This is a genomic window from Pseudomonas oligotrophica (assembly GCF_021726475.1).
GTDB classification, from domain to species: Bacteria; Pseudomonadota; Gammaproteobacteria; order Pseudomonadales; family Pseudomonadaceae; genus Stutzerimonas; species Stutzerimonas oligotrophica.
Genome location: NZ_JAKJRU010000003.1, coordinates 222,942 through 333,706 on the forward strand (window position 1 = coordinate 222,942; position 110,765 = coordinate 333,706).

106 protein-coding genes (2 of these 106 cut by a window edge) are annotated in these 110,765 nt (G+C 68.7%); 58 read left to right on the forward strand and 48 right to left on the reverse strand.

Annotated features, from left to right (window positions below):
• From rlmN to L3N39_RS08085, 10 genes are all read left to right on the forward strand, one after another.
• On the forward strand, window positions 1–163 hold the 3' portion of the coding sequence (gene rlmN, locus L3N39_RS08040) for a dual-specificity RNA methyltransferase RlmN (RefSeq protein ID WP_237256805.1). 986 nt of this gene lie to the left of the window's left edge; only the last 163 of its 1,149 coding nucleotides appear in the window; its start codon lies beyond the left edge, outside the window; it ends in the stop codon at window positions 161–163.
• A gap of 10 nt (window positions 164–173) precedes the next feature.
• Complete coding sequence (gene pilW / locus L3N39_RS08045) at window positions 174–932, forward strand: type IV pilus biogenesis/stability protein PilW (RefSeq protein WP_237256806.1); 759 nt, start codon at window positions 174–176, stop codon at window positions 930–932.
• Entirely contained in the window at window positions 929–1,966 is a 1,038-nt protein-coding gene (locus L3N39_RS08050; RefSeq protein ID WP_237256807.1) for a RodZ domain-containing protein, read from the forward strand. Before pilW ends, L3N39_RS08050 begins: the two co-directional genes overlap by 4 nt.
• A gap of 2 nt (window positions 1,967–1,968) precedes the next feature.
• Window positions 1,969–3,081 (forward strand): flavodoxin-dependent (E)-4-hydroxy-3-methylbut-2-enyl-diphosphate synthase, encoded by a 1,113-nt coding sequence (gene ispG / locus L3N39_RS08055; RefSeq protein WP_237256808.1) that lies wholly within the window; start codon window positions 1,969–1,971, stop codon window positions 3,079–3,081.
• 16 nt (window positions 3,082–3,097) lie between these two features.
• Window positions 3,098–4,387: a histidine--tRNA ligase gene (hisS, locus tag L3N39_RS08060; protein ID WP_237256809.1), complete on the forward strand. Its 1,290-nt coding sequence runs from the start codon at window positions 3,098–3,100 to the stop codon at window positions 4,385–4,387.
• 26 nt (window positions 4,388–4,413) lie between these two features.
• Window positions 4,414–5,052, forward strand: coding sequence for a YfgM family protein (locus L3N39_RS08065; RefSeq protein WP_237256810.1), 639 nt, complete (start codon window positions 4,414–4,416; stop codon window positions 5,050–5,052).
• Window positions 5,052–6,200: an outer membrane protein assembly factor BamB gene (gene bamB, locus L3N39_RS08070; protein ID WP_237256811.1), complete on the forward strand. Its 1,149-nt coding sequence runs from the start codon at window positions 5,052–5,054 to the stop codon at window positions 6,198–6,200. The genes L3N39_RS08065 and bamB overlap by 1 nt, the downstream gene beginning before the upstream one ends.
• 103 nt (window positions 6,201–6,303) lie before the next feature.
• Window positions 6,304–7,785, forward strand: coding sequence for a ribosome biogenesis GTPase Der (der, locus tag L3N39_RS08075; protein ID WP_237256812.1), 1,482 nt, complete (start codon window positions 6,304–6,306; stop codon window positions 7,783–7,785).
• Window positions 7,786–7,845: 60 nt separating this feature from the next.
• Window positions 7,846–8,994 carry a pyridoxal phosphate-dependent aminotransferase gene (locus L3N39_RS08080; RefSeq protein ID WP_237256813.1) on the forward strand — a complete coding sequence of 383 codons (1,149 nt, stop codon included), beginning with the start codon at window positions 7,846–7,848 and terminating at the stop codon, window positions 8,992–8,994.
• Window positions 8,982–9,776, forward strand: a complete 795-nt coding sequence (locus tag L3N39_RS08085) for an amidohydrolase (RefSeq protein ID WP_237256814.1) — start codon at window positions 8,982–8,984, stop codon at window positions 9,774–9,776. The genes L3N39_RS08080 and L3N39_RS08085 overlap by 13 nt, the downstream gene beginning before the upstream one ends.
• Here the strand turns inward: L3N39_RS08085 and L3N39_RS08090 are convergent.
• The 7 genes from L3N39_RS08090 to leuA all read right to left on the reverse strand — a co-directional run bounded on the left by L3N39_RS08090 (window position 9,767) and on the right by leuA (window position 15,633).
• Complete coding sequence (locus tag L3N39_RS08090) at window positions 9,767–9,952, reverse strand: hypothetical protein (RefSeq protein WP_237256815.1); 186 nt, start codon at window positions 9,950–9,952, stop codon at window positions 9,767–9,769. The two genes, L3N39_RS08085 and L3N39_RS08090, sit on opposite strands and share 10 nt — an antisense overlap.
• A complete protein-coding gene (locus L3N39_RS08095; RefSeq protein WP_237256816.1) occupies window positions 9,949–10,335 on the reverse strand; it encodes a DUF2784 domain-containing protein in 387 nt (128 codons plus the stop codon). Before L3N39_RS08095 ends, L3N39_RS08090 begins: the two co-directional genes overlap by 4 nt.
• Before the next feature lies 1 nt (window position 10,336).
• Window positions 10,337–10,966 (reverse strand): DUF2238 domain-containing protein, encoded by a 630-nt coding sequence (locus tag L3N39_RS08100; RefSeq protein WP_237256817.1) that lies wholly within the window; start codon window positions 10,964–10,966, stop codon window positions 10,337–10,339.
• Between the two features lie 66 nt (window positions 10,967–11,032).
• Window positions 11,033–11,746, reverse strand: coding sequence for an endonuclease (locus L3N39_RS08105; RefSeq protein ID WP_237256818.1), 714 nt, complete (start codon window positions 11,744–11,746; stop codon window positions 11,033–11,035).
• Window positions 11,747–11,828: 82 nt separating this feature from the next.
• Window positions 11,829–12,692, reverse strand: coding sequence for a carboxylate/amino acid/amine transporter (locus L3N39_RS08110; protein ID WP_237256819.1), 864 nt, complete (start codon window positions 12,690–12,692; stop codon window positions 11,829–11,831).
• 82 nt (window positions 12,693–12,774) lie between these two features.
• Window positions 12,775–13,830 carry an NAD(P)-dependent alcohol dehydrogenase gene (locus L3N39_RS08115; RefSeq protein ID WP_237256820.1) on the reverse strand — a complete coding sequence of 352 codons (1,056 nt, stop codon included), beginning with the start codon at window positions 13,828–13,830 and terminating at the stop codon, window positions 12,775–12,777.
• A gap of 132 nt (window positions 13,831–13,962) precedes the next feature.
• Complete coding sequence (leuA, locus tag L3N39_RS08120; protein WP_237256821.1) at window positions 13,963–15,633, reverse strand: 2-isopropylmalate synthase; 1,671 nt, start codon at window positions 15,631–15,633, stop codon at window positions 13,963–13,965.
• A gap of 291 nt (window positions 15,634–15,924) precedes the next feature.
• Between leuA and L3N39_RS08125 the strand changes: the two genes are divergently transcribed.
• Together L3N39_RS08125 and L3N39_RS08130 are read left to right on the forward strand one after the other, a co-directional pair.
• Window positions 15,925–16,344 (forward strand): DUF2946 domain-containing protein, encoded by a 420-nt coding sequence (locus L3N39_RS08125; protein WP_348983396.1) that lies wholly within the window; start codon window positions 15,925–15,927, stop codon window positions 16,342–16,344.
• Window positions 16,345–16,395: 51 nt separating this feature from the next.
• Complete coding sequence (locus L3N39_RS08130) at window positions 16,396–18,594, forward strand: TonB-dependent copper receptor (RefSeq protein ID WP_237256822.1); 2,199 nt, start codon at window positions 16,396–16,398, stop codon at window positions 18,592–18,594.
• A 142-nt stretch (window positions 18,595–18,736) separates the two neighbouring features.
• Here L3N39_RS08130 and L3N39_RS08135 read toward each other — a convergent pair whose 3' ends face one another.
• The 4 genes from L3N39_RS08135 to xseA all read right to left on the reverse strand — a co-directional run bounded on the left by L3N39_RS08135 (window position 18,737) and on the right by xseA (window position 22,919).
• Window positions 18,737–20,029: a mechanosensitive ion channel family protein gene (locus L3N39_RS08135; RefSeq protein ID WP_237256823.1), complete on the reverse strand. Its 1,293-nt coding sequence runs from the start codon at window positions 20,027–20,029 to the stop codon at window positions 18,737–18,739.
• 58 nt (window positions 20,030–20,087) lie between these two features.
• A complete protein-coding gene (locus tag L3N39_RS08140; protein ID WP_237256824.1) occupies window positions 20,088–20,630 on the reverse strand; it encodes a hydrolase in 543 nt (180 codons plus the stop codon).
• A 17-nt stretch (window positions 20,631–20,647) separates the two neighbouring features.
• Window positions 20,648–21,472 (reverse strand): M23 family metallopeptidase, encoded by an 825-nt coding sequence (locus tag L3N39_RS08145; protein ID WP_237256825.1) that lies wholly within the window; start codon window positions 21,470–21,472, stop codon window positions 20,648–20,650.
• A gap of 70 nt (window positions 21,473–21,542) precedes the next feature.
• Window positions 21,543–22,919 (reverse strand): exodeoxyribonuclease VII large subunit, encoded by a 1,377-nt coding sequence (gene xseA / locus L3N39_RS08150; RefSeq protein WP_237256826.1) that lies wholly within the window; start codon window positions 22,917–22,919, stop codon window positions 21,543–21,545.
• Window positions 22,920–23,031: 112 nt separating this feature from the next.
• Between xseA and L3N39_RS08155 the strand changes: the two genes are divergently transcribed.
• The 5 genes from L3N39_RS08155 (at window position 23,032) to tadA (ending at window position 28,829) form a co-directional block, all read left to right on the forward strand.
• Window positions 23,032–23,583 carry a sugar ABC transporter ATPase gene (locus tag L3N39_RS08155; RefSeq protein WP_237256827.1) on the forward strand — a complete coding sequence of 184 codons (552 nt, stop codon included), beginning with the start codon at window positions 23,032–23,034 and terminating at the stop codon, window positions 23,581–23,583.
• A 93-nt stretch (window positions 23,584–23,676) separates the two neighbouring features.
• Entirely contained in the window at window positions 23,677–25,146 is a 1,470-nt protein-coding gene (gene guaB, locus L3N39_RS08160) for an IMP dehydrogenase (RefSeq protein WP_237256828.1), read from the forward strand.
• 109 nt (window positions 25,147–25,255) lie between these two features.
• Window positions 25,256–26,836 carry a glutamine-hydrolyzing GMP synthase gene (guaA, locus tag L3N39_RS08165; RefSeq protein ID WP_237256829.1) on the forward strand — a complete coding sequence of 527 codons (1,581 nt, stop codon included), beginning with the start codon at window positions 25,256–25,258 and terminating at the stop codon, window positions 26,834–26,836.
• A gap of 110 nt (window positions 26,837–26,946) precedes the next feature.
• On the forward strand, window positions 26,947–28,317 hold the full coding sequence (locus L3N39_RS08170; protein WP_237256830.1) for a multicopper oxidase family protein: 1,371 nt from the start codon (window positions 26,947–26,949) through the stop codon (window positions 28,315–28,317).
• A gap of 17 nt (window positions 28,318–28,334) precedes the next feature.
• Complete coding sequence (gene tadA, locus L3N39_RS08175; RefSeq protein ID WP_237256831.1) at window positions 28,335–28,829, forward strand: tRNA adenosine(34) deaminase TadA; 495 nt, start codon at window positions 28,335–28,337, stop codon at window positions 28,827–28,829.
• 1 nt (window position 28,830) lies between these two features.
• Here tadA and L3N39_RS08180 read toward each other — a convergent pair whose 3' ends face one another.
• Window positions 28,831–29,940, reverse strand: coding sequence for an ABC transporter ATP-binding protein (locus L3N39_RS08180; RefSeq protein ID WP_237256832.1), 1,110 nt, complete (start codon window positions 29,938–29,940; stop codon window positions 28,831–28,833).
• Window positions 29,937–30,854, reverse strand: coding sequence for an ornithine carbamoyltransferase (gene argF / locus L3N39_RS08185; RefSeq protein WP_237256833.1), 918 nt, complete (start codon window positions 30,852–30,854; stop codon window positions 29,937–29,939). Before argF ends, L3N39_RS08180 begins: the two co-directional genes overlap by 4 nt.
• Window positions 30,855–31,131: 277 nt before the next feature.
• Here argF and grxD point away from each other — a divergent pair, with 277 nt between their 5' ends.
• The gene (gene grxD / locus L3N39_RS08190; protein WP_237256834.1) at window positions 31,132–31,458 is read left to right on the forward strand and encodes a Grx4 family monothiol glutaredoxin; all 327 of its coding nucleotides are present in this window, start codon (window positions 31,132–31,134) and stop codon (window positions 31,456–31,458) included.
• Window positions 31,459–31,555: 97 nt separating this feature from the next.
• On the opposite strand, the gene bfr is transcribed toward grxD, so the two are convergent.
• Entirely contained in the window at window positions 31,556–32,026 is a 471-nt protein-coding gene (gene bfr, locus L3N39_RS08195; RefSeq protein WP_237256835.1) for a bacterioferritin, read from the reverse strand.
• A 192-nt stretch (window positions 32,027–32,218) separates the two neighbouring features.
• Window positions 32,219–32,431 carry a bacterioferritin-associated ferredoxin gene (locus L3N39_RS08200; RefSeq protein ID WP_237256836.1) on the reverse strand — a complete coding sequence of 71 codons (213 nt, stop codon included), beginning with the start codon at window positions 32,429–32,431 and terminating at the stop codon, window positions 32,219–32,221.
• Between the two features lie 158 nt (window positions 32,432–32,589).
• On the opposite strand from L3N39_RS08200, the gene L3N39_RS08205 reads away from it, so the two are divergent.
• Complete coding sequence (locus tag L3N39_RS08205; RefSeq protein ID WP_237256837.1) at window positions 32,590–33,129, forward strand: YaeQ family protein; 540 nt, start codon at window positions 32,590–32,592, stop codon at window positions 33,127–33,129.
• 7 nt (window positions 33,130–33,136) lie between these two features.
• Here the strand turns inward: L3N39_RS08205 and L3N39_RS08210 are convergent, their stop codons facing one another.
• Genes L3N39_RS08210 through L3N39_RS08220 form a run of 3 tightly spaced genes read right to left on the reverse strand, consistent with a single transcriptional unit; the run spans window position 33,137 to window position 35,498 of the window.
• Window positions 33,137–34,051 (reverse strand): 5-oxoprolinase subunit C family protein, encoded by a 915-nt coding sequence (locus L3N39_RS08210; RefSeq protein ID WP_237256838.1) that lies wholly within the window; start codon window positions 34,049–34,051, stop codon window positions 33,137–33,139.
• Complete coding sequence (gene pxpB / locus L3N39_RS08215; protein WP_237256839.1) at window positions 34,048–34,752, reverse strand: 5-oxoprolinase subunit PxpB; 705 nt, start codon at window positions 34,750–34,752, stop codon at window positions 34,048–34,050. The genes L3N39_RS08210 and pxpB overlap by 4 nt, the downstream gene beginning before the upstream one ends.
• Window positions 34,749–35,498: a 5-oxoprolinase subunit PxpA gene (locus L3N39_RS08220; protein ID WP_237256840.1), complete on the reverse strand. Its 750-nt coding sequence runs from the start codon at window positions 35,496–35,498 to the stop codon at window positions 34,749–34,751. The genes pxpB and L3N39_RS08220 overlap by 4 nt, the downstream gene beginning before the upstream one ends.
• Window positions 35,499–35,713: 215 nt before the next feature.
• On the opposite strand from L3N39_RS08220, the gene recJ reads away from it, so the two are divergent.
• The 9 genes from recJ (at window position 35,714) to L3N39_RS08265 (ending at window position 46,892) form a co-directional block, all read left to right on the forward strand.
• Complete coding sequence (gene recJ / locus L3N39_RS08225) at window positions 35,714–37,429, forward strand: single-stranded-DNA-specific exonuclease RecJ (protein WP_237256841.1); 1,716 nt, start codon at window positions 35,714–35,716, stop codon at window positions 37,427–37,429.
• Window positions 37,430–37,542: 113 nt separating this feature from the next.
• A complete protein-coding gene (locus L3N39_RS08230) occupies window positions 37,543–39,642 on the forward strand; it encodes a molybdopterin oxidoreductase family protein (RefSeq protein ID WP_237256842.1) in 2,100 nt (699 codons plus the stop codon).
• An 89-nt stretch (window positions 39,643–39,731) separates the two neighbouring features.
• Window positions 39,732–40,841 (forward strand): NADH:flavin oxidoreductase/NADH oxidase, encoded by a 1,110-nt coding sequence (locus L3N39_RS08235; RefSeq protein WP_237256843.1) that lies wholly within the window; start codon window positions 39,732–39,734, stop codon window positions 40,839–40,841.
• 147 nt (window positions 40,842–40,988) lie between these two features.
• Window positions 40,989–42,084, forward strand: a protein-coding gene (prfB, locus tag L3N39_RS08240; RefSeq protein ID WP_237256844.1) for a peptide chain release factor 2 whose coding sequence is annotated in 2 segments (ribosomal slippage) — window positions 40,989–41,060 and window positions 41,062–42,084 — 1,095 coding nt in all. Because the reading frame shifts where the segments join, the coding sequence is not laid out codon by codon here.
• A gap of 149 nt (window positions 42,085–42,233) precedes the next feature.
• Window positions 42,234–43,739 (forward strand): lysine--tRNA ligase, encoded by a 1,506-nt coding sequence (lysS, locus tag L3N39_RS08245; RefSeq protein ID WP_237256845.1) that lies wholly within the window; start codon window positions 42,234–42,236, stop codon window positions 43,737–43,739.
• Window positions 43,740–43,846: 107 nt separating this feature from the next.
• Window positions 43,847–45,142 carry a flavohemoglobin expression-modulating QEGLA motif protein gene (locus L3N39_RS08250; RefSeq protein WP_237256846.1) on the forward strand — a complete coding sequence of 432 codons (1,296 nt, stop codon included), beginning with the start codon at window positions 43,847–43,849 and terminating at the stop codon, window positions 45,140–45,142.
• Window positions 45,143–45,249: 107 nt separating this feature from the next.
• Window positions 45,250–45,996, forward strand: a complete 747-nt coding sequence (locus L3N39_RS08255; RefSeq protein ID WP_237256847.1) for a TIGR00266 family protein — start codon at window positions 45,250–45,252, stop codon at window positions 45,994–45,996.
• Between the two features lie 54 nt (window positions 45,997–46,050).
• Window positions 46,051–46,380, forward strand: a complete 330-nt coding sequence (locus tag L3N39_RS08260; RefSeq protein WP_237256848.1) for a PA3694 family proteiin — start codon at window positions 46,051–46,053, stop codon at window positions 46,378–46,380.
• Window positions 46,377–46,892 (forward strand): O-acetyl-ADP-ribose deacetylase, encoded by a 516-nt coding sequence (locus L3N39_RS08265; protein WP_237256849.1) that lies wholly within the window; start codon window positions 46,377–46,379, stop codon window positions 46,890–46,892. The genes L3N39_RS08260 and L3N39_RS08265 overlap by 4 nt, the downstream gene beginning before the upstream one ends.
• Before the next feature lie 80 nt (window positions 46,893–46,972).
• Here the strand turns inward: L3N39_RS08265 and L3N39_RS08270 are convergent, their stop codons facing one another.
• From L3N39_RS08270 to L3N39_RS08280, 3 genes are all read right to left on the reverse strand, one after another.
• Window positions 46,973–47,755, reverse strand: coding sequence for a lipotoxin F family OmpA-related lipoprotein LptF (locus tag L3N39_RS08270; RefSeq protein WP_237256850.1), 783 nt, complete (start codon window positions 47,753–47,755; stop codon window positions 46,973–46,975).
• Between the two features lie 38 nt (window positions 47,756–47,793).
• Window positions 47,794–48,189 (reverse strand): DUF4398 domain-containing protein, encoded by a 396-nt coding sequence (locus tag L3N39_RS08275; protein WP_237256851.1) that lies wholly within the window; start codon window positions 48,187–48,189, stop codon window positions 47,794–47,796.
• A 189-nt stretch (window positions 48,190–48,378) separates the two neighbouring features.
• A complete protein-coding gene (locus tag L3N39_RS08280; RefSeq protein WP_237256852.1) occupies window positions 48,379–48,717 on the reverse strand; it encodes a pilin assembly protein in 339 nt (112 codons plus the stop codon).
• Window positions 48,718–48,873: 156 nt separating this feature from the next.
• On the opposite strand from L3N39_RS08280, the gene ppc reads away from it, so the two are divergent.
• The 7 genes from ppc (at window position 48,874) to L3N39_RS08315 (ending at window position 56,049) form a co-directional block, all read left to right on the forward strand.
• Window positions 48,874–51,510 carry a phosphoenolpyruvate carboxylase gene (ppc, locus tag L3N39_RS08285; protein ID WP_237256853.1) on the forward strand — a complete coding sequence of 879 codons (2,637 nt, stop codon included), beginning with the start codon at window positions 48,874–48,876 and terminating at the stop codon, window positions 51,508–51,510.
• Window positions 51,511–51,742: 232 nt separating this feature from the next.
• Window positions 51,743–52,390, forward strand: coding sequence for an adenylate kinase (gene adk / locus L3N39_RS08290; protein WP_237256854.1), 648 nt, complete (start codon window positions 51,743–51,745; stop codon window positions 52,388–52,390).
• 127 nt (window positions 52,391–52,517) lie between these two features.
• Window positions 52,518–53,195 (forward strand): tRNA (adenosine(37)-N6)-threonylcarbamoyltransferase complex dimerization subunit type 1 TsaB, encoded by a 678-nt coding sequence (gene tsaB / locus L3N39_RS08295; RefSeq protein ID WP_237256855.1) that lies wholly within the window; start codon window positions 52,518–52,520, stop codon window positions 53,193–53,195.
• A gap of 63 nt (window positions 53,196–53,258) precedes the next feature.
• The gene (locus tag L3N39_RS08300; protein WP_237256856.1) at window positions 53,259–53,606 is read left to right on the forward strand and encodes a hypothetical protein; all 348 of its coding nucleotides are present in this window, start codon (window positions 53,259–53,261) and stop codon (window positions 53,604–53,606) included.
• A 75-nt stretch (window positions 53,607–53,681) separates the two neighbouring features.
• Window positions 53,682–54,491 carry a DUF72 domain-containing protein gene (locus L3N39_RS08305; RefSeq protein WP_237257074.1) on the forward strand — a complete coding sequence of 270 codons (810 nt, stop codon included), beginning with the start codon at window positions 53,682–53,684 and terminating at the stop codon, window positions 54,489–54,491.
• Between the two features lie 43 nt (window positions 54,492–54,534).
• Entirely contained in the window at window positions 54,535–55,227 is a 693-nt protein-coding gene (locus L3N39_RS08310) for an extensin-like domain-containing protein (RefSeq protein WP_237256857.1), read from the forward strand.
• Between the two features lie 21 nt (window positions 55,228–55,248).
• Window positions 55,249–56,049 (forward strand): class I SAM-dependent methyltransferase, encoded by an 801-nt coding sequence (locus L3N39_RS08315; RefSeq protein WP_431978012.1) that lies wholly within the window; start codon window positions 55,249–55,251, stop codon window positions 56,047–56,049.
• A 9-nt stretch (window positions 56,050–56,058) separates the two neighbouring features.
• Here the strand turns inward: L3N39_RS08315 and L3N39_RS08320 are convergent, their stop codons facing one another.
• The gene (locus L3N39_RS08320) at window positions 56,059–56,694 is read right to left on the reverse strand and encodes a TetR/AcrR family transcriptional regulator (protein WP_250646489.1); all 636 of its coding nucleotides are present in this window, start codon (window positions 56,692–56,694) and stop codon (window positions 56,059–56,061) included.
• A gap of 96 nt (window positions 56,695–56,790) precedes the next feature.
• Between L3N39_RS08320 and L3N39_RS08325 the strand changes: the two genes are divergently transcribed.
• Window positions 56,791–57,891, forward strand: a complete 1,101-nt coding sequence (locus L3N39_RS08325) for an efflux RND transporter periplasmic adaptor subunit (RefSeq protein ID WP_237256859.1) — start codon at window positions 56,791–56,793, stop codon at window positions 57,889–57,891.
• A gap of 6 nt (window positions 57,892–57,897) precedes the next feature.
• The gene (locus L3N39_RS08330; protein WP_237256860.1) at window positions 57,898–60,978 is read left to right on the forward strand and encodes an efflux RND transporter permease subunit; all 3,081 of its coding nucleotides are present in this window, start codon (window positions 57,898–57,900) and stop codon (window positions 60,976–60,978) included.
• A gap of 15 nt (window positions 60,979–60,993) precedes the next feature.
• On the opposite strand, the gene L3N39_RS08335 is transcribed toward L3N39_RS08330, so the two are convergent.
• On the reverse strand, window positions 60,994–61,554 hold the full coding sequence (locus tag L3N39_RS08335; RefSeq protein ID WP_237256861.1) for a TetR/AcrR family transcriptional regulator: 561 nt from the start codon (window positions 61,552–61,554) through the stop codon (window positions 60,994–60,996).
• A 137-nt stretch (window positions 61,555–61,691) separates the two neighbouring features.
• Here L3N39_RS08335 and L3N39_RS08340 point away from each other — a divergent pair, with 137 nt between their 5' ends.
• From L3N39_RS08340 to wrbA, 6 genes are all read left to right on the forward strand, one after another.
• Window positions 61,692–62,288 carry a glutathione S-transferase family protein gene (locus tag L3N39_RS08340; protein ID WP_237256862.1) on the forward strand — a complete coding sequence of 199 codons (597 nt, stop codon included), beginning with the start codon at window positions 61,692–61,694 and terminating at the stop codon, window positions 62,286–62,288.
• 153 nt (window positions 62,289–62,441) lie between these two features.
• Window positions 62,442–63,191 carry an MBL fold metallo-hydrolase gene (locus tag L3N39_RS08345; RefSeq protein WP_237256863.1) on the forward strand — a complete coding sequence of 250 codons (750 nt, stop codon included), beginning with the start codon at window positions 62,442–62,444 and terminating at the stop codon, window positions 63,189–63,191.
• An 83-nt stretch (window positions 63,192–63,274) separates the two neighbouring features.
• A complete protein-coding gene (locus tag L3N39_RS08350) occupies window positions 63,275–64,072 on the forward strand; it encodes a PhzF family phenazine biosynthesis protein (protein ID WP_237256864.1) in 798 nt (265 codons plus the stop codon).
• Window positions 64,073–64,140: 68 nt separating this feature from the next.
• Window positions 64,141–64,680 carry a DUF3087 domain-containing protein gene (locus L3N39_RS08355; RefSeq protein ID WP_237256865.1) on the forward strand — a complete coding sequence of 180 codons (540 nt, stop codon included), beginning with the start codon at window positions 64,141–64,143 and terminating at the stop codon, window positions 64,678–64,680.
• Window positions 64,681–64,794: 114 nt separating this feature from the next.
• The gene (locus L3N39_RS08360) at window positions 64,795–65,493 is read left to right on the forward strand and encodes a pirin family protein (RefSeq protein ID WP_237256866.1); all 699 of its coding nucleotides are present in this window, start codon (window positions 64,795–64,797) and stop codon (window positions 65,491–65,493) included.
• A gap of 89 nt (window positions 65,494–65,582) precedes the next feature.
• Window positions 65,583–66,182 carry an NAD(P)H:quinone oxidoreductase gene (gene wrbA / locus L3N39_RS08365; protein WP_237256867.1) on the forward strand — a complete coding sequence of 200 codons (600 nt, stop codon included), beginning with the start codon at window positions 65,583–65,585 and terminating at the stop codon, window positions 66,180–66,182.
• Between the two features lie 79 nt (window positions 66,183–66,261).
• On the opposite strand, the gene L3N39_RS08370 is transcribed toward wrbA, so the two are convergent.
• From L3N39_RS08370 to L3N39_RS08380, 3 genes are all read right to left on the reverse strand, one after another.
• Window positions 66,262–67,512 (reverse strand): OprD family porin, encoded by a 1,251-nt coding sequence (locus tag L3N39_RS08370; RefSeq protein ID WP_237256868.1) that lies wholly within the window; start codon window positions 67,510–67,512, stop codon window positions 66,262–66,264.
• Between the two features lie 101 nt (window positions 67,513–67,613).
• The gene (locus tag L3N39_RS08375) at window positions 67,614–68,963 is read right to left on the reverse strand and encodes an MFS transporter (RefSeq protein WP_237256869.1); all 1,350 of its coding nucleotides are present in this window, start codon (window positions 68,961–68,963) and stop codon (window positions 67,614–67,616) included.
• Between the two features lie 44 nt (window positions 68,964–69,007).
• A complete protein-coding gene (locus L3N39_RS08380) occupies window positions 69,008–70,216 on the reverse strand; it encodes a M20 aminoacylase family protein (protein WP_237256870.1) in 1,209 nt (402 codons plus the stop codon).
• A gap of 78 nt (window positions 70,217–70,294) precedes the next feature.
• Here L3N39_RS08380 and L3N39_RS08385 point away from each other — a divergent pair, with 78 nt between their 5' ends.
• A complete protein-coding gene (locus L3N39_RS08385) occupies window positions 70,295–71,185 on the forward strand; it encodes a LysR substrate-binding domain-containing protein (RefSeq protein ID WP_237256871.1) in 891 nt (296 codons plus the stop codon).
• A gap of 13 nt (window positions 71,186–71,198) precedes the next feature.
• On the opposite strand, the gene L3N39_RS08390 is transcribed toward L3N39_RS08385, so the two are convergent.
• The 9 genes from L3N39_RS08390 to L3N39_RS08430 form a co-directional block, all read right to left on the reverse strand.
• Window positions 71,199–71,888 (reverse strand): c-type cytochrome, encoded by a 690-nt coding sequence (locus L3N39_RS08390; RefSeq protein ID WP_237256872.1) that lies wholly within the window; start codon window positions 71,886–71,888, stop codon window positions 71,199–71,201.
• Between the two features lie 14 nt (window positions 71,889–71,902).
• The gene (locus tag L3N39_RS08395) at window positions 71,903–72,817 is read right to left on the reverse strand and encodes a copper resistance protein B (RefSeq protein WP_237256873.1); all 915 of its coding nucleotides are present in this window, start codon (window positions 72,815–72,817) and stop codon (window positions 71,903–71,905) included.
• Entirely contained in the window at window positions 72,807–73,154 is a 348-nt protein-coding gene (locus tag L3N39_RS08400; protein ID WP_237256874.1) for a hypothetical protein, read from the reverse strand. Before L3N39_RS08400 ends, L3N39_RS08395 begins: the two co-directional genes overlap by 11 nt.
• A gap of 11 nt (window positions 73,155–73,165) precedes the next feature.
• A complete protein-coding gene (locus L3N39_RS08405; protein WP_237256875.1) occupies window positions 73,166–75,016 on the reverse strand; it encodes a copper resistance system multicopper oxidase in 1,851 nt (616 codons plus the stop codon).
• A 168-nt stretch (window positions 75,017–75,184) separates the two neighbouring features.
• A complete protein-coding gene (locus L3N39_RS08410; protein WP_237256876.1) occupies window positions 75,185–75,535 on the reverse strand; it encodes a DUF3147 family protein in 351 nt (116 codons plus the stop codon).
• Window positions 75,536–75,544: 9 nt separating this feature from the next.
• Window positions 75,545–75,991: a DUF411 domain-containing protein gene (locus L3N39_RS08415; protein WP_237256877.1), complete on the reverse strand. Its 447-nt coding sequence runs from the start codon at window positions 75,989–75,991 to the stop codon at window positions 75,545–75,547.
• Window positions 75,992–76,012: 21 nt separating this feature from the next.
• Window positions 76,013–76,282, reverse strand: coding sequence for a heavy-metal-associated domain-containing protein (locus L3N39_RS08420; protein ID WP_237256878.1), 270 nt, complete (start codon window positions 76,280–76,282; stop codon window positions 76,013–76,015).
• Between the two features lie 10 nt (window positions 76,283–76,292).
• On the reverse strand, window positions 76,293–78,596 hold the full coding sequence (locus L3N39_RS08425) for a heavy metal translocating P-type ATPase (protein ID WP_237257076.1): 2,304 nt from the start codon (window positions 78,594–78,596) through the stop codon (window positions 76,293–76,295).
• Window positions 78,597–78,708: 112 nt separating this feature from the next.
• Window positions 78,709–78,912: a DUF2933 domain-containing protein gene (locus L3N39_RS08430; RefSeq protein WP_008570355.1), complete on the reverse strand. Its 204-nt coding sequence runs from the start codon at window positions 78,910–78,912 to the stop codon at window positions 78,709–78,711.
• A 144-nt stretch (window positions 78,913–79,056) separates the two neighbouring features.
• Between L3N39_RS08430 and L3N39_RS08435 the strand changes: the two genes are divergently transcribed.
• Window positions 79,057–79,740 (forward strand): heavy metal response regulator transcription factor, encoded by a 684-nt coding sequence (locus tag L3N39_RS08435; RefSeq protein ID WP_237256879.1) that lies wholly within the window; start codon window positions 79,057–79,059, stop codon window positions 79,738–79,740.
• Window positions 79,737–81,101, forward strand: coding sequence for a heavy metal sensor histidine kinase (locus L3N39_RS08440; protein ID WP_237256880.1), 1,365 nt, complete (start codon window positions 79,737–79,739; stop codon window positions 81,099–81,101). The genes L3N39_RS08435 and L3N39_RS08440 overlap by 4 nt, the downstream gene beginning before the upstream one ends.
• Window positions 81,102–81,109: 8 nt before the next feature.
• Here L3N39_RS08440 and L3N39_RS08445 read toward each other — a convergent pair whose 3' ends face one another.
• Window positions 81,110–82,432, reverse strand: coding sequence for a sensor histidine kinase (locus L3N39_RS08445; RefSeq protein WP_237256881.1), 1,323 nt, complete (start codon window positions 82,430–82,432; stop codon window positions 81,110–81,112).
• Window positions 82,429–83,106 (reverse strand): response regulator, encoded by a 678-nt coding sequence (locus L3N39_RS08450; RefSeq protein ID WP_237256882.1) that lies wholly within the window; start codon window positions 83,104–83,106, stop codon window positions 82,429–82,431. The genes L3N39_RS08445 and L3N39_RS08450 overlap by 4 nt, the downstream gene beginning before the upstream one ends.
• Window positions 83,107–83,243: 137 nt before the next feature.
• Here L3N39_RS08450 and dsbD point away from each other — a divergent pair, with 137 nt between their 5' ends.
• Genes dsbD through dsbG form a run of 3 tightly spaced genes read left to right on the forward strand, consistent with a single transcriptional unit; the run spans window position 83,244 to window position 86,553 of the window.
• Window positions 83,244–84,980 (forward strand): protein-disulfide reductase DsbD, encoded by a 1,737-nt coding sequence (gene dsbD / locus L3N39_RS08455; RefSeq protein ID WP_237256883.1) that lies wholly within the window; start codon window positions 83,244–83,246, stop codon window positions 84,978–84,980.
• Window positions 84,980–85,795 (forward strand): TlpA family protein disulfide reductase, encoded by an 816-nt coding sequence (locus L3N39_RS08460; RefSeq protein ID WP_237256884.1) that lies wholly within the window; start codon window positions 84,980–84,982, stop codon window positions 85,793–85,795. The genes dsbD and L3N39_RS08460 overlap by 1 nt, the downstream gene beginning before the upstream one ends.
• Window positions 85,795–86,553, forward strand: coding sequence for a thiol:disulfide interchange protein DsbG (gene dsbG / locus L3N39_RS08465; protein ID WP_431978017.1), 759 nt, complete (start codon window positions 85,795–85,797; stop codon window positions 86,551–86,553). The genes L3N39_RS08460 and dsbG overlap by 1 nt, the downstream gene beginning before the upstream one ends.
• A gap of 153 nt (window positions 86,554–86,706) precedes the next feature.
• Here the strand turns inward: dsbG and L3N39_RS08470 are convergent, their stop codons facing one another.
• Both L3N39_RS08470 and L3N39_RS08475 read right to left on the reverse strand, forming a co-directional pair.
• A complete protein-coding gene (locus L3N39_RS08470; RefSeq protein WP_237256886.1) occupies window positions 86,707–87,378 on the reverse strand; it encodes a DUF4197 domain-containing protein in 672 nt (223 codons plus the stop codon).
• A 60-nt stretch (window positions 87,379–87,438) separates the two neighbouring features.
• Window positions 87,439–88,443, reverse strand: a complete 1,005-nt coding sequence (locus L3N39_RS08475; protein ID WP_237256887.1) for an AraC family transcriptional regulator — start codon at window positions 88,441–88,443, stop codon at window positions 87,439–87,441.
• 142 nt (window positions 88,444–88,585) lie between these two features.
• On the opposite strand from L3N39_RS08475, the gene L3N39_RS08480 reads away from it, so the two are divergent.
• Together L3N39_RS08480 and L3N39_RS08485 are read left to right on the forward strand one after the other, a co-directional pair.
• Window positions 88,586–90,187 carry an FAD-dependent oxidoreductase gene (locus tag L3N39_RS08480; RefSeq protein ID WP_237256888.1) on the forward strand — a complete coding sequence of 534 codons (1,602 nt, stop codon included), beginning with the start codon at window positions 88,586–88,588 and terminating at the stop codon, window positions 90,185–90,187.
• A gap of 32 nt (window positions 90,188–90,219) precedes the next feature.
• A complete protein-coding gene (locus tag L3N39_RS08485) occupies window positions 90,220–91,950 on the forward strand; it encodes a thiamine pyrophosphate-binding protein (RefSeq protein WP_237256889.1) in 1,731 nt (576 codons plus the stop codon).
• A 27-nt stretch (window positions 91,951–91,977) separates the two neighbouring features.
• On the opposite strand, the gene plsB is transcribed toward L3N39_RS08485, so the two are convergent.
• Together plsB and L3N39_RS08495 are read right to left on the reverse strand one after the other, a co-directional pair.
• Window positions 91,978–94,470, reverse strand: coding sequence for a glycerol-3-phosphate 1-O-acyltransferase PlsB (plsB, locus tag L3N39_RS08490; RefSeq protein WP_237256890.1), 2,493 nt, complete (start codon window positions 94,468–94,470; stop codon window positions 91,978–91,980).
• Between the two features lie 186 nt (window positions 94,471–94,656).
• The gene (locus L3N39_RS08495) at window positions 94,657–94,998 is read right to left on the reverse strand and encodes a hypothetical protein (protein ID WP_237256891.1); all 342 of its coding nucleotides are present in this window, start codon (window positions 94,996–94,998) and stop codon (window positions 94,657–94,659) included.
• 225 nt (window positions 94,999–95,223) lie between these two features.
• On the opposite strand from L3N39_RS08495, the gene L3N39_RS08500 reads away from it, so the two are divergent.
• From L3N39_RS08500 to L3N39_RS08515, 4 genes are all read left to right on the forward strand, one after another.
• On the forward strand, window positions 95,224–96,147 hold the full coding sequence (locus L3N39_RS08500) for an ATP-binding cassette domain-containing protein (RefSeq protein WP_237256892.1): 924 nt from the start codon (window positions 95,224–95,226) through the stop codon (window positions 96,145–96,147).
• Window positions 96,144–96,875, forward strand: coding sequence for an ABC transporter permease subunit (locus L3N39_RS08505; RefSeq protein WP_237256893.1), 732 nt, complete (start codon window positions 96,144–96,146; stop codon window positions 96,873–96,875). Before L3N39_RS08500 ends, L3N39_RS08505 begins: the two co-directional genes overlap by 4 nt.
• Before the next feature lie 13 nt (window positions 96,876–96,888).
• Complete coding sequence (locus tag L3N39_RS08510) at window positions 96,889–98,724, forward strand: GldG family protein (protein ID WP_237256894.1); 1,836 nt, start codon at window positions 96,889–96,891, stop codon at window positions 98,722–98,724.
• Window positions 98,725–98,915: 191 nt separating this feature from the next.
• The gene (locus tag L3N39_RS08515) at window positions 98,916–99,125 is read left to right on the forward strand and encodes a cold-shock protein (protein ID WP_237256895.1); all 210 of its coding nucleotides are present in this window, start codon (window positions 98,916–98,918) and stop codon (window positions 99,123–99,125) included.
• Between the two features lie 142 nt (window positions 99,126–99,267).
• Here the strand turns inward: L3N39_RS08515 and L3N39_RS08520 are convergent, their stop codons facing one another.
• The 4 genes from L3N39_RS08520 to L3N39_RS08535 all read right to left on the reverse strand — a co-directional run bounded on the left by L3N39_RS08520 (window position 99,268) and on the right by L3N39_RS08535 (window position 104,288).
• The gene (locus tag L3N39_RS08520; RefSeq protein WP_237256896.1) at window positions 99,268–99,639 is read right to left on the reverse strand and encodes a hypothetical protein; all 372 of its coding nucleotides are present in this window, start codon (window positions 99,637–99,639) and stop codon (window positions 99,268–99,270) included.
• Between the two features lie 25 nt (window positions 99,640–99,664).
• Window positions 99,665–100,468, reverse strand: a complete 804-nt coding sequence (locus L3N39_RS08525) for a putative RNA methyltransferase (RefSeq protein WP_237256897.1) — start codon at window positions 100,466–100,468, stop codon at window positions 99,665–99,667.
• Window positions 100,462–101,610, reverse strand: coding sequence for a succinyl-diaminopimelate desuccinylase (gene dapE / locus L3N39_RS08530; protein WP_237256898.1), 1,149 nt, complete (start codon window positions 101,608–101,610; stop codon window positions 100,462–100,464). The genes L3N39_RS08525 and dapE overlap by 7 nt, the downstream gene beginning before the upstream one ends.
• Before the next feature lie 89 nt (window positions 101,611–101,699).
• Window positions 101,700–104,288 carry a glycosyltransferase gene (locus L3N39_RS08535; RefSeq protein WP_237256899.1) on the reverse strand — a complete coding sequence of 863 codons (2,589 nt, stop codon included), beginning with the start codon at window positions 104,286–104,288 and terminating at the stop codon, window positions 101,700–101,702.
• A gap of 170 nt (window positions 104,289–104,458) precedes the next feature.
• Between L3N39_RS08535 and tcdA the strand changes: the two genes are divergently transcribed.
• From tcdA to L3N39_RS08550, 3 genes are all read left to right on the forward strand, one after another.
• Window positions 104,459–105,268, forward strand: coding sequence for a tRNA cyclic N6-threonylcarbamoyladenosine(37) synthase TcdA (gene tcdA / locus L3N39_RS08540; RefSeq protein WP_237256900.1), 810 nt, complete (start codon window positions 104,459–104,461; stop codon window positions 105,266–105,268).
• 198 nt (window positions 105,269–105,466) lie between these two features.
• Window positions 105,467–106,792, forward strand: coding sequence for an OprO/OprP family phosphate-selective porin (locus tag L3N39_RS08545; protein ID WP_237256901.1), 1,326 nt, complete (start codon window positions 105,467–105,469; stop codon window positions 106,790–106,792).
• A gap of 85 nt (window positions 106,793–106,877) precedes the next feature.
• The gene (locus L3N39_RS08550; protein WP_237256902.1) at window positions 106,878–108,008 is read left to right on the forward strand and encodes a GNAT family N-acetyltransferase; all 1,131 of its coding nucleotides are present in this window, start codon (window positions 106,878–106,880) and stop codon (window positions 108,006–108,008) included.
• Window positions 108,009–108,047: 39 nt separating this feature from the next.
• On the opposite strand, the gene L3N39_RS08555 is transcribed toward L3N39_RS08550, so the two are convergent.
• The 3 genes from L3N39_RS08555 to L3N39_RS08565 all read right to left on the reverse strand — a co-directional run.
• A complete protein-coding gene (locus tag L3N39_RS08555) occupies window positions 108,048–108,833 on the reverse strand; it encodes a dienelactone hydrolase family protein (protein ID WP_237256903.1) in 786 nt (261 codons plus the stop codon).
• Window positions 108,834–109,677: 844 nt separating this feature from the next.
• Window positions 109,678–110,274 carry a cytochrome c3 family protein gene (locus L3N39_RS08560; RefSeq protein WP_237256904.1) on the reverse strand — a complete coding sequence of 199 codons (597 nt, stop codon included), beginning with the start codon at window positions 110,272–110,274 and terminating at the stop codon, window positions 109,678–109,680.
• Window positions 110,275–110,284: 10 nt separating this feature from the next.
• Window positions 110,285–110,765, reverse strand: the 3' portion of a protein-coding gene (locus L3N39_RS08565) for a nitrate reductase cytochrome c-type subunit (RefSeq protein WP_237256905.1). Its footprint extends 8 nt past the window's final position; only the last 481 of its 489 coding nucleotides appear in the window; its start codon lies beyond the right edge, outside the window; it ends in the stop codon at window positions 110,285–110,287.

Here is a 110,765-nt window from a genome sequence, read left to right on the forward strand (position 1 = left end):
CAACGTGACCGTGCGGACCACGCGTGGCGAGGACATCGACGCCGCCTGCGGACAGCTGGTCGGTCAGGTGCTCGATCGGACACGCCGCAGCGAGCGCTATATCGCCGTGCGTGAATTGCATGACGAGCCGGCCGCCGCGCGCTCTGTTTCGAATCGATCCTGAGGGGATGCCGATGGCTCTGCGCATTGCGCTGATCATGCTGTTCGCCGGCTTCATGGCCGGTTGCGTATCGACCGGCCATGTCGATCCGCTGAAGACCGACGAAGGGCGCGACCAGGCGCGCGACGCCTACATCCAGCTGGGCCTGGGGTATGTGCGCCAGGGCGCCGCCTCGCGCGCCAAGACGCCGCTGCGCAAGGCCCTGGAGATCGACCCGCGCAGCGCTGACGCGCATGCGGCGCTGGCCCTGGTGTTCCAGACCGAGATGGAAAACGAGCTGGCCGACAAGCATTACCGCGAGGCGCTGTCCGATCGCCGCGACGCCCGCATCCTCAACAACTACGGCAGTTTCCTCTTCGAACAGGGGCGCTATCAGGACGCCATGGAGCGCTTTCGCCAGGCCTCCGAGGACAACATGTACAGCGAGCGTGCACGCGTGTTCCAGAACATGGGCATGACCGCGCTCAAGCTGGGACAGCGCGAGCAGGCCGAAACCTACTTCAATCGCGCGCTACGCCTGGACGGCCGCCAGCCCGGCGCGCTGCTCGAACTGGCGGAACTGGCCTACGAGTCCGGCCAGTACGTGCCCGCCAAGCGTTACTACGACAGCTTCAGTGCGCTGTCCGAACAGAACGCCCGCAGCCTGCTGCTGGGGATTCGCCTGGCCGGCATCCACGGTAATCGCGACAGCGCAGCCAGCCTCGCCCTGCAGCTCAAGCGGCTGTACCCGGGCAGTCCCGAATACAAGCAATTCCTTTCGGAGCAACGATGAGCGCGCCGAACCAAGAACCTGCCAGCCTCGCCGGCGCCAACCCCGGCGGCTCGCTGCGCGCGGCCCGCGAGCAGAAGGGCTGGTCGCTGCAGCTGGTCGCCCAGCAGCTCAATCTGCCTGCTCGCTCGGTCGAACAACTGGAGGCCAACGAGTTTTCCCGCCTGCCGGGGCATACCTTCGCCCGCGGTTACGTGCGTGCCTACGCGAAACTGCTCGGCGAGGACCCCAACCGGCTGATCAATGAGTTCGACCGCTACACCGGGACCGACGCTACCGGCAGCAGTGCGGTGCAGAGCCTCGGGCGCATCGATGAGCCGGGCCGGCTGTCGCGCCTGGTCATGCGCGTGTTTGGCTTCATCCTGCTGCTGATTCTGCTGGCGGCAAGCCTGTACTGGTGGCAGGAGCGTTCCAGCCGCGACAGCGCGCCGACACCGGTCAGCGCGCTGGAGCGCATCGAGGTGGAAAGCGCCGACGGCACCACGCAGATTCACGTACTGGAAGACCAGCCCGAGGAAGCGGATATCACCACGTTGCCGCTCGTGGACGACGCGTCCGGCGAGGCCGGCGAGCAGTCCGAAGACGCCGCGCAGCCGGAGCTGGAGGCTAGCGACGAGCCCGCCGCGAATGCCGCCCAGGCGTCCGGCGAGGAGGCGGCACCGGCCGCCTCGGAGCCGCTGCCCGAGACCGAATCGGAGCAGCCCAGTGCCATGCCGCCGGCCAGCGTGCCGCCTGCCGAAGCGGAGGTGGCGCCGGTCTCGCCAGCCGAACCCGAGGCACCGCAGCTACAGGCGGGCGAAGGCCGCCTCGAGCTGCGCTTCGTCGCCGACTGCTGGGTCCGGGTCACCGACGCCGATGGTCGCGAGTTGCTGAGCACGCTGGCCAAGGCCGGCAGCGAACGCACCCTGACCGGCCGTACCCCGCTGAACGTGCACCTGGGCTTCGCCCGGGGCGCCGTGCTGACCTACAACGGCAATCCCGTCGACGTCACCCCGTACCTTCGCGGCCAGACCGCCCGCCTGACGCTCGGACAGTAACCATGCATAGTGAGTCGCCAATCAAACGCCGCCAGTCTCGCAAGATCTGGGTCGGCAACGTAGCGGTCGGAGGCGACGCCCCGATCTCCGTACAGAGCATGACCAACACGGAGACCTGCGACGTCGACGCCACGGTCGCGCAGATCCGTCGCCTGGAAGACGCCGGCGCCGACATCGTTCGCGTATCGGTGCCGTCGATGGACGCTGCCGAGGCCTTCGGCCGGATCAAGCAGCAGGTGCAGGTGCCGCTGGTCGCCGACATCCACTTCGACTACCAGATCGCCCTGCGGGTGGCCGAGCTCGGGGTCGACTGCCTGCGCATCAACCCGGGCAACATCGGCCGCGAGGAGCGCGTGCGCGCGGTGGTCGAGGCGGCGCGCGACAAGGGCATCCCGATCCGCATCGGGGTCAATGCCGGCTCGCTGGAAAAGGACCTGCAGAAGAAGTACGGCGAGCCGACGCCGGCGGCGCTCGTCGAGTCGGCGCTGCGCCACGTCGAGCACCTCGACCGCCTGGACTTCCAGGACTTCAAGGTCAGCGTCAAGGCGTCCGACGTGTTCATGGCGGTGGAGGCCTACCGACTGCTGGCCAGGCAGATCGAGCAGCCGCTGCACCTGGGGATCACCGAGGCCGGTGGCCTGCGCTCGGGGACGGTGAAGTCCGCCGTGGGCCTGGGCATGCTGCTCGCCGAAGGCATCGGCGACACCATCCGCATCTCGCTGGCGGCCGACCCGGTCGAGGAGATCAAGGTCGGCTTCGATATCCTCAAGTCGCTGCACCTGCGCTCGCGCGGCATCAATTTCATCGCCTGCCCGAGCTGCTCGCGGCAGAACTTCGATGTGGTCAAGACCATGAACGAGCTGGAAGGGCGCCTCGACGACCTGCTGGTGCCGCTCGACGTCGCCGTGATCGGCTGCGTGGTCAACGGCCCGGGCGAGGCCAAGGAAGCCCATGTCGGGCTGACCGGTGGCAGCCCGAACAACCTCGTCTACATCGATGGCAAGCCGGCGCAGAAGCTCGGCAACGACAACCTGGTCGACGAACTGGAGCAGCTGATCCGGCGCAAGGCCGCCGAGAAGCTGGAAGCCGACGCGGCGCTGATCACCCGCAGCTGATTTTCAAGGATTACCTTTGAGCAAGACCCTGCAAGCCATTCGTGGCATGAACGACATCCTGCCGGCGCAGACTCCGATCTGGCGCTACCTGGAAGGCACCTTCGCCGAGCTGCTGGCCAGCTACGGCTACAGCGAGATCCGCCTGCCGATCGTCGAGTACACCGAGCTGTTCGCCCGCGGCATCGGCGAGGGCACCGACGTGGTCGACAAGGAGATGTACACCTTCCTCGACCGCAACGAGGAATCGCTGACGCTGCGTCCCGAAGGGACGGCCGGTTGCGTGCGTGCGGTGCTCGAGCACGGCCTGACCGGCGGCGGCCAGGTGCAGAAGCTGTGGTACACCGGGCCGATGTTCCGCTACGAGAAGCCGCAGAAGGGCCGCTACCGGCAGTTCCACCAGATTGGCGTGGAGGTGTTCAACCAGCCAGGGCCGGATGTCGACGCCGAGCTGATCGTGCTCACCGCGCGGCTGTGGAAGCGCCTCGGCATGGCCGAGGCGGTGACCCTGCAGCTCAACAGCCTGGGCTCCAGCGAGGACCGTGCGCGTTACCGCGAGGCGCTGGTGGCCTACCTGCAGCAGCGCTTCGACCAGCTCGACGAAGATAGCCAGCGTCGCCTGACCACCAATCCCCTGCGCATTCTCGACAGCAAGAACGCGCAGACCCAGGCCCTGCTGGCCGATGCGCCGACCCTGGCCGATTACCTCGATGACGAGTCGCGTGCGCATTTCGAAGGCCTCAAGGCCCGCCTGGACGCGGTCGGCATTGCCTACCAGATCAATCCCAAGCTGGTGCGCGGCCTGGACTACTACGGGCGCACCGTCTTCGAGTGGGTCACCGACAAGCTGGGCGCCCAGGGTACGGTCTGTGCCGGCGGCCGCTATGACGGCCTGGTCGGCCAGTTCGGTGGCAAGCCGACCCCGGGCGTCGGTTTCGCCATGGGTGTCGAGCGCCTGGTGCTGCTGCTCGAGACCCTCGGCCTGGTACCCGAGGCGCTCGATCCGGCGCCGCATGCCTATCTCTGCGCCTTCGGCGAGCCGGCCGAGCGCGCGGCCCTGGCACTGGCCGAGCGCCTGCGTGACCAGCTGCCCTGGCTGCGTGTGCTGGTCAATGCCGGTGGCGGCAGCTTCAAGAGCCAGTTCAAGAAGGCCGACAAGAGCGGCGCGCGCTTCGCCCTGATCCTCGGCGACAACGAACTGGCGGCGCGCACGGTGGGCTGCAAGCCGCTGCGCGACGACAGCGAGCAACAGAACATTGCCTGGGACGCTCTGCCCGAGTGCCTGGCTACCTGCCTCGAGCAGGGCTGAATCAAGCGAATGGAAGGAGTGACGGTGTGACGGGTACCGAAGAAGAACAACTCGCGCAGATCAGGGAATGGTGGCAGCGCAACGGCAAGCCGTTGCTGTTCGGCGGTGCGCTGGCCCTGGTGCTGGTGTTCGGCTGGCAGTACTGGCAGAACCGCCAGGTCGCGCAGGCCCAGGCGGCGTCCATGCTCTACCAGCAACTGCTGAGCGCGGCCCTGGAAACCGCCGAGCCGGACGCGGCCGAGGTGGCGCGCCTGGCCGGCCAGTTGAAGAGTGATTTTGGCGGCAGCCACTACGCCCAGTACGCCAGCCTGTTCGTGGCCAAGGTGGCCGTGGATAGCGGTCGCCTGGGTGATGCCGCCAGCGAACTGCGCGGCCTGATCGACAAGGCGGCCGACAAGACCCTCGAAGAGCTGGCACGCCAGCGCCTGGCCCGCGTGCTCGCGGCGCAGGACAAGGTCGAGGATGCGCTGCGCCTGCTCGATGGCGAGGCGACCACCGGTTTCACCGCCAGCCGCGAGGAATTGCGTGGCGACCTGCTGGTCCAGCTGGGCCGCAGCGACGATGCCCATGCGGCCTACAGCAAGGCCAAGCAGGCGGCGGCCGAGGATGGCGCCGTCGGCGGCCTGCAACTGAAGCTCGACGACCTGGCCAAGGGGGACGCGTGATGCGCTTGAAGATTGCCGCGCTGCTGGCGGCTGCCGTGATCGCGGCCGGCTGCAGCAGCAACAGCAGCAAGGAGCCGGAGCCGGCCGAGCTGGTCAAGTTCGATGCCGAGATCCAGCTGGACAAGGCCTGGAGCCGCAGCATCGGCGCCGGGCAGGGCGAGACCTACAACCTGCTGGTGCCGGCGGTGTACGGCGAGCAGATCTACGCCGCCGACGTCAAGGGGCGGGTCGTCTCACTGGATCGCACCACCGGCAAGGTGAACTGGAAGCAGGATCTGGACGTGGCGGTATCCGGTGCCGTGGGCGCCGGTTACGGGCTGGTGCTGGTCGGCACGTTGTCCGGCGAGGTCATCGCCCTGGATGTCTCCAGCGGCGAGCAGCGCTGGCGCAGCCGGGTCAGCAGCGAGGTGCTGGCGGCCCCGGCGATCAACGGTGACATCGTCCTGGTACAGACCCAGGACGACCGCCTGATCGCTCTGGAGATGGATACCGGCGCCCAGCGCTGGAGCTACGAGAGTGCACCGGCGGTGCTGACCCTGCGGGGCACCGGTGCGCCGCTGCTGACCAACCAGCTGGCGATCGCCGGGCTGTCCACCGGCAAGGTGATCGCGCTGGATACCCGCCGCGGCCTGCCGGTCTGGGAGCAGCGCGTGGCGATTCCCCAGGGTCGCTCCGAGCTCGAGCGCGTGGTGGATATCGACGGCGGCCTGCTGCTGTCCGGCGGCACACTCTATGTCGCCACCTACCAGGGCCGTGCGGCCGCGCTCGACGTCGAGAGCGGTCGCGTGCTGTGGCAGCGCGATGCGTCCACCTATTCGGGCGTCGCGCTCGGCTACGGCAGCGTCTACCTGAGCCTGGCCGATGGCACCGTCGAGAGCATCGACGAGCGCTCGACCTCGGCGCTGTGGCGCAACGAGTCCCTGGCGCGTCGCCAGCTCTCGGCGCCGGCGGTGTTCTCCAGCTACGTGGTGGTGGGCGACAAGGAAGGCTATGTTCATCTGCTGAGCCAGGTCGACGGACGCTTCGTCGCGCGCGAGCGGATCGACAGTGCCGGCGTGCGTGCCCGCCCGGTGGTCGAGGGCGACTGGCTGTACGTCTACGGCAACGATGGCAAGCTCGTGGCGATGACCATTCGCCGCGCCGACTGATCGATCGTGCGCAGGCCGCCGGTACGCCGGCGGCCGACAAATTCTCTGGCCGCTGCCCTGCAGCGGCCTTCGTGTTTTCTGAAATATCGCAGTGGAGAGCCGCATGGTTCCCGTAATCGCCCTGGTGGGCCGGCCGAACGTCGGCAAGTCCACCCTGTTCAACCGGCTGACCAAGAGCCGTGACGCCATCGTTGCCGAATACGCCGGCCTGACCCGCGATCGCCAGTATGGCGAGGCCAAGTGGCAGGGCCGTACCTATATCGTGATCGACACCGGCGGCATTTCCGGCGACGAGGAGGGCATCGACGCGAAGATGGCCGAGCAGTCGCTGCAGGCCATCGAGGAGGCCGATGCGGTGCTGTTCATGGTCGACTCGCGTGCCGGGCTGACCGCGGGCGACCAGCTGATCGCCGAGCACCTGCGCAAGCGCAACAAGCGCTGCTTCCTTATCGCCAACAAGGTCGACACGGTCGACCCGGATATCGCCCGCGCCGAATTCAGCCCGCTGGGGCTGGGCGACGCGTTGCCGATCGCCGCTGCGCATGGCCGTGGCATCGGCCAGATGCTCGAGCAGGCACTGGGCGTGTTCCCGCGCGACGACGCCGGCGAAGACGCGCAGGAGGAGCAGGACGGCGAGGCCGGTGAGGCCGAGCCACGTCCGCGCCTGGAGCCCGGCCCGAGCGAGAAGGAAGGCATCAAGATCGCCATCGTCGGTCGCCCCAACGTCGGCAAGTCGACGCTGGTCAACCGCATGCTCGGCGAGGAGCGGGTGATCGTCTACGACCAGGCCGGCACCACCCGCGACAGCATCTACATCCCCTTCGAGCGCGACGAGGAGAAGTACACCCTGATCGACACCGCCGGCGTGCGCCGCCGCGGCAAGATCTTCGAGGCGGTCGAGAAGTTCTCGGTGGTCAAGACGCTGCAGGCGATCCAGGACGCCAACGTGGTGATCTTCGTCATGGACGCCCGCGAAGGCGTGGTCGAGCACGACCTCAACCTGCTCGGCTTCGTGCTGGAGACCGGCCGTGCGCTGGTCATCGCGCTGAACAAGTGGGACGGCATGGAGCAGGGCGAGAAGGACTACGTGAAGACCGAGCTGGAGCGCCGGCTGTTCTTCGTCGACTTCGCCGACATCCATTTCATCTCGGCCAAGCACGGCACCGGCGTCGGCCACCTGTACAAGTCGGTGCAGGCCGCGTTCAGGTCCGCGGTCACTCGCTGGCCGACCAGCCGCCTGACGCAGATCCTCGAGGACGCGGTGCAGGAGCACCAGCCGCCGATGGTCAACGGCCGGCGCATCAAGTTGCGTTACGCGCACCTGGGCGGGGCCAACCCGCCGCTGATCGTGATCCACGGCAACCAGGTGGATGCGGTGCCCAAGTCGTACACGCGCTATCTTGAAAACACCTATCGGCGGGTGCTCAAGCTGGTCGGCACGCCGATCCGCATCGACTACAAGGGCGGCGACAACCCCTACGAGGGCAAGAAGAACACCCTCACCGATCGCCAGGTCAACAAGAAGCGCCGGCTCATGTCGCACCACAAGAAGGCCGAGAAGAAGCGCCGCGACAAGAAGCGCTGAGCCCCGCGCCGGCGCACGCGCAACCCTGCCGGCGGGCGTGGCCCGCCTTCGGACTGACGGATGATTAGCAGCAAGTTGCCGGACGTCGGCACGACCATCTTCACCACCATGTCGCAGCTGGCCGCCGAGACCGGTGCGATCAACCTGTCCCAGGGCTTCCCCGACTTCGACGGGCCGCAGGCGCTGCGCGAAGCGGTGGGCCGGCACGTGATGGCCGGCCACAACCAGTACGCGCCGATGACCGGCCTGCCGCAGCTGCGCGAGGCGATCGCCGCCAAGGTCGAGCGCCTGTATGGCCGCCGTGTCGATGCCGCGGCCGAGGTCACCGTCACGCCGGGTGCGACCCAGGCGATCTTCTGCGCGATCCAGGCGGTGGTCGGCGCCGGTGACGAGGTGATCGTCTTCGATCCCTGCTACGACAGCTACGACCCGGCGGTGCGGCTGGCCGGCGGTCGCTGCGTCCACCTGCCGCTGACGCTGCCGGATTTCGCCATCGACTGGCAGCGCCTGGCCGAGGCCATCGGCCCGCGCACGCGGATGATCGTGCTGAACACGCCGCACAATCCCAGCGGCACGCTGCTCGAGCGCAGCGACCTGGAGCGGCTGGCGGAGCTGATCCGCGAGCGTGACATCTGGCTGCTCAGCGACGAGGTCTACGAGCACCTGGTGTTCGACGGCCGCGAGCACGCCAGTGTGCTGCGCCATGACGAACTCTACGCGCGCGCCTTCGTGGTCAGCTCGTTCGGCAAGACCTACCACGTCACCGGCTGGAAGACCGGCTACGTGGTGGCGCCCGCGGCGCTGACCGCCGAGCTGCGCAAGGTCCACCAGTACGTCAGCTTCACCGGCGTCACCCCGCTGCAGTGGGCGCTGGCCGACTTCATGCTGGCGCATCCCGAGCATCTGGACGAACTGCCGGCCTTCTACCAGGCCAAGCGCGACCTGTTCTGCGACCTGCTGGCCGGCTCGCGCTTGGGCTTCACCCGGGCGGCGGGCACCTACTTCCAGCTCGCCGACTATTCGGCGATCCGCCCGGATCTCGACGACGTCGCCATGGCCGAATGGCTCACCCGCGTGCACGGCGTGGCGGCCATTCCGATCTCGGTGTTCTACCAGCAGCCGCCGGCCGGGCTCAGGCTGGTACGTTTCTGCTTTGCCAAACGGGAGGAGACGCTGCGTGAGGCAGCGCAACGACTATGCGCGATCTGAACGACTTGCCCGATCTCGAACTGGCGCTGATCCAGACCGAACTGGTCTGGCAGGACGCCAGGGCCAACCGCGAACGCTTCGCCACGCTGCTGGAGCAGGCCCGCGGCGCCGACCTCATCGTCCTGCCGGAGATGTTCACCACCGGCTTTTCCATGGACTCGGCGGCGCTGGCCGAGCCGGAGGAGGGGGCGACCTACCAGTGGCTGCGCGAACAGGCCGCGCGGCTGGACGCGGTGGTCACCGGCTCGGTGATCATCGAGGCGGCCGACGGCAGCCATCGCAACCGCCTGCTCTGGGCGCGCCCGGACGGCGAGGTGCTGCACTACGACAAGCGCCACCTGTTCCGCATGGCCGGCGAACACCGGCACTACACGCCGGGCATGCAGCAGGCGCTGTTCGAGGTGAACGGCTGGCGCGTGCGCCCGTTGATCTGCTACGACCTGCGCTTCCCGGTCTGGAGCCGCGACCCGCACGGCACCGATCTGCTGCTCTACACCGCCAACTGGCCGGCGGCGCGGCGCGATGCCTGGAACCGCCTGTTGCCGGCGCGCGCCATCGAGAACCTCTGCTATGTGGCGGCGGTCAATCGTGTCGGCGAGGATGGCAAGGGCTACCCGTACAGCGGTGATACGCAGGTGCTGGACTTCAAGGGTGACCTGCTGCTCGAGGCGCGTGACGGCGATGGCGTGTTCCGCTGCTCGTTGCGCGCCCGCGACCTGGCGGCCTTTCGCGAGCGCTTCCCGGCCTACCACGACAGCGATGCCTTCGAGCTTCAGCTCTGATCGCCCGCCGCTGCGAGGCGGCGAACCAGATAGGCCTGCTTGTGCCCGCGCCGCTCGTAGTCGCGCATCGCCCGCTCGGCGGCGCTGCGTTCGGCGAAGCGGGCCATCTCGACCTCGTTGCCGTTGTCGTCGATGCGGTAGAGCAGCCAGTGCGGCGCCTGCGCGGCGGGTTTCATCGGCCGGCGCGCGACGCTCGGCTGGCCACGCGCCGGCGCCAGACCCAGGCATAGATCAGCAGGTTGGCCAGCAGCACCACGCCGGCCAGCACGTACTGCACCGGCAGGTTGAGCCAGGCCGGGTAGAGCACCGGCAGCAGGTAGTGCTCGATGAAGCCCTCGCTGTAGCCGGCCTCGCCGGACAAGGTGCGCAACTGCTGCTCCCAGCGGGTCAACGGGCAGCCGCGGTCCGCCAGCTCGACATAGAAGGCCCAGGCCGCGGCCGGCAGGTGCAGGATCAGCAGCGGGGGTTTCCAGGCGACCAGCAGGCCGCCGAGCAGGGCGAAGGCGACGAAGGCCAGGTGCAGCACCAGCAGGCTATCGGCGGCCAGACGATAGAGCATGTCAGCGTACCCGCGAGAGATGGCCAGCCACTTCGGCGATCTGCCGGTCGTGCAGGCGCGTCAGGGAGAGCAGCCCGAACGAGGCACCGATCAGCGCCAGGAACATGTCCGACTGGGTATCCCAGGGGTCGCCCTGGGTTCCGAGGAAATCCACCGCGCCGCCGCCGGCGAGCAGCGCCACCCACCACTCGATCAGCTCATAGAAGGCGCTGATCGCCAGTGCCACGCAGACGGCGAGAAAACCCAGCATCGGCCCCGGGCGCAGGTAGCCGTTGCGCAGCAGGATCTCGCGGGCGACCAGCATCGGCACCAGGCCCTGCATGAAATGGCCGAGCTTGTCGTAGGGGTTGCGTGCCAGATCCAGCGCGTCCTGGACCCAGAAGCCCAGCGGCACCCGGGCGTAGGTGTAGGCACCGCCGAGGATCAGCACCAGCGCGTGGAAGGCGATCAACACGTAGAGCAGGCGGGTGAGCGGAAAGCGGCGGTAGCTGGCCCACAGCACGGGGGCGGCGATCAATACCGGCGCGACTTCCAGCAGCCAGGTCGCGCGGTCATAGGGCGCGATGCCGGACAGGCCGAGGGAGAAGGCAACGATCAGCGCCAATGCTGCGAGAAGTCTGCGCTCGGCCATGCCGGTCCTGCCGTGGGGGAAGTGCAGACAGCATGCAATGGCGACCGCTTGCCAGCAAGCATGGCGTCAGCGGATCGCCAGGCGATTGCGCCGCGGACAGCTGCGCAGGTCGACGTCGGCGACGTGGGGGTTGGCGTTGCCCTGCACGCAGGCGATGTGGCGGTTGCGCCAGCGCTCCCATTCGCTGACTGGGTACTGGCGGTTCCAGATGTCGAACAGCCGGCGGTCCTGGCGCGACAGCCGCAGCCCGTAGCGGTCGCTCATGTAGAAATAGGTGCGGGCGATGGTGCCGCGGCTGTGCTCGGCGGGCATCGCGGTGCGTTGCTTGAAGTTCACCACGAAGGGGCAGGCGCCGTACTGGCTGGGCTTTTCCGGCAGCATGCCGAAGCCGAAGTTGCTGCGGTCGCCGTTCACCTCGCCGACCACTGGCACCAGGTTGTGCAGGTCCGCCTCGGCCTGGCTGAACAGCGGGTCGTTGCGCGTGCAGTTCTTGCGGCCGCCATTCTGCCAGCACTGGCGCTGATGGCCGATCACCCAGGCCGGCACGATGTGTTCCCACTCGACCCGGGCCGCCCGTTGCGGCTGCTTGCGCGGCCGGTAGCCACAGCTGTTCAGGTCGATGCGGTTGCCCTTGAAGGCGCAGCCGCAGTAGAAGTCCACCGGGCGCTCGGCATAGATCTGCCAGGCGAGCTTCTTCGCCTCGCGAAAGGTGCGCGGCGCTTCGGCATGTGCGGTACAGGCGAGCAGCAGGGTAAGCAGGAGCAGGGCGATACGCGGCATGCAGTTCTCGACGACAGGCTGAGAAACGCATCCTTGCGTGGGGCCGGCATCTTACCGCTCCATGAGGAAAAGTCTTTGATAATCAGACGGTTGGTAGTTTACGACGGCTAAGTCCGTTGACCTTGAGCGAGGCCACGATCAGCCCGCCGCCGACGACGAGCAGCAAAAGATCGGCGTGGCTGCCCCAGAACACCAGGTTGAGGACCAGCCCGACCGGCACCGACAGGTTGTTCATCACCGCCAGGGTGCCGGCATCGACCTGGGTGGCGCCCTTGTTCCAGCAGAACTGGCCGAGCGCGGTGGCCAGCACGCCCATCCACAGCAGCACGCCCCACTGCAGGTCGGTGCTCGGCAGGCGGTCGGGGTCGCCGAGCGCCAGCCAGGCTGGCAGCACCACGACCAATGCGCCAAGGAAGAAGTAGCCGAAGCGCCGGTGCAGCGGGATGGCGGACGGATAGCGCCGGGCCAGCTGGCGGTAGCCGACCTGGCCGGCGGCGAAGGTGAAGTTGGCCAGCTGCATCAGCAGGAAGCCGCCGAGGAAGTCGCTCGACAGCTGGTCGTAGCGGATCAATCCGGCGCCGATCACGGCGATCGCCGCCGCAAGCAGCGCCCAAGGGTTAAAGCGGCGCTCGAGCGCGTCGTCGATCAGCGTCACGTGCAGCGGCGTCAGCACGGTGAACAGCAGGATTTCGGCGACGCTCAGCAGGTTGAAGCTCAGGTACAGGCAAATGTAGGTGACGCCGAACTGCAGGGCGCCGACCAGTGCGACGCCGGCCATGAAGCGCGGCTCGACCCCGCGCCAGCGGGTCAGCGGCAGGAATACCGCGGCGGCCAGCAGCACGCGGGTGAGCACGGCGAAGTAGCTGTCGACCTGGCCGGCCAGGTGCGCGCCGATGAGGTTGAACGACAGCGCCCAGAGCAGCGTGACGAAAATCAGGTAGCCCATGGGCCCTCCGTTGCGAAGGGCTGCGACCTTAGCCGTTCCGGGCGGTCAGGGAAAGCCGCCCCGGCGCGGGGCGGCGGCAGGCTCAGGCGGGGTCGAGGGTCGCCATGTCGATGACGAAGCGGTACTTCACGTCGCTCCTGAGCATGCGCTCGTAGGCCTCGTTGATGTCCTGCATGCGGATCATCTCGATGTCCGAGACGATGTTGTGCTCGGCGCAGAAGTCGAGCATCTCCTGGGTCTCGAGGATGCCACCGATCAGCGAGCCGGCGATGCGGCGACGCTTGAAGATCAGGCCGAACACGCTGGGCGAGGGATGCGGCGTGGCCGGCGCGCCGACCAGGGTCATGGTGGCATCGCGCTTGAGCAGGTTGACGAAGGCATCGAGGTTGTGCGGTGCGGCCACCGTGTTGAGGATGAAGTCGAAGCTGTTGGCATGCGCGGCCATTTCCCCGGCGTTCTTCGATACCACCACCTCCTTGGCGCCCAGGCGCAGGGCGTCCTCGCGCTTGTCGGGGCTGGTGGTGAACAGCACCACGTGCGCGCCCATCGCCGCGGCGATCTTCACCGCCATGTGGCCGAGGCCGCCGAGGCCGACCACGCCGACCTTCTGCCCCGGGCCGACCTTCCACTGGCGCAGCGGCGAATAGGTGGTGATGCCGGCGCAGAGCAGCGGCGCCACGGCGGCGAGGTTGTCGGTATGGCTGATGCGCAGGACGAACTTCTCGTCGACCACGATGTTGTCGGCATAGCCGCCGTAGGTGTTCTCGCCACCGCCAAAGGCCGGGCCGTTGTAGGTGCCGACGAAGCCCTTCTCGCAATACTGTTCCAGCCCCTCGCTGCAGGAGGCGCAGCTATGGCAGCTGTCGACCATGCAGCCGACGCCAACGGTATCGCCCGGCTGGAACTTGGCCACCGAGCTGCCCACCGAGACCACGCGGCCGACGATCTCGTGCCCGGGGACCGAGGGGTACAGGGTGTTGTTCCACTCGTTGCGCGCAGTGTGCAGGTCCGAGTGGCAGACGCCGCAATAGAGGATCTCGATCTGCACGTCGTTGGCGCCCGGCGTGCGGCGCTGGAAGCGATACGGCGCGAGCGGGCTGGTGGGATTCTGGGCGGCGTAGCCTTTGGCCTCGAGCATGGTGCGTCTCCTGCGTGCGTGGAAAGGGAGGACAGTCTGGACGCGTCCGGGGTTCCTCCACAACGGCCGGCTGGCGCAGGCGCGGACACAAGAAAGGGGACGCCCCGGGCGTCCCCTTTCTTCACCCCAGGCTCAGGCCGCCTGGCTGGCCGACTCGCGCAGGGCCCGGTTGAGGGCGCTGAACAGCGCGCGGATGCTCGCCGTGGTGATGTTCTCGTCGATGCCGATGCCATGCAGCGGGCGCTGGCCGTCCAGGCGTACCTCGATGTAGGCCGCGGCCCTGGCATTGCTGCCGGCGCCGATGGCGTGCTCGTGGTAGTCCATGATCTCCAGCTTGACCGGCAATGCGGCGACCAGCGCTTCCAGCGGGCCCTTGCCGATGCCGCGCCAGTGCTGCGTCTGGTTGTCGGCGAGCACCTCGACATCGAGCGCGCTGGTGCCGTTTTCCTCTTGCAGGCGATGGCCCTTGAGCGCATAGGGCGCGGTGGCCTGCAGGTATTCGCTCTCGAGCAGCGCGTAGATCTGCCGGGCACTCATCTCCAGGCCGAGGCGGTCGGTTTCCTTCTGCACCACCTGGCTGAACTCGATCTGCATGCGCCGCGGCAGGCTGATGCCGTATTCCTGCTCGAGCAGGAAAGTGATGCCGCCCTTGCCCGACTGGCTGTTGACGCGGATGACCGCCTCGTAGCTGCGGCCGATGTCGGCCGGGTCGATCGGCAGGTAGGGCACTTCCCAGATCCCATCCGGATCCTGCTGGGCGAAGCCCTTGCGGATCGCGTCCTGGTGCGAGCCGGAGAACGCGGTGTGCACCAGGTCGCCGACATAGGGGTGGCGCGGGTGCACCGGCAGCTGGTTGCATTCCTCGACCACCTTGCGCACGGCATCGATGTCGGAGAAGTCCAGCTGCGGGTCGATGCCCTGGGTGTACATGTTCAGCGCCACGGTGACCAGATCGACGTTGCCGGTGCGCTCGCCGTTGCCGAACAGGCAGCCCTCGACGCGGTCGGCGCCGGCCATCAGGCCCAGCTCGGTCGCCGCTACGCCGGTGCCGCGGTCGTTGTGGGTATGCAGGCTGACCAGCACGCTGTCGCGGCGGTCGATGTGCCGGCAGAAATACTCGATCTGGTCGGCGTAGATGTTTGGTGTGGCCGCCTCGACGGTGGCCGGCAGGTTGAGGATCAGCTTCTGCGCCGGCGTCGGCTGGAACACCTCGATCACCGCGTTGCACACCTCGACTGCGAACTCCGGCTCGGTGGAGCTGAAGATCTCCGGTGAATACTCGAAGCGCCAGTTGGTCTCCGGGTTCTCGGCGGCCAGGCGCTTGATGATCGTGCCGGCGTTCACGGCGATCTGCACCACGCCGGCCTTGTCCTGGTTGAAGACGATGCGGCGGAAGCTCGGCGCGGTGGCGTTGTAGTAGTGGACGATGGCCTGCCTGGCGCCCTTGAGCGACTCGAAGGTGCGGGTGATCAGGTCCTCGCGGGCCTGGGTCAGCACCTGGATGGTCACGTCGTCGGGGATGTGGCCGCCTTCGATCAGCTCTCGGACGAAGTCGAAGTCGGTCTGCGAGGCCGAGGGGAAGCCCACCTCGATCTCCTTGATGCCGACCGCGACCAGCGTCTTGAAGAAGCGCATCTTCTTCGCCGCGTCCATCGGTTCGATCAGCGACTGGTTGCCATCACGCAGGTCGGAGGAGAGCCAGATCGGCGCCTTGTCGATCACCCGGCTTGGCCAGCTGCGATCGGTGAGGTTGAGCGGGGCGAAGGCGCGGTATTTGCGAGAGGGATCCTTGAGCATGGTCATGGCGGTTTTCCTGCGGTTCCGAGGCCTGCCTGCAGCAGGCGGGCCAGCTGATCGATGACGAAAGACGCGACGTTATGCGTTCGCCCGATGTGCTTGCAAGGGCTGGCATAAAATTGGTGATTCCTGCCGTTAATCAGTGATTTTCAGAATAAAATCAAATCAAAAGACGATTGTGCGCAATTCAATCATCTTGCTGCGTTGCGGCGACATGCCGCAGTCGAGGCGCTGGCCGGCGTGCGATCATCGGCCCGCTTCGTGACGAAGCGCATTTGGACTGAGCAGGGTAGAGCGGTGAAGCGACGGGCCTATTCGACGACGAGCATCTGGCTTGGCCTGTTCGCCATGCTGATGATCCACGTCGGCCCGCTGTACTCGGCCCTGCAGGTCGCCCAGCGCCACTCCGCCGCCCTCGCGACGGCCTCCGTCGAGCACGCCGGGCACGCCGGGCATGTCGCCCATGCCGAGCACGACGCCGGCGCCCCGGTGCATCACCGCCAGGCTCGCCACGGCGAGCCGCAATGGCTCGCGGCCCTCGAGCTGTGCGGCTACTGCGAGCTGCTCACCCTCAACCCGCCGCTGAGCCTGGCCGTCGACCTGGCGCTGCCCGAGCATCGCCCGGTTCATTTCCAACCGCTGCCCGCCGTACCGCTGGTCGAGGCGCCGCGCCACAGCCGCGGCCATCCGCGAGCCCCGCCTGCTTTCCACGCCTGATCTGCCGGGCCGCAGCCTGCGGCCGCCCAACAATCAGTAGTGGAATCAGCTATGTCCAAGAAGCTTTGCGACAGTCGCGCACGGGCGCGCCTGTCTGGCAGTTTTTCCGTTCGCCCGAGTCGCCTGCACTGGCGCCTGGCGCATCTGACCTTTCTCGGCCTGGTGGCCGGCGGCGCCCTGGCGGCCGAGACCGATGAGCACGCCCTGCACGCCGGGCACGAGCAGCCCGTGGAGCTGGCGCCGCTGGTGGTGACCGGCGTGGCGCAGGCCTCGCCGCTGAAGGTGGTCACCGATCCCAAGCTGCCGCGCCAACCGGTGCCGGCCAGCGACGGTGCCGACTACCTGAAGACCATCCCGGGCTTCTCCGCGGTGCGCAACGGCGGGGTCAACGGTGACCCGGTGTTCCGCGGCATGTTCGGCTCGCGCCTGAAGCTGCTGTCCAACGGCGGCGAGATGCTCGGTGCTTGCCCCAATCGCATGGATTCGCCGGCGTCCTACATCAGCCCGGAGAATTTCGACCGGCTGACCGTCATCAAGGGCCCGCAGACGGTGCTCTGGGGGCCGGGTGCCTCGGCGGCCACCGTGCTGTTCGAGCGTGAGCCCGAGCAGTTCGGCGAACCCGACTGGCGCCTGAATACCAGTTTCCTGGCTGGCTCCAACGGGCGCTTCGACCGCATCCTCGATGCCGCCGCCGGCGCCGAGCAGGGCTACGCACGGCTGATGGCCAACAGCTCCCAGGCCGACGACTACGAAGATGGCAACGGCGACACCGTGCCGTCGCGCTACGACAAGTGGAATACCGACGTGGCGCTCGGCTGGACGCCCGACGCCGACACCCTCGTCGAGCTGACCGCCGGGCGCGGCGACGGCTATGCGCGCTATGCCGGGCGTGGCATGGACGGCAGCCAGTTCCAGCGCGAGAGCCTCGGCCTGCGCTTGCAGAAGACCAACATCGGCGAGACCTTCTACGGCCTGGAGGCGCAGGTCTACTACAACTACGCCGACCACATCATGGACAACTACAGCCTGCGCGACTTCGTGCCGTCGATGATGATGCCCAACCCGACGCTGTCGCGCGTCGACCGCCGCACCCTGGGCGGACGCCTGGTCGGCACCTGGCAGTGGAGCGACGTCGAGCTCAAGGCCGGGGTCGATGCCCAGCGCAGCGAGCACCGCAAGCTGATGAACCCGGCCGGTGCCGCCAACCAGATGGTCACCGCGGCCGGCAGCGATGCCTTGCCCTGGGTGCCGGACGCCATGCTGCACAACTACGGCGCCTTCGGCGAGCTGACCTGGCAGCTCAGCGAGCGCGAGAAGATCATCGGCGGCCTGCGCCTGGACCTGCACGAGGCGACCGACGAGCGCGAGTTCTTCCGCAGCCACGATGCCTCGAGCATGCCGATCGTCTCGCGCGACTGGGACAACCCCAGCGCCGGCGAGACCCGTCGCGACACGCTCTACAGCGGCTTCCTGCGCTACGAGGAGCGCCTCGCCGAGCTGCCGGCGACCTGGTACGCCGGCCTCGGCCACGCCGAGCGCTTCCCCGACTACTGGGAGCTGTTCGTCTCCAACCCCGGCCCGGTCGGCACGCTGCAGCCGTTCGACTCGGTGCGCCCGGAGAAGACCACGCAGCTGGATGTCGGCCTGCAATACAGCCAGGGGCCGCTGCAGGCCTGGGTCTCGGCCTATGCCGGGCTGGTCGAGGACTACATCCTGTTCAGCTACGTGCCGGGCGTGATGCCGAACATGATCCGCGCCGAGGTCAGCAACGTCGACGCCACCATCGCCGGCGCCGAAGCCGGCCTGGCCTACCGCTTCACCTCGAACTGGAAGGGCGACGCCAGCCTGGCCTACGCCTGGGGCGAGAACCGCAGCGACGGCCGCGCGCTGCCGCAGATCCCGCCGCTGGAAGGCCGCCTCGGGCTGACCTACGAGCGCGACAACTGGAGCACCAGCGGCCTCTGGCGCGTGGTCGCGTCCCAGGGCCGGGTCGCCGAGAACCAGGGCACCGTGGTCGGCAAGGACTTCGACGAGAGCGCCGGCTTCGGCGTGCTCTCGCTCAACGGGGCCTACCGCCTGAACCAGACGGTCAAGCTCAGCGCCGGGGTCGACAACCTGCTCGACAAGACCTACAGCGAACACCTCAACCTCGCCGGCAGCGCAGGCTTCGCCGACTACGGGCTGGATGCCACCACGCGCATCAACGAGCCCGGGCGCACCCTCTGGGCGCGCGTCGACCTGAGCTTCTGATCCGCCAGGCAACGGGGCGTCCGCCCTCGTTGCCGTCGTAGGTTGGCGCTGGGGCACGGGCGACCGGGTTCACTGGCGCTGGCCTCATGGACGAGGCATGGGCAGCGCCGGGGTGTGCATGAACCCGTGCCCCAGCGCCAGCCTACGATCCCTGCGCCTGGCTTCGGTCAGGCGCAACCTCCTGCATGCGGGGCTGCGGCCGGTTGACGGCGTCGCACCAGTCGCGCATGTCGCCTCCCGAAGGATGCTGGAACACCCGCAGGCCGAATTCCGGCAGGATCGCCAGCAGGTGGTCGAAGATGTCCGACTGGATCGCCTCGTACTCGGCCCAGGCCACGGTGTTGGTGAAGCAGTAGATCTCCAGCGGCAGGCCGTCCGCGGTCGGGCTCAGCTGGCGCACCAGCAGCGTCATGTGCTGATGCACGCCGGGGTGGCTGCGCAGGTAGCGCTCGACATAGGCGCGGAAGCTGCCGATGTTGGTCACGCGGCGGGTATTGACCGGTTCCTGGCCCCGTTCGGCGAGCCGGGCGTTCCACGCGTCGATTTCCTTGCGCTTGCTGGCCAGGTAATCCTCCAGCAGGTTGAAGCGATACAGCCGCTTGCGCTCCTCGGCGTCGAGGAAGTGCACGCTCTGCTGGTCCAGGTAGAGGCTGCGCTTGATGCGCCGGCCGCCACTTTCCTGCATGCCGCGCCAGTTCTTGAACGAATCGGAGATGAAGCGCTTGGTCGGGATGCTGGTGATGGTCTTGTCCCAGTTCTGCACCTTGACCGTGTGCAGGGCGATATCGATGACATCGCCGTCGGCATTGAGCTGCGGCATCTCCACCCAGTCGCCGACTCGGATCAGGTCGTTGGAGGTGATCTGCACGCTGGCCACCAGCGACAGCAGGGTGTCCTGGAAGATCAGCATCAGCACCGCGGCCATGGCCCCGAGGCCGGAGAGCAGGATCAGCGGTGAGCGGTCGATCAGGGTGGCGATGATGAGGATGGTGGCGATCGCGTAGAGCACGATCTTGACCACCTGCAGGTAGCCCTTGATCGGGTGGATGCGCGCATCGGAACGGCGCTGGTAGAGCGCGTTGATCAGGTCCAGCATGCCGCCGAGGGCCAGCGCGACGGTCAGCACGATGAAGCCGCCGCAGACGTTGCGCACCACCGTGACCGCCGCTTCCGGCAGGCCCGGCACCGCCTGCACGCCGGTGGCCAGCACCAGCGCCGGGACGATGTTGGACAGCCGCTTGAAGACCCCGAAGTTCTCGATCTCCAGCGGGCGCGCATGGCGCAGCAGCTTGTACAGCCCACGCACCAGGATACGCTTGACGATCCAGTTGCAGAGCCAGGCGGCGAGGATCAGCGCGGCGCTGGCCAGTAGCGTCTGCAGGTAGGGATGGGCGTCGAGCCAGTAGATCCAACCGGTCAGTTGTTCTGTCGGCATGCAGTCTCCTTGCGGGCGTGGGTTGCGGCAACGGCCGGCGGGTGCATCGTCGGCTCGCTCAGCGGATGAACTCGCGGCTGATCGCCTTGAACAGCTCGGTGCCGGCCTGTTCCATCCACTCGAAGGCGACCATCTCGCGCGAGACGATCTCGGCGCCGGCCTGGCGCATGCGCGCCAGGGCCAGGGCCTTGTCGCTGGCGCGGCGCGAACTGACTGCTTCCTCGACAACGAACACGCGGTGGCCACGCTCGAGCAGGTCGAGCACCGACTGCAGCACGCAGACGTGGGTTTCGCAGCCGCAGACGACGAACTGCCGACGTTCGCCGCCTGGGCGCTTGAACAGCTCGCCGTCGGCAGTGGCGGAGAAGTGCAGCTTCTCGACGATGGCCTCGGCCGGCACGCCGTCGCGCAGGGTGGCCACGGTCGGGCCGAGGCCCTTGCTGTACTGCTCGGTGAGCAGCACCGGCACGCCGACCCGGGCGGCGATCTGCTGCAGCCAGGCGCTGTGCTCGACCATCGCCTGGCCGTCCTGGATCGCCGGCAGCAGCCGCTCCTGGATGTCGATGATCAGCAGGGTCGATTCCTTGGCTCGGGTACGCATGCGGGGACTCCTTGGGTTCAGTGCTTGAAGGCGCCGATGAAGATGGCGGGATCGACGCGGGCATCGTTGAGGCTGACGTTCCAGTGCAGGTGCGGGCCGGTCGCCCGGCCGGTGGCGCCGACCCGGCCGAGTACCTGGCCGCGAGCCAGGCGGTCGCCGGGCTTCACGTCGATGCGCGACAGGTGGCAGAACATGCTGATCAGCCCCTGGCCGTGGTCGACGAACACCGTCCTGCCATTGAAGAAATAGTCGCCGACCAGCGTGACCTCGCCGGCCGCCGGCGCCTTCACCGGCGTGCCGGCCGGCACGGCGAAATCCAGCCCCGAGTGCGCGTTGCGCTCCTGGCCATTGAAGAAGCGGCGCAGGCCGAAGGGCGACGACAGCGGCCCGTCGACCGGACGATCGAACAGCAGGTTGCTCGGCTGCGCCGGACTGAAGCGACGGTAGGCGCGGGTCTGCTCGGCCAGTTCGCGCTCGATGCGCCTGAGGTCGTCCGGGTTGGGGTCGACCTGGCGCTGGTTCTTCAGGGTGATGTGCTGGGCGCGGTAGTCGCGGCCGCCGACCTGGAACGCCAGCGGTCGGCCGTCGACCGTCAGCTGCTGCGTGCCGGCCGCGGTGCCGAGCGGGATGCCGACGATGGCGATCCAGCGCCGGCCGTCTTCACGGAGGGTCAGCACGGGCTTGCCGTCGTAGCGAGCCTGCGGCGGCTGCGCGGCGTCGCCCAGGTCGACCACGGCGACGCCGCCGGGCACCGGTTTGTCGAGCAGGCGGGTGAGGAAGCCTTCGGCCGAGGCAAGGGCCGGCAGGGTCAGGGCGAGAAGCAGGGCGAGACGGCGCAGCATGAACGGGTCCGAGATGGGCGGGCTGCCCATCCTCGCGCAAATCGACCGGCGGATAAACGCCTGCCGCGGCTCAGAGCAGCGGCAGGGTGGTCGGTTGCAGGTGGTTGTCCTCGACCCGCAGGTCCAGTTCGCCTTCGCCCAGGCGTGCCTTCAGGCGCTGGCCCGGCTCGGTCTGCGCGGCGCGACGGATCGCCCGGCCGCGCTCGTCGAGCAGGATGCTGTAGCCGCGACCGAGGGTGGCCAGCGGGCTGACGACGTGAAGCGTCTGCGCCAGGCCCTGCAGGCGCTGCTGCCGCGTTGCCAGCGCGCTGCGCATGGCCCGTGGCAGGCGCTGGGCCAGCTGCTCGAGGCGCTGGCCCAGCAACTGCAGCGTGCGCCCCGGATGCCGTGCGGTCAGGCGCGTCTCCAGCCGGGCCAGGCGCTCCTGCCCGGCGCACAGCCGGCGATCGATGGCGCGCAGCAGGCGCTGTTCCAGGTCGTCGATGCGCTGGGCCTGCTGCTGCAGCCGCTCGCCCGGATGGCGCAGGCGGCGGCCCAGGCCATCGAGGCGCAGGGCCTCGCGGCGCAGCCGCTCGTGCATGCGCAGCAGGAGACGCTGGCGCAGGCCGTTCAGGCGCTGCTGCAGGTCGGCGTTGCTGGGGGCGAGCAACTCGGCGGCCGCCGAGGGCGTCGGTGCGCGCACGTCGGCGACGAAGTCGGCGATGGAGACGTCGGTCTCGTGGCCCACCGCGCTGACGATCGGCGTCCGGCACGCGGCCACGGCGCGCGCCACGGCTTCCTCGTTGAAGCACCAGAGGTCTTCCAGCGAGCCGCCGCCGCGGGCGAGGATCAGCGCGTCGAAGCCCTGGGCATCGGCCAGGGCCAGGGCGCGGACGATCTGCGCGGTGGCTTCGCGGCCCTGCACCGCGGTGGGGATCAGGGTCAGCTCCACCTGCGGCGCGCGGCGGCGGAACACCGAGACGATGTCGCGGATCACCGCGCCGGTCGGCGAGCTGACGATGCCGACGCGGCACGGATGGGCCGGCAGGGCGCGCTTGCGCTCGGCGGCAAACAGGCCCTCGGCGGCGAGCTTGTCCTTCAGTGCCTCGAAGGCCAGGCGCAGCGCGCCGTCGCCGGCCGGCTCGACGCTGTCGAGGATCAGTTGGTAGTCGCCACGGCCCTCGAACAGCGAGACCTTGCCGCGCACCTTGACCGCGAGACCGTCGCGCAGCGCCTGGCGCACGCGCAGGGCGTTCTGCCGGAACAACGCGCAGCGCACCTGGGCGTTCCTGTCCTTGAGGGTGAAATAGACGTGGCCCGAGGCCGGACGCGCCAGGTTGGAAATCTCGCCCTCGACCCAGACCTGGGCGAAGACATCCTCCAGCAGCAGCCGTGCACGGTTGTTGAGCTGGCTGACGCTGAGCACGTCGCGGTCGAGATTCAGGCGCTGGAAGGGATCGTTGAGCATGGCGGCGATGATAAGCCCGTCGGGCGCCGGCGCCTACCGAGGCCTGGCTGGCGGCGCTAAGATGCGCGCCTTTTTCGACGCCGCCTGCCTCGTGGCAGGCCAGGGGACGATCGTGCAGCCGAACCAGATCATCGTGGTGCCAAGGATTTCCAGCGTGCCGGGGCGCGAGGCGCGGGCCCGCAAGGTGCTGCGCTGGCTGGTCGAGCGACGCATCGTCGAGGCACTGCCGACCACCTGCGGGCGCGGGCCGGGCGGGATGGCCTATGCCATCGCCGACGGCGCGCGTCGGGTCGTCCAACGGCCGGAGCGCCTGCCGTTCGGCCAGCCGATCAATGGCCTGGAGATCGTCACCGAGCGCTGCATCTATACGCCGACCCGCGAGTTCGCCGAGGAGGCCGGCTGCCCCGAGTGCCGGCGGGAGATCGGCACGGTGCTGTTCGACAGCCTGGAGACCTGGATGCCCGGCGAGACGGACAACTTCACCTGCCCCGAATGCGGCTTCGAGGACGACATCAACGGCTTCCTGTTCATCCCGGCGTGCGCCTTTTCCGACCTCGCGTTCGTCTTCAACGACTGGGCCGAGGCCGGGCTGCTGGATGCCTTCGTCGCGGAGTTCGCCGAGCGGCTGGGCTTCGCCTGCGCGCAGGTACGGGTCGATTGCTGAAAGCCGGCGATCATGCGGGACTCACGCGTTGAGCGCGGCGGGGTCGATGGGTATAATGCCGCGCTTCCTTTTTCCCGCCTGGGAGCCCCCGCCATGCTGCGTATCAGCCAAGAAGCCCTGACTTTCGATGACGTCCTCCTGATCCCGGGATATTCCGAGGTCCTGCCCAAGGATGTCAGCCTCAAGACCCGCCTGACCCGTGGCATCGAGCTGAACATTCCGCTGGTCTCGGCGGCCATGGACACCGTGACCGAAGCCCGCCTGGCCATCGCCATGGCCCAGGAGGGCGGCATCGGCATCGTCCACAAGAACATGAGCATCGAGCAGCAGGCGGCCGAGGTGCGCAAGGTCAAGCGTCACGAGACCGCCATCGTCCACGACCCGGTCACCGTCTCGCCCGACACCAAGATCAGCGACCTGCTGCGCAAGGCCCGCGAACTGGGTTTCTCCGGCTTCCCGGTGGTGTCCGGCAAGGAACTGGTCGGCATCGTCACCGGCCGCGACCTGCGCTTCATGCCCAACACCGGCGACACCGTGGCGGCGATCATGACCCCGAAGGAGCGCCTGGTCACCGTCCAGGAAGGCACCTCGCTCGAGGAGATCAAGGCCAAGCTGTACGAGCACCGCATCGAGAAGATGCTGGTGGTCGACGCCAGCTTCCACCTGCGCGGCCTGGTCACCTTCCGTGACATCGAGAAGGCCAAGAGCTACCCGCTGGCCTCGAAGGACGAGCAGGGCCGCCTGCGCGTCGGCGCGGCCGTGGGCACCGGTGCCGATACCGAAGAGCGCGTCGCGGCGCTGGCGGCGGCCGGCGTCGACGTGGTCGTGGTGGATACCGCCCACGGCCATTCCCGCGGCGTGATCGACCGCGTGCGCTGGGTCAAGGAGAACTTCCCGCAGGTGCAGGTGATCGGCGGCAACATCGCCACCGCCGAAGCCGCGCTGGACTTGGTCAAGGCCGGCGCCGACGCGGTCAAGGTCGGCATCGGCCCGGGCTCGATCTGCACCACCCGCATCGTCGCCGGCGTCGGCGTACCGCAGATTTCCGCCATCGCCAACGTCTCCGCCGCGCTGCAAGGCACCGGCGTGCCGATGATCGCCGATGGCGGTATCCGCTTCTCCGGCGATCTGTCCAAGGCCATCGTCGCTGGCGCCAACGCGGTGATGATGGGCTCGATGTTCGCCGGTACCGAGGAGGCGCCGGGCGAGGTCGAGCTGTTCCAGGGGCGCTCCTACAAGGCCTACCGCGGCATGGGCTCGCTCGGTGCCATGGCCCAGGCGCAGGGTTCCTCGGACCGCTACTTCCAGGATTCCTCGGCCGGCGCCGAGAAGCTGGTGCCCGAAGGCATCGAGGGCCGGGTGCCGTACAAGGGCGCGCTGTCGGCGATCATCCACCAGCTGATGGGCGGCCTGCGCGCCTCGATGGGCTACACCGGCTCGGCGACCATCGACGAGATGCGTACCCGGCCGCAGTTCGTGCGCATCACTGGCGCCGGCATGGCCGAGTCGCACGTGCACGACGTGCAGATCACCAAGGAAGCGCCGAACTACCGCGTCGGCTGAGAAAGCGGTTTGCCGGTCGCGCGACGCGGCAGATCGATCTTTGGAATGTGAACAACGGGGCTGCTCGATCAGCCCCGTGTCATTTGCGAACACCACGAGAGATGCCCACATGGCTCATCCTGACATCCACGCCCACCGCATCCTGATCCTCGACTTCGGTTCCCAGTACACCCAGCTGATTGCCCGCCGCGTGCGCGAGATCGGCGTCTACTGCGAACTCCATCCCTGGGACATGAGCGAAGAGGACATCCGCGCCTTCGCCCCACGCGGCATCATCCTCGCCGGCGGCCCGGAATCGGTGCATGAGCAGGGCAGCCCGCGTGCACCGCAGGCGGTGTTCGACCTCGGTGTGCCGCTGTTCGGCATCTGCTACGGCATGCAGACCATGTCCGAGCAGCTCGGCGGCAAGGTGCAGGGCTCGGATGTGCGCGAGTTCGGCTATGCCCGCGTCGACCTGGTCGGCAAGTCGCGGCTGTTCGATGGCATCGAGGATCACATGGACGACGACGGCGTGTTCGGCCTCGACGTCTGGATGAGCCACGGCGACAAGGTCACCGACATCCCGCAGGGCTTCCATATCCTGGCCAGCACGCCGAGCTGCCCGATCGCCGCGATGGGCGACGACACCCGCGGCTACTACGGTGTGCAGTTCCACCCGGAAGTGACCCATACCAAGCAGGGTGGGCGCATCCTGTCGCGCTTCATCCTCGAGATCTGCGGCTGCGAAGCGCTGTGGACGCCGTCCAACATCGTCGAGGACGCCATTGCCCAGGTGCGTGCCCAGGTCGGCGATGCCAACGTGCTGCTCGGCCTGTCCGGCGGCGTGGATTCCTCGGTGGTCGCGGCATTGCTGCATCGCGCGATCGGCGACCAGTTGACCTGCGTGTTCGTCGACAACGGCCTGCTGCGCCTGCACGAAGGCGACCAGGTGATGGCCATGTTCGCCGAGAACATGGGGGTCAAGGTGATCCGCGCCGATGCCGAGGCGCAGTTCCTGGAGAACCTCGCCGGCGAGGCGGACCCGGAGAAGAAGCGCAAGATCATCGGCCGCACCTTTATCGACGTCTTCGATGCGCAGGCGAGCAAGCTGGAAAACATCCAGTTCCTCGCCCAGGGCACCATCTACCCGGACGTGATCGAGTCGGCCGGCGCCAAGAGCGGCAAGGCCCACGTGATCAAGTCGCACCACAACGTCGGCGGCCTGCCGGAGGAGATGAACCTCAAGCTGGTCGAGCCGCTGCGCGAGCTGTTCAAGGACGAGGTGCGCAAGATCGGCCTCGAGCTCGGCCTGCCCTACGACATGGTCTACCGCCACCCCTTCCCGGGCCCGGGCCTGGGCGTGCGCATCCTTGGCGAGGTGAAGAAGGAATACGCCGACCTGCTGCGCCGCGCCGACGACATCTTCATCAGCGAGCTGCGCAAGGCCGACTGGTACCACAAGGTCAGCCAGGCCTTCGTGGTGTTCCAGCCGGTGAAGTCGGTCGGCGTGGTCGGCGACGGCCGCCGCTACGCCTGGGTCGTCGCCCTGCGCGCAGTGGAAACCATCGACTTCATGACCGCACGCTGGGCGCACCTGCCGTACGAGCTGCTGGAGAAGGTGTCCAACCGCATCATCAATGAAATCGAAGGCATTTCCCGCGTCACCTACGATGTGTCGAGCAAGCCGCCGGCGACCATCGAGTGGGAGTGATCTGAAGCAATGAGGGCAGCCCAGGCTGCCCTCATGCTGTGCGCAGCTTCCGCAGAGAAGCGCGTCGAGCCTGATGGGCCCATGAATTCGGACTGGCTGGAGCCCATGCAATGTCCTTTACCCGTAGACAGATTCTCGCCGGCCTGGCCGGCCTCGGTGTGGTCGGCCTGGCCGGCAGTGGCGCACGCTACTGGCTCGGTCGTCCGGCCGATGTCACCAACCACGACTATGAACTGATCGCCGCACCGCTGGATATCGAGCTGGTGCCCGGGCATGTCACGCCGGCCTGGGCCTATGGCGGCCAGGCACCCGGCGTGGAGCTGCGCGGGCGCCAGGGCGACTGGCTGCGGGTGCGCTTCACCAACCTGCTGCCGGAGCCGACCACCATCCACTGGCACGGCATCCGCCTGCCGCTGGAGATGGACGGCGTGCCCTATGTGTCGCAGCTGCCGGTGCTGCCGGGCGAGTCGTTCGAGTATCGCTTCCAACTGCACGATGCCGGCAGCTTCTGGTATCACCCGCACACCGCCAGTGCCAGCCAGCTCGGCCGCGGGCTGGTCGGGCCGCTGATCGTCGAGGAGCGCGAGCCCAGCGGGTTCGCCCACGAGCGGACGCTCAATCTGAAGAGCTGGCATGTCGACAAGCAGGGCGCCTTCACCGATTTCAGCGTGCCGCGCGAAGCGGCCCGTGGCGGCACGCCGGGCGTGCTGTCGAGCGTCAATGGCGTGCACCTGCCCACCCTCGAGCTACCCGCCGGGCAGGTGGTGCGGCTGCGCATCCTCAACCTGGACAACACGCTGACCTATCGGCTCAACCTGTCCGGTGGCGAGGCCAGGATCTACGCCCTCGACGGGCATCCGGTGGTGCCGCGACCGCTGGGCAAGGAGTACTGGCTGGGCCCCGGCATGCGCATCGACCTGGCGCTGAAAGTCCCGGCGGCCGGCCAGGAGATCACCTTGCGCAACGGCCCGCTGCGGCTGGCCGCCCTGCGCTCGGTGGCCAGCAGGCAGGCGCCGGGCGGCTGGCCGGCCGCGCTGCCGGCCAACCCGGTGGCCGAGCCGGACCTGGCCCGCGCCGAGACGCTGCGCTTCAACTTCGAGTGGGCCGGTGCCCTGTCCACCAACGTCGAGCAGGGCGGCGCGTTCAAGTTCTGGCAGGTCAACGGCCAGGCCTGGGACATCAACGACAAAAGCTGCGCCGAGCGGCCGATCGCGACGCTGCGCCACGGCGGGCACTATATCTTCGAGCTGCGCAACCTCAGCCAGTACCAGCATCCGATCCATCTGCACGGCATGGCCTTCAAGGTCATCGCCTCCAACCGCCGGCCGATCGAGCCCTGGTTCACCGATACCTACCTGCTGGGCAAGAACGAGACGGCGCGCATCGCCCTGGTGGCCGATAACCCGGGCGTGTGGATGTTCCACTGTCATGTGATCGACCATATGGAAACCGGCCTGATGGCCGCCATCGAAGTGGCCTAGCGCGCCAGGAACCCGGGATGAAAAGACTGCAGATCATCGACCGCAGCGGCGACGAGGGCTTCATGCGCGAGGCGCTGGCGCTGGCCGAACAGGGTGCGGCGCTGGGCGAGGTGCCAGTTGGCGCGGTGCTGGTGCAGGACGGGCGGATCATCGGCCGGGGCTTCAACTGCCCGATCTCCCGCCATGATCCCAGCGCGCATGCCGAGATGGTCGCCATCCGCGATGCCGCGCTGCAGCTGGAGAACTACCGGCTGCCGGGCAGCACGCTGTACGTGACGCTGGAGCCGTGCAGCATGTGCGCCGGGCTGATCGTCCATTCCCGCATCCAGCGCGTGGTCTACGGCACCACCGAGCCGAAGGCCGGTGTGGCGGTCAGTCGTGGTCAGTTCTTCGACCAGGCCTTCCTCAATCATCGCGTGCTGGTGGAGGGCGGGCTGCTCGCCGAGGAGTGCAGCAGCATGCTCAGCGAGTTCTTCCGCCAGCGGCGCCAGAGCGGTCGCGCCGACGCCTGATTCAGCGGCTGCTATAGCGCCGCACGCCGCGCTCGGGCAGCGTCTCGTGGGCGGCGACGCTGCCCTGGGCAGGGAATACCACCAGGTGGTCGGCGGCGATGGCGATGCCCACGTCCTGGCCCGGCAGATAGTCGGTGTGGCTGGCGAAGATGCCCTCGAGCTGGTTGCCGGTGGGCAGCTGCAGGCGGTACAGGGTAGAGGCGCCGAGGAAGGTCTTGCCGACGATCAGCGCGCGTAGCGGGCTGTCCGGCCGGTAGACGATGTCGTCGGGGCGCAACAGCACGTCCACCGAGCTACCGGCCGGCCAGGTGTAGGCCCGGTTGCCACGGATCACGCCAAGCTCGGTCTGCACCGTTTCCGGATCAAGCAATTGCCCGCGAATGAAGTAGCCCTGGCCGATGAAGCTGGCGACGAAGGGGGTCAGCGGCTCGTGGTAGAGATTGAACGGCGTGTCCCACTGCTCGAGGCGGCCATCCTTGAACACTCCGACCTGATCGCTGACGGCGAAGGCTTCCTCCTGGTCATGGGTCACCAGGATGGCGCTGGTGCCGCGGGCCTTGAGGATCTCGCGCACCTCCAGGCTGAGGTGCCGGCGCAGCTCCACGTCGAGGTTGGAGAAGGGCTCGTCGAGCAGCAGCAGCTCGGGTTCCGGCGCCAGCGCACGGGCCAGGGCGACGCGCTGCTGCTGGCCACCGGACAGCTCGTGCGGGTAACGCTGCGCCAGGGGCGCGAGATGCACCATCTCCAGCAGTTCGCCGACGATGCGCTGGCAGTCGGGGTGCTTGCGGATGCCGAAGGCGACGTTCTCCTGCACGCTGAGGTGGGGGAACAGCGCATAGTCCTGGAAGACCATGCCGATCCGGCGCTTCTCCGGAGCCAGGGTATGGCCCGGACGGGAGATCACCTGCCCGGCGAGCTCGATGCTGCCGTGGTTGACCGGCTCGAAGCCGGCGATGGCGCGCAGGGTGGTGGTCTTGCCGCAGCCGGACGGCCCCAGCAGGCAACCGATGTCGCCACGATTGAGGTGCAGGTTGAGGTCGCTGACCACGCGCTGCTGCTTGCCATAGCCGCAGGCCAGGTCGTGCAGCAGCAGCAGGGGCTCGTGCTTCATGTGCGGTGGGCGGGTTCGACGAGGAATTCCAGTAGCGCCTTCTGCACATGCAGGCGGTTTTCGGCCTGGTCCCAGGCGGCCGAACGCGGGTCGTCGAGCAGGTCTTCGCTGATCTCCTCGCCCCGATGGGCCGGCAGGCAGTGCAGGAAGATCACGTCCTCGGCCGCGGCATCCAGCAGCGCGCGGTCGACCTGGTAGGGCCGGAAGGTTGCCAGGCGTGCCTGGACCTCGTCTTCCTGGCCCATGGAGGCCCAGACGTCGGTGCTGACCAGCTGGGCGCCGGCCACCGCCTCGTGCGGGTCGCGCAGGATACGGACGCGGTCGCCGGCCAGGGCGAGCAGCTCGGCCTTGGGCTCGTAGCCCTCGGGGCAGGCCACGCGCAGCTGGAAGTCGAACTGGATGGCCGCCTCGATATAGGTGTTGCACATGTTATTGCCGTCACCGACCCAGGCGACCGTCTTGCCGGCGATGCTGCCGCGCTGCTCCTGGAAGGTCTGCATGTCGGCCAGCAGCTGGCAGGGATGCAGGTCGTCCGACAGCCCGTTGATCACCGGGATGCGGGAGTTGGCGGCGAATTCGGTCAGCGTGGCATGGGAGAAGGTGCGGATCATCACCGCGTCGAGCATGCGCGACATGACGATGGCCGAGTCGCTGATCGGCTCGCCGCGGCCGAGCTGGGTGTCGCGCGGCGAGAGGAAGATCGCCTGGCCGCCGAGCTGGATCATGCCGGCTTCGAACGATAGCCGCGTGCGGGTCGAGGCCTTCTCGAAGATCATGCCCAGCACGCGATTCTTCAGCGGTTCGAAGAGGATGCCTCGCTCGCGCAGATCCTTCAGTTCGATGCCGCGACGGACCAGGCTGTTCAGCTCCTGGGGCGTGCAGTCCATCAACGAAAGAAAATGCCGTGCGCTCATATCAACTACCTTTCATTGCCGCAGTCCGCGGTCCGAAGGCTTTTCCGGGGAAAACAGAAGGACCGACCACTGCGGGTCGCGAGGGTGCGACGAAACGGGGAAAGGCGCGATCTTAGCCACAAAAGACGCAGGGGTGCAAATCGACCCATCGCCCCGCTGCGAGGGGCCTCGGCAGGGCTTGCGACGGCCCGCGGGCAAACAAAACCGAGCTCGCCACTCGGCTTTGCCCGGGCTTATCCGCTACAATGCGCGGCAACCGTGTCTAGCCGAGGTACCCATGGACATCATCGAAACCATCAAAGAACAGATCGCCGCCAATCCCATCCTGCTTTATATGAAGGGCTCGCCCAACGCGCCGCAGTGCGGCTTTTCCGCGCGTGCCAGCCAGGCGGTGATGGGTTGTGGCGAGAAGTTCGCCTACGTCGACATCCTGCAGAACCCCGAGATCCGCGCCAACCTGCCGAAGTACGCCAATTGGCCGACCTTCCCGCAGCTGTGGGTCAACGGCGAGCTGGTCGGCGGCAGCGACATCATCCTCGAGATGTTCGAGAAGGGTGAGCTGCAGACCCTGATCAAGTCGGCCGTCGGCAAGGCCGACGCCTGATCCGGCCGCCGGCGCCGGGATTTCCGCAGCGCCGGCGACCAGCCAAAAAAAAACGCCATGCCCCGCGAGGGACATGGCGTTTTTCGTTGTGCTCGGCTTAGTCGTCCATCTGCGACTGCAGGTAGTTCTCCAGGCCCACCTTGTCGATCAGGCCCAGCTGGGTCTCCAGCCAGTCGATGTGTTCTTCTTCCGACTCGAGGATGTCCTCGAGCAGCTCGCGGCTGCCGTAGTCGCCGACGCTTTCGCAATAGGCGATGGCGACCTTGAGGTCGGCGATGCCGCCCTGCTCGAGCTTGAGGTCGCATTCGAGCATTTCCCGGGTGTTCTCGCCGATCAGCAACTTGCCCAGGTCCTGCAGGTTCGGCAGGCCCTCGAGGAAGAGGATGCGCTTGATCAGCTTGTCGGCATGCTTCATCTCGTCGATGGATTCTTCGTACTCGTGCTTGCCGAGGCGGCCCAGGCCCCAGTCTTCGTACATGCGCGCATGCAGGAAGTACTGGTTGATGGCGACCAGTTCGTTGCCGAGGATCTTGTTGAGGTGCTGAATGACCAGCTTGTCGCCTTTCATCGTCGCGGTCCCGAAGCAGAGGGTGGTGTCTGTCGAAGTCTGGCCACGATGCTCCGGGCTGTCAAACCTAAGCCCTTGAAAGCTAAGGCTAAAGCTGAACGAGAACGCTTGCGTTCCGCGCTTGGCGGCTAATGCATTGATTGCAGGCAGAAAAAAGCCGGGCTCAGGCCCGGCTTGCTGGCAGTCCGCTGGTCAGGCCGGGTGGAGCAAGGCCGTGGAGAGCGACTGTGCATTCTGCACATCGGCGAGTGTCTCGCGCACCACCTGCTTGGCCAGGCAGGCGCACTTGCCGCACTGCGTACCGACGCCGGTGGCATCGCGTACCTCGCGGTAGCTGCAGCAACCTTCGTAGATGGCCTCGCGGATCTGGCCGTCGGTGATGCCCTGGCAAAGACAGACGTACATGCGAACTACCCGTGGGAACTGTTTGATGGGGAGGATGCTAAATAGAATGAGAATGATTGTCAAAGTTCATCGCGGCGATTTGCGCTGCAGTTCGTCGGCTGCGCGAGTGCCACGTTCGGGTAGACTGCGCGACATTTTCTGTGTGCAGGAACGGGCCCATGGCGCTGCAAGCGACACCTTATAAAGTCGAACTGAATCTGACCGACCTGGATCGCGGGGTTTATGAAAACCTGCGCTTCACCGTGGCCCGGCATCCGTCGGAAACCGAGGAGCGTCTCGGCGTGCGACTGATCGCCTATGCGCTGTGGTATTGCGAGCAGCTGGCCTTCGGTCGCGGCCTGTCGGATGTCGACGAGCCGGCACTGTGGGAGAAGAGCCTGGACGGGCGCATCCTGCACTGGATCGAGGTCGGCCAGCCGGACGCCGAGCGCCTGACCTGGTGCTCGCGACGCGCCGAGCGCGTCAGCCTGGTGGCCTACGGCAACCTGCGGGTCTGGCAGGGCAAGGTGCTGGATGCTGTCCGCGGGCTGAAGAACCTGTCCATCGCCGCGATCGACTCCGATTCGCTGGCCGAGCTGGTCAAGGACCTGCCACGCAGCCTGCAGTGGGGCGTGATGATCAGCGACGGCACGCTATTCATCACCGACGAGCGCGGCCAGTTCGAGGTGGCGCTGGAGTGGCTGCTGGGCGAGCGCTGAGCGCGCCCTAGCGCCAGCGCGAGAGCAATTCGCGCTGCTGGCGTTGTGCGCTGTCCAGGGCGATCGGCCGCAGCCGCAGCGGCGTGCCGGGCAGGCACTGCGCCAGTTGCGCCACCGCCAGGGGCGTCAGGGCGCCGAGCCGCGGGTAGCCGCCGATGGTCTGGCGGTCGTTGAGCAGCACGATCGGCTGGCCGTCGGGTGGTACCTGGACGGCCCCCAGCGGCACGCCCTCGGAGATCATCGAGCGGCGCGCGCCGCGCAGGGCGGGGCCGAGCAGGCGCACGCCCATACGGTCGGCGCGCTGGTCGACGGTCCACTCGCTGTTGAACGCCTCGAACAGGCTGCGCCCGCTGAAATCACCGATCTGCGCCCCCAGCACCACCGCCAGCGGAGCGTCGGGCAGCGGCGCCTGGCCGGCATGTTCCGGCAGCGCGCGCGGTTCGGCGCGGCTGCCATTGCCATGCAGCCGGTCGCCTACGGCCAGCGGCCGGCCGTCGCCATGCAGGCCGCCGAGCTGCTCGCGCGCCACGGTGGCGCAACTGCCGAGCACCGGTTCGGCGCGGAAGCCTCCCGGCGCGGCGAGATAGGCGCGCAGGCCCCGGCGTGGCTGGCCGAACACCAATTGCTGGCCGCGGCGCAGGAGGAAGCTGCGACCCGGTGCCAGGGGCTGGCCGTCCAGCGTGGCGCCCAGGTCGGCGCCGCACAGTGCCAGGCAACTGTCGGATTCGGCGCGCAGGCTGAAACCGCCCAGCGTGATCTCGACGGTGGCTGCCTGCAGCGGATTGCCCAGCAGCCAGTTGGCCCAGCGCTGGGAAATCCAGTCGACGGCGCCGCCCTGGGTGACGCCCAGGTGGCGCACGCCGAAACGGCCGCCGTCCTGCAGGCTGGCCAGCGCGCCGGCGCGCTCGATGACCAGGCTCATGGGCGGGCCTCGAAGGGGCGGTCGTCGCCACCCAGTCGGACGAATTCGGCGTGATCGATGGCGACGAAGCGAACCCGGTCGCCCGGCTGGCAGAGGCTGTAGCCGTCCAGCTGGCGGTCGAACAGGCGCGCCGGGCTGCGGCCGATCAGGTTCCAGCCACCCGGCGAGGCCAGCGGGTAGATGGCCGTCTGGCGGTCGGCAATGCCGAGGCTGCCGGCCGGCACCTGCTGGCGCGGGGTCTGCAGGCGCGGGCTGGCGAGGATCTCGTCGACCTGGCCCATGAAGGCGAAGCCGGGGGCGAAACCGAGGGCGAACACCTGGTAGGTATGCCCGCTGTGGCGGGCGATCACCCCGGCGACGCCCAGCCCGCTGCGTGCGCCGAGTGCCTCGAGCTCGGGGCCGACGCTGGGGTCGTACCACACCGGGATCTCGTGCTGGCGCGCGCTGTTGCCGGTTGCCGGTTGCAGGCCCTCGAAGGCCTGGTGGATGCGCCGGCGCGCCTGGCGGTCGTCCAGCAGGGTCAGGTCGTAGTGCAGCAGCAGGGTGGTGTAGGACGGCACCAGGTCCAGCAGCGCCGGGCCGAACGCCTCGCGCAGGCGTTGGCTGGCGGCCAGCAGCCAGGGCATGTTGCGCTCGTCGATCCGCTCGAACAGGCGCAGCACCAGGCTGTCGATGCCGGCGACCTCGATCCGCGGGGTCATGCCGGCAGCGTCTGCAGGGCCTGGCGGATGCGTTGCACCGCGGCGACCGAGCCGGCGTTGTCGCCGTGCACGCAGAGGGTGTCGGCCTGCAGGAGCAGCGCGCTGCCGTCGCTGGCGATCAACGCCTCGCCGCGCGCCAGCCGCAGCGCCTGCTCGACCACGGTCGCGGCATCGTGGTGCACGGCACCCGGCAGGCTGCGCGCGAGCAGCCTGCCGGCGGCGTCGTAGGCGCGGTCGGCGAACACCTCGAAGAGTAGCTCGATGCCCAGTTCGTCGGCCAGGGCGCGGCTGGCGCTGTTATCGCGGGTGGACATCAGCATCAGCGGCAGGCTGGCGTCGTAGGCGGCGACCGCCCGCATCACCGCCCGCAGCAGCGCCGGCTGGCGCATCATGTCGTTGTACAGCGCGCCGTGCGGCTTGACGTAGCGGACCCGGGTGCCTTCGGCGCGGCAGATGCCGTCGAGCGCGCCGATCTGGTAGAGCAGCATGTTCTCCACCTCGGCCGGGCTGCAGGCCATGGAGCGGCGGCCGAAGCCGGCCAGGTCCGGATAGGCCGGGTGCGCGCCGATGCGCACCGCATGCTCGACCGCCAGCGCCACCGTACGGCGCATGACCTGCGGGTCGGAAGCGTGGAAGCCGCAGGCGATGTTGGCGCAGTCGATGAAGGGCATGACCTCGGCATCCAGGCCCATGCTCCAGGCGCCGAAGCTTTCACCCATGTCGCAATTGAGTAACAAGCGGCCCATGTGAAACGGCTCCTTCCCCTGGCTGGCGCGCCGTGCCGGTGCGGATGGCGGGCGCTGGTGGTGGTCGAGGGCATTATCCACGCATTTGCCTGGTCGGCCTGCCTGCGTGCTCGATTCGGCATTGCGGTATGCTTGCGCGCCTCAGTGGCATGGCCCGGCACCCGTCGAGGCCTTCGCGCCATTGCAGTCCGTTTCACCGAGCCCGGAAGCCGACCATGCGTATCGAACCCCGCCCCCTGCCCGAGCAGTTGCCCGACCTCGGCGACCTGCCGCCGCTGCTGCAGCGCTTGTATGCCGCGCGCGGCGTACTGTCGGCCGAGGAGCTGGACAAGGGGCTGGCGCGGTTGATCCCTTATAGACAGTTGAAGGGCATCGATGCCGCGGTCGCGCTGCTGGTCGAGGCGCTGGACAAGCGCCAGCGCATCCTCTTCGTCGGCGACTTCGATGCCGACGGTGCCACCGCCAGCACGGTCGGCGTGCTCGGCCTGCGTCAGTTGGGCGCGGCGCAGGTCGACTACCTGGTGCCCAATCGCTTCGAATACGGCTACGGCCTGACCCCGGAGATCGTCGCCGTCGCCCTGCAGCGCGAGCCCGACCTGCTGGTCACCGTGGACAACGGCATCTCCAGCGTCGATGGCGTGGCTGCGGCCAAGGCAGCAGGCCTCAAGGTACTGGTGACCGACCACCACCTGCCGGGCCACGAGCTGCCGGCGGCCGATGCCATCGTCAATCCGAACCAGCCCGAATGCCAGTTCCCGAGCAAGTGCATCGCCGGGGTCGGGGTGATCTTCTACGTCCTGCTGGCGCTGCGTGCGCGGCTGCGCGAGCTGGACTGGTTCGCCCGCAACGGCTGGGCCGAGCCGAACCTGGCCGAGCTGCTCGACCTGGTGGCGCTGGGCAGCGTCGCCGACGTGGTGCCGCTGGATGCCAACAACCGCATCCTCGTGCACCAGGGCCTGGCACGCATCCGCGCCGGGCGGGCGCGGCCGGGGCTGCGGGCGATCCTCGAGGTCGCCGGGCGCGACCACCGGCGCATCACCTCCACCGACCTCGGCTTCATCCTCGGCCCGCGGCTGAACGCGGCCGGGCGGCTGGACGACATGAGCCTGGGTATCGAGTGCCTGCTCTGCGAGGACGAGGCGCTGGCGCGCGACATGGCCGTGCAGCTCGACGAGCTGAACAAGGACCGCAAGGCCATCGAGCAGGGCATGCAGCGCGAGGCGCTGGCGCAGCTCAAGGACCTGCCGCTCGAGGAGCTGCCGTTCGGCCTGTGCCTGTTCGAGCCGGACTGGCACCAGGGCGTGATCGGCATCCTCGCCTCGCGGCTGAAGGAGCGCTATCACCGCCCGACCATCGCCTTCGCCGATGCCGGCGACGGCCAGCTCAAGGGCTCGGCGCGCTCGGTGCCGGGCTTTCATATCCGCGATGCGCTCGACGCCGTGGCGGCGCGCCATCCCGGGCTGATCAGCAAGTTCGGTGGGCACGCCATGGCCGCCGGGCTGTCGCTGCCGCAGGAGCACTTCGGCGCCTTCGCCGCGGCCTTCGATGCCGAGGTGCGGCGCCAGCTGTGCGAGGACGACCTCACCGGGCGGCTGCTCACCGACGGCCAGCTCGGCGTCGAGGAGTTCCACCTGGAACTGGCCCGTGCGCTGCGCAACGCCGGCCCCTGGGGCCAGCATTTCCCCGAGCCGATGTTCCACGGCGTGTTCCAACTGGTGCAGCAGCGCCTGGTCGGCGAGCGGCACCTCAAGCTGGTGCTGAAAAGCGAATGCGGCGCCCTGACCCTGGACGGCATCGCCTTCAACATCGACCGCGAGTTCTGGCCGAACCCGACGGTGCGCTGGGCCGAACTGGCCTACAAGCTGGACGTCAACGAGTACCGCGGCCAGGAAAGCGTGCAGCTGCTGGTGGCGCACATCGCGCCGCGCTGAGCGGTCATTGCCCGGCTGAATCCGCCGTCATTTTCGCCGAACGCGTTCGATTGTCCCGCCTGCGTGGCCCGCCTAGAGTGCAGGCAAAACAAGAACCACGGCGGGATAGCGAAATGAGCGACACCAGCGTGCACTACCGGGCCTGTCACCTGTGCGAGGCGATCTGCGGCCTGGCCATCGAAACGCGCGACGGCGCCATCGTCTCGATCAAGGGCGACGCGCAGGACCCGTTCAGCCGCGGCCATGTCTGCCCCAAGGCGGTGGCGCTGCAGGATATCCAGAACGATCCCGACCGCCTGCGCCAGCCAGTGATGCGCGTGGAAGACCAGTGGCTGCCGCTGGAATGGGACGAGGCCTTCGCCCTGGTGGCCGAGCGGCTGGCGAGCATCCGCGAGCGCCACGGCCACAACGCGGTGGCCATCTACCAGGGCAACCCGAGCGTGCACAACTACGGGCTGATGACCCACAGCAACTACTTCCTCGGCCTGCTCAAGACCCGCAACCGCTTCTCGGCGACCTCGGTCGACCAGCTGCCGCACCATCTGACCAGCTACCTGATGTATGGCCACGGCCTGCTGCTGCCGGTGCCGGACATCGATCACACCGACTTCATGCTGATCCTCGGCGGCAACCCGCTGGCCTCCAACGGCAGCATCATGACCGTGCCGGACGTAGAAAAGCGCCTGAAGGCGATCCGTGCGCGCGGCGGCAAGCTGGTGGTGGTCGACCCCAGGCGCAGCGAGACGGCAGCCATCGCCGACCAGCACCTGTTCATCCGTCCCGGGCAGGACGCGGCCCTGCTGCTGGGCATCCTGCATACCCTGTTCGAGGAAGGGCTCGCCCGCGGCAGCCACCTGCCGGTCGACGGGCTCGAGGCGGTGCGCGCGGCGATCGCGCCATTCCCGGCCGAGGCGATGGCCGCGCGCTGCGGCATCGCCGCCGACACCATCCGCCAGCTGGCGCGGGACTTCGCCGCTGCCGAGCGCGCGGTCTGCTATGGCCGCATGGGCGTCTCGACCCAGATGTTCGGCACGCTCTGCCAGTGGCTGGTGCAGCTGATCAACCTGGTGACCGGCAACCTCGATCGGGTGGGCGGTGCGCTCTGCACCACGCCCGCCGTGGATCTGGTGGAAACCGCCTCGCCCGGGCATTTCGGTGCCTGGCACAGCCGCGTTTCCGGGCTGCCCGAATACGGCGGCGAGTTGCCGGTGGCGGCGCTGGCCGAGGAAATGCTCGAGCCGGGCGAAGGCCAGGTGCGGGCCTTGATCACCGTGGCCGGCAACCCGGCGTTGTCCACGCCCAACGGCCGCCAGCTCGAGCGCGGCCTGCAGGGCCTGGAGTTCATGCTCAGCGTCGACTTCTATATCAACGAGACCACCCGCCACGCCGACATCATCCTGCCGCCGACGGCGCCGCTGGAGCACGATCACTACGACAGCACCTTCAACCTGCTGGCGGTGCGCAACGTCACCCGCTTCAACCAGGCTCTGCTGCCGCGCCCCGAGGGTGCGCTGCACGACTGGGAAATCTTCGTCGGCCTGGCGCGGGCCTTCGCCGCGCGCGTCGGGCTGGAGCTCAAGCCGACCCTGGCGCCGGAGCAGATGATCGACCTCGGCCTGCGCGCCGGCCCGCATGGCGAGCGCTCCGCGCGCCGGCTGAACCTGGAGGCCCTGCGCCAGGCGCCGCACGGCATCGATCTCGGTGCGCTCGAGCCGAACCTCGCGCGCCGGCTGAAAACCGCCAACGGTCGCGTGCAGGCCGCGCCGGAACAGCTGCTCGCCGACCTCGAGCGTTTCGCTGCCGGCCTTGCCGAGGAGCCGGCGGGCGGCCTGCTGCTGATCGGCCGGCGCCATGTGCGCAGCAACAATTCCTGGATGCACAACTACCGGCGCCTGGTGAAGGGCAAGCCGCGCCACCAACTGCTGATGCACCCGGACGACCTGGCCGGCCGCGGCCTGGCCGACGGCCAGCGCGTGCGGCTCAGCTCGCGGGTCGGCTCCGTCGAGGTGGAGGTCGCCGCCAGCGACGAGCTGATGCCCGGCGTGGTCAGCCTGCCGCATGGCTGGGGCCACGCCCGCGAAGGCGTGCACCTGCAGGTCGCCGGTGAGCTGCCCGGCGCCAGCGCCAACGACCTCACCGACGAGCGCCTGCTCGACCGACTGTCCGGCAACGCCGCGCTCAACGGCGTGGCGGTCGAGGTCGCCGCGCTTTAGCGACTGGCGTAAAGTCGGGCTGGGTTTTCTCGACGAAACGGTCTGTACTCAGGGGTGTCCATTCCCATGCCCCTGCAGTCGAGGTTTCCATGACCGAGCTTTTCCAGCCGTTGACGATTCGCCAACTCACCCTGGCCAACCGCATAGCCGTCTCGCCGATGTGCCAGTACTCGGCCGAGGGCGGCATGGCCAACGACTGGCACCTGGTGCACCTGGGCAGCCGTGCGGTCGGCGGCGCGGGGCTGGTGATCATCGAGGCCACCGCGGTGGTGCCCGAGGGGCGCATCTCGCCGCAGGACCTGGGCATCTGGAGCGACGAGCACATCGAGCCGCTGCGCCGGATCACCCGCTTCATCGAGGCGCAGGGCTCGGTCGCCGGCATCCAGCTCGCCCATGCCGGGCGCAAGGCCAGCAGCTGGCAGCCCTGGCTCGGCAAGCGCGGCAGCGTGCCGATCGCCGAGGGCGGCTGGATACCGGTCGGGCCGTCGAGCATTCCCTTCGACCCGCAGCATGCGGTGCCCGCGGCACTCGACGAGGCCGGCATCGCCGCCGTGCTGACGGCCTTCGTGCAGGCCGCCGAACGCGCGCTGGCGGCCGGCTTCAAGGTCGCCGAGCTGCACGCGGCGCACGGCTACCTGCTGCACCAGTTCCTCTCGCCGCTGTCCAACCAGCGCCAGGACGATTACGGCGGCTCGTTCGACAACCGCATCCGCCTGCTGCTCGAGGTCACCGAGGCGGTGCGCGCGGTGTGGCCGCAGGAGCTGCCGTTGTTCGTCCGGCTGTCGGCCACCGACTGGGTCGCCGACGGCTGGAACCCGGACGAGACCGTCGAGCTGGCGCGGCGACTGAAGGCGCTGGGCGTCGACCTGATCGACGTGTCTTCCGGCGGCACCGCCGCCAACGCCGAGATCCCGGTCGGCCCCGGCTACCAGACGCAGTTTGCCGAGCGGGTGCGCCGCGAGGCGGGCATGGCCACCGGCACCGTGGGGCTGATCACCGAGGCGGTGCAGGCCGAGCATATCCTGCGTACCGGCCAGGCCGACCTGATCCTGCTGGCGCGCGAGCTGCTGCGCGACCCGTACTGGCCGTTGCATGCCGCCGAGCACCTGCGGGACAACTCGGTGCCCTGGCCGGCGCAGTACGTACGCGCGGCGCACCGCGACACGCCGATCCGCCAGGTGCCGGACGCGCAGGACTGATCCCGACCGCCGCTCGCGGGGCGCCCGGGCGGGTACGCCGCCCGGCCTGCCGCCGGGCTGCCGGCAGCCGTCGCGGGCTGTTGGCGGCCGGCCGCTGGCGTTATACTCGCCGGCTTTTCGAATCCGTCCGCTGGAGAGCCGAACGCCATGGAAATCAACCCGATCCTCAACAGCATCAAGGACCTGTCCGAGCGCACCCAGACAATTCGGGGGTATCTTTGACTACGATCAGAAGCATGATCGTCTCGTCGAAGTAAATCGCGAACTCGAAGACCCGAACGTCTGGAACAAGCCCGAATACGCTCAGGGCCTGGGCCGTGAGCGCGCCACCCTGGCGCAGATCGTCGAGACCATCGACGACCTCACCGGCAGTCTGGCCGATTCGCGCGACCTGCTGGACATGGCCGCCGAAGAAAACGACGAAGGCGCGGTGAGCGATATCGTGGCCGAAGTCGAGCGCCTGCGCGAAATTCTCGAGAAGCTCGAGTTCCGCCGCATGTTCAGCCACGAGATGGACCCCAACAACTGCTACCTCGATATCCAGGCTGGCTCCGGCGGTACCGAGGCCCAGGACTGGGCCAACATCCTGCTGCGGATGTACCTGCGCTGGGCCGACAAGCGCGGCTTCAGCGCCGAGATCGTCGAGCTGTCCGAGGGCGAGGTCGCCGGTATCAAGGGCGCCACCGTACACATCAAGGGCGAATACGCCTTCGGCTGGCTGCGCACCGAGATCGGCGTGCACCGCCTGGTGCGCAAGAGCCCGTTCGACTCCGGCGCTCGTCGCCACACCTCGTTCTCGGCGGTATTCGTATCGCCCGAGATCGACGACAAGGTGGAGATCGAGATCAACCCGGCCGACCTGCGCATCGACACCTACCGCTCCTCCGGTGCCGGTGGCCAGCACGTCAACACCACCGACTCGGCGGTGCGTATCACCCACGTGCCGACCAACACCGTGGTGGCCTGCCAGAACGAGCGCTCGCAGCACGCCAACAAGGACACCGCCATGAAGATGCTGCGGGCCAAGTTGTACGAGCTGGAGATGCAGAAGCGCAACGCCGCCTCTCAGGCGCTGGAAGACAGCAAGTCGGATATCGGCTGGGGTCACCAGATCCGTTCCTACGTGCTCGACGACTCGCGCATCAAGGACCTGCGCACCGGCGTGGAACGCAGCGATTGCCAGAAGGTGCTCGACGGCGACCTCGACGGGTACCTCGAAGCCAGCCTCAAGCAGGGGCTGTAAGCCCGGCCGCTGCCCGGGGCGAGAGGCGTGCCACCGGCCTCTCGCACCCCCGCGCAGCGGCCGGCCAGGCTGACCGACTGCCAGCGCCAACCGATATTAGCTAGCCAAACCAGGGGTCCGCGGACCCGAGCGACCGGAAAACACCGACCATGAGCGAACAACCGCTGAACGAGCACGCCATCCACGAGGAAGAGAACAAGCTGATTGCCCAGCGCAAGGAAAAACTCGCCGCGCTGCGCGAGAAACAGCCGATCGTCTTCCCCAACGACTTCCGCCGCGACAGCCTGGCGGCCGACCTGCAGCAGCAGTACGCCGAGGCCGGCAAGGAAGAGCTCGAAGGCAAACAGATCAAGGTCAGCGTCGCCGGGCGCATCATGCTCAACCGCGGGGCCTTCATCGTCATCCAGGACAGCAGCGGCCGCATCCAGCTGTACGTGAACCGCAAGACCCTGCCGGAAGACACCCTCGAGGCGATCAAGCACTGGGACATGGGCGACATCGTTGCCGCCGAGGGCACGCTGGCGCGCTCCGGCAAGGGCGACCTCTACGTCGACCTGCAGGGTGCGCGCCTGCTGACCAAGTCGCTGCGCCCGCTGCCGGACAAGTTCCACGGCCTGACCGACACCGAGCAGCGCTATCGCCAGCGCTACGTCGACCTGATCGTCAACGAGGACGTGCGCCAGACCTTCCGCGTGCGTTCGCAGGTGATCGCGCACATCCGCCGCTTCCTCAACGAGCGCGGTTTCCTCGAAGTGGAAACCCCGATGCTGCAGACCATCCCCGGCGGCGCCGCGGCCAAGCCGTTCGAGACGCACCACAACGCGCTGGACATGCCGATGTTCCTGCGCATCGCCCCGGAGCTGTACCTCAAGCGCCTGGTGGTCGGCGGCTTCGAGAAGGTCTTCGAGATCAACCGCAACTTCCGTAACGAAGGCGTCTCGACCCGGCACAACCCCGAGTTCACCATGCTCGAGTTCTACCAGGCCTACGCCGACTACGAAGACAACATGGACCTGACCGAGGCGCTGTTCCGCGAGCTGGCCCAGGCCGTGCTCGGCAGCACCGACGTGCCCTACGGCGACAAGCTGTTCCACTTCGGCGAGCCGTTCGCGCGGCTGTCGGTACGCGACGCGGTGCTGCAGTACAACCCGGACATCAGCGAGGCCGACCTCGAGAACCTGGAGACCTGCCGCGCGCTGGCGAAGAAGGCCGGTGCCAAGGTCCTCGGCCACGAGGGGCTGGGCAAGCTTTTGGTGATGATTTTCGAGGAGACCGTCGAGCACAAGCTCGAGCAGCCGACCTTCATCACCCGCTACCCGTTCGAGGTCTCGCCGCTGGCGCGCCGCAACGACCAGGACCCGAGCGTCACCGACCGCTTCGAGCTGTTCATCGGCGGCCGCGAGATCGCCAATGCCTACTCCGAGTTGAATGACGCCGAGGACCAGGCCGAGCGCTTCCACGCCCAGGTGGCCGAGAAGGATGCCGGTGACGACGAGGCCATGCACTTCGACGCCGACTTCGTCCGCGCGCTGGAATACGGCATGCCGCCGACTGCCGGCGAGGGCATCGGCATCGACCGCCTGGTGATGCTGCTGACCAACTCGCCGTCGATCCGCGACGTCATCCTCTTCCCGCACATGCGCCCGGAGGTCTGACGCCGGAAGGGCAGGGCGGTCACCGCGCCCTGCCCGCGGCGGCGCGGCCGGGCTTGCCGCCGGCGGCGCCCGCGCCTATACAGCTGAGACGCGCCTGAGGAACCACGATGAACACGCGTGACAACCTGGACGACTATCAACGCATCGTGCGCGACCTGTCCGAGCGCATCGTCTTGGCGCAGACCCCGGTGCGGGTGCTCGACGCGGTGAAGTGGGAAGACGACATCCGCCAGCGCTTCTTCCTGGCCAAGGGCCGCGAGCTGCCGCCGGTCGATCGCGCCTACTACGAGGCGCGGCCGCTGGCCTACGACTCCAGTGCGAAGAAGCAGGAATTCCAGGACATCGAGCGCGACATCACCCGCCAGCTCGGCCAGTTCAACCCGGTCGGGCAGATCATGCGGCGCATGTGCAAGGAATACCGCATGGTCATCCGCATGCTCGAGGCGCGTGGCACGCCGGACTTCGGCATGATCTCCCAGGAGCTCTACGGCGCGGCCTCCGATGCCTTCCATGCCGGCGACCCGACGCTCGCCGACCTCGGCCTGATGCTCTCGGACTACCTGAACAACATCGCCGACCGCGGCGACCTGAAGGACGAGCCGAAGACGCTCAACGCCCAGCAGGCCGTCGAGCTGCTGCAAAAGCGCCTGGACGCGGTGTTCGGCGAAGGCGAAGGGGTGATCCGCGTGTTCGAGTCCGACGGCATCCTCGCCGATGCCGCCGCCGGCGCCGACTACATCAAGATCCGCAGCGACGCGTTGTTCAACCAGCGCGACATCCGTGCGCTGGAGGTGCACGAGGGGCTGGTGCACGTCGGCACCACGCTCAACGGCCAGAACCAGCCGATCTGCACCTTCCTGGCCAAGGGCCCGCCGTCCTCGACGGTGACCCAGGAAGGCCTGGCGATCCTCATGGAGGTGATCGCCTTCGCCTCCTACCCGACGCGCCTGCGCAAGCTGACCAACCGCACCCGCGCCATTCACATGGCCGAGGAGGGTGCGGATTTCCTCGAGGTGTTCGCCTTCTTCCGTGACCAGGGCTATGCCGAGGACGAGTGCTACAGCAACGCCAGCCGGGTGTTCCGCGGCTCGACGCCGGCCGGCCTGCCCTTCACCAAGGACCTGTCCTACCTGAAGGGCTTCATCATGATCTACAACTACATCCAGCTCGCGGTGCGCAAGGGCCGGCTGGAGCAGATCCCGCTGCTGTTCTGCGGCAAGACCACCCTGGAGGACATGCGTACCCTGCGCCAGCTGGTCGACGAGGGCATGGTGGTGCCGCCCAGGTACCTGCCGCCGCAGTTCCAGGATCTCAACGCGCTGTCGGCCTGGATGTGCTTCTCCAACTTCCTCAACCACCTGAGCCTGGACCGCATCGAAGCCGACTACGCCAACATCCTGTAGGGCGGCAAGATCGCCAGGCCCTGCGTACCCGCTGTCTAGTGCCAGCCACCGCGGCGGTGGCTCGGTCCGGCGCAATCCACTCCATGCCACGATCCGAAGGTCCACCCATGCCCAGCCATCAGCTCGAATACGAAATCCTCGGCACCTCGGCGCAGAGCGTCGAGATCATCCTCGACCCCGACGAGACGGTGATCGCCGAAGCCGGGGCGATGAACTACATGACCGACGGCGTGCGCTTCGAGGCGCGCATGGGCGACGGTTCGGCCAGCGGCATGCTGGGTAAGCTGTGGGGCATGGGCAAGCGCATGCTCACCGGCGAATCGCTGTTCCTCACCCATTTCACCAACGCCGGCCGTGGCCAGGCGCGGGTCGCCTTCGCCGCGCCCTATCCGGGCACGGTGGTGCCGGTGGACCTGGCCGCCCTCGGCGGCCGGCTGACCTGCCAGAAGGACAGTTTCCTCTGCGCCGCCTATGGCACCCGGGTCGGCATCGCGCTGAGCAAGCGCATCGGCGCCGGTTTCTTCGGCGGCGAGGGCTTCATCCTGCAGCGCCTGGAGGGCGATGGCCTGGCCTTCCTGCACGCCGGCGGCACGGTGATCCGCAAGGAGCTGAACAACGAGACGCTGCGCCTGGACACCGGCTGCCTGGTGGCCTTCAGCGACGGCATCGACTACGACATCCAGCTCGCCGGCGGGCTGAAGAGCATGCTGTTCGGTGGCGAGGGCCTGCTGTTGACCACCCTCAAGGGCACCGGCAGCGTGTGGATCCAGAGCCTGCCGTTCTCGCGCCTGGCCGAGCGGGTGTACGAGGCCACCGTGCAGGCACGTGGCGAGACCCGTGCCGGCGGCAGCTGATCGCCCCGTTGGTGCCTGCTACCCTGAACGCCTTTTTCTGCTGCCGAGCCTGACATGTCCGAACGCAACCCCATCCCGCTGATCCTCACCGCCATCGGCACCGTGGTACTCACGGTCGCCGTGCTCTGGCACTACGGCTACCTGCACTTCGCCAAGCCGCAGGACGCCCTGCTGCTCTCCGACTTCACCATGCTCAAGACCATCCCCGGCGAGGACTACAAGGTCTCGCTCAAGCCGGCCGACCAGGTGGCGCAGTGCATCGATGGCGTGCTGGTGCTGTTCGATACCCAGCAGAAGGGCCTGACCGGCGTGCTGGTGGACAACAAGAAGCGGGCGGTGCGCTGCATGGAGCAGCCGGTGCCGTCGGGCCAGCCGGCGCAGTGAAGCCCGACGTCTGGCGTGGCGACATCACCCGCCTGGAGGTGGATGCCATCGTCAACGCGGCCAATGCCAGCCTGCTCGGTGGCGGCGGCGTGGACGGCGCCATCCACCGTGCCGCGGGGCCGGAACTGGCCGAGTACTGCCGTGGGCTCGGCGGCTGTCCGGTCGGCGAGGCCAGGCTGACGCCGGGCTTCGCCCTGGCGCCGCGGCAGATCATCCACACCGTCGGCCCGGTCTGGCGTGGCGGCAGCCAGGGCGAAGCCGGGCTGCTCGCGGCCTGTTATCGCAACAGCCTGGCGCTGGCCGAGGCGCACGGCCTGGCCAGCATCGCCTTCCCGGCGATCAGCTGCGGCGTCTACGGCTACCCGCCGGAGCAGGCGGCGGCCATCGCCGTTCGCGAGGTCAGCGCGGGGCTGCGCCGCGGCCAGGTGGCGCGCGTGGTGCTGGTGGCGTTTTCCAGGGAGATCGAGGCGCTGTACCGGCGCCTGCTCGGGTCGGGCGAGCTGTCTCGCTGAGATCGCCGCTTCGCGCGGGGACAAACGAAGAAGGCCCGGCACGCCAGGCGTGTCGGGCCTTTTCTCGCCGCGGCGTCCGCTCAGCGCATCGACGAGCGCGGCTGTACCGGCTGGTTGTCGTTGGAGATGGTCACCTCGACGCGGCGGTTCATGGCCCGTCCCGAGGTGCTGTCGTTGCTGGCTACCGGGTATTGCTCGCCGTAGCCCTGGGCGACGATCCGCTGCGCCTCGACGCCCATGCGCACCAGGGCCATGCGCACGGCATCGGCACGGCGCTCGGAGAGGCGCTGGTTGTAGCTGTCCGACCCGGTGCTGTCGGTGTAGCCCTCGACGATCACCTGGCGTTCCTTGTTCTCGTTGAGGAAGTCGGCGAGCTTCTGCACGTTGCGCATGCCGCCGGGCTTGAGCTCGGCCCGGTCGAGGTCGAACAGCACGTCGCCGAAGGTCACCAGGGTGCCGCGCTCGGTCTGCTTGGCCTGCAGATCCTGCTGCAGCTTGCGGATCTGCGCATCGCGCGCCTGCAGCCGCGCTTCGGCACGGGCGGTGGAGGCCTTCTCCAGGCTGCGCTCGGCGTCGCGCAGGGCGATGGTCTGTTCGGCGAACTCGACGCGCCGCTGCGCCAGGTAGGCGAGCTGGTCGACCTTCTCCTCATCGGCATCGTCCATGTAGGCCTGGTCGGCACGCTCCAGGGCCTTGCTGGCGTCTTCGGTCTCCAGCGCGGCGAGTTCGGCGGAGCGGCCGTCCCCCTGCAGCGTGGTGAAGCTGGCGCGGGCCTTTTCCAGGTTTTCGTTGGGTTGCGAGGCGCAGGCAACCAGACCGATGCTCAGCGCCAGCAGGGAAGGGACGGTAACTAGCTTGTGCATGTTGAAATCCTTTGGCTGGAAGTTGGACGGTCAGGCGATTACTGCAGGCCGCGCATGCTTTCTTCGCGCAGGTCCTCGACACCCTGGCGGGCCTCGTCGACGGCCTTCTGCGCCTTGGCGGCGCGCGCCTTGCGCTCGGCGACCCGGGCATCCCACTCGGCCTGCTCGGCCAGCTTGCGCGCCTCGTCGAATTCCTCCTTCTGCATGGCCAACTCGGCCTGTCGCCACTTCTGCTGCGCGGCGCGCATTTCCACCGGGGCGTACTCGGTGCCGCCGGCACTGACCGCCTCGCGTACCGCCGACTCGGTCACGGCGAACTGCTCCTTCGGCGGGTTGCCGGCGCAGGCGGCCAGCAGCAGCCCACCCAGGGCGACGGCGGCCAGCTTGGGTAGCTGGAAACGGGATACGGAACTCTCGACGCGGGTTGTCTTCATTGGTCAGCCTCCAGGGGGAATTGCCTGACAAAAAGTGCTTGCACGGCGTCGCTACGCGGTTTCGATCAGCGCATGCCGAGGCCGGACATAATTTTGTGAAAGCAGCGCGCGCCGATCGTTCAGTCCGAACGGCGGCGCCCGCACCTTGCGATGCAGGCAGGGGAGGGCCGTGCTAGAGCGTTGCGCCGCTCAGGAGGCAGAGTCTTCCTGCAGCAGGCGCTGCAGGTGCATGCGCGAAAGTTCGAGGAAGCGCGGCGTCGGGCCGACGTCCTCGTAGATCGGGTCGCCTTGTTCGTCGGTGGCGATCACCTGCGGGCCGGCCACGTAGGGCAGGCTGCTCTCGACCGCCTCCAGCGCGGCGCCGACCAACTCGCCGAGCAGCATCTCGGTGCTGCGCTTGGGATACATCTGCGCCAGCGCCGCCAGGCGTGCCGCGCTTTCCACGTCCAGGGCGATGCTGTAGCGCGTCGAGGTCAGGGTGCCGCGGGCTTCGCGTTCCCAGGTGCTGACGAGTTCGGAGATCTTCATGGTGGCTCCTCTGGCCTGCGGGAAATGCCGTGCCGGGCAGGCTTGCCAGAGGCTGCGCATGCTGGGCACTCTGAATGGAGTCTATGTTCAGCGTAGCCCGGCCAGGGGCTTTTCACAGCGCGACCGGCCCCGCCGGCCGGCTTCCAGGAGACGACGATGGCAACGATCGATGTACGACTGCGCGAAACCGTGCACCTGCTCGGCGAACTGCTCGGCCGGACCATCCGCGACCAGCACGGCGATGACTTCCTGGACAAGATCGAGCGCATCCGCAAGGGTGCCAAGGCCGCGCGCCAGGGCTCCAGCGAGGGCGCCCAGCAGCTGGCCGAAACCCTCGACAGCCTGGACGAGGCCGAGCTGCTGCCGATGACGCGCGCCTTCAACCAGTTCCTCAACCTGGCCAACATCGCCGAGCAGTACCACCGCGTGCGTCGCCGCCAGGCCGGCGAGCCGCAGCCGTTCGAGGCCTCGGTGCTGCCCGACCTGCTGGGCCGGCTGAAGGCGGCCGGCCATGGCGACGAGTTCCTCGCCCGGCAGGTCGGTCGGCTGGAGGTCGAGCTGGTGCTCACCGCGCATCCGACCGAGGTGTCGCGGCGCACGCTGATCCAGAAATACGACGCCATCGCCGCCGAACTGGCGGCCCGCGATCACACCGACCTGACCGCCGCCGAGCTGGCCCGCAGCGAGCTGCGCCTGCAGCGGCTGATCGCCGAGGTCTGGCACACCGAGGAGATTCGGCGCAACCGGCCGACCCCGGTGGAGGAGGCCAAGTGGGGCTTCGCCGCCATCGAGAATTCGCTCTGGCAGGCGCTGCCCAACGTGCTGCGCCAGGTCGACGCGGCGCTGTGCCAGGCCACCGGCCAGCACCTGCCGCTGGAGGCCGCACCGATCCGCTTCGCCTCGTGGATGGGCGGCGATCGCGACGGCAACCCCAACGTCACCGCCCAGGTCACTCGCGAGGTCCTGCTGCTGGCGCGCTCGATGGCGGCCGAGCTGTACCTGCGCGATGTCGAGAACCTGATCACCGCCCTGTCGATGCAGGCGGCCAGCGACGAACTGCTGGCGCAGAGCGGCGAGAGCGCCGAGCCCTACCGCGTGCTGCTCAAGCGGCTGCGCCAGCGGCTGATCGCCACCCGCGACTGGGCCGCCAGCGCCACCGGCCAGGACCAGCGCCCGCCGGCGGCGGTACTGCACGACGCCGCGGAGCTGCGCAAGCCGCTGGAGCTCTGCTACCGCTCGCTGCATGCCTGCGGCATGGGCGTGATCGCCGAAGGCGCGCTGCTCGACTGCCTGCGTCGGATCGGGGCCTTCGGCCTGTCGCTGGTGCGCCTGGACATCCGCCAGGATGCCGCGCGGCATGCCGCGGCGCTGGCCGAGATCACCGAATACCTCTGCCTGGGCCGCTACGACGAGTGGGACGAGGAGCAGCGCCTGGCCTTCCTGCTGCAGGAACTCGACAGCCGGCGCCCGCTGCTGCCGTGCAACTTCCGCCCCAGCGCGGAGACCGCCGAGGTGCTGGATACCTGCCGGGTGGTCGCCGAGGCGCCGGCGGCTTCGCTGGGTTCCTACGTGATCTCCATGGCGCGCTGCGCCTCGGATGTGCTGGCCGTGCAGCTGCTGCTCAAGGAGGCCGGGCTCGAGCGCGCGATGCGCGTGGTACCGCTGTTCGAGACGCTGGACGACCTCAACCACGCGGCGCCGGTGATCGACCGCCTGCTCGGCCTGCACGGCTACCGCTGCCGGCTGCACGGGCCGCAGGAGGTGATGATCGGCTACTCCGACTCGGCCAAGGACGCCGGCACGACCGCTGCCGCCTGGGCGCAGTACCGCGCGCAGGAGGAGCTGGTGGAGGTCTGCCGCCGGCACGCGGTCGAGCTGCTGCTGTTCCATGGCCGCGGCGGCACCGTCGGCCGGGGCGGCGGCCCGGCGCATGCGGCGATCCTGTCGCAGCCGCCGGGCTCGGTGGCCGGGCGCTTCCGCACCACCGAGCAGGGCGAGATGATCCGTTTCAAGTTCGGTCTGCCGGACATCGCCGAGCAGAACCTCAACCTCTACCTGGCGGCAGTGCTGGAGGCGACCCTGCTGCCACCGCCGCTGCCGCGCGACGATTGGCGCGAGCTGATGGAACGGCTGGCCGCGGACGGCGTGCAGGCCTACCGCGAGGTAGTGCGCGACCACCCGCAGTTCGTGCCCTATTTCCGCCAGGCGACCCCCGAAGGCGAACTGGGCCGACTGCCGCTGGGCAGCCGGCCGGCCAAGCGCCGCGAGGGTGGCGTCGAGAGCCTGCGCGCGATTCCCTGGATCTTCGCCTGGACCCAGACGCGCCTGATGCTGCCCGCTTGGCTCGGCTGGGAAAGTGCGCTGGGCAAGGCCCTGGCCGGCGGCGAGGGCGAGCGGCTGCAGACCATGCGCCGCGAGTGGCCGTTCTTCACCACCCGCATCGACATGCTGGAGATGGTGCTGGCCAAGGCCGACGCCGAGATCGCCCAGCGCTACGACGAGCATCTGGTCGAGGACGGGCTGCGCCCGCTGGGCGCGCATCTGCGTGACCTATTGTCGCAGGTGGTCGGTTCGGTCCTGCAGCTGACCGGCCAGTCCGAACTGCTCGACCACAGCCCCGAGACCCAGGAAGCCTTCAGCCTGCGCAACACCTATCTCGATCCGTTGCACCTGATGCAGATCGAGCTGCTCGGCCGCTCGCGGCAGCAGCAGAAGCCGCCGGAAAGCCCGCTGGAACAGGCCCTGCTGGTCAGCGTCGCGGGGATCGCGGCGGGGCTGCGCAACACCGGCTGAGCAGGCCTGTGGGCGGCCCGCACGGCAGCCCCAGGCTGGCGCAACGCCTGCACGGGGGCGCGATCACGCTGCCAAGGTGGGCGAAACGCGGCCATTTTGTGACCGCTTGTGCCGTTTGGGTGCGCTGTGTATCGTGTTCAACCTTTTGTCGCATAGCGGCACACCGGACTCTTTGATTCGCCAGCCAACGCTGCTGGCGAGACGCCTTTCGTAAATCTTCGAGGACTCATCCATGCGTGTGATTCTGCTGGGAGCGCCCGGTGCCGGAAAAGGCACCCAGGCACGCTTCATCACCGAGAAGTTCGGTATCCCGCAAATTTCCACCGGCGACATGCTGCGGGCGGCCGTCAAGGCGGGTAGCCCGCTCGGTCTGCAGGTCAAGGACGTGATGGACAGCGGCGGCCTGGTTTCCGACGAGATCATCATCGCGCTGATCAAGGAGCGCCTGGCCGAGCCCGATTGCGCCAGGGGCTTCCTGTTCGACGGCTTCCCGCGGACCATCCCCCAGGCCGAGGCGCTGAAGGCCGCGGGCGTCAAGCTCGACCACGTGGTGGAGATCGCCGTGGACGACGAGGAAATCGTCAGCCGCATGTCCGGTCGCCGCGTGCACCCGGCTTCCGGCCGCGTCTACCACACCGAGCACAACCCGCCGAAGGTCGAGGGCCAGGACGACATCACCGGCGAGGAGCTGATCCAGCGCAAGGACGATGTCGAGGAGACCGTCCGCCACCGGCTGGGCGTCTATCACTCGCAGACCAAGCCGCTGGTGGACTTCTACCAGAAGCTGGCCGCCGAGGAAGGCACGCCCAAGTACAGCTGCATCGCAGGCGTCGGCTCGGTGGAAGAGATCACCGCCAAGGTGCTCGCTGCGCTGAGCTGAGCGCACCCCCTGGTAGCCCCGGACGGCCCGCTTGCGGGCCGTTCTGCTTTTCGCCCGCCGGGCTCCTTGCCGCGCCGGGCTCTGGGGTACAATCGCCGCCCCTTCGACCGACCCGGACACATTGCCGATGCCCACGCTGCTGGCCCTGGATACCGCCACCGAAGCCTGCTCCGTCGCCCTGCTGCACGACGGCCAGCTGTTGAGCCGCTATGAGGTGATCCCGCGCCTGCATGCCCAGCGCCTGCTGCCGATGGTCCGCGAGCTGCTCGACGAAGCGGGTATCGCAGCCAGCGCGCTGGATGCCATCGCCTTCGGCCGCGGGCCGGGCGCCTTCACCGGCGTGCGTATCGCCATCGGCGTGGTCCAGGGCCTGGCGTTCGCCCTGCAGCGGCCGGTGCTGCCGGTCTCCGACCTGGCCTGCATCGCCCAGCGCGCCTGGCGCGAGCGCGGCGTGCGGCAGGTCGCCGTGGCCATCGATGCACGCATGGACGAGGTCTACTGGGGCTGCTATCGCGAGCAGGACGGCGAGATGCGCCTGGCCGGCCTTGAGGCGGTGCTGCCGCCCGAGGCGGTGGCCCTGCCGCGCGACGCGGCGGACGCCTGGTTCGGCGCGGGTACCGGCTGGGCCTATGCCGGGCGCCTGCCGGTGGCGGTCGAGGCGCATGATGCGACCCTGTTGCCGCATGCCGAGGACCTGCTGCGCCTGGCGACCTTCGCCTGGACGCGCGGCGAGGCGGTCGAGGCCGAGCAGGCGCAGCCGGTGTACCTGCGCGACAACGTCGCCACGCCGAAGGCGCACGCATGAGCGCTGCCATTGTCAGACTGACGGGCGCCCAGTAGAGTCGCCCGGCCTTTCCCACCAGGTTGCATGATGCGCATCAACGGCCTTCCGATTCCCGCCTATCCGCTGGAGCGCCCCGCCCGCCCGGGCAGCGCGGTCACGCCCTATGGCGAGAGCCGGCAGGCGGCGCAGCGGCTGCGCGAGGCCGAGGCGGGCACCAGCCGCAACGACAGCCAGCGCCCCGCCCGTGAAAGCACGCGCAGCGAGCCGGTGGCCCTGGCCGGCGAGCTCTACCGGCCGATCCGCTACGAGGCGGCAGCCGAGCGCCCGCTGTCCAGCCGGGCGGCGCAGGCGCTGGCCAGCTACAACCTGACCGCCAGCTTTGCCGTCGACCCCGACGCTGCCGAGGTGCTTGGCCTCGATCTCTACGCCTGAGGCGGGCCGACGCCGGTGAGCCTTCCCTATTTCCTCGGTTGCCCGGGCTGGAACGAGCCGGCCTGGCGCGGTTCGCTGTACGCACCGGGGCTTGCGGCAGGTGAGTTCCTGGCGCGCTACTGCGAGGTGTTCAACAGCGTCGAGGGCAACACCACCCTCTATGCCTGGCCGTCCGCCGACAAGGTCAGCCGCTGGGCGAGCCGGATGCCGGCAGGCTTTCGCTTCTGCGCCAAGTTCCCGCGCGAGATCAGCCAGGCTGCCGACCTGCGCGAGGCCCTGCTGCTGGCCGGCGAGTTCCGCGAGCTGTTGCGGCCGCTGGGGCCGCGCGTGACGCCGTTCTGGCTGCAGTTGCCGGCCAGCTTCGGCCCGCGCCGCCTGGCCGAGCTGGCCACTTTCATCGAGGTGCTGGATGTGCAACTGGCGGTGGAAGTGCGCCATCCGGCGTTCTTCGCCCGCGGCGAGGAGGAGCGCGCGTTGAACCGACTGCTTCGCGACCGTGCGGTGGAGCGCATCTGCCTGGACGCGCGGGCGCTGTTCAGCTGCAGCTCGACGGCACCCGCCGTGCTCCACGCGCAGGGCAAGAAGCCGCGCCTGCCGGTGCGCCCGACCGCCTTCAGCCGGGCGCCGCAGCTGCGCTTCATCGGCCATCCCGAGTTGCCGGCCAACGACCGCTTCCTGGCGCCCTGGCTGGACAAGCTGGCCGGCTGGATCGAGCAGGGGCTGACCCCGCACGTCTACCTGCACACCCCGGACAACCATCGCGCACCCGAATTGGCGTATCGCTTCCACAGCCTGCTGGGCGAACGCCTGCCGGGGCTGCCGGCGTTGCCGGCATGGGCCGAGCCGCCGCAACTGTCGCTGCTGGCCAGCGCTCACGTCTTGTAACGACGCCGGGCAAACTTGCCGCGGCCGGCGTTGCCAACAGCACATGAGCCTTGGTCGCCTGTTCCTCGTCCTGCTGCTGCTCGCCGCCGGTTTCGTCCTGGCGGTGCGCGAAGGGCATGTCGACATTCCGCCGCGCTGGAACCCCTGGACACCGCTGGACCTGCGCGAGTCGCCGAACCTGCTGACCTCGTTCAAGCTGCGTCGCCTGCAGCAGGATCGCGGCCTGTGCGAGCAGGCCCTGGCCAGCGCCGAACTGCGCTACAAGGCGGTCCCGGACAGCACGCCGCAGCCGGGCTGCCCGGTGCAGAACGCGGTGCGCGTGCAGCAGGGCGAGGTGCGCTTCAACGGCGCCTTCCTCGCCACCTGTCCGCTGGCGGCGGCCTATGCGCTGTTCGAGCGCCATGGCCTGCAGCCGGCGGCGCAGGCGGTGTTCGGCCAGCCGGTGGTGCAGGTCGAGCACTTCGGCAGCTTCGCCTGCCGCAACATCGCCCGCAGCAACCGGCGCAGCCAGCATGCCAGCGCCAATGCGCTGGACCTGGCCGGCTTCCGCCTGGCCGACGGCACGCGCATCACCGTGGCGCGCGACTGGCAGGGCGAGGGTGACAAGGCGCGCTTCCTGCGCCAGGTGCACGACGCGGCGTGCAAGGCCTTCCGCGTCACCCTGGGGCCGGAGTACAACGCCGCCCATCACGACCACCTGCATGTCGACATGGGCGGTTTCGGCCTCTGTCGCTAGGCGCCTGGTGGCTCTGGCACAATGCGCGGCCCGCCAGCCAGGTCTGCCTGTCCCATGTCCGTGAAGATCCGCATCGAACCGCTCGCCCCGTCGTTCCGTGAAGCGGCGGCCGCCTGGGCGGCACGGCTCGGCCTGCCGCTGGAGCTGGCCGAGGCCGAGTTCGCCCTGCAGCTGGGCGACCAGGGCCTGCAGTTGCAGTTGCTCGAGGACCTGGCACCGGGGCCGGTACGGGTGGACTTCCTCGAAGGCGCGGCTGCGCACCGCCGGCAGTTCGGCGGCGGCAGCGGGCAGATGATCGCCAAGGCGGTGGGCGTGCAGCCGGGCGTGCGCCCGCAGGTGCTCGATGCCACCGCCGGGCTGGGGCGCGATGCCTTCGTGCTGGCCACCCTGGGCTGCCCGGTGACGCTGATCGAACGCCAGCCGATCATCGCCGCGCTGCTGGAGGACGGCCTGCTGCGTGCGGCGGGCGATGCCGAAGTCGCGCCCATCGTCGCGCGCATGCGCCTGCTGCAGGGCGACGCCATCGCGCTGATGGGCGCCTGGGGCGAGGCGCCGCCGCAGGTGATCTATCTCGATCCGATGTTCCCGCACCGCGACAAGAGCGCGCTGGTGAAGAAGGAGATGCGCCTGTTCCGCCCCTTCGTCGGCGACGACCTGGATGCGCCGGCACTGCTGGCGGCGGCGCTGCAGCTCGCCAGCCACCGCGTGGTGGTCAAGCGCCCGCGCAAGGCGCCGGTCATCGAGGGGGCCAGGCCGGCCTACAGCCTGGAAGGCAAGTCCAGCCGCTACGACATCTATCCGAAGAAGAAGCTCGGCAGCTGAGCGCCGGCCTCAGGCCGGCTGCGTCGCGCGCAGGAAGAAGGCCACGGCATCGGCCACCTGGCGCTGCGCGCAGGCTTCGTCCACCGCCTCGTCGCGGCCGATCAGCAGGCGGAAGTGCAGGCCGCCCTTGATCAGCGCGCAGAAGTGCTCGGCCGTGCGCAGCGCGTCCGGTGCGTGCAGCCGGCCCTCGGCATGGGCCTGGGCGAACAGCCGTTCCAGGTCGTCGAGCAGCTGCTGCGGGCCGGCGTCGTAGAACATCCGCACCAGCTGCGGGTTGTGCGCCGCCAGCGCCACCATCACCCGGTGCAGGCCGAGCGATTCCGGGCTGTTGACCAGTGACTGGAAGGCCTGGCCGATCTCCAGCAGCACCGCGGCGATGGGCCGGCCGTCGAGCTGGAACAGCCGGCGCGGCAGGCGAGTCTCGCAGGTGCTCTTCACCGCGGCGCAGAACAGCGCCTCCTTGTCCTTGAAATGACTGTACAGCGTGAGCTTGGAGACGCCCGCCTCGGCGGCGATGGCGTCCATGCTGCTGCCTTCGTAGCCGTTGCCGAGAAACAGCAGGCGTGCCGCGTTGAGGATGGCCTCGCGCTTGGCGGGGTCCTTCGGTCGGCCGGGGCCGGAAGCAGGGGAATGCTGGTCGATCATGGCGGTTTTTAATACTGGACTGGTCGGTACGGCATTTTTACTATACCGGCCAGTATAAGTATTCCCGCCGCCTCCGCGACAGAGCGAGATCCCACCGTGCGCCATCCTGTCCTGCCTTTCGTTTCGATTTTCGTCCTCGCCCTGTCGCTGGCCGCCTGTGGCAACGGCGAGCCGGTGGCGCAGCCGCCACGCCCGGTGATGGTGGTGCAGCCGCAGCCGGCGGCCGAAGCCAGCGAGCACTATCCGGGCGAGGTGCATGCGCGCTACGAGCCGGAACTGGCGTTCCGCATCGGCGGCAAGGTGGTCGAGCGGCTGGTCGAGGCCGGCGATCGGGTGCGCAAGGATCAGCCGCTGGCGCGCCTCGACCCGCAGGACGTACGCCTGCAGCTCGAGGGTATGCGCGCGCAGCTATCGGCCGCCGAGGCCAACCTGCGCGTGGCCAAGGCCGAGTACGACCGCTACAGGGCGCTGCAGGCGCGCCAGCTGGTCAGCCAGTCGCAGTTCGACAGCGCCGACAATGCCTACCGCGCCGCTGCGGCGCGGCTCAAGCAGGCGCGCGCCGAGTACGACGTGGCCAGCAACCAGGTCGACTATGCGGTGCTGCGGGCCAGCAGCGACGGTGTCATCGCCCGCCGCAGCATCGAGGTCGGGCAGGTGGTGGCCGCCGGGCAGCCGGCCTTCGTGCTGGCGGCCGACGGCGAGCGCGAGGTAGCCATCAGCCTGCCGGAGCAGCTGTTCGAACGCTATCGCATCGGCCAGCAGGTAGAAGTCGAACTCTGGTCGCAGCCGGGACGGAGTTTCCCCGGGCGCATCCGCGAGCTGTCGCCGGCCGCCGATCCCACCTCGCGCACCTACTCGGCGCGGGTCGCCTTCGAGCAGGCCGAGGTGCCTGCCGAGCTGGGCCAGAGCGCCCGCGTGAGCATTGCCCTGCAGGACAGCGTGCCGCTGGCGGTGCCGCTGTCGGCGCTGACCGCCGAGCAGGGCCGGGCGTTCGTCTGGCGGCTGACCGCCGACAACCGCGTGGAGCGCGCGCCGGTGCGTACCGGCGCCTTCGGCGAGCGCCTGGTGCCGGTGCTCGAGGGACTCGAGGCGGATGACTGGGTCGTGCTGGCCGGCGTGCAGCTGCTCGAGGAGGGCCAGGAAGTCCGCCCGGTGGACCGCAACAACCGCCCCGTCGAACCGGGCCGCCAGGAGTAAGCCGCGATGCGCTTCAATCTTTCCGCCTGGGCGCTGCAGCATCGCCAGCTGGTGGTCTACCTGATGCTGCTGGTCGCCGTGGTCGGCGCGCTGTCCTACAGCCGGCTCGGCCAGAGCGAAGACCCGCCGTTCACCTTCAAGGCGATGGTGATCCAGACGCAGTGGCCCGGGGCGACGGCCGAGGAGGTGTCCCGGCAGGTCACCGAACGCATCGAGAAGAAGCTGATGGAGACCGGCGAGTACGAGCGCATCGTCTCCTTCTCGCGGCCCGGCGAGTCCAACGTCACCTTCATGGCGCGCGATGCCATGCGTTCCAAGGACATCCCCGAGCTCTGGTACCAGATCCGCAAGAAGATCGGCGATATCCGCCATACCCTGCCGCCGGGGGTGATCGGGCCGTTCTTCAACGACGAGTTCGGCACCACCTTCGGCAACATCTACGCGCTGACCGGCCAGGGCTTCGACTACGCCGTGCTCAAGGATTACGCCGACCGCATCCAGCTGCAGCTGCAGCGGGTGCCCAGCGTCGCCAAGGTCGAGCTGATCGGGCTGCAGGACGAGAAGATCTGGATCGAGCTGTCCAACGTCAAGCTGGCCACCCTCGGCGTGCCGCTGGACGCCGTGCGTCAGGCGCTGGAGGCGCAGAACGCGGTGAGCGCCACCGGCTTCGTCGAGACCCTCAGCGACCGCGTGCAACTGCGCGTGTCCGGCAGCTTCGAGACCGTCGAGCAGATCCGCGACTTCCCGATCCGCGTGGCCGGGCGCACCTTCCGCATCGGCGACGTGGCCGAGATCCATCGCGGCTTCAACGATCCGCCGGCGCCGCGCATGCGCTTCATGGGCGAGCCGGCGCTGGGCATCGCGGTGTCGATGAAGAGCGGCGGGGACATCCTCCTGCTCGGCGAGGCGCTGGAGGCCGAGTTCGCCCGGCTGCAGCAGGAGCTGCCGGCCGGTCTGGAGCTGAACAAGGTCTCCGACCAGCCGGCGGCGGTGAAGACCAGCGTCGGCGAGTTCGTCCGCGTGCTGGTCGAGGCGCTGGTGATCGTCCTGCTGGTCAGCTTCTTTTCCCTCGGGCTGCGCACCGGCCTGGTGGTGGCGCTGTCGATTCCGCTGGTGCTGGCGATGACCTTCGCCGCCATGCACTACCTGGACATCGGCCTGCACAAGATCTCCCTCGGCGCGCTGGTGCTGGCGCTGGGCCTGCTGGTGGACGATGCGATCATCGCGGTGGAGATGATGGCGATAAAGATGGAGCAGGGCTTCGATCGTCTCCGCGCGGCCAGCTACGCCTGGACCAGCACAGCGTTTCCCATGCTCACCGGCACGCTGATCACCGCGGCCGGCTTCCTGCCGATCGCCACGGCCAACTCCAGCACCGGCGAGTACACCCGTTCGATCTTCCAGGTGGTGACCATCGCCCTGGTCGCCTCCTGGATCGCCGCGGTGATGTTCGTCCCGCTGCTCGGCGAGCGCCTGCTGCCGGACATGGCCGCCAAGGCCGCGCGCAAGCACGGCGCCGGCGAAGACCTGCACGACCCCTACGGCACGGCGTTCTATCGTCGCGTGCGCCGGCTGGTCGCCGCCTGCGTGCGCCGACGCAAGACCGTCATCGCCTTGACCTTGGTCGCCTTCGTCGCCGCGCTCGGGCTGTTCCGCCTGGTGCCCCAGCAGTTCTTCCCGGCCTCCGGGCGGCTCGAGCTGATGGTCGACCTCAAGCTGGCCGAGGGCGCCTCGCTCAAGGCCACCGAGGCCGAGGTGCAGCGTCTGGAGGCGATGCTGAAGGACCGCGTGGGTATCGACAACTACGTGGCCTATGTCGGTACCGGCTCGCCGCGCTTCTACCTGCCGCTGGACCAGCAACTGCCGGCGGCCAGCTTTGCCCAGTTCGTCGTGCTGGCCGAAAGCGTCGAGGCGCGCGAGACGCTGCGCAGCTGGCTGATCGAGCGCCTGCGCGAGGATTTCAGCAACCTGCGCGGGCGCGTCACGCGGCTGGAGAACGGTCCGCCGGTGGGCTATCCGGTGCAGTTTCGCGTCACCGGCGAGCACATCGACGTGGTGCGCGACCTGGCGCGCCAGGTCGCTGCCCGGGTCCGGCAGAATCCGCATGTGGCCAACGTGCACCTGGATTGGCAGGAGCCGAGCAAGGTGGTGCGGCTGAATGTCGACCAGGACCGCGCCCGCGCACTGGGTGTGAGCACCGCCGAGTTGTCGGCGTTCCTGCGGCGCACCTTCGTCGGCGGCACGGTCAGCCAGTTCCGCGAGGACAACGAACTGATCGAGATCCTGCTGCGCGGCACCGATCGCGAGCGCAGCGACCTGTCGCTGCTGCCGAGCCTGGCGATCCCCACGCAGAGCGGCCGCAGCGTGGCGCTGTCGCAGGTGGCGACGCTGGAGTACGGCTTCGAGGAAGGGGTGATCTGGCACCGCAACCGCCTGCCGACCGTCACCGTGCGCGCCGACATCTACGGCGAGCAGCAGCCGGCGTCGCTGGTCACGCAGATCTCGCCGAGCCTCGATGACATCCGCGCCGAGCTACCCAGCGGCTACCTGCTGGAAGTGGGCGGCACCGTGGAGGATGCGCAGCGCGGGCAGAAGTCGGTCAACGCCGGCCTGCCGCTGTTCGCCATCGTGGTGATGACCCTCTTGATGGTGCAGCTCAGGAGCTTCTCGCGCTCGGCCATGGTGTTCCTCACCGCGCCGCTCGGGCTGATCGGCGTGACGCTGTTCCTGCTGGTGTTCGGCCAGCCGTTCGGCTTCGTCGCCATGCTCGGCACCATCGCGCTGTCGGGCATGATCATGCGCAACTCGGTGATCCTGGTGGACCAGATCGAGCAGGACATCGGCGCCGGGCATGACCGCTTCAACGCGATAGTCGACGCCACCGTGCGGCGCTTCCGGCCCATCGTGCTGACCGCGCTGGCCTCGGTGCTGGCGATGATCCCGCTGTCGCGCAGCATCTTCTTCGGGCCCATGGCGGTGGCGATCATGGGTGGGCTGGTGGTCGCCACGGCGCTCACGCTGCTGTTCCTGCCGGCGCTCTACGCGGCCTGGTTCAGGGTCAGGGAAGGCGAGGCCGGCACCCGCTGAGCGGGTGACCCGGGCTCAGATGCCGGCGGCCTCGAGCAGCCGCTCGGCCGCCGCGCGGGCGTCCAGCGCCTGCTCGCCGGGGCCTTCGATGTGCGCCATGCTCAGCGCGCCCTCGAGCAGGTATTGCAGCTGGCGCGCCAGCTGCGCCGGCTGCGGGGCGTGCAGGCGTTCCAGCAGCTCGCGCAGGTGCGCCTGCAGTTCGGCCTTGTAGGTCGCCGCGCGGCGATGGATGGGATGGTCGCGGTCGTGGTATTCGGCCGCGGCGTTGACGAACAGGCAGCCGCAGAACGCGTCGTTGCCATGGATCATCCCGTGCAGCCCGTCGAACACCCCCAGTAGCGCCTCGCGCGGTGCCAGCCGGGCGGCACGCTCGCGCAGGCGCGCCAGCATCTGCTCGTGGCGGGCGTCGAGCACGGCGAGGATCAGCTCATCCTTGGAGCGGAAGTGCTTGTACAGGGTCATCTTGGCCACGCCGGATTCGGCGAGGATCCGGTCGATGCCCGTGGCGTGGTAGCCCTCGCGGTAGAACAGCTCTTCTGCGGTGCCGAGCAACTGGTCGCGCTTGTTCGATGCCATGGATGCCTCCTGTGGGCCGAGCATTATGCGGGAGCGGTCGCCGTGCGCTCCAGTCGGCGGTGATCGTCGTGGGTGCTTGCAGTGTACAGACAGGTCTGTCTATTATCCAGGCACACCCCACAACGAAGGGCACTACCATGAAGCTCCACGACGTAACGCTGTCCGGCAATTGCCACAAGGTTCGCCTGTTCCTCAGCCTGATCGGCCAGCCGGTGGAGCTGGTACCGGTCAATCTGCTGGCCGGCGAGCACAAGCAGCCGGCCTTCCGTGCGATCAACCCGCGCGGCCAGGTGCCGGCGCTGGAGGACGGCGAGTTCCGCCTCGGCGATGGCCAGGCGATCCTGGTCTACCTGGCGCGGCGCTATGCCGAGGCCAGCTGGTACCCGCAGGATGCCGAGACCCAGGGGCGCATCGCCGGCTGGCTGAGCTTCGCCGCCAACGAGGCGCAGCACGGCCCGGCGACGTTGCGCCTGGGCCGGTTGTTCGGCCGGCCGATCGACGAGGAACTGGCCCAGGCACGCGCGCTGAGCGCCTTGCGCACGCTGGAGCGGCATCTGACCCAACATGCCTGGCTGGCCGAGACGGTGCAGCCGACCATCGCCGATATCGCCGTCTACCCGAATGTCGCGCTGGCCGGCGATGCGGGCCTCGAGCTTGGCGCCTACCCGGCGCTGCAGGCCTGGTTCGCGCGTATCCGCGCCTTGCCGGGCTACCTCGGCATGCCCGGCCTGTGACAGGAGTACATCGATGAATCGCCCCGCATTGGCCCGCATTTTTCGATCGGACAGCGAAACGGCGGCGAACTATGCTTCATGCGTTGACGCCGGCCGCCGGGCTGCCTCGTGTCATTGCCGTCGCCCTCTCAGCTCGGAAGAAGAGGGTGGGCCATGAGCATGCTCAGGATAGTGCTGTGCGCGCTGCTGGGGCTTGGCGGTGCGGCGCTGGCGGTTGCCGAGGAGCTGCGTTTCAGCCTGGTGCGCACCGCGCAGACCGAGAGCCAGGCCGATTACGCCTGGCGCAACGGTGGCTGGCAGCAACCGCTGCCGGTCGATCATGTCGCGCTGCTGATCGAGTACCGTGGCGTCCGACTGCTGTTCGGCACCGGCCTGGGCCGGCAGATCGACGCGCAGTGGGACGCGGTGATGCCCTGGCGCACCAAGCGTTACGGCCAGGTGCGGGCGGTGCGCGACCAGCTGGAGCGCGACGGCCTGCACATCGACCGCATCCTGCTCGGCTGTCCGCGCTGGGACCATGCTTCGGGCCTGGCCGACTACCCCGAGCTGCCGGTGCTGGCAAGCCCGGACAGCCTGCACTACCTGCAGGCCGCGACGCCGCCTGCGGTGCTGCCCAGCCAGTTCGGCCACCAGGTCAACTGGCAGCCGCTGCAGTTCGATGGTGGGCCCTACCAGGGATACGCGCGCAGCGCCGACCTGTTCGGCGATGGCCGGGTCGTGCTGGTTGCCCTGGACAAGGCCGTGCTCGGGCTGTTCCTCAGCTTCGCCGACGGGCGCCGCTTCTTCTTTCGCGGCGATGCGCTCGGCCAGCCGGCAGCGCGCAATGCGACGTCGGCGAGCGCTGGTGCGCACCACGCGCGCCTGCAGGCCGGCCTCGGGGTCTATCCGCAGTGGGTCAAATGAGCGTTTGCAGGCCGCCGGCGCTGGCCCTATGGTGCCGCTGAACGGGCGGGGCGCAGGGCTCCGCCGCGCCTTGCGAGGACGCCATGAAGCTGCCGCTATTCCAGATCGATGCCTTCACCGACGAGCTGTTCAAGGGCAACCCGGCGGCCGTCGTGCCGCTGCCGCACTGGCTGAGCGATGCGCGGATGCAGGCCATCGCCGCCGAGAACAATCTTTCCGAGACCGCCTTCTTCGTCCGTGAGGCCGATGGCGCCTTCCATATCCGCTGGTTCTCGCCGCTGACCGAAATCGACTTCTGCGGGCATGCCACGCTGGCCAGCGCCTTCGTCATCCTCGAGCAGGGCCTGGCCGAGGCGCCGCTGACCTTCCGCGCCGCTGCGGTAGGCGCGATCGAAGTGCTTCGCCGTGACGACGGCCTGTTGGAAATGAGCTTTCCCCTGCGTGCGCCGCAACCGGTGGAGCAGCCACCGCAGATCCTGCTGGATGCGCTAGAGCTGGCGCCGCAGCAGGTGCTGCGCAGCGTACAGGCCTGGTTCGCGGTCTACGCCAGCGAAGCCCAGGTACGCGCCATCGCCCCCGACCTGCAGGCGCTCAAGGCGCTGGCGCCGCTGGATGTGGTGGTCACCGCGCCCGGCGACCGGCAGGACTTCGTCTCGCGCTACTTCTGGCCGGCCAATGGCGGCGACGAGGACCCGGTGACCGGCTCCATTCACGCCGGGCTCGCGCCCTACTGGGCCGCACGCCTGGGCAAGCGCTCGCTGACTGCGCTGCAGGCTTCGGCACGCAGCGGGCTGCTGCATTGCCGGGTCGAGGACGAGCGCGTGCAGGTCGCCGGCGCGGCGGTGCAGTACCTGCAGGGCAGTATCGACATCCAGCCCTGAGCCGGTTTAGCGGGCGCGCCGGCGCTGGCGCATAATGCGCGCCGCCGCAGCCAGCAAGGAATCCACCGATGGTCATCTTCGAAATCAAGCCGATGAGCGCCGAGCGCTATCGCCAGCGCACCCGCCGCAGCACCCTGATCGTCGCCCTGACGTTCGCGCTGCTGGCCATGGGGCTTGCGGCGCTGGCGGTTGCGTTGTTCGGCGAACCGGGCGGCGACAACCTGCGCTGGAATGGCCTCGGCGTGGCGGCCGGGCTGCTGGCCACCATCGTCCTGGTGCGCCGGTTGTTCTGGTCGCAGCCGTGGATGGCCGAAGCGGCGTACGGCTGGCAGCTCAAGCGCAGCCTGATGCGCATCACCAACCTGATGCACCACGTGAAGGCCGGGGTGGCCGCCGGCGACGAGCAGGCGATGAAGCTGCTGCGCTTCTATCACCTGGGCGTGACGCAGATGCACCAGCTCGACGGCAACCTCACGGCGCTGGGCGATCTGGTACGCGAGATCGACGGCCACCGCGAGGCCATGCAGGCGCGCGGCCTCGACATCGAGCAGGAGCGCCTGGACGACGCCTGGCTGGACGCGGTCAAACGATTCCCCGCCAGCCGCTGACATATCTATCCGATAGATTGGTTTGCTCGGAAAATGACGCACATTTCTGATTCTGGCTGAAGCAAGATGTCTCCAACACGGGCTGTGAGCCCGGACCTGTTGGAGACCCCCGCGATGATCGAACTTCGTCCCCGCGCCGAACTGGGCGCTGCCAATCACGGTTGGCTGGACACCCGCTATCACTTTTCCTTCGCCGAGTACCACGACCCGGCCCGCCTGCGCTGGGGCAAGCTGCGGGTGTGGAACGACGACAGCATTGCGCCGCAGTCCGGCTTCCCGCCGCACCCGCACCGCGACATGGAAATCATCACCTACGTGCGCCAGGGTGCTATCACCCACGAGGACAGCCTGGGCAACCGCGGCCGGACCGAGGCCGGCGACGTGCAGGTGATGAGCGCCGGCACCGGCATCGTGCACAGCGAGTTCAACCTCGAGGACGTCGAAACCCGCCTGTTCCAGATCTGGATTTTCCCGGAGCGCTCCGGCCTGCCGCCGTCCTGGGGCACGCGGCCGTTCCCGGCCGGCGAGCGGGCCGGTGCCTTCGTCACCCTGGCCAGCGGCATCCCCGGCGATGACGACGCCCTGCCGATCCGCGCCGATGCGCGCCTGGCGGCGGCGACACTGGCGGCCGGACAGCGCACCGGCTATGCCATAGGAAGCGGGCGCAAGGTCTACCTGGTGCCGGCCCGCGGCCGGATCCGCGTGAACGGCGTGCTGGCCGCCGCCGGCGACGGCGTGGCGGTGCGCGACGAGGCACAGCTGGACGTCGAGGCGCTGGAAGACAGCGAGATCGTCCTGGTGGACGCGGGCTGAAACCGCGTCCCGGCGGGAACGACGAACTGCCCGGGGTTCTCCAACCCCGGCATGCAACGAAACAAACCACCCAACGAGGAACCGCAGCAATGGCGAAGATTCTGGTGCTCTACCATTCCATGTACGGCCATATCGAAACCATGGCCAACGCCGTGGCCGAAGGCGCGCGTCGCGTCGCCGGGGCCGAGGTGACCGTCAAGCGCGTGCCCGAGACCATGCCCGAGGAGGCCTTCAAGAAGGCCGGTGGCAAGCTCGAGCAGAGCGCGCCGGTGGCCAGCCCGGCCGAGCTGGCCGACTACGACGCGATCATCTTCGGCACGCCGACCCGCTTCGGCAACATGTCCGGGCAGATGCGCAACTTCCTCGACCAGACCGGTGGCCTCTGGGCCCAGGGCAAGCTGCACGGCAAGGTGGCCAGCGTGTTCACCTCCACCGGCACCGGCGGCGGCCAGGAAATGACCATCACCTCCACCTGGACCACCCTGGCGCACCACGGGATGATCCTGGTGCCCACCGGCTATGGCATTCCCGAGTTCGCCGATGTCTCCGAAGTCAACGGCGGCACGCCCTACGGCGCCTCGACCATCGCCGGCGGTGACGGCTCGCGCCAGCCCTCGGAGAAGGAACTGACCATGGCACGCTACCAGGGCGAGCTGGTCGCCAACATCGCCCGCAAGCTCAAGGGCTGACCGGCCGCGCCCCGCCTGGCATTGGGCCCGGCGGGGCGATTCTTTTCTGCCGGGCGCGTCGGCGCTCGCCTCGCGTGGCCTACCAGAGCGGCAGACTGTAGCCGATGATCAGGCGGTTCTCGTCGATGTCGGTGGTCAGGCCGTTGCCCGAGCGAAAGCTCAGGTTGCGCCATTGCAGGCTCAACCCCTTCAGGCTGCCGCTTTGCACCACGTAGGTGAGATCGCTGTCGCGTTCCCACGACTGGCCGTTGTCGGTCCCGGCCGCGCGCACGTTGCGCCCGTCGACATAGCGGGTCATGAAGGTAAGCCCGGGGATGCCCTGCGCGGCGAAGTCGTAGTCGTAGCGCAACTGCCAGGAGTCCTCGCCGGCGCGGGTGAAGTCGTGCAGCGTGACCAGGTTGACGACATAGGCGGCGCCGCCGTTGAGCACCGGGAAGGCACTGCGGCCCGACTGTTCCTGCCAGCCGGCGCTGAACCGGTGGCCGCCGTGGCCGAGACCGATCAGGCCGTTGAAGTTGCGGTTGTCGACCTCGCCGGCACGGCGTTCGCCTGCGCCGCGGCTGTCGAAGTAGCGCAGGTCGCTGCGCAGGCTGAAGCCGCTGCCCAGTGGCAGGTTGTGCAGCAGGCCGAGATGGTGCTGGCTGTAGATGTCCTGCAGCTTGCCGTAGTAGTAGCTGGCCGACAGTTGTGGGTTGAAGGCATAGGTGCCACCGGCGAAGTCGAAGGCATCGCTGCTGGCGCTGCCGTAGCCGAGCGTGTCGCGGCTTGACGAGTCGCGCAGGTTGGCGCGGGTCAGGCGGCCGCCGTTGAAGGTCAGCCCGGGCAGCGCCTGGGAAGTCAGCATGCCGCCCTGGAAGGTCGAGGGCAGCAGGCGGGTATCGTTGTAGATGGCCACCGGCAGCCAGGGCAGCAGGGTGCCGAGGCGCAGCGTGTTATCGGCGACCTTGAGCTTGGCGGTCAGGCCGAGTTCGCTGTAGTCGTCCACCGGCTCCTGGCTGTCCGGCCCGAACGGCAGCAGCCCGGTGCCGCGGCGATCACGGCTGGAATCGAGCTTGACGCCGAGCGCGCCGATGGCGTCGAGGCCGACTCCGAGCGGCCCCTCGCTGAAACCGGATTCGAAGCGCGCGACGAAGCCCTGCGCCCATTCGGCCGCCTTGGCCTGCCCGGCACCGTCGTGGCGAAAATCGCGGTTGAGGTAGTAGTTGCGCAGCTGCAGGCTGGCCTTGCTGTCGTCGGCGAAGCCGGCGCTGGCCAGCGGTGCGGCGAGCAGGCAAGGGCTGGCCAGGAGGCACGCGCAGGCACGCGCACCGAGGGTCTGGATGCGGTTCATTATTGTTGTTCCCGATTGAGGTGGTGCTGCTGGGGCCGGCCGGCGTGCGGCGCCGGGCCGGGGTGTCGCTGCGGGCCCGGAGGTGGCCCGAGGCGCTGGTCTCAGAGGCCCTGGGCGATCGCCGGACGGGACGGCGCCGGCACAGGCGGCCGCGACGGGTCGGCATCGACGGCTGCCAGGTGCGCCTCGTGGGTGCGGTCGATCAGGAAGCAGGCGCCGATCAGGCCGAGCACCACGGCGAACAGTACGTAGAACACCGGCGCGATGGCGATGCCCGTGGCGTGGATCAGCCAGGTCACGATGAACTGGGCGAAGCCGCCGAAGATCATCACCGCCACGTTGTAGGCCAACGCCAGCCCGGTGGAACGCACGCCGGCAGGAAACTGCTCGGCCACCGCGGCGGAGAAGGGGCCGAAGAACGCCGCCAGCACGGCGCAGAGCAGCACCTGCATGGCGACCAGCCGCTCGAACGAGGGCGCGGCGTGGATCCAGCTGAACAGCGGGTACAGCGCGACCAGCAGGCTGGCGCTCGCCAGGAGGATCAGGCGCTTGCGGCCGATGCGGTCGGAGAGTGCACCGAACACCGGCATCAGCAGCGTGAGCACGGCGACGGCGATCACCTGGGCGGTGAAGGCGTCGTCCAGTTCCAGGCCCAGCTGGCGGTTGGCGAAGGTCGGCATGTAGACCAGGATCATGTAGAAGCTGACCGTGCCGCAGACCGTCAGCGCCATCACCGTCAGCACCTGGCGCAGATGCTGGCGCAGCATGCGGCTCAGCGACTGCTGTTCCTTCGGAGCCTGGCGTGCCTCGAGGAAGGCCTCGGTTTCGGCCAGGTTGCGGCGCATCCACAGGCCGACCGGGCCGATCACCAGGCCGATCATGAAGGGAATCCGCCAGCCCCAGGCATCCAGGTCCTGCGGCGACAGGCCGTGGGTTACCAGCGCGGTGACACCGGCGCCGCAGAACACCGCCAGGCCCTGGCCGAACATCTGCCAGGAGCCATACAGGCCGCGGCGATTGGCCGGCGCGCTTTCGATCAGGAAGGACGTGGCACTGGCGAACTCGCCGCCGGTGGCGAAGCCCTGCAGCAGCCGCGCCAGCACGATCAGCAACGGTGCCGCGACGCCGATCGCGGCGAACGGCGGGGCGAAGGCGATCATCGCGATCGACAGCGTCATCAGCGCGATGATCAGCTGCAGCGCGGCCTTGCGTCCCCGGCGGTCGGCATAGATGCCCAGCAGCACCCCGCCGACCGGACGCATGAAGAAACCGACGCCGAAGGTCGCGGTCGCCATCAGCAGTGCGCTGTACTCGCTCTCGGCCGGGAAGAACAGCCGCGAGATGACCACGGCGAGAAAGCCGAAGACGATGAAGTCGTACCACTCCAGGGCGTTGCCGATGATGGCCGCCAGGACCTGTTTGCGGGCGGGTGCTGCGGGTTGGGTGTTCATGCCGTCGTACCTATTTGTTGTTATGAGAGCACGCCACGGCGCCGTCAGCGGGCGAAGTACCGCTTGCCCAGTGCCAGCCAGAAGGCCGCACCGGGCGCCAGACAGGCGTCGTTGAAGTCGTAGTGGGGGTTGTGCACGCTGCAGGGGCCGAGGTGTTCACCTCCGCCGAAGCCGTTGTTGCCGTTGCCGATCAGCAGGTAGCAGCCCGGCACCTGCTGCAGGAAGAAGGCGAAGTCCTCGCTGCCGCTGATCGGCGGGCTGTCGTCCATCACGCACGCCGGGCCGACCAGCTCGCGCGCTACCTCGACGGCCAGGCGCGTCTCCTGCGCGCTGTTGTTCAACACCGGGTAGCCGCGCTGGTAGTGCACCTCGCAGCCGGCGCCGAACGCCGCGGCCTGGCCCTCGGCCAGCGCGCGGATGCGCGTTTCGAGCCGTTCGCGCACCTCCGCGCGCAGGGCGCGGACGCTCAGTTCCATCTCCGCGCTTTCCGGGATCACGTTGTAGGTGTCGCCGGCGCTGATGCGGCCGACACTGATCACCGCCGCCTCGACCGGGTCGACGTTGCGCCCGACGATGCTCTGCAGCGCCAGCACGGTGGCCGCCGCCGGCAGCATCGGGTCGACCGCCAGGTGCGGCAGCGCGCCGTGGCCGCCCTTGCCGTTGAAGCGGATCAGCACGCGATCGGACGAGGCCATGAATGCCCCCTCGCGAAAGCGGAAGTGGCCGACGGGTACGCCGGGATAGTTGTGCATGGCGAACAGGGCATCGCAGGGAAAGCGCTCCAGCAGCCCCTCATCGAGCATGCGCCGGGCGCCGCCGCCGCCGCCCAGCTCTTCGGCCGGCTGGAAGATCAGTTGCAGGGTGCCGTTGGCGCCGAGCTGGCCGTCCTGCTGCAGCCGCGCCAGCGCCTGGGCGGCGCCGAGCAGCATGGCGGTGTGGCCGTCATGGCCGCAGGCATGCATCTGCCCCGGGGTGCGGCTGGCCCACGGCAGGCCGGTCAGCTCCTGGATGGGCAGGGCGTCCATGTCGGCGCGCAAGCCGAGCCGCGGCGTGCCGTCGCCCCAGCGCAGGGTGCCGACCACGCCGGTGACGGCGATTCCCGTGTGCACCTCGTAGCCCCACTGCGCCAGGCACTCGGCCACCAGCCGGCTGGTCGCGAATTCGGCGAAGCCGAGCTCGGGATGCTGGTGAATGGTGCGCCGCCAGGACTGCATGGCGGCTTCGTCGGGCTGGATCAGGTCTTGAGTGTTCATGGAGCCGATCATAGGGTTTGTGGTGCTCCATGAAAGGCAGTATTTTCGAGTGGGTGACAACCAGAAGGAATCACCAAGATGAAGGACCACCAGCTGCGCGGGCTTGTCCAGGTCGCCGAATCCGGCTCGATCCGCGCCGCGGCGCGTGCCATGAACCTCAGCCAGAGTGCCCTGACCAAGGCGCTGCGCGAGCTGGAGGAGGACGTCGGGGCGGAGTTGCTGATGCGGAGCTACCGGGGCATCGCCTTCACCCCGGCGGGCGAGGCGCTGCTGCTGCACGCGCGGCTGGCCCAGGCGACCCTCGAGCGCGCCCGCGAGGAGATCCGCCAGCTGCGCGGCGGCGCCGGCGCGCGCCTGGCGATCGCACTGACACCGCTGGTGGCGGCGACCATCCTGCCGCCGATCCTCGCCGAATTCCGGCGCGCCCAGCCGGATGCCAGCCTGAGCCTCGAGGAAGGCCTGCTGACCCACGTGCTGCCGGGGTTGATGGAAGGGCGGCTGGATTTCGCCCTGGCGCTGGCCAATCCGGACGACCTGCCCTACGAAGTGCTGTTCGAGCCGCTGGCCCAGGCGCAGGCGGTGCCGACCGGCCGGCTTGGGCACCCGCTGGCCGAGGCGCGTAGCTGGGGTGAGCTGAAGGACGCCAGCTGGGTGCTCAACCTCACCGATGGCAGCCTGGGCAACCACCTGTTGCGCTGGCTGGCCAGCCAGGGGCTCGAGGCGCCGAAGAACATCGTGCGCTGTGCGTCACTGACCTTGATGCTCGAACTGATGCGGCGCACCGACTACATCGGCTTCGGCCCCACCGACCTGTTCAGCGACTCGCTGTTCTCGGTGGGTATCCAGCGCTTTGCCGTGGCGCCGGTGCCGCCGCCGATGTCGATCGGCATCCTCAGCCTGCGCGGCGTGCCGCTGGGCAGCTCGGCACAGTTGCTGGCCAGGCTGTTCGCCCGCCGCCTGCGCCGCTGAGGGGCCGCCGCGGTCAATGCACGTGGCGGCTGCCGTCGGCGTGATGGTGCACCTTGGTTTCGGCAGGCGCGGCCTTGGCTTCGCCGTGGTGCTCGCCGCCGTGGTGCGATGCGCCCGCATCGTCCGGCGCGGCGTGGCTCGAATGCTGGTTGCTGTGGTCGTGCATGTCCGACTCACCACCGCCGTGCTGGTGCCCCTCGCTGGAGGCGACCAGCGCGCGGTACTCGCCGGCGTCCAGCTGCGGCAGGCGCTCGAGGAAGGCGACCATGCCCCAGATGTACGGGTCGCCCATGCTCCGGCCCCAGGCCGGCATGCCGCTGGCCTTGATGCCGTGGCGGATGATCCAGAAGGCCCGCGCCGGGTCGCCGCCGTGGCCCAGCTCGGCCAGGTTCGGCGGCGCGGGATAGAGGCTTTCGCTCAATTCGGTCGATGGCAGCCCCGGCGCCAGGTGGCAACCGATGCACATGGCCTGGTAGTTGCCCGCGCCGGAGCGGATCAGCGCCTCGTCGTCGAGGTCCGGCACCTCGATGTCGCGGCTGCGCACGGCGATCGAGCGCTCGCGGGCGAGCTCCAGCAGGCGCTCGATCGGTTGTGCATGCGGTGCATCGGCGGCGACATTGAAGGCGCCGGAGTAGACGGCGCCGGCACCGGCGACGGCCAGCACGACGCCGGTTAGCGCAAGGATCTTGATTGTTGTTTTCATGGGGTGGGCTGTGCTCAAAACCAGAATCGTATGCCAGCGACCAGGCGGGTGTCGCTGACATCCTCGCCGTCATCACGCAGTAGGTCGGCGGTGTTGCCGTAGGCACGGTTCCAGGTCACGCCGACATAGGGCGCGAACTGGCGGCTGATCTCGTAACGCAGGCGCAGCCCGACATTCGCATCGCTGAGCCCGGAGCCGACGCCACGCGCTTCGTCGTTGCGCCCGTGCAGGTTGAGCTCGGCGGTGGGCTGCAGTACCCAGCGCTGGGTCAGCAGGATGTCGTACTCGGCTTCCAGGCGCAGCGCGCTCTGGCCGCCCTCGCCGAGAAAGGCCGTGGCCTCGGTCTCCAGGCCGAACAGCGGCATGCCCTGCACGCCGAACGCGGCCCAGGTCTGCGGCGAGCCGGGCTTGAAGTCCTGGCGCACGCCGGCGACGGTTTCCCACCAGGGGCCGATGGCGTGGCTCCAGAGCAGTTGCAGCTCGGCTTCCTCGGTGTGGCCGGCGGTGCGCTCGCCCTCGGAACGGAAGGCCAGGCGATCGATGTCGCCGCCATACCAGCCGGAGATGTCCCAGGCCAGGGCGCTGCCTTCGTCGGCGTCCTGCCATTCCAGCTGGTCGGCGAGGAACAGGAAGTTGCTCCCGCCCTGGTGCATGCGGTGCGGCGGCAGTTCGGGGAAGGCGGCGGCGCGATCCGTGTCACGGATCGTCGGCACTGGAGTGCGCGATTCCTGGCCCGGCGGTACGCCGGTGGCCGGCGGATGGGCCATCGAGCCGTGGCTGCCATGATCCATGGCGCCGTGGTCCATCGGCGCCTGCTGCATCGGTGCGTCATGGCCGGCGTGGCCGCTATGATCCATGGCCTGCTGGGCCTGCGCCGCGACGGCGGCCAGGCTCAGCACGACGGCGACGGGCAGCGTCTCAATGCGCATGCGGGTTGCCCTTCTCGGCATCCTTGGGCATGTCCTTCTGCGGCGTGCCCTGGCCCATGTTGCCGTGATCCATCATCTGGCCGTGGCCCATGTTCTGGTGGTCCATCATCTGGCCATTGCCCATGTGCTGGTCGTGCATCTGCATCATCTTGTCGTGGTCCATGCCCTGCATCCCGCCTTGCGGCTTGGGCTGGGTGGCCGGCGGCGCGGCCTGCTCGGCCGGTGCGTTTGCCGGATGGTGGCCGTCGTGCTCGCTCTGCTGCGCGTGGGCGATGCCGAGGCTGAGGGTGGCGGCCAGGCCGAAGGCGAGCAGGGTGGTTTGCTTGATTGCGTTCATGAGCTTCTCCGTCATTCTTCTACGCGGACTTCGCGGAACATCCCGAGGTCCATGTGCATCAGCATGTGGCAATGGTAGGCCCAGCGGCCGAGGGCGTCGGCCGTGACCCGGTAGCTGCGTTTCGAGCCCGGCGGCATGTCGATGGTGTGCTTGCGCACCAGGAAATTGCCGTTCTCGTCTTCCAGATCGCTCCACAGCCCGTGCAGGTGGATGGGGTGGTGCATCATGGTGTCGTTGACCAGCACGATGCGCACGCGCTCGCCGTACTTGAGGCGGATCGGTTCGGCATCGGCGAAGGCAATGCCGTCGAACGACCAGGCGAAGCGCTCCATGTGGCCGGTCAGGTGCAGCTCGAGGGTACGGCTCGGCTGACGGCCATCCGGATCGGCGAAGGTGCTGCGCAGGTCCGCGTAGGTCAGCACCCGCCGGCCGTTGTCGCGCAGGCCGATGCCGGGGTCGTCCAGCTTGGGCACCGGGGTCATGGTCTGCATGTCCACCAGCGGGTTGTCGGTCTCGCTGGCCGGGTGCGCCTGCATGGCCCCCATGGTGTCGTGGTCCATCGTGCCTGCCTGGCCATGATCCATGCCCGCCATGGCTGCGTGATCCATGCCGCTGCCATGATCCATACCGCCGTGGCCCATTGCGGCGTGGTCCATCTGCCCATGATTCATCGCGCCATGCCCGGCGTGAGGGCCATCGCTCTGCGCAGGCGCGGCAGCCTGGCCATGGGCGGCGTGATCGCCATGGCCCATGTCGTCCATGCTCAGTTCGGGGCGCGGGTCGGGCTCGGGCACCGGGGCCTGCAGGCCTTCGCGCACGGCCAGCGTGCCGCGCGCATAACCCGAGCGGTCCATGGCCTGGGCGAACAGCGTGTAGGCGTCCTGGCTGCCGTCCGGCTCGACGATCACGTCATAGGTTTCCGCCACCGCCAGGCGGATCTCGTCGACCGATACCGGCTCGACGTTCTGCCCGTCGGCGGCGACCACGGTGAGCTTGAGGCCGGGGATGCGGAAGTCGAAGTAGCTCATCGCCGAGCCGTTGATCAGGCGCAGGCGGATGCGCTCGCCCGGCTGGAACAGCCCGGTCCAGTTGCCGTCCGGCGCCTGGCCGTTGAGCAGGTAGGTATAGGTCGCGCCACTGATGTCGGCGAGATCGGTGGGCGACATGTTCATCCTGGCCCAGGCCCAGCGCTCGCTGACGGTCTCGCGCCAGCCCTTGTCGGCGACGTCGCCGATGAAGTCGCCGAGCGTACGGCGGCCCTGGTTGTAGTAGTCGGCCTGCTTCTTCAGCTTGGCTAGCACCCGCGCCGGGCTCTCGTCGGTCCAGTCGGAGAGGAACACCACGTAGTCGCGCTCGTATGCGAACGGCTCCGGCTCCTTCGGATCGATGATCAGCGGGCCGTAGACGCCGAGTTGCTCCTGGAATGCCGAATGGCTGTGGTACCAGTAGGTGCCGCTTTGCTTCACCGTGAAGCGGTACTCGTACAGGCCGTCCGGGGCGATGCCGGCGAAGCTGAAACCGGGCACGCCGTCCATGTTGGCCGGCAGCAGGATGCCGTGCCAGTGGATGGAGGTGTCCTGCGGCAGGCGGTTGCGCACGCGCAGGGTCACGCTGTCACCCTCGCGCCAGCGCAGCAGCGGGCCGGGGATGCTGCCGTTGATGGCCATCGCGGTGCGGCGTTTGCCGCTGAAGTTCACCTCCATCGAATCGATGGTCAGGTCGAACTGGCTGCCGCTGAGTACCGTCGGCTGGCCGGGGCTGGTCAGCGCCCAGACGGGCTGGCGCCACAACCCGAGCCCGGCGAAGGCACCGCCGGCGGCAAGGCTTTTGACGAAGGTGCGCCGAGAGCTGGTCGATTGCATGCTGGTCCTGTTGATCCGGTGGGTGACTGCGCCTGGACAACGTGTCGCAGTCTCGATGGGCAACCATAGCGCGATCGATCTGACGACAAGCTGAGCCGAAGATTACGGTTTTGTCAGTTTCGCCTGGTGGCGGGCCGCCGACGTCTGGAACGCAGCCGAGCCGGCCGCCTACAGCAACTCGATGCCGAAGCGCCGCAACAGCAGCGCCAGCAGGCCGAAGCAGGCGACGGTCAGCAGCGCGCCGGCCAGCAGCGCCGGCCAGAAGCCCAGTCGCGCCAGCAGGCGCGGGAAGACGAGGAACATCGGCAAGGTCGGCAGCACGTACCAGAAGGTGTACCAGGCATGGTTGGCAATCTTCTCCAGGGGCTGCCGTTCGACATGCAGCCAGACCATCGCCAGCACCGTGATCAGCGGCAGGGCGGCGAGGAAGCCGCCGAGCCGATCGCTGCGCTTGGCGACTTCCGAAACCAGCACCACCACCGCGGCGGTGAGCAGGTATTTGGTGATGATCCAGCCCATGCGATGCCTTCAGCGCTGCGCCTGGTCGCCCAGGTACTCGCCGAGTGCCAGGTCGCGGCCGTCGCGGGTCAGGCCGATGACCTGGTAGCGCTGCTTCGCCTGGCCGTAGTCCATGCCCGGCGAGCCGGCCGGCATGCCGGGTGCGGCAACGCCGAGCAGGTCATCGCGCTGCTGCAGGTCGCGGATCGCCGCCACCGGCACGTGGCCCTCGACGAACTTGCCGTCGATCACCCCGGTGTGGCACGAGCCCAGCCGCGGTACGACGCCGAGGCTCTGCTTGACCGCCGGCATGTCGCTCTCCACATGGTCACGCACCTCGAAGCCGTTGGCCTGCAGGTACTTGATCCAGTCCTTGCAGCAGCCGCAGTTGGCGTCGCGGTGCACGTCGATCACGTCGGCCGCCTGGGCCAGGCCCGAAACCAGCAGGGCGGCGAGGGTGGCGAGGTATTTGTTCATGCGCGTTCTCCAGAGGGTGGGTCAGCGGCAGCAGCAGCCGGAGCTGCCGCCGCAACCGGTTTTCTTCGCCGGCGCGGCGGGCGCCGTGGCGGTGGCTTCGGCCGGGTAGCCGGCCTCGTCGAGGGCAGCGATCAACGTCTCGGGTTGGGCGCTACCTTCGACCCGGATGATGCCGCCGGCAAGTTCCACATCGATGCGCCCGACGCCGTCCAGCCCCTCGAGGGCCGCGGTGACATGGCGCACGCAGGAGCCGCAGCTCATGCCGGTGACTTTCAACGTGGTGGTGTTCATGGCGATCTCCTCAGTGACCTGGGCCGATGCTCGACCTTGACATCGTGGCAAGGTCAAGCCCCCCGTCGACATCGGCCTTGCGCAGGCGCAGTGCGTTGAACACCACCGAGGCGGAGCTGACGCTCATCGCCAGCGCGGCGATCATCGGTGACAGCAGGTGGCCGGTCAGCGGGTAGAACAGGCCGGCCGCCAGCGGGATGCCCAGGCTGTTGTAGAGAAAGGCGAAGGTCAGGTTCTGGTGCATGTTGCGCACCGTGGCCACCGACAGGCTGCGCGCGCGCAGGATGCCCAGCAGGTCGCCCTTGACCAGGGTGACCTGGGCGCTGTTCATCGCCACGTCGGTGCCGGTGCCCATGGCGATGCCGACGTCGGCGCGCGCCAGCGCCGGTGCATCGTTGATGCCGTCGCCGGCCATCGCCACGCGGTGCCCTGCCTGCTGCAGGGTGGCGGCCAGGCGCTCCTTGTCCTGCGGCTTGACCTCGCCGTGCACCTCCTCGATGCCCAGCTGGCGCGCCACCGAGCGTGCGGTGGTCAGCCCGTCGCCAGTGGCCATGACCACCCGGACGCCATCGGCCTGCAGCCGCTCGACCGCCAGGCGCGAGGTGGGCTTGATCGGGTCGGCCACCGCCAGCAGCCCGGCCAGCGTGCCGTCGACCGCCAGGTACATGATGCTCACGCCTTCGGCGCGCAGCGCTTCGGAGCGCTGGCGCAGCGCGTCGCTGTCGACGCCGCCTTCATCGAGCAGCGCCGTGTTGCCGAGCAGCAGGCGCCGACCGGCGACGCGCCCGCGCACGCCGATGCCCGAGGCCGACTCGAAGTGCTCGACCGGGCTCAGTTGCACGCCGGTCCCGCGGGCGCGCTCGACGATGGCGTGGGCCAGCGGGTGCTCGCTGCCCTGGTCGAGGCTGGCCGCCAGTTGCAGTACCTCGTCCTCGCCGAAGCCGGGCGCGGCGACCACGCTGTGGAAGGCCGGGCGGCCCTCGGTGAGGGTGCCGGTCTTGTCGACGATCAGCGTGTCGATCTTGCGCAGGTTCTCGATGGCGCTGGCATCGCGGAACAGCACGCCGCTGCCGGCGGCCTTGCCGGTGGCGACCATCACCGACATCGGCGTGGCCAGGCCCAGCGCGCAGGGGCAGGCGATGATCAGCACCGCGACCGCGTTGATCAGGCCGAACACCCAGCTCGGCTGCGGGCCGAACAGGCCCCAGCCGAAGAAGGTCAGCACGGCGATGGCGATCACCACCAGCACGAACCAGCCGGCGATCAGGTCGGCCAGGCGTTGCATCGGCGCGCGGCTGCGCTGGGCCTGGGCGACCATCTGCACGATCTGCGCGAGCATGGTCGCCGCGCCGACCTTCTGCGCTTCCATCACCAGGCTGCCGTGGGTGTTGAGCGTGGCGCCGATCAACGCGTCGCCGCTGCGCTTGGTCACCGGCAGCGGCTCGCCGGTGAGCATCGATTCGTCCACCGCGCTTTCGCCCTCGAGCACGCGACCGTCCACCGGCACCTTCTCGCCGGGGCGCACGCGCAGGCGGTCGCCGAGGTGCACGTGGGTCAGGGCGATGTCCTCCTCGCTGCCGTCGGCGTTGATCCGCCGCGCGGTCTTCGGCGCCAGGCCGAGCAGCGACTTGATCGCCGCCGAGGTCTGCGAGCGCGCGCGCAGCTCGAGCATCTGGCCGAGCAGGGTCAGCGAGATGATCACCGCCGCCGCCTCGTAGTAGACGCCGATGCGCCCATCCTCCAGGAAAGTCGCCGGGAACAGCTGTGGCGCCAGTGTCGCTGCCACGCTGTAGACATAGGCCGCGGCGGTACCCAGGCCGATCAGCGTCCACATGTTCGGGCTGCGCTGGCGGATCGACTGCACCCCGCGCACGAAAAACGGCCAGCCAGCCCAGAGCACCACCGGCGTCGCCAGCAGCAGTTCCACCCAGTTCTGCGTGGCGCCGTGGAACAGCGCCAGCGAATGTCCGGCCATCGCCAGCAGGGTGACGATCACCGTCAGCGGCAGGGTCCACCAGAAGCGCCGGGAGAAATCGCGCAGCTCGGGGTTTTCCTGCTCCTCCAGCTCGGGGATCACCGGCTCCAGCGCCATGCCGCACTTGGGGCAGGTGCCGGGGCCGATCTGGCGGATCTCCGGGTGCATCGGGCAGGTGTACTCGGCGGCCGGGTCGCCCTCGACCGGCGCCGCCGCGGGCTCGGCACCCGCATAGCGCTGCGGCTCGGCGATGAAGCGGTCCAGGCAGCGCTGGCTGCAGAAGTGGTAGTCGCGCCCGCCATGGCTGGCATGCAGCGGGCTGTCGCCGGCCACCGGCATGCCGCACACCGGGTCCTGTTCGGTCGCGGTTTCGGCTAGGTGGGGTGGCTGCGAGTGCTGGGCGGGGTGGTGATGCGCGTGTGCGTGGGAGTGGGAGTGGTTGCCGGGCTGGTCAGCGGTCGCCATCGTGGCCTCCGTGTCTGTGGCCGAACAGGTGCAGTAGCGGGCAGAGCAGCAGGATCAGGTAAGGCAGTGCTTCGGCGGTATGCGTCAGATGTTCGCGCACCAGATAGAACAGCACGATCGACGCCAGCATCAGCAGTGCGATGCCGGCGGGGCTGCGCCAGAAAGGCTGGGGAGTTCCGCTGCGTTGCATGGCCGGCCTCCGGGATGGATGCCTTCAAGATAGACCTCGCGGCCTTACATGGAGCTGATGGAAAGATTACGTTTCTGTCAGCTGATGGCATGTCGGCCGTTGCGGCTGCCACACTTCGCCCATCGCCGAGCCGAGGAACGGGACATGAAACTGCTGGTCGCCGAAGACGAGCCGAAAACCGGCACCTACCTGCAGCAGGGCCTGAGCGAGGCGGGTTTCACCGTCGACCGCGTCACCACCGGCACCGATGCCCTGCAGCATGCGCTGAGCACGCCCTACGACCTGCTGATCCTCGACGTGATGATGCCCGGGCTGGACGGCTGGGACGTGCTGCGCCTGGTGCGCGCCTCGGGCAGCGAGGTGCCGGTGCTGTTCCTCACTGCGCGCGACCGTGTCGAGGACCGGGTCAAGGGCCTGGAGCTGGGCGCCGACGACTACCTGGTCAAGCCGTTCGCCTTCTCCGAGCTGCTGGCGCGGGTGCGCACGCTGTTGCGCCGCGGTACGGCAGCGGCGCTGCAGACCCGGCTCCGGATCGCCGACCTGGAGGTCGACCTGCTCAAGCGCCGTGCCACCCGCGCCGGCCAGCGCATCGACCTGACCGCCAAGGAATTCGCCCTGCTGGAACTCTTGCTGCGCCGGCGCGGCGAGGTGCTGCCCAAGTCGCTGATCGCTTCCCAGGTCTGGGACATGAACTTCGACAGCGACACCAACGTCATCGAGGTGGCGATCCGCCGCCTACGGGCGAAGATCGACGACGGCTTCGAACCGCGGCTGATCCACACCGCACGCGGCATGGGCTACATGCTCGACGAGCCGGACGCGCCATGATCCGGCTGTCGCTCACCGCGCGGCTGAGCCTGATGTTCATGCTCGCCGTCACCGGCGTGCTGGCGGCGGCCGGCTACTTCTTCGGCCAGCTCAGCCAGCACCACTTCGATGAACTGGACCGCCACACCCTGCACGAGAAGCTCGAGGCCGCCAGCCGCCTGCTCGGCGGGCTGGACGATGCGCAGGCGCTGCCGCAGGTGCGCCCGCAACTGCAGGCGCTGCTCGGCGGGCACAGCGAGATGCGGGGCTTCATCTTCGACGAGACGGGCGCGCAGCTGTATCCCGAAGCGCCGCGCGCGATGGCCGAGCCGCAGCTGCTGGAGCTGGTCGGGCGGCGGGCCGGCGAGCTGCAGCTGGATGGGCGCGTCTGGCGCGGCGAGGCGGGGCATGTGCGGGTCGGCTCGCGGCGCCTGACCTTGCTCGTGTTGCTGGATGTCACCGTGCACAAGGCCTTCTTCCATACCTTCAGCGGCTGGCTGTGGGGCGCGCTGGTGCTCTGCGCGGCGCTCAGCGGCCTGCTCGGCTGGGCGCTGGTGCGCCGCGGCCTGCAGCCGCTGCGCGAGGTCACCCAGGTGGCGGCCTCGGTGTCGGCCCGCTCGCTGCGCGAGCGCATCCCCGACGAGTCGACCCCGGCCGAGCTGCAGCAGCTGGTGCAGGCCTTCAACGCCATGCTGGCGCGGCTGGAGGACGCCTTCGTGCGGCTGTCGAACTTCTCCGCCGACATCGCCCACGAGCTGCGCACGCCGCTGAGCAACCTGATGACCCACACCGAGGTGGCGCTGACCCGCGCGCGCACGCTGGAACAGTACCAGGACAACCTGCATTCCAACCTCGAGGAGTTGCAGCGCATGTCGCGGATGATCGACGACATGCTGTTCCTGGCCAAGGCCGACAACGGCCTGATCGTTCCCGATGCACGCCCGGTGGCGCTGGAGGCGCTGTGCACCCAGCTGCTGGACTTCTACCAGCTGTCGGCCGACGAACGCGACATCCGCTTCGAGTTGAGCGGCGCCGGGCGCATCGAGGGCGACCTGGCGATGCTGCGTCGCGCGCTGTCGAACCTCTTGTCCAATGCGCTGCGCTATACGCCCGACGGCGGGGTGATTCGCCTGGCCATCGAATCCGACGGCGACGAGGTGCGGCTGAGCGTGGCCAACCCCGGCACGACGATCGCGCCGGAACATCTGGAGCGGCTTTTCGACCGCTTCTACCGGGGCGACCCGGCGCGCCGCGAGGGCAGCCCGAGCAACGCCGGCCTGGGCCTGGCGATCACCCGCTCGATCGTCCAGGCCCATCAGGGCCGTATCCATTGCACCTCCGCGCAGGGCTGGACGTCCTTCCGCCTGGAATTCCCCGGCTAAGCGCATGCTCAGCGCTGCAACGGCACCGTCAGCGATACGCGCAGGCCATCAGGCTGGCTGTCGAACGCGAGGGTACAGCCGCAGCGCTCGGCGATGGCCTGGACGATGGCCAGGCCCAGGCCGCTGCCGGCGCTATTGGCGTGGCGCCAGAAGCGCCGGGTCAGGTGCTCGAGATGCTCGGCGGCGATGCCCGGGCCCTGATCGCGTACTTCGAAGCGTACTCGCTCCGCTTCAGGCAGCAGGGTCAGCGTGACGGCGCTGCCCGGCGCGGTGTGGCTCTGGGCATTCTCCAGCAGATTGCGCAGCGCGGCGATCGCCAGCACCGGCGGCATGGCCAGCGGCGTGTCGGGCAGTTCGGCCGGCACCTGCAACAGGATTGGCGCGCCGTCGCCGCCACTGGCGTCCTGAATCGCCAGCCGCGCGACCTCGGCGGCCGAGCACTGCAGGCCATCGTCGAAATCCAGACTGCCTTCCACCCGGGCCAGCAACAGCAGCTGTTCCAGTGTGCGCTGCAGGCGGTCGGCGCCGGCCTCGGCGTTGGCCAGCGCCTGCGCCGCGGCTGCGCCTTCGGTCATGCGCGCGACCTGCAGGTGGGTCTTGATCGCCGTCAGCGGGCTGCGCAGTTCGTGGGCGGCGTCGCCGGTCAGCCGGCGCTCGCGCTCGATGGCCTGGGCGATGCGTTCGAACAGCTGGTTCTGCGTTTGCACCAGCGGCTGCAGCTCGGCCGGCAGGCCGGTGGTCGGCAGCGGCTCGAGCGAATCGGCACTGCGCCGGGTCAGCGCCTCGCGAATCCGCTGCAGCGGCGCCAGCCCGCGGCCGAGGCCAAGCCAGAGCAGGCCGAGGCTGCCGAGCAGGGCGAGCGCCACCGGCAGCGCCGCGGCCAGCAGCAGCGAGCGCTCGAGCGTGGTGCGCTCGTCCAGGCGGTCGGCGGTGGTGATGCGCAGCTCGCCCTGCACCAGGGTGAAGCTGCGCCAGGGCACGCCGTCGATCAGCTGGTCGCGAAAGCCGTTCTGCTCGGCGTCCAGCTGCTGGTCGGGGGCGGCGTGGCTGCGCGCCAGCACTTCGCCGCGCAGCGAGCTGACCTGGCAGGCCAGGCCGTGGGGGATGCCCAGCTGCTCGGCGCTCAGGCGCTGCGGCGGGCCATCGCCTGGCATCGGTTGCGGCAGCTGCACCAAGAGGCCCGCCACCATGCGCGCCGAGGCCGCCAGGCGCTGGTCGAGCGAGAGCATCAGCTGGTTGCGCAGGTCGAGCAGCATCCAGGTCGCCGCCAGCGTCCAGAGCAGCACGAAGGCGGTGCCGAGCATCAGGGTCAGGCGCAGGCGCAGGCTCATGGCGCGTCTTCCCCGCCGGCCGGGCCGAGGCGATAGCCCAGGCCGCGCACCGTCTCGACGATGCCGCCGCCGAGCTTGCGCCGCAGGTGGTGGATGTGCACGTTCAGGGCGTTGCTCTCGACGTCGTCGGCCAGGCCGTAGACCGCGTCCTTGAGCTGGTCGGCGCTGAGCACCCGGCCGCGGCTGTTGAGCAGCGCCTGCAGCAGCGCCTGCTCGCGGCGCGACAGGTCCACCGGCTGGCCGTCCAGGCGCGCCTCGCAGCTGCCCGGGTCGTAGCACAGGCGACCGTGTTCGATCAGGGTGACGCTGCGCCCGGCGCTGCGCCGCACCAGGCTGTGCAGGCGCGCGGCCAGTTCGCGCAGGTCGAAGGGCTTGAGCAGGTAGTCGTCGGCGCCGGCGTGCAGGCCGGTGACGCGGTCGCTCACCGCATCGCGTGCGGTGAGCACCAGCACCGGCAGGTCCAGCCCGTGCTGGCGCAGGCGGCGCAGCAGCTCGATGCCGTCCTCGTCGGGCAGGCCGAGGTCGAGCACCAGCACGTCGAAAGCGGCCGTGCGCAGCAGCGCCTCGGCCGCTGCCGCGCTGGCGACGTGATCGACGGTCAGGCCCTGGGCGCCGAGGCCGGCGACGATGCCGCTGGCGATCAGCGCATCGTCTTCGACGAGCAGTACGTGCATGCGGATATCCGTGCAAAACAACAAGTGTCGACCTTAGCGATTAAGGCAGCGTTATGCAGCCGCGGCCAATCCGTTAATGGCGCGTTAATCGGCCGGCCCCATGCTGCACGGCGTCCAACGGTGGTTAGGGAGTCTTCATGCGCGCGCTGCTGTTTCTTCTGTTCGTCCTGGCGCCCGGCCTGGCGCTGCCGGCCGGCGGCCTGTTCGGCGCGGGCTCGCAGGCCGATTTCCTGCCGGTGGACGAGGCCTTCGCGCTGACCGTCAGCGCGGATGAGGCGGGCGCGACGCGCCTGCACTGGCAGATCGCGCCGGGCTACTACCTCTACCAGCAGCGCTTGAAGTTCGACGGCCTGCCGGCCGAGCGCCAGCCGCCGCTGCCCGCGGGCGAGCCGCACAGCGACGAGTTCTTCGGTGACCAGCAGGTCTATCGCGACAGCCTCGAGCTGGTCGTTCCGCCGGGCGCGGAGGGCCGCGTGCGCCTGGGCTGGCAGGGCTGTGCCGATGCCGGGCTGTGCTACCCGCCGCAGACCCGCGAGGTCGCGCTCGGCGTTGCCGCCGTGGCGCCGGCAGCCACGGCCCAGGCCGAGGACCAGGCGTTGGCCAGCGGCCTGGCCAGCCAGGCGCTGGCCTGGAGCCTGCTGCTGTTCTTCGGCCTCGGCCTGCTGCTGGCCTTCACCCCGTGCTCCTTGCCGATGCTGCCGATCCTCGCCGGCATCGTCGTCGGCGGGGGCGCCACGCCGCGGCGCGGGCTGGCCCTGGCCGGCAGCTATGTGGTCAGCATGGCGCTGGTCTATGCGGCGCTCGGCGTGCTTGCCGCGCTGCTCGGCGCCAACCTGCAGGCGGCGCTGCAGCAGCCCTGGCTGCTCGGCAGTTTCGCCGCGCTGTTCGTCTTTCTCGCCTTGCCGATGTTCGGCCTGTTCGAGCTGCAGCTGCCGGCCGCGCTGCGCGATCGCCTGCAGCGCGCCGGTGATCGCCAGCGCGGCGGCAGCCTGGCCGGTGCAGCGGCGCTGGGTGTGTTGTCGGGCCTGTTGGTCGGCCCCTGCATGACCGCGCCGCTGGCTGCCGCGCTGCTCTATATCGCGCAGAGCGGCAGCGCGCTGCAGGGTGGCCTGGTGCTGTTCGCCCTGGGGCTGGGGATCGGCACGCCACTGTTGCTGCTGGTCACCGTCGGCAGCCGCTTTCTGCCGAAGCCCGGGGCCTGGATGGAGCGGGTCAAGGTGGCCTTTGGCTTCTTCTTTCTCGCCGCGGCGCTCCTGGTCGCCCGTCCGCTGCTGCAGGACTGGCAGTGGCTCGGCCTCTGGGGTGCGCTGCTGCTGAGCGGCGCCGTCGTGCTGCTGCACCTGGCCGGCCAGCTCGGGCGTGGCCAGCTGCCGTCGCGCGCGGCTGGCGTGCTGTGCGGGCTGTGGGGCGCGGCGATGCTGCTCGGTGCCGCCGGCGGGGCGAGCGACCCCTGGCGGCCGCTGGCGGTGTATGCCGGCGGTGCGGCGCTCGAACGGGCCGGCGCCGCGCCGGCGCTGACCTTCGACCAGCCGGCGGTGCTGGACCGCGAACTGGCGGCGGCGCGGGCGCAAGGCCAATGGGTGCTGATCGACTACTACGCCGACTGGTGCGTGTCCTGCAAGGTCATGGAAAAGGAGGTGTTCGGCAATGCCGAGGTGCAGGCCAGCCTTGCGGGCGTGCGGCTGCTGCGCCCGGATGTCACCGCGAGCAATGCCGCCAGCCGCGAGCTGCTCACGCGCTACGGCGTGCTCGGCCCGCCGACGCTGCTGTGGATCGGCCCCGACGGCGAGGAGCGTCGTGAACGGCGCATCACCGGCGAGGTCGGTGCAAGGGATTTCCTCGAACACTGGACGCAGACAAGGGAGCGAGGTTGATGTTGACGCTGAACGTCGGGCCGCTGGCCCTGGCGATGCCGCACGTCCTGCTGCTGGGCAGCCTGTTGCTGGCGACCGTGGTTGGCTGGTGGGTCGGCCGGCGCCATGGCTGCAATCCCGAGCGCCAGCTGTTCCACCTGCTGCTGGTGGGCCTGCTCGTTGCCCGGCTGGCGTTCGTGGTGCGCTATTTCGAGCATTTCCAGGGCGAGCCGTGGCGGGTGGTCGACATCCGCGACGGCGGCTTCATCGCCTGGCCGGGGCTGCTGGCGGCGCTGGCGCTCGGCACCTGGCAGGGCTGGCGCGACCGCGGGCTGCGCAAGCCGCTGGGCATCGCCCTGGCGACCGGCGTGCTGGCCTGGGGCAGCGGCAGCTACGTGCTGCATTCGCTGGAGCAGGGCACGCGCCTGCCCGAACTGGCGCTGCGCGATGCCGAGGGGCGCCCGGTGGCGCTGGAGGACTACGCCGGCCAGCCGCTGGTGGTCAACCTCTGGGCGACCTGGTGCCCGCCGTGCCGGCGCGAGATGCCGGTACTGGCCGAAGCCCAGGCCCGCGAGCAGGACACGCTGTTCCTGTTCGTCAACCAGGGCGAGGGCAGTGGCGAGATCGAACGCTTCTTCGCCGCCCAGGGTCTGTCGCTGGACAACGTCCTGCTCGACAGCGGCGGCCGCCTGGGCCAGCACGTCGGCTCCACCGCGCTGCCCACCACGCTGTTCTACGACGCCGAGGGCCGCCAGGTCGGCAGCCATCTCGGCGAATTGTCCCGTGCCAGCCTGGCGCGGGCCTTGGAAGTACTGAAAGAGGATGCCCCGCAGTGATTCGATCCGCTCCGTTTCTGCTCGCAGGCCTGGGCCTGCTGAGCACTCCCTTCGTGCAGGCCGAAGAGTGGCCGGAACCGATCCGCGCCGTCGAGGCGCGCGGCGCCCAGGTGGTCGGCAGCTTCGATGCGCCCGGCGGCCTCAAGGGTTACGCGGCGCGCTACAACGGCCAGGGCATTGCCCTGTACCTGACTCCCGATGGCGAGCACGTGGTGATCGGCAGCCTGCTCGATGCCAAGGGCGACGACCTGACCCGCGCACCGCTGGAAAAGCTGGTCTACGAGCCGCTCGGCAAGGAGATGTGGTCGCGCCTGGAAAACAGCACCTGGATCGCCGACGGCCGCGACGATGCGCCGCGCGTGGTGTACATGTTCAGCGACCCGAACTGCCCCTACTGCAACATGTTCTGGAAGCAGGCGCGGCCCTGGGTGGAGTCCGGCAAGGTGCAGCTGCGCCACATCATGGTCGGCATGCTGCGTGTCGACAGCCTGGGCAAGTCCGCCGCGCTGCTGGCGGCCAGCGACCCCGAGGCGGCGCTGGAGGCACACGAGTCCGCCGGCAAGGCCAGCAAGCTCAAGGCCCAGGAAAAGGTCTCGGCGGCAATGCGCCAGAAGCTCGACGACAACCTGATGCTGATGGGCGAGACCGGCGCCCAGGCGACGCCGGCGATCTTCTACATGGATGCCAAGGGCCGGCTGCAGCAGCACCAGGGTGCGCCGCAACCCGAGGCGCTGGAGCAGATCATGGGGCCGCGCTGACGGCGACGATGGGGCAGGCGTGGAAAAGCGCTGCGCGCGTTTTTCCACCCTACGAATGCGGGGTTGGTGGGCTGAAGCCCACCCTACAGTGCCCACCCGACGGAGGCTGGATGGCCGCAGCCATCCACGCGGGCAGGCGGATCGGTGCACCGGTCAAAGCGCGCCGAACACCTTCTTCGCCAGGCTGGTGGCGGCGGCGGCCGGGTCCTTGCGGATGCTCGCTTCCTGCTCGGCGATCACCGTGAACAGGCCGTCGAGCGCCTGCTCGGTGACGTAGCTCTCGATGTTGGCGTAGTTGCCGTTCAGCGCGGCCGGCACCTTGGCCGCCACCGCGTTGTACTGCTGGGCCAGGCCGACCTGGTCGGTGGCCTGCTTGACGATCGGCAGGAAGCGCGCGCGGATCTGCTCGCGGCTGGACTGGTCCAGGTACTGGGTGGCCGAATCCTCGCCGCCGGCCAGGATCGCCTTGGCATCCTGCACGGTCATCTTGCGCACGGCATCGAGCAGCAACTGCTGGGCCTCCGGCACGGCCTTCTCGGCGGCCAGGTTCATGCTGTTCTCCAGCTGCTCGACCTGTGCGCCCATGCCGAGCATCTTCAGCATGCGCGAGGCCTTGCCGATGTTGCCCGGCAGCTCGATGCGCACGTCCGGGTCGGCGCTGAAGCCGCCGGGCTTGCCGAGCTGTTGCACGGCGACCTTGGCGCCCTGGGCGAGGGCGTCCTTGAGGCCGGCGCTGGCATCGCTCTGGGTCAGGTCGGCGAGCGACAGGGCGAAGGCGCCGGCAGACAGCAGCAGGCCGGCGGCAAAGGTGGCGATGCGAAGCATGGGGGTTCCTCCGAATGGGTGGCGGCGAGCTTAACAGCTGCCGTGGCGCTGCGCGTGCGGTCAGCTGATGTCGAAGTTGCCCTTGCGCCACAGCTGCGGCGCCATTCCGCTCCAGCGCTTGAATGCGCGGGAGAAGGCCGTTTCGTCAGCGTAGCCCAGGTGCAGCGCGAGATCGGTGATCGACTGGGCGGACAGCCGCAACTGGTGGCGCGCCTCGGCATAGCGCACCTGGTCGAGCAGCCCGCGAAAGCTGTGACCGTTGCGCTGCAAGGCGATCTGCAGGCTGCGCGGATGCTGGCCGAGCAGGCGCGCGACCACCTCCAGCCGCGCCTCGCCGGTGGAGAGGATCGACTGCAACACATAGCGGATCTGCTCGGTGAGGTCGCTCGGCAGGTGCTGGCTGTGGTGGTACTGCTCGATCAGGTGCGACTTGAGCTGATGCCGCTGCTCCAGCGGGCGCAGGTCGAAGATGCTGCGGTCGGTGACGAAGCCGCTGCTGCGCTGCTCGAACCGTAGCGGGCAGGGAAATACCCGTGCGTAGTCGGCTGGCTCGCCCAGCGCCGCGTGGCCGACCAGCAGCTCGTGTGGCTGCCAGCCGGTGCCGAACAGGCCGGTCATGGTCCGCTGCATCACTCCCAGGCCCAGCTCGCGCAGCTGGCGCAGGTCCACGGCGTCCTGCAGCTGCAGGCGGTATTCCACGTGCAGGCGCTCGCCTTCGCCGTGCAGATACAGGGCGATGCCCTGGGCATGCAGGTGCACGTACTGCTGGGTCAGCTTGAGCACCTCGGCGAAGTTCTCGGACTGCGCCAGTAGCAGGCCGAACGGGCCAAGCACCAGATAGTCGTGATACTCGCTCAACTGCAGGCCGAAGCTGGGCGCCGGCCCCTCGGCGGCCGCGAGGTTGAGCGCGCGGGCGAAGCTGGCGTAAGGCACGTACAGGTCCGGCCGGCGCAGCACCAGCGGATCGAGGTCGCAGCGGCGCAGCAGCTCGTGCGGGTTCAGGTCGTAGCGTCGGCACAGGCTGTCGAAGCCGATGAACACGGCGCTGCGGGCGATCTGGGTCATGTTCGGCATCCGTTGGGCGAGGGTGCATTGCGGGCATGGATTCGCAATATGTCAACCAGGCATTCGTGAAAGGTCAGGCTGCCGACGCTGCACTTGCCTAGGCTGGGGCGCATCGAATCGCACTTCTGCCAGGAGGCCCGGCATGCAGCCTACCCATCATCGTTGTGAAACCCTGGTGATCGGCGCGGGGTTGGCCGGCATCAGCACGGCGCTGGAGCTGCTCGAACGCGGCCGCCAGGTGCTGCTGCTGGACGCCGCGCCGCGCAGCCAGTGCGGCGGCCAGGCCAACGATGCGTTCGGTGGCATGTTGCTCTGCGGTACGCCGGAGCAGCAGCGCAACAAGGTGCAGGATTCGCCCGAGCTGCTGCTGGAAGACTGGCTGCGGGTAGCCGCCTTCGATGTCGACGACCACTGGGGGCGGCGCTGGGCCGAGCACTATGCCGAGCGCAACAAGGCGGACATCTACGACTGGCTGCGCCAGCGCGGCGTGAGCTTCTTCCCGGCGGTGCAGTGGGTCGAGCGCGGCAATTTCGGCGACGGCAACGCGCTGCCGCGCTACCACGTGGCCTGGGGCTGCGGCCGCGGCGTGGCGCAGACGCTGGCGCGGCGGATGTTCGAGCATACTGGCCTGAGCTGCCTGTTCGAGCATCGCGTGCTGGGCCTGGAAACGCGCAACGGTGCCGTGGTGGGCTGTCATGGCCGCAGCGACGCGGGCGGGTTTCGTATCGACGCCGAGCATGTGGTGCTGTGCAGCGGCGGCATCAATGGCGACCTGGCCAAGGTGCGCCAGCACTGGGACCCGCTGTACGGCCCTTGCCCGGAGAACATCCTCAACGGCACCGACCCGCGCGCCGATGGCGAACTGCATGGGCAGGTGCAGGCCGCCGGTGGCCAGGTGGTCAAGCTCGGGCGCATGTGGAACTACGCCGCCGGCATCGCCCATCCCGAGCCGCAGTTTGCGCAGCACGGCCTGAGCCTGATTCCCTCGCGCTCGGCGCTGTGGCTCGACGCCCGCGGGCAACGCATCGGCCCGCAGCCGCTGGTAGGCGGCTTCGACACCCATGACCAGTGCAAGCGCATCGGCCACTTGCCCGGCCAGTACGGCTGGCAGCTGCTCAACTGGCGCATCGCGATCAAGGAATTGGCGATTTCCGGCACCGACAGCAACCCGCATTTTCGCGACCGCAAGCTGTTACCGCTGCTCTGGCAGCTCGCCACCGGCAACCGCCAGCTGGTGCGCTGGCTGATCGAGCGCTGCCCGGATGTGCTGGCCGCCGAGACGCTGCCGCAACTGACCGAACAGATGGCCGCGCTGGCCGCCGATGGCCGACTTGAGCCCGACCTGCTGGCGGCCACGCTGGCGCGCTACGATGCCGGCATCCGTCGTGGTCCGGCGCTGTACAACGACGAGCAGTTGCGCCGCCTGCAGCAGCTGCGCCAGTGGCGCGGCGACCGTGTACGCACCTGTCGGCCACGGCCGATCGTCGATGCCGGCAGCGGCCCGCTGATCGCCATCCGCACCCGCCTGATCAGCCGCAAGAGCATGGGCGGCATGCTCACCGACCTGCACTCGCGGGTACTCGACGCCCGCGGCGAGCCGCTGCCCGGCCTGTATGCGGCCGGCGAGGCGGCCGGCTTCGGCGGCGGCGGCATCAGCGGCATCCGCTCGCTGGAAGGCACCTTTCTCTCCAACTGCATCCTCAACGGTCGCCGCGCCGCGCAGGCCATCGCCGGCCACGCCTGACCCAGACAAACACAAGAACAAGGAGCACCACCATGAAGAAGACCGGCGCCGCACTCGCACGCTTCGCCCTGGAACAGCTGGGCGTCAGCCACACCTTCGGCATTCCGGGCGTGCACAACACCGAGCTGTACGACGAGCTGAACGCCTCGCCAAGCATCCAGCCGGTGCTGGTGACCCACGAATGCGGCGCGGCCTTCATGGCCGATGCCTTCAGCCGCACTGGCTCGAGCATCGGCACGCTGGTGATCGTGCCGGCCGCCGGCGTCACCCATGCCGCCAGCGGCATCGGCGAGGCGGGGCTGGACGGCATTCCCATGTTGATCCTCTCCGGCGGTATCCACAGCGAAAGCGGCCGCCACTTCCAGTTGCACGATATCGATCAGCACGCGCTGCTGGCGCCGATCACCAAGGCGAGTTTCCGCATCCTCAGCCATGCCGAGGTGATCCCCACGCTGTATCAGGCCTACCGCATCGCCACCGCTGGCGAGCCGGGCCCGGTGTTCGTCGAGCTGCCGTACAACATCGGCAACTTCCTCGGCGAGGTGGAGGAGATGCCGGCCTTCGTCGCCGAACCGCCGACGCCGCAGCCAGACCCGGAACTGCTGCGCCAGGCCGCGCGGTTGCTGGTCGACGCGCGCCAGCCCGGGCTGTTTCTCGGCTGGGGCGCGATGGGGGCGCAGGCCGAACTGATCCAGCTGGCCGAACTGCTCGCCGCGCCGGTCTGCACCACGCTGCAGGGGCTCAGCGCTTTCCCGGCCACGCATCCGCTGCATGTCGGCATGGGCTTCGGCGATTACGCGGTGCCGGCCGCGGCCAACGCCTTCGCCGATTGCGACTGCCTGCTGGCGGTGGGCACGCGCTTCGCGGAAATTCCCACCGGCAGCTACAGCATGCCGGTGCCGGCGAAGCTGATTCACCTGGACATCAACCCGCAGGTGTTCGGTGCCAACTACCCCGCGCGTATCTCCCTGGCCGGCGCGGCCGAGCAGCTGGTCCCGGCGCTGCTCGCCGAGGTCCGCGCCTTGCGCAGCGCGCCGCCGCGCAGCGAACTGCCGCAACGGATCGCCGCCGACAAGTCCGCGTACGTCAAGGAATGGCTGCAGCACGACAGCCATGGGCGGGTGAACCCCGCGCTGTTCTGCCAGGCGTTGCGCGCGCAGCTCGGCGACCAGGCGATCGTGGTCGCCGACGATGGCAACCACACTTTCCTGCTGGCCGAGCTGATGCCGATCCACGCCGCGCGCGGCTTCATCTCGCCCAGCGACTTCAATGCGATGGGCTACTGCGTGCCGGGCATGATCGGCGCCAAGCTGGCCAACCCGCAGCGCCAGGTGGTCGGCGTGGTCGGCGATGGCGCGCTGCGCATGACCGGCCTGGAGCTGGTCACCGCCAGCAGCCTGGGGCTCGAGCTGGTGCTGTTCGTGTTCAACGACGGCGAGCTGTCGCAGATCGCCCAGGCGCAGGAGATTCCCTACAACCGCAAGACCTGCACCGTGCTGCGGCCGCTCAACCTCGCCGCGCTGGCCGAAACCACCGGCGCGGCGTTCGTCGCCATCGAGAACAACGCGCAGTGTGCCGACGGCATCACCCGGGCCCTGGCGCTGGCCGGTGAGGGCCGGCCGGTGCTGGTGGACGTGCGCATCGACTACAGCAAGCGCACGCGCTTCACCGAAGGCGTGGTCAAGGCCACGCTCAAGCGCTTCACCCCACGCGACAAGCTGCGCGTGGTGAGCCGGGCGCTGTGGCGGCGGGTGACCGGCTGAGCCGCGCCATGAACCGGGTCGGGTGCGCTAGCTGCCCGGCTGCTGCGTCTCGTCGTCCTCGTGGCGCTCCAGCGCGACCTGGCGGATCGACAGGCGCACCTCGGCCGGCAGCACGCGCTTGGCGGCGCCCTCGGCCAGTTCACCGAGCATGGCGTGGTAGCCCAGCTTGCCGGCTTCGTCGCGATGCACCACGCCCTCGGCCTGCAGCGTGGCGATGAAGTGGCGGAACAGTGTCTTGTCGAAGAATTCCGGTGCGTTGAGCCCATGCAGGATCGACAGGCGCTGGGCCATCACCGTGCTCAGGTTCTCCAGTTCCTCGGCGCTGAGGCTGTACTGGCCGCTGTTGAGCAGCAGCGAGATGGCCATGTAGAAGCGCTGCAGGGTCTGCACGATGACCCGGGCCAGCAGCGTCAGCAGAACGAACTGCCGCGAGCTGGGGGCCGGGCGCACGTAGCTGTCGCCATCGACCTTGAGCAGGCCCTGCTCGACGAAGGCCGCCAGCCAGCGGTCGATCACCCCGGCCAGTTCCTCGACCTCCCAGCGAATGAACAGCTCGGCGCGCAGGTAGGGGTACAGCGCCTCGGTAAAGCGCAGGATCTGCTCGCGGCTGATCCGCGCGCTGCTCTGGAACAGGCTCGCCAGCAGCGCCGGCAAGGCCAGGATGTGCATCACGTTGTTGCGGTAGTAGGTCATCAGGACGGCGTTCTGCTCGTCCAGGTAGAGGATGTTGCCGAGCGCATCCTTTTGTTCGGCGATCAGCCCCAATGCCTTGACATGGGCGATCAGCGCCTGGCCGTCGCCTTCGGGCAGGGTGGTATGCGGCGAGTAGGGCACCGCGCGCAGCAGGGTCTGGTAGAGGTCCAGCACCCGCGCCAGCGAACGCTCGTCCAGCGCCTGGCGGTTGGTCGAGAGCATCGCCAGGGCCACCAGGTTGACCGGGTTGATCGCCGCCGCCTCGTTCAGGCGCTGGGCGATGCGCTCGGCCAGCCGGTTGGTGGTGTCGTTGAGCCAGGCGGGACGGGCATCGGCGGCGTAGCTCTGCTGGCGCCAGCCGGGCTGCTCCTGCTCGAGGAACTCGCCGAGCTTCAAGGGCTCGCCGAAGTTGACCCAGACCTGGCCGAAGCGCTGCCTGAGCGCGCCGATGACCTTGAAGATATCGAGGATCGATTCCTTCTTCTTCGCCGCGCCGCGCAGCTCGCCCAGGTAGGTGCGGCCTTCGAGCACCCGTTCGTAGCCGATGTACACCGGCACGAAGAGCACCGGCAGACGCGAGGAGCGCAGGTAGCTGCGCAGCGTCAGCGCCAGCATGCCGGTCTTGGGCTGCAGCATGCGCCCGGTGCGCGAGCGGCCGCCCTCGACGAAGTATTCGACCGGAAAGCCGCGGGTGAACAGGGTGTGCAGGTATTCGTTGAACACCGCCGTGTACAGCGGGTTGCCCTTGAACGAGCGGCGCATGAAGAAGGCGCCACCGCGGCGCAGCAGCCCGCCGACCACCGGCATGTTGAGGTTGATGCCGGCGGCGATGTGCGGCGGTGTCAGGCCATTGCGGAACAACAGGTAGGACAGCAGCAGGTAGTCGATATGGCTGCGGTGGCAGGGCACGTAGACCACCTCGTGGCCGCGTACCGCCTCCTGCAGCGGCTCCAGGTGGTTGACCCGGACGCCGTCGTAGATCTTGTTCCAGAACCAGGACAGCACCACCTCGAGGAAGCGCACCGCCGTGTAGGCGTAGTCCGAGGCGATCTCGTTGCCATAGCGCAGCGCGCGGGCCTCGGCCTTGTCGAGGGCGATCTTCTCGCGCTCGGCCTCCTCGCGGATCGCCTCGCGCACGGCGGGCGCATGCACCAGGCCCTTGACCAGGTTGCGCCGGTGCGAGAGGTCGGGGCCGATCACCGAGGTCTTCTGCTGGCGGAAGTGCACGCGCAGCATGCGATGGACCATGCGCAGCGTGCGTTCGTGGCCCTTGTTCTGCGCCACCAGTTCGTCGAGCTGGATCGGCGTGGAGAACTGCACCCGCGTCTTGCGGCCGAGGATGAGGATGCTCAATAGCTTGCGCAGCCGGCCGGTCACCGCCCAGCTATCGGCGAACAGCAGCTTCCAGGGGCTGGTCTCGCGGTCCGGCGACTGGCCCCAGAACACGCTGACCGGGACGATCTGCGCGTTGTCCACCGCGTTCTGCTCGAGCGCGCCGACCAGCCGCACCAGCGGTGCGGGCGGCTCCGGCCGGCTGCGGCGGCCGAACCAGTCCGCCGCCGGGGCGAGGAAGAAGAACGCCGCCGGCTCCAGGTGATCGCCCACCGCCACTTCGGCCACCGGCCGCGGCAGCCCGGCCTTGCTGCACTCGGCATCGAGCACCGCGAGGTCGCTCAGCGAGGCGCGTGGCAGCACATAGAACACCGGCTGGCTGCGGTCGAGCTTGAGGGTGAAGGCGGACTGGTTGATGGTCTCCGAGCGTACCCAGAGGTAGAGCACGCGGCGCAGCAGGGAGAAGGCCAGGCGGCGGAAGGGGGAACGAGTCATGCGGCGGTTTCGGTTGTGAAAGGGCCAGGCCCCGGAAGCCGGCAAGTGTGCCGCAAGCGCCCCTGCCGGGCAAAAGCCTGGCGCCGCGGCCGGCCGCACGCCGCGCGTTTTGCACCGGGCTGTGGCCGGTTTGCCCTGCGCGTCATGGGCGACAGGTTTCCAGGAGCGCCGCCGGCCCGCTCCGCCTCAGTTGCCCCAGAAGCGCCACCACTTGCGCCGCTCTTCGCGCGACTCCTGGCCCTGTTCGGAACCGCGGCCGAGCTCCTTCTGCACCTGCTCCTGCTTCATTTCGCGCTGGCGGTCCATCCCCTGGTTGTCCTGCTGCTCGCGGTAGCGATCGCGCTGCTGCATGTTGTTGCGCTCGAGCGCTTCGCGCCGCTCCTGGGACTTGTCCATGTTCATCTTGCCGGCCGGCTGGCTCTGCTGGTAACGCTCCTTGCCCTTGCCGTCCTGCGCGCTCTGCGCCTGGGTAGCTGCGGTAGCCGCAGCCAGGGCCGCAAGCATGCCGATCAGAATGGTTGTTTTCATGGCGGGGGTCTCACGCTGTGTGGGTGATACATGGGCCAGTATAGATCGCGCCGGGAGTGGGGCCGGGCAGCGGCACGCATGGCGACATCCAGTCCAGCGGCCGGCCCGCCAGCACCCCGTGGTTGCGATTAGCCGGCCCGTCTTCATATAGTTCCGCGGCATTTTGCAGGCCTGGCTCGGCGCGAGCGGCGAGCCAGGTGGTGACCGCACGGGTGACAAGGCCAAATGATCGAACTCAAGAGTCTGACTAAACGATTCGCCCAGCACACGGCAGTGGATGCGCTGTCCTTCAGCGTCCAGCCGGGCGAGGTGCTGGGGTTCCTCGGCCCGAACGGGGCCGGCAAGTCCACCACCATGAAGATGCTGACCGGCTTTCTTGCGCCGACCGCCGGCACCGCGAGCATCTTCGGCCACGATATCCGCACCCGCACGCTGCAGGCGCAGCGGCTGACCGGCTACCTGCCCGAAGGCGCGCCCTGCTACGGCGACATGACGGTGCGCGGCTTTCTCGAGTTCATCGCCGAGGTGCGCGGCTTTCGCGGCGCCGAGAAGCGCGCGCGGGTCGAGCGCGCGGTGGCGCAGGTGGAGCTCGAGCGGGTACTGGGGCAGGACATCGAGACCCTGTCCAAGGGCTTCAAGCGCCGGGTCGGGCTGGCCCAGGCGATCCTCCACGATCCGCGCGTGCTGATCCTCGACGAGCCCACCGACGGCCTCGACCCGAACCAGAAGCACCAGGTCCGCCAGCTGATCCAGGGCCTGGCGCAGGACAAGATCGTGATCATCTCCACCCACATCCTCGAGGAAGTCAGCGCCGTGTGCAGCCGTGCGCTGGTGATCGCCGCCGGCCGGCTGGTCGCCGATGGCACGCCGCTGGAGCTGGAGCGCCGTTCGCGCTACCACCAGGCGGTGACGCTGGTCGCCGATGGCCCGCTGGACGAGCAGGCGTTTGCCGCGCTGCCCGGCGTGGCGGGCATCGAGCGCAACGCCGCCGAGCACAGCCTGACGGTGCTGGCGCAGCCGGACGCGGTGATCCTCCCGCAGGTCAATGCGCTGGTCGCCGCGCGCGGCTGGACGATCCGCGAGCTGAACGTGGAGCGCGGCCGCCTCGATGAAGTCTTCCGTACCCTGACCCGTGGAGAAGCCGCATGAGCCAGTTGCCGGTGATCTTCAAGCGCGAGCTGGCGAGCTACTTCGCCACGCCGCTGGCCTACGTGTTCATCCTGATCTTCCTCGTCCTGTCCGGGGTGTTCACCTTCTACCTGGGCGGCTTCTACGAGCGCGGCCAGGCCGACCTGACGCCGTTCTTCAGCTTCCACACCTGGTTGTACCTGTTCCTCATCCCGGCGATCGCCATGCGCCTGTGGGCCGAGGAGCGCAAGTCCGGCTCCATCGAGCTGTTGATGACCCTGCCGATCACCCGCTTCGAGGCGGTGACCGGCAAGTTTCTCGCCGCCTGGGTGTTCGCCGCCCTCGCGCTGCTGCTGACCTTCCCGATGGTCGTCACGGTCAACTACCTCGGCGAGCCGGACAACGGCGTGATCGTCGCCGCCTACCTCGGCAGCTGGCTGCTGGCCGGCGCCTTCCTGGCGATCGGCTCGTGCATGTCAGCGCTGGCGAAGAACCAGGTGATCGCCTTCATCCTCGCCGTCAGCGTCAGCTTCCTGTTCATCGTCAGCGGCCTGCCGATGGTGCTCGATGCCTTCGCCTGGGCGCCGCAGTGGCTGGTCGACGCGGTGGCCTCGCTGAGCTTCCTGGTGCGCTTCGACTCGATCAGCAAGGGCGTCATCGACCTGCGCGACCTGCTGTATTTCCTCAGCCTGATCGTCGCCTGGCTGGCCGCCACCGCCGTGGTGGTCGACCTGAAGAAAGCCCAGTAAGGAAGCTGCCGACATGAAACGAGTGATCTATTCCGGTGCCGGCCTGCTGCTGATCGCGCTGGCGTTCCTGGCCTTCAACATCCTTTCCGGGCTGGGCCTGAACAATGCCCGGCTGGACCTGACCGAGCAGAAGCTCTACACCATTTCCGACGGCACCCGGCGGATTCTCGAAGGGCTGGATGAGCCCATCGAGCTGAAGTTCTTCTATTCCGACGAGGCCGCCAAGGAACTGGTGACGCTGCGCAACTATGCACGCCGCGTCGAAGAGATGCTCAAGGCCTACGGGCGGGCCGCCGGTGGCAAGCTCAAGCTCGAGGTGATCGATCCCGAGCCGTTCTCCGAGGCCGAGGACCAGGCCGCCGAGTTCGGCCTGCAGGGCGTGCCGCTGGACCAGGGCGGCGACAAGGTCTACTTCGGCCTGGCCGGGACCAACGCCGAAGGCGCCAGCCAGACCATCCCGTTCTTCCCGCTGGACCAGGAGGAATTCCTCGAGTACGAGATCAGCCGCCTAGTGCAGAGCCTGGCCAGCGCCAGGATGCCGGTGGTCGGCGTGCTGTCGGGGCTGCAGCTCAACGGCGGCTTCGACATGCGCAGCCAGCAGCCGACGCCACCGTGGATGGTGCTCGAGGAGATTCGCCAGCTGTTCCACATCGAGAGCCTGCGCCGTGACATCGATGCCATCCCCGAGGACGTCTCGGTGCTGATGCTGGTGCACCCCAAGCAGCTGCCGGAGCAGACACTCTACGCGGTCGACCAGTTCGTCATGCGCGGCGGCAAGCTGCTGGTGTTCGTCGACCCCTACAGCGAGGCCGACCCCGGCATGGGCATCGGCCCGGGCGAACAGCTGGCCGAGGAGCGGGGTTCCGAGCTCGAGCCGCTGTTCAAGGCCTGGGGGGTGCGGCTGGTGCCGCAAAAGGTGGTGGCCGACGCTGGCTTCGCCATGTCGGTAGGCATGGGCGTCGAGCGCCGGCCGGTGCGCCACCCGGGCTGGCTGGACCTGACGCGCCAGGCGATCGATGCCGACGACGTCACCACCGCGCCGCTGGAAAGCCTGACCCTGGCCACCGCCGGCATCCTCGAGCCGCTGGACGGGGCGAGCACGCGCTTCACGCCGCTGCTGAGGAGCTCCAACCTGGCCGCGCCGCTGGATGCCGAGCGCTTCGCCATGCTCGACAACCCCGAGACGCTGCTCGGCGAGCTGCAGCCGAGCGGCGAGCGCTACGTGCTGGCGGCGCGCATCCAGGGCCCGGCCGGGTCGGCCTATCCGAACGGCATCGAGGGGCGCAAGGACGGCCTCAAGCAAAGCGAGGGGATCAACGTCATCGCGGTGGCCGACACCGACCTGCTCAGCGATCGCATGTGGGTGCAGGTGCAGGACTTCTTCGGCCAGCGCGTCCCGCAGCCCTGGGCCGACAACGGCGCCTTCGTGGTCAACGCGCTGGACAACCTCGCCGGCAGCGATGCGCTGATCAGCGTGCGCTCGCGCGGCCGCTTCACCCGGCCGTTCGTCGTCGTCGAGCAGTTGCAGCGCCAGGCCGAGGCGCGGTTCCGCGAGAAGGAGGAAGTGCTGCAGCAGCGCCTGGCCGCCACCGAGCAGAAACTCGCCGAGCTGCAGAGCCCCGAGCCGGAGCAGGCGCTGGAGCTGAGCGCCGAGCAGCAGGTGGCGCTGCAGCAGTTCCTGCAGGAGAAGCTGGCGATCCGCAAGGAGCTGCGCGAGGTGCGCTACCAGCTCAACGCCGACATCGAGGCGCTGGGCCGCACGCTGAAGCTGCTCAACATCGCGCTGCTGCCGGCACTGCTGACGCTGGCCGCGCTGGCGCTCTGGCTGTGGCGCCGCCGCCGGGCCTGAAGCCCCGCCGGGCGGGCTGCTGCGCGCTGCGTCGGTCCGCTCGGGTTGCAGGCTTTCAACCGGCAGACCTTGTTCCTATACTCGAACGCGGTCGTATTCGCGGGCAGGCGGTTCCACAAGAATGGCCAGGCCCGCGGCGACCGATCCCACCCCTTCGGGGAATAATAAAAAGCGAGTTGGAGAAGTGTCAGATGGCTGAGCGCGAAGTCGGAACCGTCAAGTGGTTCAACGATGCCAAGGGCTATGGGTTCATTCAGCGCGGTAACGGGGCGGACGTGTTCGTCCACTACCGCGCGATCCGTGGCGAAGGCCACCGTTCGCTGGCCGAAGGCCAGCAGGTGGAGTTCTCGGTGATCCAGGGCCAGAAGGGCCTGCAGGCCGAGGATGTCGCCGGCGTCTGACTCCGGCTGCTGTAGGACAAAGCCCGCCGTGATGGCGGGCTTTGTCGTTTTCGGGAGGGTTGCGCGGTGGGCTGAAGCCACCCTACGCGCGGAGTGCGATCGGGGGAGGGTTCAGATACCGGGCCTTGCGACCCTGGTGCGATCAACCCGTGCGCCAGACGATCTCCTGCTCGCCCTCGGCATCGACGCGGATCCAGCGGTCGGCGTCGTCCTCGCCTTCGTCTTCGCTCCAGCCGCCCGGGGCGCAGCGGATCTGCACGCCGAGCGCCTGGTGCGCCGCGCGGGCGCAGGCGATGTCGTCGGCCCAGGGCGTGGCGGCGCTTTCCAGCAACAGGCAGTGCCACTTGCCGACCGCGTTGGGCAGCCAGGTCACCGGGATGCCGGCGGCGCTGCACTTGAAGGTCTGGCCTTTCTGCTGCCAGGGCGTGCAGGGGCCGATGGCCTCGGCCAGCCATGCGCCTACGGCCTCCTGGCTGGCGTCCTTCAGGTAGATCTCGATGTCCGGTTGCCGCATCTGGGCTGCCTCGTGTGGGTCGGTGTCAGTCGCGCTCGATCCAGTCGTAGCGTATCGCAACGCGCACGCTGAGCGGCGCGTCGATCACCGCGGCGCGGCGCTCGGCGCTCGCGCGCCAGCCGTGCGGGGTCATCGCCAGCAGGTCGGCGCGGGCCTGGGCATCGTCGAGCTGCAGGCGGTAGGTCAGCGTCTCGCTGTGCGCCAGGTGCATGCCGTCTGGAATCAGCGCCAGGTGCTTCTCGTCGTCGTAGTCGCGCACCTCGTCATAGAGCCGCTCGCGCAGCTCCCACAGGTGCTCGCGGGTCGGCCCCATGCGCAGCAGGCCGCCGCCGGGGGCGAGCAGACGATGTGCCTCGCTCCAGTCCAGCGGGCTGAACACGCTGGCCAGCAGGTCGCAGCTGGCATCGGCCAGCGGCACGCGGGCCATGCTCGCCACCAGCCATTCGAGCTGAGGCGCGCGCTTGCAGGCACGCTTGATCGCCTCGCGGGAGATGTCCAGCGCGTAGCCCTGGGCCGTTGGCAGCGCCTCGGCGAGCTGGGCGGTGTAGTAACCCTCGCCGCAGCCGATGTCCAGCCAGGCGCGCGGCGCGCGTGCGGCAGCCAGTTCGGCCAGGCGCCGGGCCAGCGGCGCGTAGTGGCCGCCGTCGAGGAAGCGCCGGCGCGCCTCGACCATGGCCTGGTTGTCACCCGGATCGCGGCTGTTCTTGTGCTGCACGGGAAGCAGGTTCAGGTAGCCCTGGCGCGCACGGTCGAAGCGGTGGTTGGCCGGGCAGGCGACGCCATTGTCGACCGCGGCCAGCGGCGCCCGGCAGATCGGACAGGTCAGCATGCGAGCAGGCGCACCAGGGTCTGGTAGTAGATCTCGGCGAGCAGGTCGAGGTCGCTGGCCAGCACGTGCTCGTCGACCTGGTGGATGGTCGCGTTCACCGGGCCGAGCTCGACCACCTGGGTGCCGAGCGTGGCGATGAAGCGGCCATCGGAGGTGCCGCCGCTGGTCGACGGCGTGGTGTTGCGGCCGGTGACCGCGCGGATGCTCGCCGACACCGCATCGAGCAGCTCGCCCGGCTCGGTGAGGAACGGCAGGCCGGACAGCGCCCAGTCGACGTGCCAGTCCAGGCCGTGCTTGTCGAGGATCGCCGCGGTGCGCCGCTGCAGGTCCTCGACCGTGGATTCGGTGGAGAAGCGGAAGTTGAACACCGCGCTCAGCGTGCCGGGAATGACGTTGGTCGCGCCGGTGCCGGCGTTGAGGTTGGAGATCTGGAAGCTGGTCGGCGGGAAGAAGGCGTTGCCGTCGTCCCAGTGCTCGGCGGCCAGTTCGGCCAGCGCCGGCGCGGCGAGGTGGATCGGGTTCTTCGCCAGGTGCGGGTAGGCGACGTGGCCCTGCTGGCCGCGTACGGTGAGGGTGCCGCCGAGCGAGCCGCGGCGGCCATTCTTCACCACGTCGCCGACCAGCGCGGTGCTCGAGGGTTCGCCGACGATGCACCAGTCCAGCCGCTGGCCGCGCTCGCGCAGGCGCTCGACCACCGCCTTGGTGCCGTGGTGCGCCGGGCCTTCCTCGTCGCTGGTGATGAGGAAGGCGATCTGCCCCTTGTGATTCGGGTGATCGGCAGCGAAACGCTCCACTGCCACGACCATGGCCGCCAGGCTGCCCTTCATGTCTGCCGCGCCGCGGCCGTGCAGCATGCCCTGCTCGTCGATGCGCGCGGCGAACGGCGGGTTGTGCCAGGCCTCGACCGGGCCGGTCGGCACCACGTCGGTGTGCCCGGCGAAGCACAGCACCGGGCCTTCGCTGCCGCGCAGAGCCCAGAAGTTGTCCACGTCCTCGATGCGCATCGGTTCGACGGCGAAGCCGCAGGCCGCCAGGCGCTGGCCCATCAGCTGCTGGCAGCCTTCGTCCAGCGGCGTCACCGAGGCGCGGTTGATCAGCTCGCAGGCCAGTTGCAGGGTCGGGGAGAGGGCAGGGGCGGTCATCGGGGCTCCGGTCAGCAGGGCGGAAAAGGCGGCATATTAAAGCAGAACGCCCGGCGACTGGGCCGGGCGTTGCGGGTGTTGCAGCGGGCTCAGGCCGGCTTGGCCTGGACGTGCTGCTGCGGCTTGGGCAATGACGAGAGCAGCGCCATCACCAGCGCGGCAACGTAGGGCAGCGACTGGATCAGCAGCACGGCGACCCAGAACATCACGTCCAGCCCCGGTTGCGGCTGGGTGACGCTGATGCCGAGCGCGGCGCTCCACAGCAGCAGCATGACGAAGGCTTCCTCGCGCGCTTCGGCCAGCGCCACCAGCAGGCCGTGGCTGCTGCGCATCTTCGGCGTGCGGAAGAACGGGATGCTGCGCGTGACCACGCCGAACAGCACGGCCTTGGCGATGGTGTGCGACAGCGCCAGGCCGGCCACCGCGGCGAACACCGCATCGCGCATGTTCACGCCTACCGCGCGGCGGTAGAGGAACAGGATCTTGCCCAGCTTGAAGAAGAACAGCGCCAGTGGCGGCAGGGCGAAGATCAACAGCGGCGGGTCGACCCGGTTGGGCACGATGATCATCGCCGCCGACCAGAGCAGCGCGCCGGCGGTGAAGAAGATGTTCAGCCCGTCGGCCACCCACGGCAGCCAGCCGGCGACGAAGTGGTAGCGCTGGCCGCGGGTCAGCTCGCTGCCCCGGCCGAAGAACAGGCTGGCCAGGTGGCGCTTCATGATCTGCATTGCGCCATAGGCCCAGCGGAAGCGCTGCTTCTTGAAGTCGATGAAGGTGTCGGGCATCAGGCCCTTGCCGTAGCTCTGCTCGGAGTAGGCCGCCGACAGGCCCTTCTCGAACACCCGCAGGCCCAGCTCGGCGTCCTCGGTGATGCACCAGTCGGCCCACTTCAGCTCGTCGAGCACGCTGCGCCGGGTCATGGTCATGGTGCCGTGCTGGATGATCGCGTCGCGGTCGTTGCGGGTGACCATGCCGATGTGGAAGAAGCCCTTGTACTCGGCGTAGCAGAGCTTCTTGAACAGCGATTCATCCTCGTCGCGGTAGTCCTGCGGCGACTGCACCACGGCGATCTTCGGGTCGGCGAAGTGCGGCACCATGTGGCGCAGCCAGTCGGGGCCGACGCAGTAGTCCGAGTCGATCACCGCGACCACCTCGGCATCCGGGTGGGTGTGTCCGAGCGCGTAGTTCAGCGCGCCGCCCTTGAAGCCGGCCAGCGGCGCGACGTGGAAGAAGCGGAAGCGCTCGCCGAGCCGCTCGCAGTGCGCCTGCACCGGCTCCCACACGGCCGGGTCGCGGGTGTTGTTGTCGATCACCAGCACTTCGAAGTTCGGGTAGTCGAGCCGGGCCAGGGCGTTGAGCGTCTGCTTCACCATTTCCGGCGGCTCGTTGTAGCAGGGCACGTGGATCGACACCATCGGCCGGTAGCCGCTCTCGTCGGTCACCGGCAGGAACGGCCGCACGCGCTTGCGCTTCCACACCGTCTCGGCCAGCTCGTGGGCCTCGGTGAGCAGCACCACCATCACGCCCAGCGCACCGAGCGCCAGCAGCACGCCAACGGTCAGGCTGAACCAGGTGCTGTACTGCTGGCTGAAGTCGTAGGCGATCCACACCAGCATGGTCGCGGCAAGGAAGGCGACGATGGTGAGGAAGGTGCGCCCGCGCTGGCGCAGCGCGCTGCCGTCGATCAGCAGCAGGGCCAGGGCGAGCAGCGCGAGGATGCCCGAGGCGCTGGCCAGCAGGCGCCACTGCGGGATCTCGACCACCGGCCCGGTGAGCGGGAACTTCGGCTGGCGCTCGGCGTTGTAGACGCCCCAGTAGGCGCCGACCGCGCCTTCCTCGCCGGCCTTCCACGGCTGGTCGAAGGCCTCGATGACGAAATAGTTGTAGCCCTTGGCGTTGAGCTCGTTGACCAGCGTGCGCAGGTAGATCGCCTGCTCGGCCTGGTCGGCCTCGGCGCCGCCGCGGGTCCGGCCGTTGCTCGGCCAGCCGACTTCGGCCAGCAGCAGCGGCTTCTTGGGGAACAGCTTCTTCAGCTCGCGCGCGCGCTCGAGCACGAAGTCCACCGAATCCTCGCGCGGCACGAACTCCCAGTAGGGCAGCACGTGGGCGGCGACCAGGTCCACGTGGCGGGCCAGCTCCGGGTACTTCTGCCAGATGTGCCACTGCTCGGCGGTGGTCACCGGGACCTTCAGCGCGCTGCGCACGCGGTCGAGGTAGGCGGTCATCTGCTCGAGGGTCACCTCCTCGCGAAACAGCGCTTCGTTGCCGACCACCACGCGCACCACGCTGCGCTCCTGGCGGGCGATCTCGATGCCGCGGGCGATCTGCCGCTCGTTGGCCTCCAGGTCGTTGCTCAGCCAGATGCCCAGCGTCACGCGCATGCCGACTTCCTCGGCCAGGCGCGGGATGTCGGCCAGGCTGCCGTCCACCGAATAGGTGCGGATGTTGTCGGTCTGATGACTGAGCAGTTCGAGGTCGGCGCGGATCTCGTCCTCGGTCGGATAGAGGTTGTCCTGCGGGGCCTGGTGCAGGCGGAACGGCGAGAAGGAATAGCCGGCGATCTGGTCGGGCCAGTCCGGCGCAGCCACCGGTTGGTTGAACCAGGCCCACAGGCCAGTGAACAGCGAGGCCACGGCCACGACCATGACCAGGTTGAGACCCAATTTGCGAGCAGACATCGGTGCGAAGTTCCAGGAGAAGGAACGAAGGGAAGGACCGGCGGACGCCGGCTGGCGCGCATCCTACTCCCGGCCTTGGTGACTGTATAGAGGGCCGCGAGGCGCTCGTCCAATTGCCGTGGCGAGGGCCCGAGCACCTATAATCGCGGCTGGTTTTCGAGGGGTGAAAGATGACGATCGATGAGCAGCGTTTCGGCGGCATTGCCAGGCTTTACGGGCGCCAGGGGCTCGAGCGGCTGGCCGCTGCGCACGTCGCGGTGGTCGGGCTCGGCGGGGTCGGCTCCTGGGTCGCCGAGGCGCTGGCGCGCAGCGGTGTCGGCGAGATCAGCCTGTTCGACCTGGACGACGTCTGCATCACCAACACCAACCGGCAGATCCAGGCCATCGACGGCGCTGTGGGCAAGCCGAAGGTCGACGAGATGGCCGCGCGCATCCGCGCGATCAACCCGGCCTGCCGGGTGCATGCGGTGGCCGACTTCGTCACCCGCGAGACCATGGCCGAGTACATCACCGAGGGCTTCGACTGCGTCATCGACTGCATCGACAGCGTGCCGGCCAAGGCCGCGCTGATCGCCTGGTGCAAGCGTCGCAAGATCCAGATCGTCGCCACCGGCGGCGCCGGCGGGCAGGTCGACCCGACGCAGATCCAGGTCGCCGACCTGAACAAGACCTTCAACGATCCGCTGGCAGCCAAGGTGCGCTCGCTGCTGCGCCGCGAATACGGCTTCTCGCGCACACCCGGGCGCACCTACAGCGTGCCCTGCGTGTTCTCCACCGAGCAGCTGCGCTATCCCAAGCCGGACGGCGGGGTGTGCCAGAGCAAGAGCTTCGTCGGCGAGGGCGTCAAGCTCGACTGCGCCGGCGGCTTCGGCGCCGCGATGATGGTCACCGCGAGCTTCGGCATGGTTGCCGCGGCGAAGGCGGTGGACAAGCTGGTGGCCGGCGCACGACGGCCGAGCGAGCGCGCCGGACGCAGCTGATTCAGGCTTCTTCGCGCGACACCGCTCGTCGTGTTTGCCTCGCCAGCCGCTCTGCAATGGGCCTCGGAAAAAGTTCCCCTGTCACAAAACCTTTACGCAACAGCCACTTGGCTGCAATAAGCGCTCGCCAACATTCCCCCGCAACACAAAGAGCCCAACTCGTGTGTTTCCGACGCTAAACATAAAGGGGAATTTTGGATGATCCGCAAGCACTTCGCCGGTTTCGCTGCCAGCGCCCTGGCTCTGGCCGTTTCCGCCCAGGCTTTCGCCGGCACCGTCACCACCGATGGCGCCGATCTCGTTATCAAGACCAAGGGCGGACTGGAAGTCGCCACGACGGATAAAGAATTCAGCTTCAAGCTCGGTGGCCGCCTGCAGGCTGACTACAGCCAGTTCGACGGTTTCTACACCGCGGACGGCGGTAGCCAGGATGCAGCCTATTTCCGCCGCGCCTTCCTCGAACTGTCGGGTACCGCCTACAAGGATTGGAAGTACCTGATGAGCTACGACTTCGCGCATAACGCCGGTAGCAGCGATGACGGCTATTTTGACGAGGCGTCGATTACCTACACTGGCTTCAAGCCGGTCGAGATCCGCTTCGGTCGCTTCGACCCGATCTTCGGCCTGGAAAAGGCCACCAGCTCCAAGTGGGTTACCGCGCCGGAGCGCAACGCCGTTTATGACCTGATGGACTGGACCAACAGCCACCAGAACGGCATGGGCATCGAAGTGGCCGGCACCTATGCTGATTCCCTGCTTGGTGCTGTCACCCTGAGCTCCAAGGACAACAGCGACGATAACGGCCAGAGCACCAAGCAGCTCAACCTGCGCGGTGTTTTCGCCCCGATGCATGAGGCTGGCAACGTCCTGCATGTGGGCCTGAACTACGCCCAGCGCAACGCCGACGACGAAGGCTATGACGGCCGTTTCCGCAGCCGCATGGGCATGCGTGGCGTTGCTACCGAGGGTGGTACCGAAGCCAACAGCGGCAACCGTGCTGCCTTTGGTGGCTTCAACAATGCTGCTGCCGGCGACTTCGACAAGGACATCGCGTGGGGCGTGGAAGCGGCTTGGGCAACCGGCCCGTTCTCCCTGCAGGGTGAGTACATGCAGCGTACTCTGGAAGCCGGTGACAATGCCGGTGTTACCGAGGACATCGATGCCGATGGTTTCTATGTCCAGGCTGCTTATACCCTCACTGGCGAAGCGCGTGGCTACAAACTCGGCAAGTTCGACGCCATCAAGCCCCAGAACAAGCAGACCGGCGCCTGGGAAGTGTTCTATCGCTACGATGACTTCACGGTCGAAGACGAAAACACCAAAGGTAGCCTGACTCAGGGCGTCGCCATCCGTGAACTGGGTGAAGTCGACGGCAAGACCCACAACCTGGGCGTCAACTGGTACGTCAACGAAGCGGTCAAGCTGAGTGCCACCTACGTCAAGGTCAAGACCGATGGCATCACCAACGATGCTGGCGACGACGACGGCGACGGCTTCGTGGTTCGCGGCCAGTATGTGTTCTAAACATCACCTTCATCCGTGATGCTCCCTTGAGCCCCGCCCCAGGCGGGGCTTTTTTTCGTCTGCGCAACGGGCCAGACTGCCCGACATGCCTATCCGTACCCTTTCCCGTCTTGCCGAAGTGCCCGCCGCGCAATGGGATGCCTTGCTCGCGTGTCGGCAGCCGTTCCTGCGCCACGGCTTCTTGAGTGCTCTCGAAGACAGCGGCAGCGTCGGCGGCCGCACCGGCTGGCAGCCCGCGCATCGCCTGCTGCTCGACGCCGACGCCGACGGCGCGCCGCGCGCGGCGCTGCCGCTGTATCGCAAGGCGCATTCCTACGGCGAGTACGTGTTCGACTGGGCCTGGGCCGAGGCCTGCCAGCGGGCCGGCATCGGCTACTACCCCAAGCTGCTCTGCGCGGTGCCGTTCTCGCCGGTGGCCGGGCAACGGTTGCTCGGCGACGTTCAGGCGGCGGGCGGGCTGCTCGACGCGCTGACCGACTCGCTGGAGGCCGACGGTTGTTCCGGCCTGCACCTGAACTTCACCGAGCCGATGGCCGATACGCTGCTGGCCGGCCGCGACGGTTGGCTGGAGCGCATCGGCTGCCAGTTCCACTGGCACAACCGCGGCTACCGCGACTTTCAGGACTTCCTCGATGCGCTCGCCTCGCGCAAGCGCAAGCAGTTGCGCAAGGAGCGCGAGCAGGTGGCGGGGCAGGGCCTGGACTTCGAGTGGCGTGCCGGTGCGCAGATGGGCGAGGCCGACTGGGACTTCGTCTACGCCTGCTACGCCAATACCTACCGGGTCCGTGGGCAGGCACCGTACCTGACGCGCCGCTTCTTCAGCCTGCTGGCCGAGCGGATGCCCGAGGCGATCCGCGTGATGCTTGTGCAGCAGGCCGCGCGCCCGGTGGCCATGGCCTTCTGCCTGGTCGATGGCCAGACGCTGTACGGGCGCTACTGGGGCTGCCTGGCCGAGTTCGACCGGCTGCATTTCGAGACCTGCTTCTACCAGGGCATCGAGCTGGCGATCGCCGACGGGCTGCAGCGTTTCGACGCCGGTGCCCAGGGCGAGCACAAGCTGGTCCGCGGCTTCGAGCCGGTGCTGACGCGCTCCTGGCATTACCTGGCGCACCCGGGCCTGCGCACGGCGGTCGCCGACTTCCTCGTTCAGGAGCGGGCCGGGATCCAGGCCTACATGCAGGCGGCGCGCGAGGCGCTGCCCTATCGCCAGGCCTAGCCAGGCGCCAGCCCTGCCCGGGGCTGACGCCGGCGGGGTTCAGCGGCCGAAGGTGTCTTCGAGGAAGCGCTGCATGTCGTGCCAGGAGCGCTCGTCGGCGGTCTTGCTGTAGGCCAGGTCCAGGCCCTTTTGCTGATGCGCATCGGCGCCCGGGTTGCTGAAGCCGTGCTTGGCGCCCGGCAGGCTGACGAACTGGTAGTCCGCACCGGCCTTGACCATCTCCACGTTGAGCGCGGCGATGTCGTCGGTGCTGATCATGCTGTCCTCGGCGCCGTGCTCGACCAGCACCCGCGCCTTGACGCTGCCGGGCACGGCGCGGGTCTCGGTGGCCAGTGCGCCGTGGAAGCTCACCACCCCGGCCAGCGGCACGCCCTGGCGCGCCATGTCCAGCACCACCTTGCCGCCGAAGCAGTAGCCCACCGCGGCGAGCTTGGCGGCGTCGGTCTGCTCCTGCTGGCGCAACAGATCGAGGCCGGCGTTGAAGCGCGCCTTGGCGGCGTCGGCATCGGCCAGCGCGGCCTTCATGAAGCCCATGGCGTCCTTCGGGTGCTCGGTGTTCTTGCCTTCGCCGTACATGTCGATGGCCAGCGCGCTGTAGCCGAGCCCGGCCAGGTCGCGGGCGCGGCGTTTGGCGTAGTCGTTGAGGCCCCACCATTCGTGCACCACCACCACACCGGGGCGCGGGCCCTCGACGGCATCGTCGTAGGCGTAGTAGCCGATCATCTCTGTGCCATCGGCGGCCTGGTAGGGGATTTCCTGGGTCTGGATTTCGGCATGGGCAGCGACGCTGGCAGCCATGAGCAGGCCGAACAGGCAGTGGCGCATCGGGGGCTCCTTGATGGGCAATACGGCAGGCGAATGAGGGTTGGGTCACAGAAGGATAGCGGCTGTTCGACTCGTTGGCAGGGCGAAGGGTTCTGCAATCGATCGCCGTAATGCCGGGAGGGCTGTTGCCCATGGGGTTGCCGGACGCACCGCAAGCCTGGTGGAAAACGCTGCGCGGTTTTCCACCCTACGGTGGCAACCTGGATGAGGGTGGGCTGGTGGTGCGTAGGGTGGATGACGGCGCAGCCTCATCCACGCGTGGGCGGCCGCGGTCCATAGTCACCGGCTGGAGCGCCATGCGCACCGGAGCCTGGTGGAAAACGCTGCGCGGTTTTCCACCCTACGGTTGGTCACCTGGATGAGGGGGGCTTGGTGGTGCGTAGGGTGGATGACGGCGCAGCCTCATCCACGCGTGGGCGGCCGCGGTCCATAGTCGCCGGCTGGAGCGCCATGCGCACCGCAAGCCTGGTGGAAAACGCTGCGCGGTTTTCCACCCTACGGTTGGCGGCGTGAGCGAGGGTGGGCTGGTGTGCGTAGGGTGGATGACGGCGCAGCCTCATCCACGCGTGGGCTCCGGCCGCGGCCCATAGTCACCGGCTGGAGCGCCGTGCGCACCGCAAGCCTGGTGGAAAACGCTGCGCGGTTTTCCACCCTACGGTTGGTCACCTGGATGAGGGTGGGCTGGTGTGCGTAGGGTGGATGACGGCGCAGCCTCATCCACGCGTGGGGTCCGGCCGCGGCCCATCGTCTCGGCTGGAGCGCCATGCGCACCGGAGCCTGGTGGAAAACGTTGTGCGGTTTTCCACCCTGCGGTTGGCATGCCCGAGGGGCCCGGTCGCGCGGCCTACCAACCGGGCACGCCCTGCATGTCCGGCAGGCGGTGGGCGATGCCCTTGTGGCAGTCGATGCAGGTCGCCTCGCCCTTGGCCAGCGCCGTGGAGTGGAACTGCGCGGCGCGCGGGCTCTGGCGGGTGAAGTCCATGAAGTCGAAGTCGTGGCAGTTGCGGCACTCCAGCGAATCGTTGGCCTTGAGCCGCGCCCACTCGTGCTCGGCCAGCTCGCGGCGCTTCTCGAGGAATTTCTCGCGGGTGTTGATGGTGCCGAAGATCTTGCCCCAGACCTCCTTGGAGGCCTGCATCTTGCGCGCGATCTTGTCGGTCCACTCATGCGGCACGTGGCAGTCCGGGCAGGTGGCGCGCACGCCGGAGCGGTTGGTGTAGTGGATGGTGTCCTTGATCTCGACGTAGACGTTGCTCTCCATCTCGTGGCAGGAGATGCAGAAGGCTTCGGTATTGGTCGCCTCCAGCGCGGTGTTGAAGCCGCCCCAGAAGATGATCCCGGCGATGAAGCCGCCGAGGGTGAGCACGCCGAGGCTGTAGTGCACGCTGGGACGGCGCAGCACGCCCCAGTAGCGCTTGAGCATGGCCATTAGCGACTTCATTCAGGCCTCCTCAGTTCTGCTTCCCGGTGGCGGGGTTTTCCCGGTACAGCAGGTCGTCGATGTTCTTGAACTGGTTTTCCACCAGCGGCTTGGCATCGTGCTGCGGGACGTGGCACTGGGTGCAGAAGTAGCGCCGCGGCGCCACCGCGGCGAGCACCTGGCCGTCGCGGTCGCCGAAGTGGGTGATGCTGATCATCGGCGCCTGGGTCCGCGCACTGGCCTCGCGGCTGTGGCAGGACAGGCACTTGTTGGCGTTCTTGTCCACCGCGTAACCGCGGATGGCATGCGGGATGGTCGGCGGCTGCTCGGGATAGTTGCGTTCGCGGCGCAGGTCCTTGTTCTCCTCGTCGCGCAACGGCGGCGGGGTGAACTCCTGGGTGATGGTGCCGCCAGGGCGGCGACCGTCCGGAGCCGGGGCATCGAGCGGGTAGTTGACGTCCGCGGCGACGGCCAGGCCGAACACCGCGAGCAGAGACAACGGCAGGAAACGG

Excerpts from the sequence above, each read along its gene's own strand:
- L3N39_RS08360 (WP_237256866.1), top strand. The coding sequence starts at position 64,795 with ATGATCGAACTTCGTCCCCGCGCCGAACTGGGCGCTGCCAATCACGGT.
- L3N39_RS08050 (WP_237256807.1), top strand. The coding sequence starts at position 929 with ATGAGCGCGCCGAACCAAGAACCTGCCAGCCTCGCCGGCGCCAACCCC.
- L3N39_RS08460 (WP_237256884.1), top strand. The coding sequence starts at position 84,980 with ATGTTGACGCTGAACGTCGGGCCGCTGGCCCTGGCGATGCCGCACGTC.
- L3N39_RS08410 (WP_237256876.1), bottom strand. The coding sequence starts at position 75,535 with ATGGGCTGGATCATCACCAAATACCTGCTCACCGCCGCGGTGGTGGTG.
- pxpB (WP_237256839.1), bottom strand. The coding sequence starts at position 34,752 with ATGACCCCGCGGATCGAGGTCGCCGGCATCGACAGCCTGGTGCTGCGC.
- L3N39_RS08400 (WP_237256874.1), bottom strand. The coding sequence starts at position 73,154 with ATGAACGCAATCAAGCAAACCACCCTGCTCGCCTTCGGCCTGGCCGCC.
- L3N39_RS08390 (WP_237256872.1), bottom strand. The coding sequence starts at position 71,888 with ATGAAAACAACAATCAAGATCCTTGCGCTAACCGGCGTCGTGCTGGCC.
- L3N39_RS08140 (WP_237256824.1), bottom strand. The coding sequence starts at position 20,630 with ATGCGTACCCGAGCCAAGGAATCGACCCTGCTGATCATCGACATCCAG.
- ppc (WP_237256853.1), top strand. The coding sequence starts at position 48,874 with ATGGCAACGATCGATGTACGACTGCGCGAAACCGTGCACCTGCTCGGC.
- L3N39_RS08385 (WP_237256871.1), top strand. The coding sequence starts at position 70,295 with ATGAAGGACCACCAGCTGCGCGGGCTTGTCCAGGTCGCCGAATCCGGC.
- L3N39_RS08525 (WP_237256897.1), bottom strand. The coding sequence starts at position 100,468 with ATGCTGACCTGTCCGATCTGCCGGGCGCCGCTGGCCGCGGTCGACAAT.
- L3N39_RS08320 (WP_250646489.1), bottom strand. The coding sequence starts at position 56,694 with ATGATCGACCAGCATTCCCCTGCTTCCGGCCCCGGCCGACCGAAGGAC.
- L3N39_RS08420 (WP_237256878.1), bottom strand. The coding sequence starts at position 76,282 with ATGAACACCACCACGTTGAAAGTCACCGGCATGAGCTGCGGCTCCTGC.
- L3N39_RS08170 (WP_237256830.1), top strand. The coding sequence starts at position 26,947 with ATGTCCTTTACCCGTAGACAGATTCTCGCCGGCCTGGCCGGCCTCGGT.
- L3N39_RS08520 (WP_237256896.1), bottom strand. The coding sequence starts at position 99,639 with ATGCGGCAACCGGACATCGAGATCTACCTGAAGGACGCCAGCCAGGAG.
- L3N39_RS08480 (WP_237256888.1), top strand. The coding sequence starts at position 88,586 with ATGCAGCCTACCCATCATCGTTGTGAAACCCTGGTGATCGGCGCGGGG.
- L3N39_RS08105 (WP_237256818.1), bottom strand. The coding sequence starts at position 11,746 with ATGCCGCGTATCGCCCTGCTCCTGCTTACCCTGCTGCTCGCCTGTACC.
- L3N39_RS08330 (WP_237256860.1), top strand. The coding sequence starts at position 57,898 with ATGCGCTTCAATCTTTCCGCCTGGGCGCTGCAGCATCGCCAGCTGGTG.
- der (WP_237256812.1), top strand. The coding sequence starts at position 6,304 with ATGGTTCCCGTAATCGCCCTGGTGGGCCGGCCGAACGTCGGCAAGTCC.
- L3N39_RS08475 (WP_237256887.1), bottom strand. The coding sequence starts at position 88,443 with ATGACCCAGATCGCCCGCAGCGCCGTGTTCATCGGCTTCGACAGCCTG.
- tadA (WP_237256831.1), top strand. The coding sequence starts at position 28,335 with ATGAAAAGACTGCAGATCATCGACCGCAGCGGCGACGAGGGCTTCATG.
- L3N39_RS08395 (WP_237256873.1), bottom strand. The coding sequence starts at position 72,817 with ATGCGCATTGAGACGCTGCCCGTCGCCGTCGTGCTGAGCCTGGCCGCC.
- L3N39_RS08495 (WP_237256891.1), bottom strand. The coding sequence starts at position 94,998 with ATGAAAACAACCATTCTGATCGGCATGCTTGCGGCCCTGGCTGCGGCT.
- L3N39_RS08505 (WP_237256893.1), top strand. The coding sequence starts at position 96,144 with ATGAGCCAGTTGCCGGTGATCTTCAAGCGCGAGCTGGCGAGCTACTTC.
- L3N39_RS08145 (WP_237256825.1), bottom strand. The coding sequence starts at position 21,472 with ATGCTGCGCCGTCTCGCCCTGCTTCTCGCCCTGACCCTGCCGGCCCTT.
- ispG (WP_237256808.1), top strand. The coding sequence starts at position 1,969 with ATGCATAGTGAGTCGCCAATCAAACGCCGCCAGTCTCGCAAGATCTGG.
- L3N39_RS08340 (WP_237256862.1), top strand. The coding sequence starts at position 61,692 with ATGAAGCTCCACGACGTAACGCTGTCCGGCAATTGCCACAAGGTTCGC.
- L3N39_RS08080 (WP_237256813.1), top strand. The coding sequence starts at position 7,846 with ATGATTAGCAGCAAGTTGCCGGACGTCGGCACGACCATCTTCACCACC.
- L3N39_RS08380 (WP_237256870.1), bottom strand. The coding sequence starts at position 70,216 with ATGAACACTCAAGACCTGATCCAGCCCGACGAAGCCGCCATGCAGTCC.
- L3N39_RS08335 (WP_237256861.1), bottom strand. The coding sequence starts at position 61,554 with ATGGCATCGAACAAGCGCGACCAGTTGCTCGGCACCGCAGAAGAGCTG.
- L3N39_RS08230 (WP_237256842.1), top strand. The coding sequence starts at position 37,543 with ATGAGCGACACCAGCGTGCACTACCGGGCCTGTCACCTGTGCGAGGCG.
- L3N39_RS08110 (WP_237256819.1), bottom strand. The coding sequence starts at position 12,692 with ATGGGCTACCTGATTTTCGTCACGCTGCTCTGGGCGCTGTCGTTCAAC.
- L3N39_RS08255 (WP_237256847.1), top strand. The coding sequence starts at position 45,250 with ATGCCCAGCCATCAGCTCGAATACGAAATCCTCGGCACCTCGGCGCAG.
- L3N39_RS08535 (WP_237256899.1), bottom strand. The coding sequence starts at position 104,288 with ATGTCTGCTCGCAAATTGGGTCTCAACCTGGTCATGGTCGTGGCCGTG.
- L3N39_RS08100 (WP_237256817.1), bottom strand. The coding sequence starts at position 10,966 with ATGGCCGAGCGCAGACTTCTCGCAGCATTGGCGCTGATCGTTGCCTTC.
- L3N39_RS08260 (WP_237256848.1), top strand. The coding sequence starts at position 46,051 with ATGTCCGAACGCAACCCCATCCCGCTGATCCTCACCGCCATCGGCACC.
- L3N39_RS08095 (WP_237256816.1), bottom strand. The coding sequence starts at position 10,335 with ATGCTCTATCGTCTGGCCGCCGATAGCCTGCTGGTGCTGCACCTGGCC.
- L3N39_RS08345 (WP_237256863.1), top strand. The coding sequence starts at position 62,442 with ATGAGCATGCTCAGGATAGTGCTGTGCGCGCTGCTGGGGCTTGGCGGT.
- L3N39_RS08415 (WP_237256877.1), bottom strand. The coding sequence starts at position 75,991 with ATGAACAAATACCTCGCCACCCTCGCCGCCCTGCTGGTTTCGGGCCTG.
- L3N39_RS08375 (WP_237256869.1), bottom strand. The coding sequence starts at position 68,963 with ATGAACACCCAACCCGCAGCACCCGCCCGCAAACAGGTCCTGGCGGCC.
- L3N39_RS08275 (WP_237256851.1), bottom strand. The coding sequence starts at position 48,189 with ATGAAGACAACCCGCGTCGAGAGTTCCGTATCCCGTTTCCAGCTACCC.
- L3N39_RS08555 (WP_237256903.1), bottom strand. The coding sequence starts at position 108,833 with ATGCGCCACTGCCTGTTCGGCCTGCTCATGGCTGCCAGCGTCGCTGCC.
- wrbA (WP_237256867.1), top strand. The coding sequence starts at position 65,583 with ATGGCGAAGATTCTGGTGCTCTACCATTCCATGTACGGCCATATCGAA.
- L3N39_RS08200 (WP_237256836.1), bottom strand. The coding sequence starts at position 32,431 with ATGTACGTCTGTCTTTGCCAGGGCATCACCGACGGCCAGATCCGCGAG.
- leuA (WP_237256821.1), bottom strand. The coding sequence starts at position 15,633 with ATGACCATGCTCAAGGATCCCTCTCGCAAATACCGCGCCTTCGCCCCG.
- dsbD (WP_237256883.1), top strand. The coding sequence starts at position 83,244 with ATGCGCGCGCTGCTGTTTCTTCTGTTCGTCCTGGCGCCCGGCCTGGCG.
- adk (WP_237256854.1), top strand. The coding sequence starts at position 51,743 with ATGCGTGTGATTCTGCTGGGAGCGCCCGGTGCCGGAAAAGGCACCCAG.
- L3N39_RS08135 (WP_237256823.1), bottom strand. The coding sequence starts at position 20,029 with ATGCCGACAGAACAACTGACCGGTTGGATCTACTGGCTCGACGCCCAT.
- L3N39_RS08500 (WP_237256892.1), top strand. The coding sequence starts at position 95,224 with ATGATCGAACTCAAGAGTCTGACTAAACGATTCGCCCAGCACACGGCA.
- L3N39_RS08280 (WP_237256852.1), bottom strand. The coding sequence starts at position 48,717 with ATGAAGATCTCCGAACTCGTCAGCACCTGGGAACGCGAAGCCCGCGGC.
- L3N39_RS08370 (WP_237256868.1), bottom strand. The coding sequence starts at position 67,512 with ATGAACCGCATCCAGACCCTCGGTGCGCGTGCCTGCGCGTGCCTCCTG.
- L3N39_RS08515 (WP_237256895.1), top strand. The coding sequence starts at position 98,916 with ATGGCTGAGCGCGAAGTCGGAACCGTCAAGTGGTTCAACGATGCCAAG.
- L3N39_RS08085 (WP_237256814.1), top strand. The coding sequence starts at position 8,982 with ATGCGCGATCTGAACGACTTGCCCGATCTCGAACTGGCGCTGATCCAG.
- argF (WP_237256833.1), bottom strand. The coding sequence starts at position 30,854 with ATGAGCGCACGGCATTTTCTTTCGTTGATGGACTGCACGCCCCAGGAG.
- L3N39_RS08355 (WP_237256865.1), top strand. The coding sequence starts at position 64,141 with ATGGTCATCTTCGAAATCAAGCCGATGAGCGCCGAGCGCTATCGCCAG.
- L3N39_RS08425 (WP_237257076.1), bottom strand. The coding sequence starts at position 78,596 with ATGCCGGTGGCCGGCGACAGCCCGCTGCATGCCAGCCATGGCGGGCGC.
- L3N39_RS08510 (WP_237256894.1), top strand. The coding sequence starts at position 96,889 with ATGAAACGAGTGATCTATTCCGGTGCCGGCCTGCTGCTGATCGCGCTG.
- L3N39_RS08560 (WP_237256904.1), bottom strand. The coding sequence starts at position 110,274 with ATGAAGTCGCTAATGGCCATGCTCAAGCGCTACTGGGGCGTGCTGCGC.
- L3N39_RS08235 (WP_237256843.1), top strand. The coding sequence starts at position 39,732 with ATGACCGAGCTTTTCCAGCCGTTGACGATTCGCCAACTCACCCTGGCC.
- L3N39_RS08250 (WP_237256846.1), top strand. The coding sequence starts at position 43,847 with ATGAACACGCGTGACAACCTGGACGACTATCAACGCATCGTGCGCGAC.
- tsaB (WP_237256855.1), top strand. The coding sequence starts at position 52,518 with ATGCCCACGCTGCTGGCCCTGGATACCGCCACCGAAGCCTGCTCCGTC.
- L3N39_RS08130 (WP_237256822.1), top strand. The coding sequence starts at position 16,396 with ATGTCCAAGAAGCTTTGCGACAGTCGCGCACGGGCGCGCCTGTCTGGC.
- L3N39_RS08300 (WP_237256856.1), top strand. The coding sequence starts at position 53,259 with ATGATGCGCATCAACGGCCTTCCGATTCCCGCCTATCCGCTGGAGCGC.
- xseA (WP_237256826.1), bottom strand. The coding sequence starts at position 22,919 with ATGCTCAACGATCCCTTCCAGCGCCTGAATCTCGACCGCGACGTGCTC.
- L3N39_RS08315 (WP_431978012.1), top strand. The coding sequence starts at position 55,249 with ATGCGCGGCCCGCCAGCCAGGTCTGCCTGTCCCATGTCCGTGAAGATC.
- L3N39_RS08310 (WP_237256857.1), top strand. The coding sequence starts at position 54,535 with ATGAGCCTTGGTCGCCTGTTCCTCGTCCTGCTGCTGCTCGCCGCCGGT.
- plsB (WP_237256890.1), bottom strand. The coding sequence starts at position 94,470 with ATGACTCGTTCCCCCTTCCGCCGCCTGGCCTTCTCCCTGCTGCGCCGC.
- L3N39_RS08485 (WP_237256889.1), top strand. The coding sequence starts at position 90,220 with ATGAAGAAGACCGGCGCCGCACTCGCACGCTTCGCCCTGGAACAGCTG.
- L3N39_RS08440 (WP_237256880.1), top strand. The coding sequence starts at position 79,737 with ATGATCCGGCTGTCGCTCACCGCGCGGCTGAGCCTGATGTTCATGCTC.
- recJ (WP_237256841.1), top strand. The coding sequence starts at position 35,714 with ATGCGTATCGAACCCCGCCCCCTGCCCGAGCAGTTGCCCGACCTCGGC.
- bfr (WP_237256835.1), bottom strand. The coding sequence starts at position 32,026 with ATGAAAGGCGACAAGCTGGTCATTCAGCACCTCAACAAGATCCTCGGC.
- L3N39_RS08090 (WP_237256815.1), bottom strand. The coding sequence starts at position 9,952 with ATGAAACCCGCCGCGCAGGCGCCGCACTGGCTGCTCTACCGCATCGAC.
- lysS (WP_237256845.1), top strand. The coding sequence starts at position 42,234 with ATGAGCGAACAACCGCTGAACGAGCACGCCATCCACGAGGAAGAGAAC.
- L3N39_RS08205 (WP_237256837.1), top strand. The coding sequence starts at position 32,590 with ATGGCGCTGCAAGCGACACCTTATAAAGTCGAACTGAATCTGACCGAC.
- L3N39_RS08430 (WP_008570355.1), bottom strand. The coding sequence starts at position 78,912 with ATGCAACGCAGCGGAACTCCCCAGCCTTTCTGGCGCAGCCCCGCCGGC.
- L3N39_RS08470 (WP_237256886.1), bottom strand. The coding sequence starts at position 87,378 with ATGCTTCGCATCGCCACCTTTGCCGCCGGCCTGCTGCTGTCTGCCGGC.
- L3N39_RS08210 (WP_237256838.1), bottom strand. The coding sequence starts at position 34,051 with ATGAGCCTGGTCATCGAGCGCGCCGGCGCGCTGGCCAGCCTGCAGGAC.
- L3N39_RS08180 (WP_237256832.1), bottom strand. The coding sequence starts at position 29,940 with ATGAAGCACGAGCCCCTGCTGCTGCTGCACGACCTGGCCTGCGGCTAT.
- grxD (WP_237256834.1), top strand. The coding sequence starts at position 31,132 with ATGGACATCATCGAAACCATCAAAGAACAGATCGCCGCCAATCCCATC.
- L3N39_RS08435 (WP_237256879.1), top strand. The coding sequence starts at position 79,057 with ATGAAACTGCTGGTCGCCGAAGACGAGCCGAAAACCGGCACCTACCTG.
- L3N39_RS08450 (WP_237256882.1), bottom strand. The coding sequence starts at position 83,106 with ATGCACGTACTGCTCGTCGAAGACGATGCGCTGATCGCCAGCGGCATC.
- tcdA (WP_237256900.1), top strand. The coding sequence starts at position 104,459 with ATGACGATCGATGAGCAGCGTTTCGGCGGCATTGCCAGGCTTTACGGG.
- L3N39_RS08350 (WP_237256864.1), top strand. The coding sequence starts at position 63,275 with ATGAAGCTGCCGCTATTCCAGATCGATGCCTTCACCGACGAGCTGTTC.
- dapE (WP_237256898.1), bottom strand. The coding sequence starts at position 101,610 with ATGACCGCCCCTGCCCTCTCCCCGACCCTGCAACTGGCCTGCGAGCTG.
- L3N39_RS08405 (WP_237256875.1), bottom strand. The coding sequence starts at position 75,016 with ATGCAATCGACCAGCTCTCGGCGCACCTTCGTCAAAAGCCTTGCCGCC.
- guaB (WP_237256828.1), top strand. The coding sequence starts at position 23,677 with ATGCTGCGTATCAGCCAAGAAGCCCTGACTTTCGATGACGTCCTCCTG.
- guaA (WP_237256829.1), top strand. The coding sequence starts at position 25,256 with ATGGCTCATCCTGACATCCACGCCCACCGCATCCTGATCCTCGACTTC.
- L3N39_RS08270 (WP_237256850.1), bottom strand. The coding sequence starts at position 47,755 with ATGCACAAGCTAGTTACCGTCCCTTCCCTGCTGGCGCTGAGCATCGGT.
- L3N39_RS08445 (WP_237256881.1), bottom strand. The coding sequence starts at position 82,432 with ATGAGCCTGCGCCTGCGCCTGACCCTGATGCTCGGCACCGCCTTCGTG.
- bamB (WP_237256811.1), top strand. The coding sequence starts at position 5,052 with ATGCGCTTGAAGATTGCCGCGCTGCTGGCGGCTGCCGTGATCGCGGCC.
- L3N39_RS08115 (WP_237256820.1), bottom strand. The coding sequence starts at position 13,830 with ATGCTCGAGGCCAAAGGCTACGCCGCCCAGAATCCCACCAGCCCGCTC.
- L3N39_RS08545 (WP_237256901.1), top strand. The coding sequence starts at position 105,467 with ATGATCCGCAAGCACTTCGCCGGTTTCGCTGCCAGCGCCCTGGCTCTG.
- L3N39_RS08220 (WP_237256840.1), bottom strand. The coding sequence starts at position 35,498 with ATGGGCCGCTTGTTACTCAATTGCGACATGGGTGAAAGCTTCGGCGCC.
- L3N39_RS08550 (WP_237256902.1), top strand. The coding sequence starts at position 106,878 with ATGCCTATCCGTACCCTTTCCCGTCTTGCCGAAGTGCCCGCCGCGCAA.
- pilW (WP_237256806.1), top strand. The coding sequence starts at position 174 with ATGGCTCTGCGCATTGCGCTGATCATGCTGTTCGCCGGCTTCATGGCC.